Annotated in this window: 87 protein-coding genes (1 of these 87 cut by a window edge); 27 read left to right on the top strand and 60 right to left on the bottom strand. The window is 72.8% G+C overall.

Annotated elements, in window-relative coordinates; genetic code table 11:
- Positions 1 to 208 precede the first annotated feature (208 nt).
- Together AB0K03_RS02210 and AB0K03_RS02205 are read left to right on the top strand one after the other, a co-directional pair.
- On the top strand, positions 209 to 2,035 hold the full coding sequence (locus AB0K03_RS02210) for a BTAD domain-containing putative transcriptional regulator (RefSeq protein ID WP_364679209.1): 1,827 nt from the start codon (positions 209 to 211) through the stop codon (positions 2,033 to 2,035).
- A gap of 395 nt (positions 2,036 to 2,430) precedes the next feature.
- The gene (locus tag AB0K03_RS02205) at positions 2,431 to 3,222 is read left to right on the top strand and encodes a hypothetical protein (RefSeq protein WP_364679206.1); all 792 of its coding nucleotides are present in this window, start codon (positions 2,431 to 2,433) and stop codon (positions 3,220 to 3,222) included.
- 266 nt (positions 3,223 to 3,488) lie between these two features.
- Here the strand turns inward: AB0K03_RS02205 and AB0K03_RS02200 are convergent, their stop codons facing one another.
- From AB0K03_RS02200 to AB0K03_RS02170, 7 genes are all read right to left on the bottom strand, one after another.
- Complete coding sequence (locus tag AB0K03_RS02200; RefSeq protein ID WP_364679203.1) at positions 3,489 to 4,850, bottom strand: acetyl-CoA carboxylase biotin carboxylase subunit; 1,362 nt, start codon at positions 4,848 to 4,850, stop codon at positions 3,489 to 3,491.
- A 4-nt stretch (positions 4,851 to 4,854) separates the two neighbouring features.
- Positions 4,855 to 5,319 carry an acetyl-CoA carboxylase biotin carboxyl carrier protein gene (accB, locus tag AB0K03_RS02195; RefSeq protein ID WP_364679200.1) on the bottom strand — a complete coding sequence of 155 codons (465 nt, stop codon included), beginning with the start codon at positions 5,317 to 5,319 and terminating at the stop codon, positions 4,855 to 4,857.
- A 15-nt stretch (positions 5,320 to 5,334) separates the two neighbouring features.
- The gene (locus AB0K03_RS02190) at positions 5,335 to 7,008 is read right to left on the bottom strand and encodes an acetyl-CoA carboxylase carboxyltransferase subunit alpha (protein ID WP_364679198.1); all 1,674 of its coding nucleotides are present in this window, start codon (positions 7,006 to 7,008) and stop codon (positions 5,335 to 5,337) included.
- A 206-nt stretch (positions 7,009 to 7,214) separates the two neighbouring features.
- Complete coding sequence (locus AB0K03_RS02185; protein WP_364679195.1) at positions 7,215 to 8,819, bottom strand: MDR family MFS transporter; 1,605 nt, start codon at positions 8,817 to 8,819, stop codon at positions 7,215 to 7,217.
- A 158-nt stretch (positions 8,820 to 8,977) separates the two neighbouring features.
- Positions 8,978 to 9,412 (bottom strand): SCP2 sterol-binding domain-containing protein, encoded by a 435-nt coding sequence (locus AB0K03_RS02180; protein ID WP_364679192.1) that lies wholly within the window; start codon positions 9,410 to 9,412, stop codon positions 8,978 to 8,980.
- A gap of 48 nt (positions 9,413 to 9,460) precedes the next feature.
- Positions 9,461 to 11,320, bottom strand: coding sequence for an asparagine synthase (glutamine-hydrolyzing) (gene asnB / locus AB0K03_RS02175; protein WP_364679190.1), 1,860 nt, complete (start codon positions 11,318 to 11,320; stop codon positions 9,461 to 9,463).
- A 178-nt stretch (positions 11,321 to 11,498) separates the two neighbouring features.
- Positions 11,499 to 11,942 (bottom strand): DUF6069 family protein, encoded by a 444-nt coding sequence (locus tag AB0K03_RS02170; protein WP_364679187.1) that lies wholly within the window; start codon positions 11,940 to 11,942, stop codon positions 11,499 to 11,501.
- A gap of 110 nt (positions 11,943 to 12,052) precedes the next feature.
- Here AB0K03_RS02170 and AB0K03_RS02165 point away from each other — a divergent pair, with 110 nt between their 5' ends.
- The 3 genes from AB0K03_RS02165 to AB0K03_RS02155 all read left to right on the top strand — a co-directional run bounded on the left by AB0K03_RS02165 (position 12,053) and on the right by AB0K03_RS02155 (position 14,828).
- A complete protein-coding gene (locus AB0K03_RS02165; protein WP_364679185.1) occupies positions 12,053 to 12,565 on the top strand; it encodes a MarR family transcriptional regulator in 513 nt (170 codons plus the stop codon).
- A 137-nt stretch (positions 12,566 to 12,702) separates the two neighbouring features.
- The gene (locus AB0K03_RS02160; protein ID WP_364679182.1) at positions 12,703 to 13,734 is read left to right on the top strand and encodes a hypothetical protein; all 1,032 of its coding nucleotides are present in this window, start codon (positions 12,703 to 12,705) and stop codon (positions 13,732 to 13,734) included.
- Between the two features lie 89 nt (positions 13,735 to 13,823).
- Entirely contained in the window at positions 13,824 to 14,828 is a 1,005-nt protein-coding gene (locus AB0K03_RS02155) for a beta-ketoacyl-ACP synthase 3 (RefSeq protein WP_364679180.1), read from the top strand.
- 104 nt (positions 14,829 to 14,932) lie between these two features.
- On the opposite strand, the gene AB0K03_RS02150 is transcribed toward AB0K03_RS02155, so the two are convergent.
- Genes AB0K03_RS02150 through AB0K03_RS02130 form a run of 5 tightly spaced genes read right to left on the bottom strand, consistent with a single transcriptional unit; the run spans position 14,933 to position 17,969 of the window.
- A complete protein-coding gene (locus tag AB0K03_RS02150; RefSeq protein ID WP_364679177.1) occupies positions 14,933 to 15,292 on the bottom strand; it encodes an antibiotic biosynthesis monooxygenase in 360 nt (119 codons plus the stop codon).
- Positions 15,289 to 15,618, bottom strand: coding sequence for an antibiotic biosynthesis monooxygenase family protein (locus tag AB0K03_RS02145; RefSeq protein ID WP_364679174.1), 330 nt, complete (start codon positions 15,616 to 15,618; stop codon positions 15,289 to 15,291). Before AB0K03_RS02145 ends, AB0K03_RS02150 begins: the two co-directional genes overlap by 4 nt.
- A gap of 1 nt (position 15,619) precedes the next feature.
- Complete coding sequence (locus tag AB0K03_RS02140; RefSeq protein WP_364679172.1) at positions 15,620 to 16,369, bottom strand: SDR family oxidoreductase; 750 nt, start codon at positions 16,367 to 16,369, stop codon at positions 15,620 to 15,622.
- 53 nt (positions 16,370 to 16,422) lie between these two features.
- Positions 16,423 to 17,475 (bottom strand): methyltransferase, encoded by a 1,053-nt coding sequence (locus AB0K03_RS02135; protein ID WP_364679169.1) that lies wholly within the window; start codon positions 17,473 to 17,475, stop codon positions 16,423 to 16,425.
- A gap of 32 nt (positions 17,476 to 17,507) precedes the next feature.
- Positions 17,508 to 17,969: a DUF1772 domain-containing protein gene (locus AB0K03_RS02130; protein WP_364679166.1), complete on the bottom strand. Its 462-nt coding sequence runs from the start codon at positions 17,967 to 17,969 to the stop codon at positions 17,508 to 17,510.
- Positions 17,970 to 18,142: 173 nt separating this feature from the next.
- Between AB0K03_RS02130 and AB0K03_RS02125 the strand changes: the two genes are divergently transcribed.
- On the top strand, positions 18,143 to 18,595 hold the full coding sequence (locus AB0K03_RS02125; protein ID WP_364679163.1) for a DUF1772 domain-containing protein: 453 nt from the start codon (positions 18,143 to 18,145) through the stop codon (positions 18,593 to 18,595).
- 10 nt (positions 18,596 to 18,605) lie between these two features.
- A complete protein-coding gene (locus AB0K03_RS02120) occupies positions 18,606 to 19,337 on the top strand; it encodes a SchA/CurD-like domain-containing protein (RefSeq protein WP_364679160.1) in 732 nt (243 codons plus the stop codon).
- Between the two features lie 58 nt (positions 19,338 to 19,395).
- Here the strand turns inward: AB0K03_RS02120 and AB0K03_RS02115 are convergent, their stop codons facing one another.
- The 10 genes from AB0K03_RS02115 to AB0K03_RS02070 form a co-directional block, all read right to left on the bottom strand.
- Positions 19,396 to 19,704: an antibiotic biosynthesis monooxygenase family protein gene (locus tag AB0K03_RS02115; RefSeq protein ID WP_364679158.1), complete on the bottom strand. Its 309-nt coding sequence runs from the start codon at positions 19,702 to 19,704 to the stop codon at positions 19,396 to 19,398.
- A gap of 70 nt (positions 19,705 to 19,774) precedes the next feature.
- Entirely contained in the window at positions 19,775 to 20,239 is a 465-nt protein-coding gene (locus AB0K03_RS02110; RefSeq protein WP_364679156.1) for an SRPBCC family protein, read from the bottom strand.
- A gap of 1 nt (position 20,240) precedes the next feature.
- On the bottom strand, positions 20,241 to 20,495 hold the full coding sequence (locus AB0K03_RS02105; RefSeq protein WP_364679154.1) for an acyl carrier protein: 255 nt from the start codon (positions 20,493 to 20,495) through the stop codon (positions 20,241 to 20,243).
- A 34-nt stretch (positions 20,496 to 20,529) separates the two neighbouring features.
- Positions 20,530 to 21,759 (bottom strand): ketosynthase chain-length factor, encoded by a 1,230-nt coding sequence (locus AB0K03_RS02100; protein WP_364679152.1) that lies wholly within the window; start codon positions 21,757 to 21,759, stop codon positions 20,530 to 20,532.
- Positions 21,756 to 23,054 carry a beta-ketoacyl-[acyl-carrier-protein] synthase family protein gene (locus tag AB0K03_RS02095; protein ID WP_364679149.1) on the bottom strand — a complete coding sequence of 433 codons (1,299 nt, stop codon included), beginning with the start codon at positions 23,052 to 23,054 and terminating at the stop codon, positions 21,756 to 21,758. The genes AB0K03_RS02100 and AB0K03_RS02095 overlap by 4 nt, the downstream gene beginning before the upstream one ends.
- Complete coding sequence (locus AB0K03_RS02090) at positions 23,051 to 23,476, bottom strand: cupin domain-containing protein (protein WP_364679146.1); 426 nt, start codon at positions 23,474 to 23,476, stop codon at positions 23,051 to 23,053. Before AB0K03_RS02090 ends, AB0K03_RS02095 begins: the two co-directional genes overlap by 4 nt.
- A gap of 11 nt (positions 23,477 to 23,487) precedes the next feature.
- Complete coding sequence (locus AB0K03_RS02085; protein WP_364679143.1) at positions 23,488 to 23,829, bottom strand: TcmI family type II polyketide cyclase; 342 nt, start codon at positions 23,827 to 23,829, stop codon at positions 23,488 to 23,490.
- Between the two features lie 70 nt (positions 23,830 to 23,899).
- Positions 23,900 to 25,429 carry a peptide MFS transporter gene (locus AB0K03_RS02080; RefSeq protein ID WP_364679141.1) on the bottom strand — a complete coding sequence of 510 codons (1,530 nt, stop codon included), beginning with the start codon at positions 25,427 to 25,429 and terminating at the stop codon, positions 23,900 to 23,902.
- On the bottom strand, positions 25,426 to 25,959 hold the full coding sequence (locus tag AB0K03_RS02075) for a hypothetical protein (RefSeq protein ID WP_364679138.1): 534 nt from the start codon (positions 25,957 to 25,959) through the stop codon (positions 25,426 to 25,428). The genes AB0K03_RS02080 and AB0K03_RS02075 overlap by 4 nt, the downstream gene beginning before the upstream one ends.
- Positions 25,956 to 26,363, bottom strand: coding sequence for a hypothetical protein (locus AB0K03_RS02070; RefSeq protein ID WP_364679136.1), 408 nt, complete (start codon positions 26,361 to 26,363; stop codon positions 25,956 to 25,958). Before AB0K03_RS02070 ends, AB0K03_RS02075 begins: the two co-directional genes overlap by 4 nt.
- A 130-nt stretch (positions 26,364 to 26,493) precedes the next feature.
- On the opposite strand from AB0K03_RS02070, the gene AB0K03_RS02065 reads away from it, so the two are divergent.
- Positions 26,494 to 27,465 (top strand): acyltransferase domain-containing protein, encoded by a 972-nt coding sequence (locus AB0K03_RS02065; RefSeq protein ID WP_364679133.1) that lies wholly within the window; start codon positions 26,494 to 26,496, stop codon positions 27,463 to 27,465.
- On the opposite strand, the gene AB0K03_RS02060 is transcribed toward AB0K03_RS02065, so the two are convergent.
- Positions 27,449 to 29,608: a multicopper oxidase family protein gene (locus tag AB0K03_RS02060; protein WP_364679131.1), complete on the bottom strand. Its 2,160-nt coding sequence runs from the start codon at positions 29,606 to 29,608 to the stop codon at positions 27,449 to 27,451. The two genes, AB0K03_RS02065 and AB0K03_RS02060, sit on opposite strands and share 17 nt — an antisense overlap.
- A 138-nt stretch (positions 29,609 to 29,746) precedes the next feature.
- On the opposite strand from AB0K03_RS02060, the gene fabG reads away from it, so the two are divergent.
- Positions 29,747 to 30,487, top strand: coding sequence for a 3-oxoacyl-ACP reductase FabG (fabG, locus tag AB0K03_RS02055; RefSeq protein WP_364679128.1), 741 nt, complete (start codon positions 29,747 to 29,749; stop codon positions 30,485 to 30,487).
- 9 nt (positions 30,488 to 30,496) lie between these two features.
- Here fabG and AB0K03_RS02050 read toward each other — a convergent pair whose 3' ends face one another.
- From AB0K03_RS02050 to AB0K03_RS02035, 4 genes are all read right to left on the bottom strand, one after another.
- Positions 30,497 to 31,231 (bottom strand): S16 family serine protease, encoded by a 735-nt coding sequence (locus tag AB0K03_RS02050; protein WP_364679400.1) that lies wholly within the window; start codon positions 31,229 to 31,231, stop codon positions 30,497 to 30,499.
- Between the two features lie 103 nt (positions 31,232 to 31,334).
- Positions 31,335 to 32,495 (bottom strand): hypothetical protein, encoded by a 1,161-nt coding sequence (locus tag AB0K03_RS02045; RefSeq protein WP_364679127.1) that lies wholly within the window; start codon positions 32,493 to 32,495, stop codon positions 31,335 to 31,337.
- Positions 32,496 to 32,559: 64 nt separating this feature from the next.
- A complete protein-coding gene (locus AB0K03_RS02040) occupies positions 32,560 to 32,880 on the bottom strand; it encodes a DUF1801 domain-containing protein (RefSeq protein WP_364679124.1) in 321 nt (106 codons plus the stop codon).
- 99 nt (positions 32,881 to 32,979) lie between these two features.
- Entirely contained in the window at positions 32,980 to 34,149 is a 1,170-nt protein-coding gene (locus AB0K03_RS02035; protein WP_364679121.1) for a hypothetical protein, read from the bottom strand.
- Positions 34,150 to 34,255: 106 nt separating this feature from the next.
- Between AB0K03_RS02035 and AB0K03_RS02030 the strand changes: the two genes are divergently transcribed.
- Positions 34,256 to 36,031, top strand: coding sequence for an NAD(P)/FAD-dependent oxidoreductase (locus tag AB0K03_RS02030; protein ID WP_364679119.1), 1,776 nt, complete (start codon positions 34,256 to 34,258; stop codon positions 36,029 to 36,031).
- A gap of 46 nt (positions 36,032 to 36,077) precedes the next feature.
- On the opposite strand, the gene AB0K03_RS02025 is transcribed toward AB0K03_RS02030, so the two are convergent.
- The 6 genes from AB0K03_RS02025 to AB0K03_RS02000 all read right to left on the bottom strand — a co-directional run bounded on the left by AB0K03_RS02025 (position 36,078) and on the right by AB0K03_RS02000 (position 44,591).
- Positions 36,078 to 37,379 (bottom strand): aspartate aminotransferase family protein, encoded by a 1,302-nt coding sequence (locus AB0K03_RS02025; protein ID WP_364679117.1) that lies wholly within the window; start codon positions 37,377 to 37,379, stop codon positions 36,078 to 36,080.
- Between the two features lie 69 nt (positions 37,380 to 37,448).
- Positions 37,449 to 38,216, bottom strand: a complete 768-nt coding sequence (locus AB0K03_RS02020) for a hypothetical protein (RefSeq protein ID WP_364679115.1) — start codon at positions 38,214 to 38,216, stop codon at positions 37,449 to 37,451.
- A 99-nt stretch (positions 38,217 to 38,315) separates the two neighbouring features.
- On the bottom strand, positions 38,316 to 40,397 hold the full coding sequence (locus AB0K03_RS02015; protein WP_364679112.1) for a PQQ-dependent sugar dehydrogenase: 2,082 nt from the start codon (positions 40,395 to 40,397) through the stop codon (positions 38,316 to 38,318).
- A gap of 11 nt (positions 40,398 to 40,408) precedes the next feature.
- Positions 40,409 to 41,356 carry a sugar phosphate isomerase/epimerase gene (locus tag AB0K03_RS02010; RefSeq protein WP_364679109.1) on the bottom strand — a complete coding sequence of 316 codons (948 nt, stop codon included), beginning with the start codon at positions 41,354 to 41,356 and terminating at the stop codon, positions 40,409 to 40,411.
- Between the two features lie 250 nt (positions 41,357 to 41,606).
- Positions 41,607 to 43,904: an EAL domain-containing protein gene (locus tag AB0K03_RS02005; RefSeq protein ID WP_364679107.1), complete on the bottom strand. Its 2,298-nt coding sequence runs from the start codon at positions 43,902 to 43,904 to the stop codon at positions 41,607 to 41,609.
- Positions 43,905 to 44,033: 129 nt separating this feature from the next.
- Entirely contained in the window at positions 44,034 to 44,591 is a 558-nt protein-coding gene (locus AB0K03_RS02000) for a Uma2 family endonuclease (RefSeq protein WP_364679104.1), read from the bottom strand.
- 191 nt (positions 44,592 to 44,782) lie between these two features.
- Between AB0K03_RS02000 and AB0K03_RS01995 the strand changes: the two genes are divergently transcribed.
- Positions 44,783 to 45,412: an HAAS signaling domain-containing protein gene (locus tag AB0K03_RS01995; RefSeq protein ID WP_364679102.1), complete on the top strand. Its 630-nt coding sequence runs from the start codon at positions 44,783 to 44,785 to the stop codon at positions 45,410 to 45,412.
- Here AB0K03_RS01995 and AB0K03_RS01990 read toward each other — a convergent pair.
- From AB0K03_RS01990 to AB0K03_RS01955, 8 genes are all read right to left on the bottom strand, one after another.
- Complete coding sequence (locus tag AB0K03_RS01990) at positions 45,406 to 46,557, bottom strand: ROK family transcriptional regulator (RefSeq protein WP_364679398.1); 1,152 nt, start codon at positions 46,555 to 46,557, stop codon at positions 45,406 to 45,408. The genes AB0K03_RS01995 and AB0K03_RS01990 overlap by 7 nt on opposite strands.
- A 246-nt stretch (positions 46,558 to 46,803) precedes the next feature.
- Positions 46,804 to 47,910, bottom strand: coding sequence for a sugar-binding protein (locus tag AB0K03_RS01985; RefSeq protein ID WP_364679099.1), 1,107 nt, complete (start codon positions 47,908 to 47,910; stop codon positions 46,804 to 46,806).
- Positions 47,911 to 47,968: 58 nt separating this feature from the next.
- On the bottom strand, positions 47,969 to 49,294 hold the full coding sequence (mmsB, locus tag AB0K03_RS01980; RefSeq protein ID WP_364679097.1) for a multiple monosaccharide ABC transporter permease: 1,326 nt from the start codon (positions 49,292 to 49,294) through the stop codon (positions 47,969 to 47,971).
- Positions 49,291 to 50,838 carry a multiple monosaccharide ABC transporter ATP-binding protein gene (gene mmsA / locus AB0K03_RS01975; protein WP_364679094.1) on the bottom strand — a complete coding sequence of 516 codons (1,548 nt, stop codon included), beginning with the start codon at positions 50,836 to 50,838 and terminating at the stop codon, positions 49,291 to 49,293. Before mmsA ends, mmsB begins: the two co-directional genes overlap by 4 nt.
- 184 nt (positions 50,839 to 51,022) lie before the next feature.
- Positions 51,023 to 53,197: an MMPL family transporter gene (locus tag AB0K03_RS01970; protein WP_364679092.1), complete on the bottom strand. Its 2,175-nt coding sequence runs from the start codon at positions 53,195 to 53,197 to the stop codon at positions 51,023 to 51,025.
- Between the two features lies 1 nt (position 53,198).
- Complete coding sequence (locus AB0K03_RS01965) at positions 53,199 to 53,756, bottom strand: TetR/AcrR family transcriptional regulator (RefSeq protein ID WP_364679089.1); 558 nt, start codon at positions 53,754 to 53,756, stop codon at positions 53,199 to 53,201.
- 62 nt (positions 53,757 to 53,818) lie between these two features.
- Positions 53,819 to 54,634, bottom strand: a complete 816-nt coding sequence (locus AB0K03_RS01960) for a phosphatase PAP2 family protein (RefSeq protein WP_364679086.1) — start codon at positions 54,632 to 54,634, stop codon at positions 53,819 to 53,821.
- Between the two features lie 187 nt (positions 54,635 to 54,821).
- Positions 54,822 to 55,235, bottom strand: coding sequence for a MarR family transcriptional regulator (locus AB0K03_RS01955; protein ID WP_364679395.1), 414 nt, complete (start codon positions 55,233 to 55,235; stop codon positions 54,822 to 54,824).
- A gap of 75 nt (positions 55,236 to 55,310) precedes the next feature.
- Between AB0K03_RS01955 and AB0K03_RS01950 the strand changes: the two genes are divergently transcribed.
- Positions 55,311 to 57,089, top strand: a complete 1,779-nt coding sequence (locus tag AB0K03_RS01950; RefSeq protein ID WP_364679083.1) for an ABC transporter ATP-binding protein — start codon at positions 55,311 to 55,313, stop codon at positions 57,087 to 57,089.
- On the opposite strand, the gene AB0K03_RS01945 is transcribed toward AB0K03_RS01950, so the two are convergent.
- The 3 genes from AB0K03_RS01945 to AB0K03_RS01935 form a co-directional block, all read right to left on the bottom strand.
- Positions 56,973 to 57,755 (bottom strand): phosphatase PAP2 family protein, encoded by a 783-nt coding sequence (locus AB0K03_RS01945; protein ID WP_364679080.1) that lies wholly within the window; start codon positions 57,753 to 57,755, stop codon positions 56,973 to 56,975. The genes AB0K03_RS01950 and AB0K03_RS01945 overlap by 117 nt on opposite strands.
- Before the next feature lie 108 nt (positions 57,756 to 57,863).
- On the bottom strand, positions 57,864 to 59,228 hold the full coding sequence (locus tag AB0K03_RS01940; RefSeq protein ID WP_364679078.1) for an NAD(P)/FAD-dependent oxidoreductase: 1,365 nt from the start codon (positions 59,226 to 59,228) through the stop codon (positions 57,864 to 57,866).
- Between the two features lie 72 nt (positions 59,229 to 59,300).
- Entirely contained in the window at positions 59,301 to 61,142 is a 1,842-nt protein-coding gene (locus tag AB0K03_RS01935; RefSeq protein ID WP_364679076.1) for a polysaccharide deacetylase family protein, read from the bottom strand.
- Between the two features lie 362 nt (positions 61,143 to 61,504).
- On the opposite strand from AB0K03_RS01935, the gene AB0K03_RS01930 reads away from it, so the two are divergent.
- The 7 genes from AB0K03_RS01930 (at position 61,505) to AB0K03_RS01900 (ending at position 70,779) form a co-directional block, all read left to right on the top strand.
- Positions 61,505 to 62,653, top strand: coding sequence for a Gfo/Idh/MocA family oxidoreductase (locus AB0K03_RS01930; RefSeq protein ID WP_364679073.1), 1,149 nt, complete (start codon positions 61,505 to 61,507; stop codon positions 62,651 to 62,653).
- A gap of 15 nt (positions 62,654 to 62,668) precedes the next feature.
- A complete protein-coding gene (locus AB0K03_RS01925) occupies positions 62,669 to 63,796 on the top strand; it encodes a DegT/DnrJ/EryC1/StrS family aminotransferase (RefSeq protein WP_364679070.1) in 1,128 nt (375 codons plus the stop codon).
- Entirely contained in the window at positions 63,780 to 64,421 is a 642-nt protein-coding gene (locus AB0K03_RS01920; RefSeq protein ID WP_364679067.1) for an acyltransferase, read from the top strand. Before AB0K03_RS01925 ends, AB0K03_RS01920 begins: the two co-directional genes overlap by 17 nt.
- On the top strand, positions 64,418 to 65,038 hold the full coding sequence (locus AB0K03_RS01915; RefSeq protein WP_364679064.1) for a sugar transferase: 621 nt from the start codon (positions 64,418 to 64,420) through the stop codon (positions 65,036 to 65,038). Before AB0K03_RS01920 ends, AB0K03_RS01915 begins: the two co-directional genes overlap by 4 nt.
- On the top strand, positions 65,038 to 68,061 hold the full coding sequence (locus AB0K03_RS01910) for a lipid II flippase MurJ (RefSeq protein ID WP_364679061.1): 3,024 nt from the start codon (positions 65,038 to 65,040) through the stop codon (positions 68,059 to 68,061). The genes AB0K03_RS01915 and AB0K03_RS01910 overlap by 1 nt, the downstream gene beginning before the upstream one ends.
- A complete protein-coding gene (locus AB0K03_RS01905) occupies positions 68,058 to 69,260 on the top strand; it encodes a glycosyltransferase family 4 protein (protein ID WP_364679058.1) in 1,203 nt (400 codons plus the stop codon). The genes AB0K03_RS01910 and AB0K03_RS01905 overlap by 4 nt, the downstream gene beginning before the upstream one ends.
- An 85-nt stretch (positions 69,261 to 69,345) precedes the next feature.
- Positions 69,346 to 70,779 carry a polysaccharide biosynthesis tyrosine autokinase gene (locus AB0K03_RS01900; protein ID WP_364679056.1) on the top strand — a complete coding sequence of 478 codons (1,434 nt, stop codon included), beginning with the start codon at positions 69,346 to 69,348 and terminating at the stop codon, positions 70,777 to 70,779.
- On the opposite strand, the gene AB0K03_RS01895 is transcribed toward AB0K03_RS01900, so the two are convergent.
- The gene (locus AB0K03_RS01895; RefSeq protein WP_364679054.1) at positions 70,764 to 71,921 is read right to left on the bottom strand and encodes a cellulase family glycosylhydrolase; all 1,158 of its coding nucleotides are present in this window, start codon (positions 71,919 to 71,921) and stop codon (positions 70,764 to 70,766) included. The genes AB0K03_RS01900 and AB0K03_RS01895 overlap by 16 nt on opposite strands.
- Before the next feature lie 140 nt (positions 71,922 to 72,061).
- Here AB0K03_RS01895 and AB0K03_RS01890 point away from each other — a divergent pair, with 140 nt between their 5' ends.
- Together AB0K03_RS01890 and AB0K03_RS01885 are read left to right on the top strand one after the other, a co-directional pair.
- Positions 72,062 to 73,708, top strand: coding sequence for a fibronectin type III domain-containing protein (locus AB0K03_RS01890; RefSeq protein WP_364679051.1), 1,647 nt, complete (start codon positions 72,062 to 72,064; stop codon positions 73,706 to 73,708).
- 74 nt (positions 73,709 to 73,782) lie between these two features.
- Positions 73,783 to 75,075, top strand: coding sequence for a ferredoxin reductase family protein (locus tag AB0K03_RS01885; RefSeq protein WP_364679048.1), 1,293 nt, complete (start codon positions 73,783 to 73,785; stop codon positions 75,073 to 75,075).
- A gap of 6 nt (positions 75,076 to 75,081) precedes the next feature.
- Here AB0K03_RS01885 and AB0K03_RS01880 read toward each other — a convergent pair whose 3' ends face one another.
- The 3 genes from AB0K03_RS01880 to pulA all read right to left on the bottom strand — a co-directional run bounded on the left by AB0K03_RS01880 (position 75,082) and on the right by pulA (position 83,153).
- Complete coding sequence (locus AB0K03_RS01880; RefSeq protein ID WP_364679046.1) at positions 75,082 to 76,371, bottom strand: ABC transporter substrate-binding protein; 1,290 nt, start codon at positions 76,369 to 76,371, stop codon at positions 75,082 to 75,084.
- Positions 76,368 to 77,693, bottom strand: coding sequence for an L-fucose:H+ symporter permease (fucP, locus tag AB0K03_RS01875; protein WP_364679043.1), 1,326 nt, complete (start codon positions 77,691 to 77,693; stop codon positions 76,368 to 76,370). The genes AB0K03_RS01880 and fucP overlap by 4 nt, the downstream gene beginning before the upstream one ends.
- Positions 77,694 to 77,825: 132 nt before the next feature.
- Positions 77,826 to 83,153: a pullulanase-type alpha-1,6-glucosidase gene (gene pulA, locus AB0K03_RS01870; RefSeq protein ID WP_364679040.1), complete on the bottom strand. Its 5,328-nt coding sequence runs from the start codon at positions 83,151 to 83,153 to the stop codon at positions 77,826 to 77,828.
- Positions 83,154 to 83,344: 191 nt separating this feature from the next.
- Here pulA and AB0K03_RS01865 point away from each other — a divergent pair, with 191 nt between their 5' ends.
- Complete coding sequence (locus AB0K03_RS01865; protein ID WP_364679038.1) at positions 83,345 to 84,754, top strand: NAD(P)/FAD-dependent oxidoreductase; 1,410 nt, start codon at positions 83,345 to 83,347, stop codon at positions 84,752 to 84,754.
- Positions 84,755 to 84,757: 3 nt separating this feature from the next.
- Here the strand turns inward: AB0K03_RS01865 and AB0K03_RS01860 are convergent, their stop codons facing one another.
- Positions 84,758 to 85,585 (bottom strand): siderophore-interacting protein, encoded by an 828-nt coding sequence (locus tag AB0K03_RS01860; RefSeq protein ID WP_364679035.1) that lies wholly within the window; start codon positions 85,583 to 85,585, stop codon positions 84,758 to 84,760.
- Positions 85,586 to 85,608: 23 nt separating this feature from the next.
- On the opposite strand from AB0K03_RS01860, the gene AB0K03_RS01855 reads away from it, so the two are divergent.
- Positions 85,609 to 86,373 carry a class I SAM-dependent methyltransferase gene (locus AB0K03_RS01855; protein ID WP_364679032.1) on the top strand — a complete coding sequence of 255 codons (765 nt, stop codon included), beginning with the start codon at positions 85,609 to 85,611 and terminating at the stop codon, positions 86,371 to 86,373.
- A 16-nt stretch (positions 86,374 to 86,389) separates the two neighbouring features.
- Here AB0K03_RS01855 and AB0K03_RS01850 read toward each other — a convergent pair whose 3' ends face one another.
- From AB0K03_RS01850 to AB0K03_RS01835, 4 genes are all read right to left on the bottom strand, one after another.
- Positions 86,390 to 87,196, bottom strand: coding sequence for an FkbM family methyltransferase (locus tag AB0K03_RS01850; protein ID WP_364679029.1), 807 nt, complete (start codon positions 87,194 to 87,196; stop codon positions 86,390 to 86,392).
- Positions 87,197 to 87,296: 100 nt separating this feature from the next.
- On the bottom strand, positions 87,297 to 88,292 hold the full coding sequence (locus tag AB0K03_RS01845) for a LuxR C-terminal-related transcriptional regulator (protein ID WP_364679027.1): 996 nt from the start codon (positions 88,290 to 88,292) through the stop codon (positions 87,297 to 87,299).
- A gap of 279 nt (positions 88,293 to 88,571) precedes the next feature.
- Positions 88,572 to 89,231: a response regulator transcription factor gene (locus tag AB0K03_RS01840; protein WP_364679024.1), complete on the bottom strand. Its 660-nt coding sequence runs from the start codon at positions 89,229 to 89,231 to the stop codon at positions 88,572 to 88,574.
- Positions 89,204 to 90,493 carry a sensor domain-containing protein gene (locus AB0K03_RS01835; protein ID WP_364679022.1) on the bottom strand — a complete coding sequence of 430 codons (1,290 nt, stop codon included), beginning with the start codon at positions 90,491 to 90,493 and terminating at the stop codon, positions 89,204 to 89,206. The genes AB0K03_RS01840 and AB0K03_RS01835 overlap by 28 nt, the downstream gene beginning before the upstream one ends.
- A gap of 179 nt (positions 90,494 to 90,672) precedes the next feature.
- Between AB0K03_RS01835 and AB0K03_RS01830 the strand changes: the two genes are divergently transcribed.
- The 4 genes from AB0K03_RS01830 (at position 90,673) to AB0K03_RS01815 (ending at position 95,514) form a co-directional block, all read left to right on the top strand.
- Complete coding sequence (locus AB0K03_RS01830) at positions 90,673 to 91,206, top strand: DedA family protein (protein WP_364679019.1); 534 nt, start codon at positions 90,673 to 90,675, stop codon at positions 91,204 to 91,206.
- Between the two features lie 185 nt (positions 91,207 to 91,391).
- Complete coding sequence (locus AB0K03_RS01825; RefSeq protein ID WP_364679016.1) at positions 91,392 to 92,171, top strand: AfsR/SARP family transcriptional regulator; 780 nt, start codon at positions 91,392 to 91,394, stop codon at positions 92,169 to 92,171.
- 131 nt (positions 92,172 to 92,302) lie between these two features.
- The gene (locus AB0K03_RS01820) at positions 92,303 to 93,040 is read left to right on the top strand and encodes an ABC transporter ATP-binding protein (protein WP_364679013.1); all 738 of its coding nucleotides are present in this window, start codon (positions 92,303 to 92,305) and stop codon (positions 93,038 to 93,040) included.
- Positions 93,034 to 95,514 carry an FtsX-like permease family protein gene (locus AB0K03_RS01815; RefSeq protein ID WP_364679011.1) on the top strand — a complete coding sequence of 827 codons (2,481 nt, stop codon included), beginning with the start codon at positions 93,034 to 93,036 and terminating at the stop codon, positions 95,512 to 95,514. Before AB0K03_RS01820 ends, AB0K03_RS01815 begins: the two co-directional genes overlap by 7 nt.
- Before the next feature lie 147 nt (positions 95,515 to 95,661).
- On the opposite strand, the gene AB0K03_RS01810 is transcribed toward AB0K03_RS01815, so the two are convergent.
- The 7 genes in view from AB0K03_RS01810 to AB0K03_RS01780 are tightly spaced (at most 30 nt apart) and all read right to left on the bottom strand, a layout consistent with a single transcriptional unit that may run on beyond the window.
- Positions 95,662 to 96,606, bottom strand: a complete 945-nt coding sequence (locus AB0K03_RS01810) for a TauD/TfdA family dioxygenase (RefSeq protein WP_364679009.1) — start codon at positions 96,604 to 96,606, stop codon at positions 95,662 to 95,664.
- A gap of 30 nt (positions 96,607 to 96,636) precedes the next feature.
- Positions 96,637 to 97,581, bottom strand: coding sequence for a TauD/TfdA family dioxygenase (locus AB0K03_RS01805; RefSeq protein ID WP_364679006.1), 945 nt, complete (start codon positions 97,579 to 97,581; stop codon positions 96,637 to 96,639).
- Positions 97,582 to 97,597: 16 nt separating this feature from the next.
- Positions 97,598 to 98,353: an alpha/beta fold hydrolase gene (locus AB0K03_RS01800; protein ID WP_364679003.1), complete on the bottom strand. Its 756-nt coding sequence runs from the start codon at positions 98,351 to 98,353 to the stop codon at positions 97,598 to 97,600.
- Positions 98,350 to 99,651, bottom strand: a complete 1,302-nt coding sequence (locus AB0K03_RS01795; RefSeq protein WP_364679001.1) for an MFS transporter — start codon at positions 99,649 to 99,651, stop codon at positions 98,350 to 98,352. Before AB0K03_RS01795 ends, AB0K03_RS01800 begins: the two co-directional genes overlap by 4 nt.
- A complete protein-coding gene (locus AB0K03_RS01790) occupies positions 99,618 to 100,574 on the bottom strand; it encodes an ornithine carbamoyltransferase (protein ID WP_364678999.1) in 957 nt (318 codons plus the stop codon). Before AB0K03_RS01790 ends, AB0K03_RS01795 begins: the two co-directional genes overlap by 34 nt.
- A 24-nt stretch (positions 100,575 to 100,598) precedes the next feature.
- Entirely contained in the window at positions 100,599 to 111,416 is a 10,818-nt protein-coding gene (locus AB0K03_RS01785; protein WP_364678997.1) for an amino acid adenylation domain-containing protein, read from the bottom strand.
- A protein-coding gene (locus AB0K03_RS01780; RefSeq protein ID WP_364678994.1) for an amino acid adenylation domain-containing protein crosses the window boundary here: on the bottom strand, positions 111,413 to 115,343 show its 3' portion. Its footprint extends 1,097 nt past the window's final position; the window shows 3,931 of its 5,028 coding nt (coding positions 1,098–5,028); its start codon lies beyond the right edge, outside the window; it ends in the stop codon at positions 111,413 to 111,415. Before AB0K03_RS01780 ends, AB0K03_RS01785 begins: the two co-directional genes overlap by 4 nt.

The following is a 115,343-nucleotide window of genomic DNA, read 5'->3' as shown; positions in this document are numbered from 1 at the left end:
AGTCAGGTATCGGCTCCAGGCATGGGATTGCCGGACGCAGATGTCACTGCAATACTTCTTACGTCCAGTGACCTATGCGCTACGCCCAGGATGCGATATGAGTATCGATGCGACTCATTCCTCGCCCTGGTATCGACGACCGCGTCGGCGAGGACGCGGCTCCTTTTCTGATCGACGAATTCTGTCCTGCGCCACGGAGGTGGACCAGATGCAGTTCGGCATACTCGGCACATTCGAGATCGTCCTGGGGGGACGAACGATCACACCGTCGGCCCCCAAGCTGCGCCGAGTGCTGGCCCTGCTGGTGATGCAGGCGAACTCGGTCGTGCCGACCCGGCTGCTCATCGACGAGCTGTGGGAGGACCGGCCGCCGGTCAGCTCCGCGACCACTCTGCAGACGTACATCTATCAGCTGCGCAAGCTGCTCGGCATCGGCGAGCCGGACGCCAGCGGGCGGCCCGAGAGCGACCGGCACAGCGTGGCGCTGCACACGAGGCCCGGCGGCTACCTGCTCTATCTGCCTCCCGACGCCCTCGACGCGTGCCGCTTCGAGGAGCTGGCCGCCGCCGGTCGCGAGCAGCTCGCCCGCAACCAGATCTTCGAGGCGGCCGAGACCTTCCGGCGGGCGCTCGAGCTCTGGCGCGGCCCGGTGCTGTCCGACCTGGAGTACGGGCCCGTGCTGCACGCCGAGGTCATCCGGCTGCACGAGCTGCGCAACTCCGTCGCCGAGATGCGTATCGACGCCGATCTCAGCCTGGGGCGCCACCAGCAGCTGATCAGCGAGCTGACCGCGGTCACCGCCCGGGACCACGCGCACGAGGGACTCAACGCCCGGCTCATGCTCGCCCTCTACCGGGCCGGCCGGCGCTCCGAGGCGCTGCGCATCTTCAAGCGGGTCCGGGCCGCGCTCGCCGACGAGCTCGGTCTCGAACCGGGCCCGGAGCTGCAGCGCCTGCACCGCGGCATCCTCGCCGGCGACCCGGTCCTGGACGTGCACGGCCCGATGGTCACGCCCGACACCGCCCTGTCGCCACCGGCCCAGCTCCCGCCCGCCGTGCCCCTCACGGGCCGCGAGGAAGAGGCCGAGCGGGTCCGCCGCCATCTGCTCGACCGGTCCCAGGCGGCGCCCACGACGGTGATCGTGGGGCCGCCGGGCGCCGGCGTCACAGCGCTGTGCCTGCACGTGGCGAACCAGATCCGGCAGGAGTTCCCGGACGGGCAGTTCTTCGCGCGGCTCAGCGACGACGAGGGCAACCCGGTCCCGCCGGCCGAGATCCTCGGCACCTTCCTGCGGGCCGTGGGGCATCCGGGCACCGATTCCACCACCGGCCTGGCCGACCGCTCCGCCCTGTTCCGCAGCTGGTGCGCCGACCGCCGGGTGCTCGTCGTGCTCGACAACGTGTCCGACGCCGCCGTGCTGGCCTGCCTGACACCGAGCGGCGCCGGGAGTGCGACCCTGGTCGGCAGCCGGCGCCGGGTGTGCCCGAACGGCCTGACCTCCACGGTGGAGCTCGCGCCGTTCTCGCCGGCGCAGTCACTGGAGTTCCTGGCGTCCGCGATCGGCACCGAGCGGGTCCGCACGGAGACGGCCGCGGCGCAACGGCTCGTCGGGCTCTGCGGCGGGATCGCCGCCGCGTTGCGGGCCGCCGCCAACGAGCTGGTGACCCGCCCGCACTGGCGCATCGCCGACCTGCTGGCCCGCATCGGCGACGACGAGGCGCAGAGCCGCTGGCTGGCCGCGACCGGGCTGCTGGAGCGCAGCGTCGCCAACCGCCTGCGCATGCTCCCCGCCGGCGATCAGCAGCTGCTGCGCCTGCTGTCCCGGCTCGGACGCCCCGCGGTCACCGCGTCCGGCGCTGCCTCACTGCTGGACGTCCCGGTACGCGCAGCGGAGACCGCGCTGGAACAGTGCGCCGCGGTACGGCTGGTCGACGTCGACTCGCGGGGAGCCGACGAGGCCGACTGGGAATTCCAGTACCGCCTGCACCCACTCATCCAGACAATCGTGACCACCCTGAGCGCGGTGCAGGTATAGCCTCGCCTATTCGTCGCGTCGGCGCGGTCCTCCGGCTTCCGGTGGACCGCGCGGCATTTGCGCGTACCAGGCCGCCGAACAGGATCGACGGGTCGTCAGAGCCAGCGTTTCCGCAGGTGGACGACGTTCTCAGACGCCCGCACGGCAGCTGCGGACAATTGTCGTCCCGCGCTGCCGAAGAATTCGACTAACGATTCTGCATTGCTGAGAGGACGCTGAGGAAACGTATTGCCTACGGGACGTGCACATACATTGAATGCTATGATGACAACTGTCCGATTCGCGGACCTGCGGATCGCATACGCCATGGTCGCCTGACTGTCCCCCGCCGGCGGTTTCGTCACACCGCGGCCCTCAGGCAGGCGCCCCCGAGCGGGAGGCCGAGCATGTTATCGGTGACAGCTCAGCTCGACAGCGGTCCGGCAGTGCCGGAGCGCTCATGGACCGGCACGCTGGAGGATCCACGCTGCCGTGATCCCCGGTCCACGGTCAGACCGGTCGCGGTGATCGCCCGCGGCGACCGGCATTTCACGGTCCCGGAGGCGCTCGTGATCGTGCTGCCGGTGGGGTCCTGCCTCGACACGGTCGCCGCCGAGGCAGCCGCCGCCCTCGACGGCGTCGGTGGCCGGGTGACCGTCCGCGGCTGGCTGGGCGACGAGCACGGCAACGCGCAGGCACTCCCGCCGTACTGGCACAACCTCGACCCGGTCGCCGCCCAGGAGTCCGTCGTGGAGCTCGCGGCGCTGGGCGCCCGCAGCCACGAGGCCGGCCGCCACGACCGCGTCGTCGTGCTCTGCCAGCGGTTCGTGCCGACGTCCGCCGCGGCCCGGGTCGTCGTGGACTCGACGGCCCGGCAGGTGCGCGTCGACAGCTGCTGGGGCCTCGACGAGATGTTCGACACCGTGTTCGCCACCGACACCCTCATCCTCTCGTTACCCGCCCTCGACATCGTGCGGCACACCGTGGTGCAGAAGCCCAACGCGGTGCGGGCGGCCGACGGCGGCACCGCGATGGTGTCGGTCGCTCCGGACCGGCGCGGACGGGCGGCGGTCTATCCGGACCTGGGGCGCCGGCTCGGCACCGCGTGCCGGCACCTGAGTCTCGACGCCGGCTCCGACGGACGGTTCACGATCGGCATCGTCGGCGACCGGCACTACCTTCTGACCTGCGAGCTGGACGAGCTCTGACCGCCGGACACCTGGGCCTGGCTGCGCAGCCTCGACGACCCCGCCCCCGCAGCGGCCGGACCGTCCCCGGGGCGGCCCGCGCGGCGGGCGGGTCGCCGAGGCAGTCGGGTGCGGTGTGGTGGTCTGCCGCGGACGCCGATCGGCGCGGCGCCGGGAGACGGCCGGCAACCACCACCCGGCAGCAGACGCGGCGCCGGCGCGCCGACGCGGGCGAGCAGGCCGCCGGTGGGCCTGCTCGCCGTGGAGGGCGCACGGGGCGCCGGTGGTCACATGCCGGCGACCCGCATCTGGTCGACCAGCGAGGTGGAATGCTTCGCCCGCCGGAAGTGCGGGTGCGCCAGCACGTCGCGCAGGAAGTCGCGCGACGTCTGCACGCCGCGGCCGGCGATGTGGAATTCCGACAGCGCCCGGTCCATGCGCGCCAAAGCCTGGTCCCGGTCGTCGGCCCAGACGATCAGCTTCGCCAGCAGCGGGTCGTAGTCCGGTGTGACGGTCCAGCCGGCCCGGCAGTGCGTGTCGACCCGGGTGAACGGGCCACCCGGCGGCTCGAACTCGGTGATGAGCCCCGGCGTCGGGCGGAAGTCGCGGGCCGGGTCCTCGGCGTTGATCCGGCACTCGATGGCCACCCCGCGCCGGCGCGCGTCCAGATCCTCCTGGGTCAGGGTCAGGGGACGCCCCGCCGCCACGGCGATCTGCTCCCGGATCAGGTCCACCCCGTAGATCATCTCCGTGACCGGGTGCTCCACCTGGATCCGGCAGTTGATCTCCATGAAGTACGCGGACCCGTCGGCGTCGACGAGGAACTCGAACGTCCCCACGCCGGTGTAGCCGACCGCGAGCGCGCCCTGCACCGCCGCCCGGCCCATCCGATCGGCCAGCCCGGGCGGCAGCTCGGGCGCGGGCGCCTCCTCGATGAGCTTCTGGTGCCGGCGCTGCACCGAGCAGTCCCGCTCGCCGAGGTGCACGCCGTTGCCGTGGTCGTCGCAGAGCACCTGCACCTCGACGTGCCGCGCCACCTCGAGATAGCGCTCCAGGTAGACCCGCCCGTCGTTGAACACGGTCTGCGCCGAGGCCCGGGTCTCCGCGAACGCGCGCGGCAGGTGCCGGCGGTCCCAGACCACCGTCATGCCGCGGCCTCCCCCGCCCGCGGCGGCCTTGATGATCAGCGGGAAGCCGATCTCCTCCGCGACGGCCTCGGCCTCGGCCAGAGCGGTGATCGCGGTCGCGCTGCCGGGCAGCACGGGCAGGCCGGCTTCGGCCATGACCGTACGGGCCGCCGCCTTGTCCGACAGGCGCGCCATCACGTCCGGCCGCGGGCCGATGAACGTCATGCCGTGCTGGGCGGCCACCTCGGCGAGGTCGGCGTCCTCGGACAGGAAGCCGTACCCGGGATGGATGGCGTCGGCCTCGCACTGCACGGCCGCCTCCACGATCGCGGCGAGGTTGAGGTAGCTGCGCTTGGCCGGCGTCGGCCCGATGTGCCGGGCGTCGTCGGCGAAGCGGACGGGCGCGGAGTCCCGGTCGGCGGTGGAGTGGGCCACGACCGTACGGATTCCCATCTCCCGGCAGGTACGGGCGACCCGTAACGCGATCTCGCCCCGGTTCGCGATGAGGACGGTGGTGAACACGGCCTCAGCCCTCGTCCGCCGGCGCGAGGGCGAGCAGCGGCTGGTCGTACTCGACCGGGGTGCCGTCCTCGACCAGCACCTCCACCACCCGGCCGGCCACGTCGGACTCGATGGCGTTCATCAGCTTCATCGCCTCGAGGATTCCGACCTGGGTACCCGGCTCGACGACGTCGCCGGCCCGGACGAACGGCGGCTCCCCCGGCCCGGGCGCGTGGTAGAACGTGCCGATCATCGGGGACCGGACGTACGTCACCCCGGCCGGCGGCGCAAGCTCGGCCGGTGGCGCGGTCGCCACCGCCGCCGCAGCCGGCGCCGGTGCGGATCCGGCCCCGCCCGCCTCGGTCCATTCCATCTCGACGATCGCCTCACCCTGCTGCAGCCGCAGCCGGGTCACCGTGCCGGGTGCCGCGCGTACCAGCCGGATGGCGCTCCCGCACACCTCGTCGAGCAGTGCGCTGACCTGTTCCATCGTGTCTCCCTCGCCCTATTCGCCGCAGCCGGCGCCGAAGTTGCGAAAACGTGTCCACCGGCGCTGCACGAGCTCCGGCGCGGGCACGGCGGTCAGCTCGTCCAGCGTGCCGAGCAGTGCCCGGCGCAGGGCCGCGGCCGCCATCAGGTGGTCGGTGTGGGCACCCCCCGCCGGCTCCGGCACGACCCCGTCGACGATGCCGAGCCGCAGCAGCGCGGGTGCGGTGAGCCGGAGCGCGGCGGCCGCCGCCGGAGCGGCCGACGGGGTCTGCCAGAGGATCGCCGCGCAGCCCTCCGGGCTGATCACCGAGTACGTCGCCGAGGCGAACATGTAGACCCGGTCCGCCACCCCGAGGGCGAGCGCGCCGCCGCTGCCGCCCTCGCCGGTCACGACGGCGATCACCGGCACGCGCAGGCGGGACATGAGCCGGATGTTCTCGGCGATCGCGATGGCCTGGCCCTGCTCCTCCGCCTCCGGTCCGGGGTGGGCGCCGGGGGTGTCGATGAGCGTCACGACGGGGAGGCCCAGCTTCTCGGCGAGCCGCAGCAGCCGGGCCGACTTGCGGTACCCGGCCGGCGCCGGCATCCCGAAGTTGTGCTGGACCAGCTCGCGGGTGGTGTGTCCCTTGTGGTGCCCGATCACCATCACCGGGCGGCCGGACATCAGCGCCGGGCCACCGATGATCGCGGGGCACTCCGTGCCGCTGCGGTCGCCGTGCAGCTCCACGAAGCCGTCGCAGAGATGGCTGATGTAGTCCCGTACCGTCGGGCGGTCGAGATGGCGGGAACGCTGCACGACCTCCCAGGGCTCCGTCTCGTCCAGCCGCTGCGGGTCGGTGACCAGTCCGGTCGCCTCTGCGCTGCCGGATCGCGGCGGTGTGTGCCGGGTCGCGGCGATCAGCCGGCTCAGCGTCGCCCGGAGCCGGTCGCGCGGCACGACCTGGTCGATGAGGCCCCGCTCGAGCAGGAACTCGGCGGTCTGGAAGCCGGCCGGCAGCGACCGCCGGATCGTCTGCTCCACGACCCGGGGACCGGCGAAGCCGAGCCGCGCGCCGGGCTCGGCCAGGACCACGTCGGTGAGGCTCGCGAAGGAGGCCGCGACGCCGCCGTAGGTGGGGTCGGTCACGACCGTCACCGTGAGGATCCCGGCCTCGTCGAGCTGGGCGAGGGCCTGACTGGTCTTGGCCATCTGCATGAGCGACAGGGCACCCTCCTGCATCCGGGCGCCGCCGGAGGCGGTCACCAGGATCAGCGGCACCCGCTCGCGCAGCGCCGTCTCGGCCGCGCGGGTGATGCGCTCGCCGACCTCGGCGCCGAGACTGCCGCCGAGGAACCGGAAGTCCATGACCGAGACGACGACGGGGTGTCCGTCGATGCTGCCCTGGACGCTGCGGACCGCCTCGTCCATCCCGGTGCGCTCGCGGGCCTCGGCCAGGCGCCGCGGGTACGGCTTGCGGTCGTGGAACGCCAGCGGATCCCCCGGGGATCCGGCTCCCGGCAGCACGGTGTGCTCGCCCGGGTCGAGCAGTTGGCGGAGCCGGGTGCCGGCGTCGATCCGCGCGTGCGCACCGCAGTCCGGGCACACGCAGAGCTCCCGGGCCCACCGCTTGCCGTAGACCAGGTTCCGGCAGCGGGTGCAGGTGATCCAGTCCGGTGCGGTCTCGGCGGTTCCGATCAGGGTGTCTGTCATCGGCCAACCTTTCGCAGCGATGCCCGTGGTCGCGGGGTCGTCGGACGGGTGGTCCGTCGCTGCGCCGGTCAGGCCGACCCCGATCTCATCCCGGTCATGGTGCGGGCCGTCGCTCGAAGCCGGCTGGAGGTGATCTGGAAGCGGAACGAGCCCCCGCACGGGGGACGCGGGAGCTCGTTCCTGCTCGGTAAGGACTGCGGGGCCGGTCAGCCCGTGGTGGCGGGCGCGGGACCGGCGGCCGCCGCGCCGCCCGCACCGGCCGCGCCCGCCTGCGAACGGGGTCCGCCGGGGCCGCCCGGTCCGCCGGGTCCGCGCCGGCGCAGCTGCACGTCCTGCAGCCACAGCGCCAGGACGAAGCCGACGAGCAGCACCGGCACCGCCCACCGGAAGACGGTCGCCAGGCTCGATCCGTACGCCTCGGCGACGGCGCCGCGCACGGCCGGGGGCAGCGCGGACACCGTCTCCGGGGTGAGGTTCTCGCGGTCGGCGCCGAGGGCCGCCGGCAGCTCGGCGGCGAGCCGCGCGTTGAGCACGGCGCCGAACACCGCCACCCCGAAGGAGAAACCGAGGTTGCGCAGGAACCCGACGGTGGACGTGGCGACGCCCATGTCCTGCGGCGGCGCCGCGTTCTGCGCGGCCAGCGTGGTCACCTGCTGGGAGAGGCCGATGCCGAGACCGACCACCGCCAGGAATCCGGCCACCAGCAGGCCCGGGGTGGAGCCACCGACGGTGGACAGCAGGATCGTGCCGGCCGCGGCGATGCCCATGCTGGCCACCACCACCCACTTGTAGTGCCCGCTGCGCGCGATGAGCCGGCCGGACACCACCGAGGCGACGGCGACGCACACCATCGCCGGCAGGTAGAGCAGACCGGTCGCGGTCGGGCTGGCCCCGCTGACCAGCTGCAGGAACAGCGGCACGAAGTTGATGCAGCCGAAGAACGCGAAGCTGCCGGCGAAGGCGATCACCGTCATGATGCTGAAGGTGCGGTCGCCGAACAGCCGCAGCGGGATCAGCGGCTCGGCGGCGGTCCGCTCGATCCACAGCCAGGCCAGCAGGAGCGCCACCGTCGCGGCGGTCAGCGAGACGATCGTGGGCGACGTCCAGGCGTAGTCGTTGCCACCCCAGGTGCTGACGAGCAGGGCACCGACGATCGCGGCGGCGAGGGTGAGGGCGCCGGCGTAGTCGATGCGGGGGCGCCGCTCCGGCGCCCGCCCGGGGTGCAGGAAGCGCATCAGCAGCGCCATGGTCGCCAGGCCGATGGGGACGTTGACGAAGAACACCCAGCGCCAGCCGAGCTGGTCGGTGATCAGCCCGCCGGCCAGCGGCCCGCAGAGGTTGGCGAGGGTGAAGACGACGGCGAAATAGCCCTGGTACTTGGCGCGCTGCCGGGGCTCCAGGAGATCACCGAGGCTGCCCATGCCGAGCACCACGAGACCGCCGCCGCCCAGTCCCTGGAGCACCCGGAAGGCGATCAGCTGCCCCATCGACTGGGCCAGGCCGGCGGCGACCGAGCCGGTGAGGAAGATCGTGATGGCGAGCAGGTGCACCGGCTTGCGGCCGAACAGGTCACCGAGCTTGCCGTAGATCGGCATGGTGACGCTGAAGGCGAGCATGTAGCCGGTGAAGACCCACGCGTAGTGATCCAGGCCGCCGAGCTCGCCGACGACCGTGGGCCCCGCGGTCGCCACGATCGACTGGTCCAGCATGGACATGAACGTGTTGAGCATCAGTGCGGCCAGGACGAAACGCAGATCGTGGCCGAGCGGGCCGGTCGGCGCGGTGCTGGGCTCGTGCGAGGGTCTGGTCACGGCGGCTCCTTGACGCGACAGGCCGGAACTGTGCGTTGAGCATATACCTTCTTGCGGAAACTATGTTCCTTGGGCATGTGGTTGCTGCGGGCAGACTTTTTCACTGCATGAAAAGGCCGGGGCGCGTCGACGCGCGCCCCGGCCTCGTGCGACACCCGTCAGGCCGGCGGGTGGTCGAACCAGTCACCGAGCTTGGTGCCGAACAACGGATTGCCCCGGATCTTGAGCTTGCCGGTCATGAACGCCTTGGCACCCGGGAGCTTGCCCATGCCCATCAGCAGCATGTCCGCGAGCTTGACGCCGAGGGTGATGTCCGGCTTCTCGGCCTTGCCGCGGCCGGTCGTGCACGTGTCGTTCTCGACGTGCACGTAGTGCTCGCGTACGCCGGTGCCGTCGGTGATCTCGAACTGGAACACACCCCGCTTGCCCTTGGCCTTCTGCGGATTGAACTCCGAGGCCAGCAGCGTGAAGATCAGATCCAGCGCCTCGTCCGCCCCGCCGGGCAGCCGGCCGACGGCGGCCTCGAGGTCGTCGTGCGGAGTGTTGTCGATGAGCGCCGTGAGGTTGCGCAGCCGCTCGTCCTGCTCGATCATCGGGTTCCCTTCGGGGGTCGGTGGCCGGTCCACTGCGGACGGCCCGGGTCAGAGCGCGAGCTCGATGTGGTAGCGGTCCAGCCAGGAGTTGAGCTGGAGGACCATTTCGAAGTTCATGCGGAAGAGCCAGTCCTGGACGCCGTCCTCGGTCTCCTCGGCCATGGCGCGGGCGGCCCGCTCGTCCACGAAGGCCGACGCCGGGCTCGACGGGTCCGTCGCGACGGCCAGGACCGCCTCGTGCAGCGCCGTCGTGTACGCGGGGTCCTGGCTGACCGGGAACGGCGCCTTCGGCCGCTGCAGGACCTCTTCCGGCAGCAGCGCACCGGCGGCCGCGCGCAGCAGGCTCTTCTCCCGCGAGTCGAAGGTCTTCATCGCCCACGGGACGTCGAAGAGGTACTGCACGAGCCGGTGGTCGCAGAACGGCACGCGGACCTCGAGGCCGGAGGCCATGCTGAGCCGGTCGTTGCGGTCCAGCAGCATCGGCATCCAGCGGGTGAGCTGCAGGTGGCAGATCTCGCGCATGCGCCGCTCGGCCGCCGGCTCACCGTCGAGCCGCGGCACCTCGGCGAGCGCCGTACGGTAGCCGTCGGCGTAGTACGACTCCATGTCCAGCTTCGCCATGAGACCGCGGTCGATCAGTCCCCGGCCCAGGCCCGCCCGGGTGCCGGGATGCCAGGCCTCGAAGGACACCCACGGGAACATGGGCTGCTCGGCGATGTCGGTGACGTGGATCCAGCTGTAGCCGCCGAAGATCTCGTCGGCCACCTCCCCGGTCAGCGCGACTTTCGCGTGCTCCCGTACCGCCCGGAAGGTCAGGTAGGTGGAGGTGTCCATGTCGCCGAACGGGGTCGGCACGTCCTGGGCGACCAGGCAGGCCAGCCGGGAGCCGGCGTCCATCAGGTCCTGCGGGCTGAGACTGAGCTCGAGGTGGTCGGTGCCGGCGTACGCGGCGACGGCCCTGGCGTAGGGGGCGTCGGGCGCGCTGCGGACCAGGTCCGGCCGGAAGTTCTCGCTGTAGCCGGTGTAGCTCGCGGTGATCGACCGCACCGGCGGGCCGCCCCGGTCCCGGCGTACGGCGGCCGCCAGGGCGGTCAGCGTGCTCGAGTCGAGCCCGCCGGAGAGCAGCACGGCCAGCGGCACGTCGGCGACCATCTCGCGCTCGACGATCTCCCGCAGCATGCCGGCGACGGTCTCGGTGGTGGCCGCGAGGTCCTCCTCGTGCCCGCGGGCCTCCAGCGTCCAGTAGCGCCGGCGCGTCACCCGGCCCGGCTCGACGGTCATCGTGTGCCCCGGGCGCAGCTCGCGGATGTCGCGGAAGACGCCGGCGCCGGGCGTACGCGCCTCGGAGAAGACCTCCCGCAGCCCGTCGGCGTCCACGACCGGCCGCACCGCGGGGTGTGCCAGCAGCGCCTTGTGCTCGGAGCCGAACAGCACCGCGTCGCCGAGGACCGCGACGTGCAGCGGCTTGATCCCGAGCCGGTCGCGGGCCAGGAAGAGGCGGTGGCGGGCCGGCTCCCACACGGCGAAGGCGAACATGCCGTGCAGCCGCCGCGGGCAGTCCTCACCCCATTCCAGGTACGCCCGCAGCACCACCTCGGTGTCGCTGCGCGTACGGAACCGGTGCCCGCGCCCCTCGAGCTCGGCGCGCAGCTCCTGGAAGTTGTAGACCTCGCCGCAGTAGGTGAGCACCGCGACGTCGCGGCCGTCCTCCTGCGCAGTCATCGGCTGGCGGCCGCCGGTGAGGTCGATGACGGCCATCCGGGTGTGGCCCAGCGCGGCCCGCTCGTCGCGCCACACCCCGCTGTCGTCCGGGCCCCGGCAGGCCAGCTGCCCGGTCATCGCCACCGCGTGCCGGGGATCGCGGTCGAGGGCACCGCCGAAGTCCACCCAGCCGGTGATTCCGCACATGTGTCACTCCCTCGTCTCGGCACATCGTCGTTGCGTGTCGGCGCCGAGCCTGCGGGACCGTGCTGGAGAGCAGCTTGAGGGCGGCTGGACCCGGCGGCCCCCTGGCAGCGGAACGGCGACCGAGCGGGTCGGCCGCCGTACTCGGTGGACGAGGTCGTGGCGTGCGGGACGCCGCCGGTCAGCGCCGGTGGGAGGACCGCGCGAACGCGGGGATGACGATGAGCCCGACGGCGGTGTGCATGAGCGCGAGCGTCAGCCGCGAGCTGCCCGGGATGCCGGCGCCGAGCAGCGGGCCACCGTACGAGACGAGCAGGACGACACAGGCGATGACCGTCCAGATGGTCCGCCCGCGAGCCGAGAATCGCTCGAGCAGCGCCAGCAGGCCCCAGCCGGCGAGCGGCGCCAGCAGGCTCATGGCGATGACGGCGACCACCGGCACCGGCTCGAGCTCGGTGCTGCCCGGGCCGGTGGTGGCCTGCAGATCGACGCCGGCCACCGGCACGGCGATGATCCAGATCAGCAGGGCGGCCAGGACCGCCCCGGCGACGGCGAACAGGCGGGCCCGCCGCCGGCGGGACGCGGGAACGGTGGTGCTGGTGCCGGACGAACGCAACTCGGTCATGACTGCCCCTCGCAGTTAAGTGACAACAGCAGGTTGTTGCGTGGAGCATATATCTGCTGGAGCGGCGGGGGAAGCGGGCCGTGCGCCCGGTGGCCGCATAGAATGCGCGCATGCTGGAGACGAGCGCGTCGCAACCGGCCACCGGCGCCGGACCCGGCGACCCGGTCCTGGCCGACATCGAGCGGGCCATGATCCGGATCCGCCGCCGCCAGTCGCGCCGGGCCCTCGGCAAGCACGCCGTCGAGAACCTGCCGCACGACCTGGACCTGCAGCAGATGGCGGTCGTGGACGCGATCGACGAGGGCGCGGCGGCGCAGGCGGACGGCGTCACGGTCGGTCAGATCGCCGAGCGGCTGGGCATCGACCCGTCACGGGCGTCGCGGCTCGTGTCCGCCACGATCGCCAGCGGCTTCATCCGGCGGACCGCCTCGCAGCAGGACGGCCGGCGGATCTGCCTGGAACTGACCGCGTCCGGCCGCGACGTCGTCCAGAACGCCCACCGCAACCGGCAGGCCCTCTACGGGCACCTGCTGCGGGACTGGGATCCCGCCGACCGGGCCGAGTTCGCCCGGCTGCTCACCCGCTTCACCGACGCCCTGGCCGACGCCGAGCACCCGGCCTGAGGCCCGGGCGGAGCCGCCCGTGCTCCAACCTCCCTTGAGCGAGTCTCGAGACGCCTGACCGAGCCTGGCCGGGCCGGGTTCGCGCCGGGGCACGCCGCCCCGATCCGGCAGCACGCAAGCCGGAATCGGGAGGGCTCGTGAGCCAGACGAAGGACAGCGCAGCGGTGTCGCCACCACGGTCGATCACGCTGGCGTACTGGGCGGTCTACGTGGGTACCGTGGCGGCCCTGCTCAGCAACATCCTCGAACTGAGGAGCGCGTACGGCGACGGCGGCGGGCTGGGCGCCACCACGGACCTGGTCCTGACCATCGCGTTCATCGCGATGTTCGCGTTCTTCAACGAGATGATGCGCAAGGGCCGGCAGTGGGGCCGCGTGATCCTGACGATCTTCGGCCTGCTCGGGCTGATGTTCACCACGCTGGGCCTGTTCGGCATCGCCGGCCGGCCGATCGACGGGGCGGCGCAGGTGGCGCTCGGCGTGCTCGGCGCGGTCGCGTCCGTGGCGGGCGTGGGGCTGATGTTCGCGCCCTCGGCCAACGTCTGGTTCCGCGGGCGGCGTGCCGACGCGCGCCAGGTCAGCCAGCAGCTGCGCAAGGTCATGCTGGTCGGCCACATCATCATCTCGGTCGGCTGGCTCGGCCTGATCCTGGGCATGCTCGCGATGGCCGTCACCGCCTGCATCACCGACGACCCGCGCACGCAGTACTCGGTGTACGACATGATGAACCTGCTCGACCAGATCTTCCTCGGGATGACCAGCCTCTTCGCGCTGCTCACCGGGGTCATCGGCGGCGTCGGCACCAAGTGGCACCTCATGCGCCGGCACTGGGTCGCCACCAAGTTCGTCGCCACGATCCTGCTGATGTGCTTCGGCTTCGGCGTGATCCACCAGCTGATCCTGCGGGCGTACGAACTCACCCAGGCCGGCGCGCCGGTGGCCGAGGTCCGCGCCGTCGGCATCCCGCTCGCGATCTGCGCCGGCAGCGCCGTGCTGCTGCTGATCTTCATGACCGTGCTGTCGACGTACAAGCCGTGGGGTTTCACCCGCTACGGCCGCCGGCGCAACGCGGCCGAGCAGCAGGCCCGCCCGGCCCGGCCCGCCGCCCGGCGGCCCCGCACCGCGGCGGTCGGCGCCAAGGCACCCGTGCCGGCCGGCTCCGAGAACTGAACCGCTCCCCCAAGCACGCCGGGCACGGTCCGCACGGGCCGCGCCCGGTCGTGCTTCCCGCCCGCACGACCGTAAGGAGAACCGGTCCGATGACATCCGCCATCCGCACCCTCGACGAGCCCCGGGGCAGCCGCATCCTGGCCGTCGGCACCTACCGCCCGGAACGCGTGGTCGGCAACGAGCACATCGCCGCCGGCACCGGGCTCGATCCCGAGTGGATCGCCTCGCGCTCGGGCATCCGTACCCGCCGCTACGCCGGCCCCGACGAGAGCCTGCCGGTGATGGCCACCGCGGCCGCGCAGAAGGCCCTCGCCGAGGCCGGCATCGACGCCTCGCAGATCGGGTGCGTCGTCGTCGCGACGATCACCCACCTCGAGCAGATGCCGGCCCTGGCCGTCGAGGTGGCGCACCGGCTCGGCGCCCGGGCCGCCACCGCCTTCGACGTCTCCGCCGCCTGCGCCGGCTTCTGTCACGCCCTCGCCCTGGCCTCCGACATGGTCCGGCTCGGGCAGACCGACTACACCCTCGTCATCGGCGCCGAACGGATGACCGACATCCTCGACCACAGCGACCGCGACACCGCGTTCCTGTTCGCCGACGGCGCCGGCGCGGTCGTGGTCGGCCCGTCCGAGCAGCCCGGCATCGGGCCGGTGGTGTGGCGCGCGGACGGCTCCCGCAACTCGGCGCTCAAGATGAGTCGTGGCTGGACCCCGAAGCTGCTCGACGAGCCGGGCGTGTGGCCGGCCATCACGATGTCCGGCTGGAAGGTGTACCGGTGGGCCACCGGCGAGCTGGTGCCCGCCGCCCGCGAGATCGTGTCCCGGGCCGGCCTGGAGCTCGGCGACGTCGACGCGTTCATCCCGCACCAGGCCAACCTGCTCATCACCGAGCACCTGGTGAGCGAGCTCGGCTTCCGCGAGGACACCGCGGTGGCCCGCGACATCATCGCCAACGGCAACACCTCCGCGGCCTCCATCCCGCTCGCGATGGAACAGCTGCTGAGCACCGGCCAGGCCGGCAGCGGCGACACCGCACTGCTGCTCGGCTTCGGCGCCGGGCTGGTCTTCGCCGGCCAGGTCGTGCACCTGCCCTGAGACACCACGGGCGGGAGAGGGGCCCGGCGGGTGCCGGGCCCCTCTCCCGCGTGCACACGAACGGGTCCCGGCCACCGGCCGGGACCCGTTCGGTGAACAGCCCGTCAGTACGCGGCGTCCACCCCGTACAGCCCGAACGGGCGGCCACGGGAGTGGTCCTGGAAGGGCCGCAGGGGCGAGGTGGTCCCCCGGTGCTGCGAGCCCGACTCCCAGCTGCGGAACGCCTCCAGGCTCTCCCACTCGCTGAGCACCACGAACGACTCCGGGTCGAGCACATCGCGCAGCAGCTCGTTGCCCAGCATGCCGGGCGTGCCGGCCAGGCTGCGGCTGATCTCGTGGTACGCCTCGACGACCCGGTCGCGGTCGGCACCGCCGGCCCGGCAGTACAGCATCACCCGGGCCCGCTGCGGACCCGCCGCGGGCGGCTCGGTCGTCGCCGGCTGCGGGCCCACCGCGGCGGTCACGGGGTGACCGCCTGCGCCGCCCCGGTCTTCGCCTCCCCGGCCAGCACCGACATCGTCGCCATCGAGCCGCCCACCCGGTACGGGTGCAGCTTGGACCGGTGCGCCAGGTGCGCCTCGCTGCGCTCGAACTCGCGGAACTGCGCCTCGTCGGTCCAGTCGCTGGTCACGTAGTACGTGGTGCCCTCGCTCTCGGAGCGGCACAGCCAATGGCCCCGGTTCGCCGGGTGCCCGGCGATGACGTCGCGCCCGGCCAGCCACTCGCGTTCGAAGTCGGCCTCCTTGCCGGGGACCACGTCGACCTTGAGCAGCACTCGGAACCCGGCCATGTCACATACCCCCGTCGACGTGGATGGTCTCGCCGGTGATGTACGCCGACAGCGAGCTGGCGAGGAACAGCACCGCGCCGGCGATCTCGGCCGGGGTGCCGAACCGGGTCAGCGCCATCATGTGCTGGTACTTCTCGGCGTACGCGGCGCGTTCCTCGTCGGAGAGCTTGCCCTCCTCGTCGGTGTCGATGACGCCCGGCGCGACCAGGTTGACCCGGATACCGCGCCGGCCGAGTTCCTTGGCGAGCGAGCGGGTGAGCCCGATGAGGCCCGCCTTGCTGGCCGTGTAGTGCGCCCGCAGCGGGATACCGGCCACCGCCGCGCGGGAGCCGACGGTGATCACCGACGCGCCCTCCGGCAGCAGCGGCAGCGCCTTCTGGATGACCAGGAACGAGCCGGTGAGGTTGTTGTCGAGCGTGCGCTGCCACTCCTCGAGGGGCAGCTCGGCGAACGGCACGTGGCTGATCACGCCGGCGTTGTTGACGAGGACGTCGATCCGGCCCAGGTGGGTGCGGGCCACGTCGATGAGCTGCTCCACGTCGGCGGGCACGCTCACGTCGGCCTGCACGAGGCGGTGGTCGCCGCCGATGTTCTTGAGCTCGCGTTCCAGGCTGTCCACGGCTTCGCCGCTCGATCGGTAGCAGGTCACCACGGTGGCGCCGGCCCGGGCGAGCGCGAGCACGATCCCGCGGCCGATGCCGCGGGAGCCTCCGGTCACGAGGACGTTCTTGCCGGCGAGGTCGAGTTGCACGGGGGTACTCCTTCGGTCGGTGGATCGTCGGGTCGGTACGGTCACGGCCGGGCTCAGGCGGGGGCGCACTCCAGCACCGCCCATCGCCCGGGCACCGGGTCGTTCAGCAGGGTCAGCCCGGCCTCGGCCAGCAGCACGCGCCACTGGCTGAGGTCGCGCTCGCGGCCGCCGAAGCGCAGCAGCATGTCGAGGTCGAGCAGCTTGCCGCGGTCCCACCGGTTGCTGGGCGCGACCAGGAACTCGCAGATGAGCAGGCGCGCGCCGGGCGCGGTCAGGGCGTCACGCACGCGGCGCAGGATCCGCACCGCGGAATCGTCGTCCCAGTCGTGCAGGACGGCCTTGAGCAGGTACGCGTCGCGCCCGGCGGGCAGCTCGGCGAAGAAGTCCCCGGCGACGGCCTCGGCCCGGTCGGCGACACCCGCCTCGGCGAAGCGTTCCACCGCGCCCGCGACCACGCCGGGCTGATCCACGAGCAGGCCGCGGACCTCCGGATGGGCGGTGAGGATCTCGGTGAGGAACAGGCCGTTGCCGCCGCCCACGTCCACGACGGAGGCGTACCGGGAGAAGTCGTACTGGCCGACGAACAGCGTCGCGGTGGCCCGGCTCATCTGGGTCATCGCGCGGTCGAAGAGGCGGCCGGCCGCGGGCTCCGCCTCGAGATGCTCGAAGAAGGTACGCCCGTACACCTTGTCGAACGCCGGGCGGCCGGTGCGCACGGTGTGCATCAGTTCGCCGTACGAGCGCCACAGCATCTCGTCGCCGTTGAACAGCACCAGGTCCCGCTGACTGTCCGGGGTGTCCGAGCGCAGCGCCTCGGCGACCGGGGTGAGCGCGTACCGGCCGTCCTCCTGCTCGGCGAACACGCCGAAGCCGGCCGCGACCCGCAGCACCCGGGCGAGCGCGTCCGGATGGGTGTCGGTGGCCTTGGCCAGGTCGGCCACGGTCCGCGGGCCGTCCGCCAGGTGGTCGGCGACGCCGAGCTCGGCGAGCACGTGCACCACCTGCGAGATCCGCTTGCCGTCGGTGAGCAGCAGCAGCCTCAGGTGCGGCGGGAGCACCGCGGCCATCGCCGGACCGACCACACCGATCATGTCCTCGTCCTGCATGGGTTTCCTCCTTGAGAAGCGACCGGCCGCGGTCAGAGCACGGCGGCGACGGCGCAGACGTTGACGACGAGGGCGCAGACCGCGAGGACCGTGCGCACCAGGTTCCAGTTGCGCCAGCGCACCCGCGGGTCGAGCCGGTCCCAGTCGGCCGGCAGCCGCTCCGGGTCGAGCGTGGAGATCCAGCGGTTGATCGGCACGTTCTTGGTCAGCGAGACCGCCATGGCGCACACCAGCAGCACCGCCGCCAGTCCGGTCAGCAGCCGGAAACCGCCGGACGGCCCGGTCAGGGTCAGCGCCAGGTCGAAGACCAGCGCCGCCGACATGCTGATCGGCATGAACGGGTCGAAGCGCGTCACCAGGAACTGGTGCACGGGCACGTATCGGTCGGTGGGCAGCGCCAGCAGCAGTGGCGCCCCGCCCAGTGACGAGATCATCAGGCCGCCGGCGGCGAAGCCGCTGAACAGCAGCGCGAGTGGCAACAGGACGCGTACCACGGGTGCCTCCCTCTTCATTCGGTCCGGCGCCCACTGTCCGGGCGCCGGGTCGAACGGCCCTCGAAGGTGGCTGGAAGCGGCCGGCGTGCGGCTCGAGCCGGGCTCCATCGCCGTTCCAGGCGCGCGCGGGAGCATCGCCGGCGGCGGCACCGACCCGAGGAGGGGGAACCGGCATGACCGGCTTGTTGTGTGTCGTGGTGCTGCTGGGCAGCGGCATCACGCTCGGAGTGTTCTTCGCGGTGGCGGTCAGCGTCGCGCCGGCGCTGGCCACCCTGCCGCCGCCGCAGTACGTGCAGACCCACCGGCTGCTGGGCCGCGGCTATCACCCGGCGATGCCGATCATCACGAACGTGACCACGGTGACCGGCATCCTGCTGGCGATCGTCGCCGACGAGCCCGCCGCCAAGGTGCTCTTCGCCGCCGGGGTGCTGCTGGTCATCGGGGTGCAGGCGGTGTCGCACCTGGGCAACGTGCCGATCAACCGTTCGCTGCGGGGCTTCGACGGCGCGACCCCGCCGGGGTGGGTGGACCCGCGGCCGCAGTGGCGGGCCTGGCACCTGCTGCGCACCGCCCTGGCCACCGCCCTGCTGCTCGTCAACGCGATCGCCGTGATCGCGGCCAACTGAGGGAGGCACCATGCCGTTCGCCGGCATCAGCTACAAGGTCAAGCCCGGCCACGAGGACCGCATCGCCCGGGTCTTCTCGCCGGAGAATTTCCAGCGCGTGGACTCGCCCGTGCTGCGCGACACCGACGGCGCGGAGCTCGGCTACCTGACCTGCACCGGACTGTTCATCCGGGACGACACGATGGTGCGGGTGATCCAGCACGACGGCGGCACCACCGCGGACATCCGCCGGCACATGTCGGTGCAGGAGGGGGTGCACGCCGCGGAGCGGGAGATCATGCCGTACCTCACCGAACCGCGCGACACCGAGACGCCGGAGGGCTTCGCCGCGCACTTCGACCGGAGCGCGATGACCGTGCTGGGGCTGCAGCAGCGCGACAACCGGCCGGCGGCCGGGCTGGTGGCACTGCACTACCGGGTACGCCCGGGCAGCGGTGCGGCCGTCGCGGCGGCGTACCGCCGTACCGAGGCCGTGCTGCGCCGGCCGGCCGCCGCGGAAAGCCCGGTCATCGCCACCTTCCTGCTGGTGCGCGACGACGACGTGGTCCGGGTGGTGCAGCACGACAGCCACGACGATCAGGACGTGCTGCGGTTCCTGGGCGGGCAGCCGCTGTCCGTGGCGACGGATGCGTGGCTGGCGCCGTACCTGAGCCGGGCCCGGACGACGCCGGACCTGGAGTCGCACGTGGCCGCGCACCGCATGCGCTGCGTCTCGCACCTGTCGGCTGCGGTCCTGAACTGAGCCCGCGCACACGACGGCGCCGGAACGCTCTGCGTTCCGGCGCCGCTTCGCGGGTGCCTCAACCGGCGGCGGGCACCAGGTCGGTCACGACGTCCAGCAGGGTCATGCTGCCGCCGGCCCGGATCGCCCACAGCTCCTTCAGGTACGCTTGCTGCCGCTCGCTGCGCTCGAACGCGCGGAAGGCCGGCTCGTCGGTCCAGTCGGTGAGCACCACGTACGCGTCGTCCCGGTCGGTGCGGCGCAGCAGTGTCTGCCCGTGATTGTCGGCCAGCGTGGCGACGTGGGCCGCGTGGTCGTGCCACAGCCGCTCGAACCGCTCCGTCGCCTCCGGCTGGATCTCGATCTGCAAGAGCACTCGCAGGGTCATGTCCGCGTTCTCCCTTCCCTCATACGGAACGGGACCGCGCCCCCACCGGCACGGTCCCGTTCCCGTCCTGTCAGCGCGCGCCGGCCGGCTGCTGGGCCGCGGCCTCCACGAGCTGCTTGATCCGGGCCATCTCCCGGCGGGTGTTGGTGTTGAGCCGGTCGGCCATCGCCTCGTCGCCGAAGGGCAGTTCCGGGCGGACCGTGAACTCCTGCCGCCAGCGCATCCGGACGCCGCCGTCGGCCTCGGCGTACTCCCAGAACAGGTTCATGTATTCGAACGGCCCGGTCTCGATGCGCCGGGCCCGCACGGTCCGGGTGACCGGGTCGGGCGTCCGCTCGGACACCCAGCTCCACACCTGACCGTTCTCGTCCGGGTGCAACGTGAGCCGGAACCGGACGGTGTCGCCGTCGCGCTCCAGGATCTCCGCGGCGGAGTACTCGCTGAACAGCTCGGGCCAGGACGCCACGTCGTTGGTCATCTCCCAGACGAGATCCATCGGCGCGGCGATGACGATCTCGTTGTCGGTGACGGTCACGTCAGGCCACCGCCAGCTTGCCGTTGACGTAGCGGAGCACGTCGCCCGGGCTGTTGAGCTCCTCGATGGCTTCGTCGGGAATCTCGAGCTTGTACTCGCGCTGCAGCTGGCTGGCCATCTCGAGCACGGCCAGCGAGTCGTAGCCGAGCTCGCGGAACTGCTGGTCGGTGATGTCGCCGCTCAGGTCGACGCCGTCGTCGACGCCACTGCACAGGAGCATGATCTGCTTCAACTGGTCGATCGTCAGCTCGCTCACGGTCGTTCTCCTCGGGTCGCTCGGTGCGGATGGGTCAGCGGACAGCGGTCAGGACGGCTGCGGCGTTGAAGCCGCCGTATCCCCGCGCCAGCACCAGGGCGGTGCGCACGGGCAGCTCCCGGGCCCGGTCGCGGACCAGGTCGAGGTCGCGGCCGTACCCGGCGGGGTCGGTGATGTTGACGGTCGGCGGGACCACACCGTCGCGGATCGTCAGCAGGGCCGTGACGACGTCGAGGGCGGCGCCGCCGGCGTAGAGCCGGCCGGTCATCGTCTTGGGCACGGTCACCGGCACGCCCCGCGCGCCGAAGACGGCGGTGATCGCCTCGGCCTCCTGCCGGTCGGCGGCCGCGATGCCGGCGCCGTCGGCGAAGACCACGTCCACCTCGTCGGCGCGCACCCGGGCGTCGTCGAGGGCGAGCCGGATCGCCCGGCGCAGGCCGGGTTCGCGGTCGCTGCCCGGCCGGGGATCGGTGGTGGCGGCGTACCCGGCCACCTCGCCGTAGATGCGGGCGGCCCCGCGCACCCGCGCAACGGTCAGGTCCTCGAGGGTGAACATGCCGCCGCCCTCGCCGGGGACGTACCCGTGCGCCGCGGCGTCGAACGGCAGGTAGGCCCGGTCCGGCTGGTCGCCGTCGGCCAGCAGCCCGGTGGACAGCTGGCACACCAGGCCGTACGGCGACAGCGACGCGTCGGTGCCGCCGCCCAGCACGAACCTCGTCCCGCCGGCGAGCACCCGCCGGGTCTGGGCCAGCACGTCGAGACCACCCGCCTGCTCGGCCACCATCACGCCGCACGGGCCACGCATGCCGTGCCGGATGGAGAGCTGTCCGGTCGTGGCGGCGTAGAACCACGCGATGGACATGTACGCGCCCACCGCGTGCGGGCCCTCGGCGTACAGCTTCTGCAGCTCGCGCTGCCCGAACTCGACGCCGCCGGAGGAGTTCGCGGTGATGACCGCGGTGTCCAGGTCCGCTAGGGCGTCCAGGTCGATGCCGCTGTCGGCGAGCGCCTGCTCCGCCGCCACGAACGCGTAGTGCGTCATCGGGTCGGTCTCGCGCAGCAGCCGGCTCGGCACGTGCCGGGCGGCGTCGAAGCCGCTCACCTCCCCGGCCACCCGCGAGGGGTAACCGGAGGGGTCGAACCGGGAGATCACCCCGAGCGAGCCCTTGCCGGCGCAGGTGGCCTCCCAGTGCTCGGCCACGTCGTTGCCGGTCGGGGCGACGACACCCAGGCCCGTCACCACCGGTCGCACGGTCCGGCTCATGCGGCTGCCCTCCGGCGGTCGGCGCCACGGGCGGTGTCGCGCAACGAGGACAGCACGATGGCGCTCTGGAAGCCGCCGAACCCGCTGCCCACGCTCAGCACGGTGTCCACGGGCAGTTCCCGGGCGGTGACCGGCACGTAGTCGAGGTCGCACTGCGGATCCGGCTCGCTGTAGTTCGCGGTCGGCGGCACCAGGTTGCGGTCGATCGCCAGCGCGCTCGCGGCGATCTCGATCGAGCCGATGGCCCCGAGCGAGTGCCCCACCATGGACTTGATGGAGCTGACCGGCAGCTCGTACGCGTGCGCCCCGAGGCTGCGCTTGTACGCCGCTGTCTCGTGCCGGTCGTTCTGCTTGGTGCCGGAGCCGTGCGCGTTGACGTAGTCCAGGTCCTCGGGGTTGAGCCGGGCCTGTGCCATGGCCGCGACGATGGCCTCGCCCATCTCCCGGCCGTCCTCCTGGAGACCGGTCATGTGGAAGCCGTTGGCGCGGGCCGCGTACCCGACGATCTCGCAGTAGATGCGGGCGCCGCGGCGGACGGCGTGCTCGTAGTCCTCCAGCACGAACATCGCCGAGCCCTCGCCCAGCACCAGGCCGTTGCGCCGGCGGTCGAACGGCCGGCATGCGGTCTCCGGGTCGTCGTTGCTGGTGGAGGAGGCGCGCAGAGTGTCGAAACAGGACACCGTGATGGGGTAGATCGGGGCGTCGGCGGCCCCGGCCAGCACCACGTCGGCCGAGCCCTCCTGCACCAGGTGGTAGCCGTAACCCACCGAGTCGATGCCCGCGCAGCAGCCGGTGCTGATGACGGTCGACGGCCCCTCCGCGCCCGCGGCCCAGGCCACCTCGGTCGCCAGCGAGCTCGACATCACGTACTTGTAGAGGTGTGGCATCGCGTACCCCGGGTCGACGAGCCACCGGGCGCCGTCGTCGGACACGACGCGGTATTCCTGTTCCATCGAGATGGCGTTGCCGACGCCGTTGCCGACGCTGACGCCGACGCGGCCCGGGTCGCCGGCGGCCGGCTCGATCCCGGCGTCGGCGAGCGCCTCGCGCGTGGCCGCCAGCGCGAACTGGCCGGCCCGGTCGGTACGGCGGATCTCCTGGTGGGACAGCCCGGCGCGCTCGGGGTCGAAGACGCACTCGGCGCCGATGCGGCTGCGGAACGGGCTGGGGTCGAACAACGAGATCGTGCGGGTGGCGGTCTTGCCGTGCGAGACCAGGTCCCAGAACGACTCCCGGCCCGGGTCGCCGGGCGCGACCACGCCGATCCCGGTCATGACGACGCGGCGCACGCTCACGCCGGACCACCCACCTCGGGCAGGGCGCCCGGGCCGGGCAGCTCCTCGCAGTCCACGTGGCCCAGGTCGGGCCGCGGCGCCATCGGGCTCAGGTGGAAGACCACCATGGCCGGCTCGCCGGTGTGGTTCTCGATCCGGTGCCGCACGTTGATCGGCACCATGATCGCCTCGTCGGGGCCGACCTGCACGGGCATGCCGTCCAGCCGCACGGTCACCGTGCCGCGGACCACGTAGAGGAACTCCTCGGAGTACGGGTGGTAGTGCTCGCTGACGTACTCGCCGGGCTGCAGGTGCCCGCATCCCATGAAGCCGGAGGTGGCGCCCACGGTGAGCGGGCTGAGCATGACGCGCAGGTCCCCGCCGCGGCGGCGGTTCGGCGTCACGTCGGCCGCGGCCACCTTGGGGAAGGTCGTGGTGGACATCGGTACTCCCTTCAGGACCGCGCGGAGGCGTCGGCGGCCTCCCAGCGGTAGAACTGCTCGGCCATCGAGTCCTTCGGCTCCGCCCACGCCGGGTCGTACGGCGTCATGTACTGCGCCAGCTGGGTGTTGATGCGCTGGTACAGCGGGTGGCTGCGGGCCTGGTAGAGGCTGGGGTTGATGCTGTCCCGGGCCTCGACCAGGTGGAAGTAGAGGCCGTGGAAGGAGAAGAGGCTCCGGCGGTGCACGCCGATCATGTGCGGCAGTTCGGTGGCGTCCGACTCCGCGAAGATGTCCGCCACCGCGGCGCGGTCCTTGGGGTCGAGACGGGCGACGATCAGAGTTCTGGTCTCCACGGGGTGTCCCTTCCGAGAGCTCGTGGTCAGGGCTGACGACAACGGCTGAGGTGATGCTGGCAACGGGCGCTCAAGAGGCGATCGAGGACGGATGGACGCGCGTGCGGCCGATCCGCAGCCGCCGGTCGACCCGCGCGGACCGGCCGGCCAGCACGGCGCCCACGGCGAACGCCGCGACGCTGAACAGGGCGAAGTACACCGGGCCGGGCAGCACCTCGACGAGACGGCTCAGCTGGCCGCCGAGCCCCGCACCGCAGGCGGCGCCGAGGTAGTAGAGGCCGATCAGCCGGCTCTCGTACCCGCGCGGTGCCATCTCGGCGGTGACGCTGAGCCCGACCGGGCCGAACGTCACCTCGCCGCACGCCTGGCACAGGAACGCCAGAACCAGCCAGAGCGGCGACACCACCCCCGAGCCGGCGAGCACGGCCGCCACGGCGACCACGGCGAAGCCCGCCGCGGAGGTGAGCAGGCCGGCCGCGAGCTTCACCGGGGCGCCGGCGCGGCTGCCCAACCGCACCCACAGCCACGCCGAGAGGGGCGCGACGAGCAGCAGGAACAGCGGGTGCAGCGACTGGAACCAGCTCGCCGGCACCAGCCACGACCCGACACCACGATCGGTGTGCTCCCGGGCGAACAGCACGAACGAGGACCCGAGCTGGCTGAAGAGCAACCAGAACAGCGAGGACGGCACCAGCACCCACCGGTACGCACGGATCCGCGCCCGGTCCCCCGCGCCGAACTCCGGCCGGCGCATGAGGTGCCGGTAGTAGAGGAACGGCGCGGTGAGGGCGACCAGGCCCAGCGGTGCGAGCAGGTGCTCCACCGCGAACGTGCCGGCCGCCGCGTCGGCGCCGTACACCAGGGCGGCGACGGCGACGATCAGCGCCGTGCGCCGCAGGGCTCGCCGCCGTGTCGCGGGCCCGGCGGGGTTCGGTGGCTCGAGACCTTCGGGCCCGAACCGCCGCAGGCCCGCGACCAGCCGCAGCACGCCGATGGTCATGCCCACGGCGGCCGCGCCGAAGCCGAGGTGCCAGTTCACCCGTTCCCCGAGCAGGCCGGTCACCAGTGGCGCCAGCAGGGCGCTGACCTGCACGCCCATGTAGAACACCGCGAACGCGGCCTCCCGCAGCGCGCTGGTGGCGCGCGGGTACAGCACGGTGAACAGGACCGGCAGGTTCGGCTTCACCAGCCCGGTGCCCACCGCGATCAGGAGGAGGCCGAGGTAGAAGGTGCCGCGCGCGGGCACGGCGAGGACGTAGTGCCCGGCCGCGATGAAGTAGCAGCCGTACAGCAGGGCGCGGCGGGTGCCGAGGATGCGGTCACCCACCCAGCCGCCCGGCAGGCCGGCGATGAACACCGAGGCCATGTAGAGGCCGAAGAGCGCCCCCGCGGTGCCCGCCCCGAGCCCGAGCCCGCCGTCGGCCACCGGTGCCGCGGCGTACAGGAACAGCAGCGCCTGCATGCCGTAGAAGCTGAAGCGTTCCCACAGGTCGACCACGAACAGGGTGCTGAAGCGCGGGTCGCGGAAGAACGACCAGACGGAGCGGACCTGATCAGCGGCGTCGGCGACACCCGGGTCCGCGGCGCCGACGGCGGTCACGCCTCCTCCGCGGCCGCGACCGTGGCGGGCTCCGGCGCCTCCTCGACCTGCGGTTCGGCGCGCACGGCGAGGACCACCGAACCGACGCTGAGCACCGGTACGCCCGACCGGTCCGCCAGGCTCGTCGTGCCGCTGAGGAACGCGGTCGCGCCGACGGCGTCGTCGAGCCGTACCCGGTGCAGCAGCCGGTCCCCCGGGTGGACGGGCGAGTGCAGCTTGACGTTGCGGGCACCGGCGAAGAACAGCGTGCCCTCGTGCGGCTGACCGTTCGCGCGGGCCGCCCGGGCCCACAGCGCGGCGGCGCTCTGCACGAACGACTCCAGCACGAGCGCGGCCGGGTACGCGTACGCCGAGTCCGGCGCGTCCTCGTCGACGTCGGCGTAGCAGGGCTCGGAGCCGGTGACGGCCTTGAGCGCGACCAGCCAGCTCTCCGCGCCGCGGGCGGTGACGGACTCCTCGAGGATGCGGTCCACCAACAGGATGGGGTGCCGGTGCGGCAGGATGCGGCGCAGGTCGCCGTGGCCGGTCATGCGGCACCTCCGGTGGTCGGCAGAAAAGTGACGGTGAGCGCGGCGACCCGCTCGGTGCCGTTGCGGCTGCACCGGGCGGTGGCCTCGGTCTCCCCCGACGCCGCGCCGGCGCAGGTGACGTGGACGCTCAGCCGGTCGCCCGCCGACAGCGGCGCGAAGACACGCAGCGACACGACGCCGGTCAGGGTGGCTGTCCGCGGCCCGGATGAGCCGGCGCTGAGCAGCACGTCGAGGGCCTGGCGCGCGGTCTCGAGCACGAACACGCCCGGATAGACCGGACGGCCCGGATAGTGGCCGGCGAGGTACGGGTCCCCGGCGCTGACGGTCTTGGCGGCCACGACCTCGTTCGGTGAGAGCACCGTGACGTGGTCGACGGCCGCCAGGGGCACGGCGGTGCTGGCCATCTCTGCCTCCTGTGCTGGCGATGGGCGATGACCACCGCAGCCTCACGGCGGCGCCTAGAAGTCCGCTGGACTCCTTCTCGAGCGGTGGCCGCCACGATCGGCACGCGGATCGAAGAAGGCGAGGACCGAGATGGACGAACGACGGGTCGCGTTGCTGTTCCCCGGCACCGGAGCCCAGTACCCGGCGATGGCCGCCGGGCTGTACGGCACGGAGCCGGTGTTCACCGCGGCGGTGGAGGAGGTGCTGGCCGCCTTCGGCGGGCGTGGAGACCTGCTGCGGGCGGACTGGCTGGAGGGCCGGCCGATCGACCACGTCACCCGCTCCACCCCCCTGCTGTTCGCCGTCGACTACGCGCTCGGCCGGCTGGTGCTCAGCTGGGGGGTGCGCCCGGCCGCGCTGCTGGGCCACAGCATCGGGGAGATCGTGGCGGCGACGCTGGCGGGCGTGTTCGAGGTCGCGGACATCGCCCGGGTCATCGCCGTACGGGCCCGGCACCTCGCGGACGCACCGCCGGGCTCGATGCTCGCCGTGGCCGCGGGACCGGACGACGTCGCGCCGTACCTGGGCGGCGATCTGGTGGTGGGCGCGGTGAACGCGCCCCGGCAGGTGGTCCTGTCGGGGCCGGCGGACCGGCTGGCACTGGCGCGCACCGCGCTGCGCGACGACGGCTGGATCTGCCGGCCGGTCCCTGCGCTGAGCCCGTTCCACAGCCCGGCCATGCGCGATGTCGCGGCCCGCGGCGCCGATCTGTACACCACGCTGCGGCCCCGGCCGCCGCGCCTGCCGGTCTACTCCGCCTACCTCGGGCGGCTGATGACCGCCGGGGACGCGACGGACCCCGGATTCTGGATCGGGCAGCCCGCCGCCCCGGTGCTGTTCTGGCCCGCGCTCGAGGCGCTGCTGGACGGCGGTTCGTACCACCTGGTGGAGGCCGGACCCGGGGACGGGCTGACGACACTGGCCCGCCAGCACCCGGCCGTGCGGGACGGGTTCAGCGTCACGACGGCGCTGCTGCCGTTCCGCCGGAAGCCGGGCCGGGGCGACGCCGGGACCGCCGCCCTGGCCCGGGACCGGCTCACGGCGCTCACTCCGGCTGGTTAGGGGTGCCGCGGCCCATCTCGTACGGGCTGCTCACGCCGGTGTAGACGAGGTGCATCATCATTCCCACCTGGGTGTGTTCGAGGTTGTGGCAGTGGTCCATCCAGATGCCCGGGTTGTCGGCGCGCAGAGCCACCTCGTACACCTCGCCGGGGGCGACGTTGAGGGTGTCGGTCCACCACGGGCTGCCGGAGGCGGCCACGCCGTTGCGGCTGAGCACCAGCATCGTGTGCCCGTGCGGGTGCATCGGATGGTCGTCCAGGCTGCGGTTGGCGAACGTCAGCTTCACCAGGTCGCCCTCGCTGACCACCTGCGCGGGCACGTCCGGGAAGGACGCGTTGTTCACGGTCCACTTGCCCGTGAAGTGCCCGTCGTAGAAGCCGAAGCTCAGGCCCAGCCGAAGCTCGTAGTCGCGGTCGAAGCGGCTGCCGGCACCGAACGGCGTCGGGGCCGGGGTGCCGTAACCGAGCGGGTCGAGCACTCCGGTCGCGGGGCTCACCGGCACCGGGGCTCCGTCCGGCGCCGGCCCGGTCAGCACCGCCAGCGAGTCGCGTGCCTGCCGGTCGGTACGCCGGTCACGACCCTGCTGGGCGCCGCCGTACTGGTTGTCCTCGCCGCAGCCCTCGCTGAAGCCGAACGGGCTCGGCAGGCCGTTGGCGTCCCCGGTGACCGACAGCTGCACGGTGGTGGCCGGCTGCACGTACTCCAGGTCGTACCGGCCGCCGCCGGCCACCCGTACCTGCGTGCCGGTGAGGTCGGTGGGCCCGTGCACGTCGACGCCGTCGATGGCCACCACCCGGTACGCCGTCCCGGTCAGCGCGAAGGTGCGCGGGCAGTTGTCGGCGTTGACCAGCCGCATCCGGACCGTGCGCCCGGCGGGCACCTGCTCGCGCCGCACCCCGGTCGTGTCGCCCAGCGCGGTCCGCGCCCGGCCGCCGACGTCCCAGGCGTGCGCGACGACCGCGGTGTCGACCACATCGGCGGGCGGCCCGGCCGGCGGCTCGATGACGAGGGCGCCGAACAGTCCGCGGAACACCTGGGTGGCCGACTGCTGGTGCGAGTGGTACCAGAACGTGCCGACCTGGTCGGTGCGGAGGCGATAGACGTGGCTGCGGCCGGGCGCGACCGCGTCCTGGGTCACCCCCGCCACGCCGTCCTCGGCGTTGGCCACGTGCACTCCGTGCCAGTGCACGGTGACGCCGGCGGCGACATCGACGTTGACCAGGGTCACCTCCACGAGGCTGCCGGCGCGGATCCGGAGGGTGGGGCCGGGGATGCTGTCGTTGAAGGCGTACGCGTCGACGGTCTCGCCGGACGCCAGCCGCATCGTCCGGTGCCGCGCGGTGAGCGTGATCCGTTGCGCCGGCTCGCCGGCCGGGCCGGTGAGCCGGTCCACGGGCACGTCGTGGACGCCGTGCGGGCTCAGCGCCTGGGCGGCGGTGTGCTCGTGGGCCGTCATGCCGATGCGGCCGGGCAGCCGGCTCGCCGCGTACGCCTGCGCGGTCCACACGCCGAGCACGAGCAGCACGACGCCGGCCTTGGCAGCGCCCTCCAGCAGCCGCCGCGGCAGCGGGATCCCGGTGAAGCCGGGCGCCGCGATCTGCCGGGCCTGCCGGCGCCGCCACAGGGTGAGCACCACTGTGACGAGCCCGAGCACGACGAGGGTGACCGCCGCGCGGGGCAGGTACGGCTCGACCGGCGGGCTCAGGGTCCACACAAGACTGAGCAGGGCGCCGGCCGCGGTGGCCTGGACCGGCACCACGAGCGCCGGCGACGCCGCGTCCCGGCGCAGGTCCGCAGCGGTGACCGGGGAGCGGGCGATCCGCCAGTAGCGCGGGGTCACCAGCGCCGCGACGGCCACGGCGGGCAGGACCAGCGGCGGCAGGGCGACCGTGATGAAGTCGGCGCCCAGCGACCAGCCGTGGGCGCTGAGGGCGGCCGCCGCGTACGCCCGTGCCACCACCGTGATCAGTCCTGCGGCGAGCAGGATCAGCCCCAGCCGCGAGCGCCGGCGGATCGTCCCGGCGCTGCGGCGCAGGGCCAGCCGGCCGGCGCCGACCGCGGCGGCGAACCACAGCGGGAGGGCCAGCAGGGCGAGTTCCACGTTGAGTTCGTACAGGGCTTCCATGACCGACTCTGTCTGCACCGCTCCAGGGTGGTCGGATTAACGTGCCGAAGTCAACGACATGCTGCAGGCACAAGTCCGGGTCGTCTCTCGTTCGAGTGTTTCTCCACCGGCGGCGGCGAGGCTCCCGGCGGGAGCACGGCAGAAGGGATCACGAGCATGCAGCGCAGCGGGACCGCCCTCGTCACCGGAGGATCACGCGGAATCGGGCAGGCGGTGGCCCTCCGGCTCGCCGGGGACGGCCACGACGTGGCGTTCTGCTCGCGGGCCCGGGACGCCGCGGCCGAGGAGACGATCAAACTCCTCGCGGAGACCGGCGCCCGGGCGTTGCACGTCGCCTGCGACGTCACCGACGCCCAGGCGGTACGGGACTTCGCGGCGGCGGCGGAGCGGGAGCTGGGTCCGGTCACGGCCCTGGTCACCTCGGCCGGCATCACCCGCGACAAGCCCCTGGCCCTGCTGGGCCCCGGCGACTGGGACGCGGTGCTGCAGACCAACCTGACCGGGGTCTACCACGCCTGCCGTTCGGTGCTGCGCGGCATGCTGAGCCGCCGTGCGGGGGCCATCGTGACGCTGTCCTCCACGGTCGGCGTGCAGGGCAACGTGGGGCAGACCGCGTACGCGGCCACCAAGGCCGGCATCATCGGGCTCACCAAGTCGCTGGCCAAGGAGGTCGCCGGGTACGGGATCCGGGTCAACGCGGTGGCCCCCGGCTTCATCGACACCGACATGACGGCCGCGATGTCCGAGGCCGCGCGGACGGCGTCGGTCGCGCGGATCGGGCTCGGGCGGTTCGGTACGACCGCGGCGGTGGCCGAGGCGGTGGCGTACCTGGTGTCCGAGCGCGCCGGCTACGTGACCGGCCAGGTCCTGCAGGTCGACGGCGGCCTGAGTCTCTGAGCGGCGGCCTCAGGCCGGGCCCGGGCAGGGCGGCGGTGTCCCCCCGGCGGCGAAGGTCCTCAGTGCCGCCAGGGCCTCGTCCACGGTGGCCACCCGGGCCGTCGGCAGGCCGGGAACCGCGTTGCGGACCGCTTCCGCGCAGTTGGCCGCGGGCACGAGGAAGATCTGCGCGCCGGCCGCCTTCGCGCCGAGCAGCTTCTGCGGGATGCCGGAGATCGCGCCGACCGCGCCGGCCTCGTCGACGGTGCCCGTACCCGCAATGATCTTGCCGCCGGTGAGATCGGCCGGCGTGAGCTTGTCGACGAGCCCGAGGGTGAACATCAGTCCGGCACTGGGCCCGCCGATGTCCTCGTCCCCGAACGACACCTCGAAGGGACGGCCGACCTCGCGCCGGGCGACCGCTTCCGCGTTGCGCTGCGACGTGCTGAAGGATTCCGCGTTCTTCTGCTCGACCTGCCGGTCGCTGAGACCCGGCGGGTAGACGACTGTCCGCGGCACCAGCGCGCGGTCGTCGTCGTGCCAGGCGCCGAGCGCCTCGGGGAGCGTGATGTCCGTCCGGACCTGCACGGTGGTGAGCCGCAGCTGCCCGGCCGACGCCGAGGTGTCCGCGCCGGTCACCGCGATCACGTCCTGGCCCAGGGTGTCCACCGTCGGCCCGGGCTCGAGCACGACGTACGGGACCGGGTACGCCGCGACTCCCCCGGCCAGCAGTGCGGTGGCCAGGACGCCGGCCAGAAGCACGATGGCCCGTTTCTTCGTCACGGGGTGGATCCTTCCAGAACCGGTTCCCCGCCGGACACGCAACGGGGGCGCTGCCCGACAGGCAGCGCCCCGGTGGGTGCGTGGGTCAGTTGTTCAGCGAGCAGGGAGCGAAACGCTCCAGGCCCTCCGGCTTCGCGGCGTTGCGGCCGATCGCCGTCTCGATGCGGTTGAGCGTGGCGGTGCGCTTGTCCGCCAGCGGCCCGAGGATCGCGTTCTGGATGAAGTTCGGGCCGCCCTGGCCGATGGTCGACGCGAGGCGGTTGTTGGCCTCGGCGATCTGCGTGTTCAGCAGCTCGAGGTTGCGGGCGACCTCGTCGCGGGCCTGCACCGGGATCGACGGCAGGCCGCTGACCTGGGGGCAGTTCACGGTCGGCGCGGCGCCGTTTCCACCGGCGGCATTGCCACCGGCGCCGTTGCCCGGGGCGGCCGGGACGGCGGTCGGCTCGGGAGCCGCCGCGCCGCCGCCGTTCTGGTTCAGGCCGCACGTGGCGAGGGCGTCGACGTTGAGGTTGGGCTTCGCGGCGGTACGGCCGATCGCCGTGGCCATCCGGTTGATCGCCGCGACGCGCTTGTCCTTCAGCGGGCCGAGGATCGCGTTCTGGATGAAGTTGGGGCCACCCTCACCCTGGCTGGTCACCAGGCGCTTGTTCGCCTCGGCGATCTGGGTGTTGAGCAGCGCGAGGTTGCGCTCGATCTCGGCCCGGGCCTGCGCCGGGACCGTGCCGAGCGCGCCGGCGACCGCCGGGCAGGACACGGTCGGGGCCGCGCCGCCGCCGGCCTGGGAGTCCGCGGGCGCCGCCTGCACCTTGGTGGGCTCGGGAGCCGCCACCCCGCCGCCGTTCTGGTTCAGGCCGCACGCGGCGAGGGCGTCGACGTTGAGGTTGGGTTTCGCGGCGCTGCGGCCGATCGCCGTGGCCATCCGGTTGATCGTCGCGACGCGCTTGTCCTTCAGCGGGCCGAGGATCGCGTTCTGGATGAAGTTGGGGCCACCCTCACCCTTGCTCGTGACCAGGCGCTTGTTCGCCTCGGCGATCTGCGTGTTGAGCAGCGCCAGGTTGCGCTCGATCTCGGCCTGCGCCCGGGCGGGCACGGCGCCCAGTTCTCCCGCGACGGCGGGACAGTTGACCGTGGGTGCGGAGTTCTCATCCGCCGAGGCCACGCCGAGCCCGACGCCCGTCAGAGCCACGGCGACCGCGGCGACGCCGGCGATCTGCCAGCGACGGGCGGAACTACGGGAGAGATGCATGTTCGCCTGGACCTTCCTTGTCGTAGGACCTCGGCGAGCAATACGGGAACGCTCCCAGGATGGATCAATCCGCGGTCAGGGTCTTTCCGTGGAGTTTGCGGAAGGCGTCGGCGACCAGGGCGCGCAGGACGTCGGGATCCACGTCGGCCAGGCGCCTGACATACAGGCAGGAGCGGCCGGTGCGGTGCCGGCCGAGGCGGGCCAGCAGGTCCTCGTCGAAGCCCGCCATCAGGTAGATCGCCAGGCCGGTCTTGCGCGGGGACAGGGCCACGGGCGGCCAGTCGGCCTCCTTGCCGGAGGCGTACCGGTAGCGGTAGGCGCCGAAGCCGATGATGGAGTCGCCCCACATCACCGGCGCCAGGCCGGTGGTCGGCCATGAGGGCACACACGGTCTGCGCGTCGGCGCGGCGTCGCGGATCCTGTACAGCGGCCAGGAAGTCGCCCACGCTCGCGCCGGTCGGCACGGTCTTCGCGGCGGCCATGCTCAGCCCGCCATCTCGAGCGCCACGCCGTCGGCGAGACGGTACGGGTTGGTCGCCACCAGCGCGCCGATCGCCCGCCGCAGCCGTGAGATCTCCGCCCGTACGGTCACGACGTGGTCGTCGTCGCCGTACAGTGCGCGGCTGAGCCGGACCGCGGTGAGGCCCGCCGGGCCGGCCGCGTGCAGCAGCGACAGGATCTCGGCGTGCCGGCGCGTCAGCGGCGACCGCCACGGTGGTCCTTCGCCGCTCACGGCCAGCACCGGGGCGCCGCCCACCTCCAGCGTCGCGCGGATCGCCCGGGACCGGTCGGCCGGGCGCACGATCCAGCCCTCGGCGAGACGTTCCGGCAGGCACAACCCCATGCCGGGTACGGCCACCGCGGTCCCGGCACGCGGCACGGCGATCCGGTCGCGGGCCGCGACGCCGGCGTTGTGCGCCACCCAGCCGTGATCGTCGACGACCAGCAGCGGGCCGGTGGCCGTACCGACGACGTGCTCGGCGGAGCGGCGCAACCGGTCGAGCCGGGCCGCGTGGTGGCGCCACAGCTGCGACTCGGCGAGGCGTACGCCGGTCTCCACCAGCGCGGCGATCGCCGGGTGCAGGGTCAGGGCCGGGCCGCTGACGTCGACGATGCCGAGCAGCTCCCCGGTACGCGGATCGTGGATCGGATGCGCGGCGCAGTACCAGGCGTGCTGCGCCTGCTCGAAGTGCTCGGCCGAGAACAGCTGCACGGGCGCCGCCTCGACCAGCGCCGTCCCGATGGCGTTGGTGCCCACGGTGGACTCGGTCCAGGTCGCGCCCTCGCGGAAGCCGAGGCCGTCCGCGCGCCGCAAGGCCGGTGGGGCCCCGTCACGCCACAGGATCACGCCGTCGGCGTCGGTCACCACCATCAGCGCGACGTCCCGGATGACGTGCGCGAGCTCGTCGATGACCGTGTGCAGCGGCGACTCGCGGCGCCGGCGTTCGACCTCGTCGGGGCCGAGGGCGGCGCGGGCGTTGGAGGCTGCGGGGTCCAGGCCGGCGCGCAGCACCCGGGTCCAGGACCGGGCCACGACGGCGCGCGGGCGCAGGCCCGTACGCTCGCCGCCCAGCACGGCACTGTGGACCCGCCGCAGGTCCCGGGCGTGCCGCGTGAGGTCGGTGCCCGGCAGGATGGCGTTGAAGTCGCCCATATCCAGGCGACTGTAACCCGGCAATTGTGATCGCCGCCACAGCGGTGTGCGTGCAACTCGCTGCAACCCTGGTGCGCGCAGCGTGTCCGGCCGTGTGCTGTCAGGCATGACGCAGACACGACAGCGGGTGGAGGCGTGGCTCGGCGCGTTCGAGTCGGCGCTGCGCGATCGGGACGTGGAGCGGGCCGCGAGCCTGTTCGACGTCGACGGCTTCTGGCGCGACCTGGTCGCCTTCTCCTGGAACATCACCACCGTCGAGGGCCGCGACGGCGTGACCGACCTGCTCAAGGCGCGGCTGGACGACACGGACCCGGCCGGCTTCACGCTCACCGAGGAGCCCACCGAGGCCGGCGGCGTGACCGAGGCGTGGATCCGCTTCGAGACCGGCGTCGGCCGCGGCACCGGGCACCTACGCCTGCGCGGCGACCGGGCCTGGACGCTGCTCACCACGCTGCGCGAGCTCAAGGGCTTCGAGGAGCGCCGGCCGCAGGGGGTGGAGCACCAGCTCAGCAAGGGACGCCTGACCTGGAAGGAGCGGCGCGAGGCCGAGGAACGCGAGCTCGGGTACGAGCGGCAGCCGTACGTCGTGGTCATCGGCGGCGGCCAGGCCGGGATCGCGCTCGGCGCGCGGATGCGGCATTTGGGCGTGCCCGCGCTGGTGCTGGACCGGCACGACCGCCCCGGCGACCAGTGGCGCAAACGCTACAAGAGCCTGTGCCTGCACGACCCCGTCTGGTACGACCACCTGCCCTATCTGCCGTTCCCCACGAACTGGCCGGTGTTCGCGCCCAAGGACAAGATCGGCGACTGGCTGGAGATGTACACCCGGGTGATGGAGGTGCCGTACTGGTCGAGAACCGAGGTCCGCTCCGCCACCTTCGACGCCGGCGAGCACCGGTGGAGCGTCACCGTCGAGCGCGACGGGGAGCCGGTCGAGCTGCGCCCCACCCACCTGGTGTTCGCCACCGGCATGTCCGGCAAGCCGAACTACCCCAGCCTGCCCGGCCAGGACGTGTTCCGCGGCGAGCAGCACCACTCCTCCCGGCACCCCGGCCCGGAGGCGTACGCGGGCAAGCGGGTCGTCGTGGTCGGCTCGAACAACTCGGCCTTCGACATCTGCGGCGCGCTGTGGGAACACGACGCGGACGTGACGATGGTGCAGCGCTCGTCGACGCACATCGTCAAGTCGGCCTCGCTGATGGACATCGGGCTCGGCGACCTGTACTCCGAACGGGCCGTCGCGAACGGGGTCACCACGGAACGCGCCGACCTGATCTTCGCGTCGCTGCCGTACCGGATCATGCACGAGTTCCAGATCCCGCTCTACCAGCAGATGGCCGAACGCGACGCCGACTTCTACGCCCGCCTCGAGAAGGCCGGCTTCCGGCACGACTGGGGCGACGACGGCTCCGGCCTGTTCATGAAGTACCTGCGGCGCGGCTCCGGCTATTACATCGACGTGGGCGCGGCCGACCTGGTCGCCGACGGCCGGATCAAGCTGGCCCACGGCCAGGTCGACCATCTCACCGAGGACGCGGTGGTGCTCGCCGACGGCACCACGCTCCCGGCGGACCTGGTCGTCTACGCCACCGGGTACGGCTCCATGAACGGCTGGGTGGCCGACATCGTCGACCGGGAGACCGCCGACCGGGTCGGCAAGGTGTGGGGCCTCGGCTCGGACACCACCAAGGACCCCGGGCCGTGGGAGGGCGAGCAGCGCAACATGTGGAAGCCGACCCGGCAGGAGAACCTGTGGTTCCACGGCGGCAACCTGCACCAGTCGCGGCACTACTCGCTCTACCTGGCGCTGCAGCTCAAGGCCCGCTTCGAGGGCCTGCCGACGCCGGTCTACCACCTGCAGGAGGTGCACCACACGAGCTGACCCCCGCCGCCGCGGCCGGCCCTGACCCGGGCGGGCCGCGGCGTCCTCAGAGCGCCGTGGCGCTCACCGTACGGATGGCGTCGCCGAGGACGGCCAGGCCCTCGCGGGCCTCCTCCTCGGTCAGCGTCAGCGGCGGCCCCATGCGGATCACGTTGCCGTACAGGCCCCCCTTACCGACCAGCAACCCACCCTTGCGGCACTCGTCGAAGACCTGCAGCGTCGCCGCCGGGTCCGGCTCGGTCGTGCCCGCGCGGGTGAACTCGATCGCGAGCATCAGGCCGCGTCCGCGCACCTCCGCGACGACCGGCGAGTCCGCCGCGGCCGCTCGCAGCCCGTCGAGCAGGATGGCGCCCACCCGCTTGGCGTTGGCCTGCAGGTCGTGGCTGAGGACGTAGTCGAGGACGGCATTGCCGGCGGCGGTGGAGACCGGGTTGCCGCCGAAGGTGGAGAAGCTCGTCGCCGGGACCGCGTTCACCAGGTCGGCACGGCCCACCACGCCGGCGAGCGCGAAGCCGTTGCCGATCCCCTTGGCGAACGTGATCAGGTCCGGCACCACGTCATGGGCCTGATAACCCCAGAAATGATCGCCGGTACGGCCCCAGCCGGTCTGCACCTCGTCGGCGATGAGCAGGATCCCGTGATTGTCGAGCTCCTTCTTCCACGCGCCGAGCAGCCCGTCCGGCCCGTGCACGAAGCCGCCGACGCCCTGGATCGGCTCGGCGATCAGCGCCGCCACGTCGCCGGCCGTGGTGGTGGCGAGCACCTCGCGCAGGTCGTCGACGGCCGCCTCCACGTGCTCGGCGTCGGACAGCCCGGCCATCCGCCCGCGCAGCCGGTCACCGGAGGGCAGCCAGCTGACGGTCAGCGGGCTCAGCCCGCTCGCCGACCAGCTGCGATGCCCGGTGATCGCCATCGCGCCGAAGGTGCGGCCGTGGTAGCTGTTACGGATCGCGAGGATCTGGTTGGACCGGCGGTGGTTGGTCGCGAACAGCAGGGCCGCCTCGTTGGCCTCCGTGCCGGAGTTGGCGAAGAACACCCGGGCGTCCGGGATGCCGGAGAGCCGCGCGATCTTCTCGGCCAGCTCGACCTGCTGCCGGATCAGGTACAGCGTGGAGCTGTGCACGATCCCGGTGGCGAGCTGCCGCTCCACCGCCTCCCGGACCTCGGCGATGTCGTACCCGATCATGGTCGTCAGCACGCCACCGAAGAAGTCGAGGTACGACCGCCCGGCGCCGTCGGTGACGCGGCGCCCGGACCCGGACACCAGCTCGATCGCGTCGTCGCCGTAGTAGGTGGTCACCCAGGAGGGCAGCACCGCCCGGTGCCGGGCCAGCAGGTCGTCGGTCATGGCAGCCTCCTCGTACGAGGCCATGAGTCTCCTACGCCGCCGGCTCCCGCTGTCAAGCAGCGCCGCAGGTCACATCGAGACGAGGCGGGCGGCCAGGGCGACCGCCGTCAGGTCGCCCTCGCGGAGGCGGGCTGCCGCGTCCGGTTCGCCCATGTCGGTCAGGCGGTTCGCGGCCGTGTCGATCAGGCGGTCGTTGCCGCTGAGAAGCTTGCGGGCGAGGTTGGCCTGGATCGGGCTGAGCTCGGCGTACGCGCATTCGTCGAGGGCAGCGACGGTGTCCTCGTCGAGGGTGCCGGTCAGCGCCCGTTCGGTGACGATGCGCAGCAGCCAGGACGGCCACCAGCTGTAGCGGCCGATGAGGTGCCCGGAACGGACCGCTTCGCGGGGTGACTGGCCGCCGTCGAGCAGGCGCAGGGCCATGGGGATGTCGAAGCGTTCGAGGCGCAGCGAGGTGAGGAACAGCCGCTGCAGTCTGGCCCGGCCGACAAGGCGTTCCGCCGCTGCCGCCGCTGCGGCGTAGTCGCCGCGCAGGGCGGTGAGGACGATGGCGGCTTCCTCGGTGGCGATGGCGGCGCCGGTGGAGCGGTCCGCGATGCGGTCGAGGGTGCGGGCGAGCCGGTCGGTGGCCTCGTCAGCCGAGTCCGCGCGTTCCTCGCTCCCGGGGCGCTCGAGATAGCGGACTACCGCGTCGGCCGCGATCTTGACCTCGCGGCGCAGCAGCGGGGCCGCGATGTGCGGCCCGACCAGGTCCGAGAGCCCCTCGAGCAGGTACGCCCGGTCGAAATGGTCGGACGCTTCCAGGAACTGCGCCCACCACGACGCCAGGTGCACCTCCACCCCCTCAGGGTGGCGGACCGGCGGGGCGGATGGGACCGAAACGCGCAAGAACGGCCGGGCTCCCCGCGGAAGGGAGCCCGGCCGCCGCGTACGGGTGCCTCAGGAGCCGGACGGGGTGAGCACCACCGTGTCCGAACCGCTCTGCGGCGGGGTGCCGGTGTCGGTGTACTCGGCCACGAACACGGCCGTCAGGTTGTCGGCGCCGGCGTGGCCGCCGTCGATGAACGTGGTGATGGAGCCGGTGCAGCCGGACGCCGTGGACAGCGGGTGCCCGTGCTGGTCGTGGCCCAGGATGTAGGTGACCGTCACCCGGGAGCAGTCGACCGGCTGGTCGTCCACGACGTTGACCTGGAAGTTCACCGTGTCACCGAACTCGAACGGCTGGCCCTCGGCCGGGGTCACGAAGCTGACCTGCGGCGCGAGCGTGCCGACCGGCAGGATCACCTCAGCGGACGCCCAGCGCCCGGTGGGGTCGGTGACCTTCAGCGTCGGCCGGTAGTTGCCGTTCTCGGTGAACGTGTACACCGCGTTGGGCTGCCGGGAGTCGACCACGCCGTCGGCGTTGAAGTCCCAGGCGTAGCGCAGCGAGTCGCCGTCCGGGTCGGTGGTGCCGGTGCTGGTGAACGTCACCGTCAGCGGCGCCTGCCCGCGCGAGGGTGTCGCCTGGATGCGCGGGATCGGGGTGCGGTTGCCGCGGACGTAGTCGATGCGGGCGAGCTGCGCCTCCGGGTTCTCGGAGAAGTAGCCGTCGCCGTACTCGAGGACGTAGAGCGAGCCGTCGGGGCCGAACTCCATGTCCATCGGGTTGTCGAAGACGATCGACGGCAGCACCGGCTCGATCGCGGTGACCTCGTTGTCCTGGCCGAGCGTGAAGCCCTTGACGTAGTCGCGGGTCCATTCGTAGAACAGCGGCTTGCCGTCGTAGTACTCGGGCCACTTCGTCGCCGACTTGTTCGCGGCGTCGTAGTGGTACGCCGGCCCGCCCATGGGCCCGATGCCGCCGGTGCCCAGCTCGGGGAACTCGGCGCTGGGGCCGTACGTGTAGACGACCTCGGCCTTCTCCACCGGGGGCAGCTCGCGCTTGCCGGTGTTGTGCGGCGACTCGTTCACCGGGGCCGCGCAGTTGAACGGCTCCCCCGAGGTGCGGGTGGCGAAGTCGTAGTCCACGTACGGCATGTCCGGGGCCACGCAGTACGGCCACCCGTAGTTCGCGGGCTTGTCGACGGCCATCCAGCGCCCGTGCCCGGCCGGTCCCCGCGCGGGGTTCGGCGAGTTCGCGTCCGGCGAGTAGTCGCCCACGTAGACGACGCCGGTCTGCTTGTCGACGGCGAAGCGGAACGGGTTGCGCACGCCCATCGCGTAGATCTCCGGGCGGGTGTACGCCGTACCCGGCTTGAAGAGGTTGCCCTTCGGGATCCGGTAGCTGCCGTTGCCGTTGACCTTGATCCGCAGGATCTTGCCGCGCAGGTCGTTGGTGTTGGCCGCCGTGCGCTGCGCGTCGAAGGCGGGGTTGCGGTCGGCGCGCTCGTCGATCGGCGCGTAGCCGTCCGAGGCGAACGGGTTGGTGTCGTCGCCGGTGGACAGGTACAGGTTGCCCGCGGCGTCAAAGTCGATCTTGCCGCCGACGTGGCAGCAGATGCCCCGGTCGGTGGGCACGTCGAGGATGCGCTGCTCGGTGCTCAGCGCGAGCGTGTTGCCGTTGAGCTTGAACCGGGACAGTCGCATCACGCCCTTGAACGGCGCGAAGTCCGCGGCGGTGCCCTCCTCGGGCGCATCGCCCTCGTTCACCCCCGGGGTGGACGGGTCGTCGCTCGGCGTGTTCAGCACCGGCGAGTAGTAGATGTACACCCACTTGTTCGCGGCGAAGTTCGGGTCGATCGCGACGCCCTGCACGCCCTCCTCGTCGTGCTGGTACACCGGGATCGTGGCGGCGAGGACGTTGCGGCCGCTCTTCGGGTCGTTGATGCGTACCTGACCCTTGCGCGCGGTGTGCAGCACCCGCTTGTCCGGCAGCACCGCGAGCGCGATGGGCTCGCCCGGGAAGTCGTCGAGCGTCACCTTCTGGAAGCCGGAGTCCGGCGGCGGCGCGGCCGCGGGCGCGGCCGAGACCGCGCCGGAGGGCGCCATCAGCGCCGTGGCCACCATCGCGAACACGGGTACGGCGGTGAGCACACGTTTCATCAGCTCTCCCCTCAGAACCGAAGATTGTCGAGGTAGTCGAAGCCCACCTCGGCCGTGACCAGGGCGTCCGCCGGGGTACGCGGCGGGCTGCCGGCGTCGTCACGCTCCACGATGTACTCCACGAGACCGGCCTCGCGGGAGTGCTCGAAGATCCGCGCGAAGTCGATGAGGCCGTCGCCCGGGTCGGCGAAGCCGCCCGAGGTGGCCAGGTCCTTGACGTGCACCTGACGGATGCGGCCGCGGTTCTCGTGGATCAGGTCGACCGGGTCGTGGGCGCCCCGGAAGGCCCAGAACAGGTCCACCTCGAGGTGGACGAGGCCCGGGTCGGTCTCGCGGGTCAGGACGTCGTACCCGGTGCGGGTGCCGCCGTCCTGACGCAGGAACTCGTTGTGGTGGTTGTGGTATCCGAAGCTCAGCCCGTGCTTGCGGGCGAGCGCGCCGGCCCTGTTGAGGTCGCGGGCGAAGGCCTTGTAGACGGAGCTGTCCCGGATGGGCTGGCCGTCCGCGCCGGTGCCGAAGTACGGGTGCACGATGTACTTGTTGCCGACGATGTTCGCGTCCTCGAGCGCCGCCTCCCAGGTGGCCGCGTTGAACGGCTGCGGGATGCCGACGTGGCCCGAGGTGGCGCGCAGCCCGGCCCGGTCGAGGGCGGCGCGGAACTCCGCGGCCGTACGCCCGACGAAGCCGGCGTGCTCGACCCGGGTGTAGCCGATGTCCCGCAGCTCGGCGAGGCTGGCGTCGAGGTCGATGGCGAGCTGGTTGCGCAGCGTGTAGAGCTGGACGCTGATCTTGTCGCGCGGGACGCGGGACGGGCGGCCGCCCCGGCCGGCGGCGGCAGCCGCGGCGGTCCCGGCGGCCTCGGCGGGCGAGGCGGCGATCGCTGCGGTGCCGATCGCGGCCGCGCCGACGGCGGCGGCGCCGAGTAGGTGACGGCGGCTGACGGTGGACTCGTTCTGCATCGCTTGCACTGCCTCCCGATCGATGGTGCGTCGATGGTCGTGGGCACGCGGAAGCGCCGGTCAGCGAGGCGGACCGGAGGGCCGCGCCCCACGCCGGGGCACTTTCGTTGCATCGAGCTCTTTCGCTTGCTGATGTTAACCACAGGTTTCGCTGCGAGGGCGAAAAGAATCTTCGAAAAATGCAAAAGTTCCGATGGTACGGGCGTCAACCCACCGTGAAACCCATCGAATTGGACAGTCCCGGGGAAGCTCAGCCGGCGGTGACGGCGCTGTGCTGCGCGGCGAGGAGCTTCGTCATCTCCGCCGCCGGCATCGGCCGCGCCAGCAGGAAGCCCTGCCCCAGCGTGTAGCCCAGCTCCCCGAGCCGGGCGGCCTGCGCCTCGTTCTCGATGCCCTCGGCCACCGCTTCCAGGCCGAGCGCGCCGGCCATCTGGACCACCGCGCGGGCCACCGCCTGGCGGGCGTCGCGCGCCGCCGGGTTCGCGTCGTCCACCTCGATGCCGTCCACGAAGGACTTGTCCAGCTTCACGATCGCCACCGGGAACGCGCGCAGCAGGCTCAGCGACGACTCGCCCGTGCCGAAGTCGTCGAGCGCGAGCTTGACGCCGAGCCGGTCCAATTCGTGCAGGGTCCGCGAGATCTGCCCGCCGCGCAGCGCCGCCGACTCGGTCAGCTCGAGCACCAGGCGATCCGGGGTCAGCCCGTGGTCGTCGAGGGCCGCCATGACGTCCGCGACGAAGCCCGGGTCGCGCAGCTGCCGGGCGGAGACGTTCACCGCAGGCCTCTGCAGGACGTCCGGGCCCAGCTCGGCGAGCCACGCGGCGGTCTGCCGGCAGGTCTCGCGCAGCACGAACCGGCCGAGCTCCACGATCAGGCCGGTCCGCTCGGCCGCCGGGATGAAGTCGGCCGGCGAGACCAGCCCTCGCACCGGGTGCAGCCAGCGCACCAGCGCCTCCACCCCGATGATCACGCCGGTGTCGAGCGCCATGACCGGCTGGTAGACGACGTGGAACTCGCCCTTGTCGAGCGCGTGGCGCAACTCCCCGCCGAGCCGCATGTGCGCCAGGACGGGCTCGGCCATGCCGGGCAGATAGCGCACATACGCCGCCTTGCCGCGCTGCTTGGCCGCGTACATGGCGACGTCGGCCTCGCGCAGCACGCTGTCCAGGGTGGCGTCCGGGGCGGCGGTGGCGATGCCGATGCTGGCCTGCACGAGCAGCCCGTGCGCGCTGATCGGCTCGGTCAGCGCGTCCAGGATGCGCTGGGCGAGCGTCTCCCCCACCGTCGTGCCGCCGGCCAGCAGCACCGCGAACTCGTCGCCGCCGATGCGCACCGGGATCCCGTCGCCGCCCGTACGCTCGCGCAGCACCGCGGCCAGCGACACCAGCAGCTCGTCACCGACGTCGTGGCCCAGCGAGTCGTTGACCGTCTTGAAGTCGTCCAGGTCGACGAGCAGCACGGTGGCGCTCTCCCCCGCGGCCAGCGCGGTCTGCAGCCGGTCGCGGAACCAGGCCCGGTTCGCCAGCCCGGTGAGGCCGTCGTGGCTGACCTCGTGCTGCAGGCGCTCCTCCTTGGCGCGGATGTCGCTGAGCAACCGGCTGTTGTCACGGAAGGCGAGGAACTGCCGGACGACCACCAGCACGCTGACCACCACGGCCGCGAGGATCACCACTCGGCCCGGCCACCACAGCTCCCCGGTCGCCACGGCGACGAGCGGCAGGTCGACGGCCGCCACCGCCAGGTACGGCAACAACGGCGAGGACGTGCGGGGAGCCCGGCCGGCAGCTCTGCTCTGCACGCGGGCGGCCAGGACCAGGAGCAGCGGCGCGAGCGGGAGGACCACGGCCTGTGACGGCGGTCCGCCGGCGTTACCGTACGTGGCGGCGAGCACGGCGACGCCCGCGGCGGTCAGGCTCATGGCGGCGACCAGGCGCAGGGCCGTACGGTCCACCGGCCCCTCGCCCAGGTACGCCACCTTGGTGATGCCGGCGATCGACAGCACGAACGCCAACCCGATCAGTACGAGGGTCTGCGGCGCCCACCGCTCGTCGGCCGTGAGCATCGGCGCCATCCCGAAGTGCCACAGCAGCGTGGCGCAGCCCAGGAACGCGATGGTCCGGTCCAGGTACATCCGGCGGCGCTGCCCGGTACCCGAGATGCCCACCGGCACCCGCGCGACCGCCCACATCGCGAGCGCGAACCCCAGCCCGACCGCGGCCGCGGCGGAGATCGGCATGCTCGGCGTGTAGTCGCCGACGGAGTACCGGAACGCGTTGACCGCCATGAGGACGTACCCGACGGTCATCGACGCGGCGCCGGCGAGCAGGCAGCCCCAGAACTGCCGGGCGACCCGGTTGCCCCGGACCACGCGCCAGAGGTCGTACAGCGCGGCGACGGCCGCCATCCCGCCGAGCGGCACGGCCACGTACGCGATGGCGACCGGCCCGGCCCCGACGGTCACCCAGAGCAGGTACCACAGCGAGCTCACGACGACGAGGCCTAGGGTGATCCACACCCAGCGCAGGGGCACCCGCCTGTCCTCGGCCATACCGCAAGCATCGGCGCGCCCACCGCCCGGGTTAGGAAAACTCCCGCCACCGCCCGCGCCGGCAAGATCCCCCGCGTCCACCCGCTCACCGTGCCCGACGCGGGCCGCGAGGACCATCCGCGAAACGGACTAACGGCCGGACAGTGCCCGTACGTCCACCCGCACCCGGAACGGCACATCCACGGACAACGTCTCCCCGTCCCCCGCGACCGCTTCCTCGACGTAGTGCTCACCGTCGAGCCGGTACAACCGCAGGGTCGTGCTCTCGTCGGCCGAAGGCTCCACCAACAGATAGAAGCCGATGCGGGCGGCCGCGTAGAGGTGCATCTTCACCACGCGGTCCGCCGCGGCGTTGCCCGGCGAGACGATTTCTCCGACGAGCGCGACCTCGGCGCTCTCGACGACGACGCCATCCTCGTCGGTGTCGGCCACCACGAGATCGGGGATCACGATCCGCCCGGCGCCGAGGCGGAGATTCACGGCCTCGAAGACCAGAAGACCGGCGGCGGTGGCCGGTCCGTCGAGCGCGTTGGCGATCCGGCGCGAGAGATGCCGATGCCGCTTGCTCGGCGCCGGGCTCACCAGGAGGCTGCCGTCCAAAAGCTCGATTCGGTCGACGGTCACGCCAAGGGCGAGGTAGTCCTCCTCGGTCCAGGGACCGACGTGCTCCAGAAGAGCGACGCTCATGGCTACCTCCTTTCCCGGCGACGTGGCTTTGACTCTACCGCCCGGGAGCGACCGCCGGACGAGGCCTGTCTCCGGGTCGGCCGAAAGGCAGAGGGCGTGGGTGGAAGGGCCCCTCCCCGGCCGGATGTGCCCGCCGCGTCCGCTCGGCGATGCTGACCGCACTGTGCCGGCTGAGCTCTCAGGGGGATTCGATGACATCCGGGCCGTACTCGTCCGACACCGCGCCGCTGGCTCACTCGGATGTGCTCGTTCTCGATTATCTGGCCGCGTTGTGGGCGGCCACGGAGGATCTCGAACCGGATCTGCGGGACGAGCTCATGACGACGGTGGCCGACTACATCGCGATGCGCCGGGCCGCGGGCGCGGATCCGCAGGGTGATCCGTCGCCGGTGCTGCGCCGGCTGGGGTCGCCGGAGTCGCTGGCGGCCGCCGCGCGGCGCGGGCGGATGCCCGCCCATCTGCGGCGTCCGGTCACCCAGGTGGCGGTGCCGGCTCCGGTGCCGTCCTCGGGTACGGAGTATGCCGGCCTCGCGCTGCTCGCGGCGGGGACCGTGGTGCTGCCGGTGATCAGCCCGCTCGCCGGCCTGCTGCTGATCTCGGGTTCGCCGCGGTGGAGCGCGGGGCAGAAAACGGCGGCGTGGGTGCTCACGGCCGGGCCGGTGATGCTGGGGTTCGCGCTGGTGCTGGCGGCGATCGCGTTCGGGGGCGGGCCGGAGGCCCTCGTGGTGGCGTACCTGATGATGGTGGGCGGCGCGTTCGTCGCGGGCCTGTCGCTGTTGCCCGGGCTCAGCTCGCGGCGGACCTATCCGCAGGGTTACTGACCGGCCGCGCCGTTCAGCGGGTCGGACAGCAGGGCGCCGAACGCCAGTTCCGCCGCGCCGACGAGCGCGGCGTCGGCGCCCAGCGCGCCGGCCCGCAGGTGCAGGTGTTCGCGGGAGGCGGGCAGCGCCATGCTGTCGAGGCGGCGGCGCACGGTCTGGGCGCCGCCGGCGTACACCTCGCGCAGCGTGCCGCCGAACACGACGATGTCCGGGTTGAAGACGTTGACCAGGTTGGCGACGCCGAAGCCGAGCCAGTCGGCGACGCCGCGCAGGGCGTCGCGGGCCGCCGCGTCGCCCATGGCCGCCGCGCGCAGGACCGCGACCGGGTGGGTGCCCGGGGGTGCTCCGGCGCGCCGGAGCAGGGCCTGCGTACCGACCTCGGTCTCCCAGCAGCCGCGCGAGCCGCAGCCGCAGCGCAGGCCGTCGGGATTGACGACCATGTGGCCGACCTTGCCGCTGGCGCCGCCGTGGCCGGTCACCAGGCGCCCGCCGGTGACGATGCCCGCGCTGACGCCCGTGTCGCCGTGCAGGTAGACGAGGTCGTCGATGCCGGCCGCCACGCCGCGCGTGTGCTCGGCGAGAGCGGCTATGTCGGCCATGTCGCCGGCGACGAAGCCGCGGCGGCCGGCGGCGCCGGTGGTGAGCTCGGCGTCGAGCGCCGCGGCGAGCGTGTCGTCCGCGCCGCCCACGTGCAGCGTGCCGTCGTCGTCCCGGGTGGTGTCGGCGACCGCGACGGCGCCACCGGCGCACAGGGTGTCGTCGCCGCCGGTGTCCATGTCGCGGACCAGGGCGGCCAGCTCGGTCACCGCGTCCGCCGGGGACATGCCACGCGGGCGGGGTGCCTCGCGGATCTCCAGGATGCGCCCGCCGAGCCCGACGCGGGCGGCGCGCAGCCGAGACGGCTCGATGCTCAATGCATTGGCGTAGACCAGCTCGGAGCGGGGACTGACCACGAGGGAGGGGCGGCCCGCCCGGCGCGCGGTCGTCGGGGCTTCCTCGGTCACCAGGCCGGCGGTGGCGAGGTCGGCGGCCAGCGCCCGGATCGTGCTGCGGTTGAGGCCGAGCCGGCTGGTCAGCTCGGCGCGGGAGGTGGGGCCGTGCACGTGGACGTAGCGCAGCACGGCGCCGAGGTTCTGCCGGCGGATCTCCTCCTGGCCCCCCGCGGGCGCCGGGGGTCCCGGCGGTTGCTCGGCGGCCGGGTCGGGACCGGATCTGCGCAGCCCGCGCCGCAGCGGGGTGACCACGTACGGGGCTCCTCTCCGGACACACGACGACGGGTGGCGGAACGGCGGGTCCGCGACGTCCTTCGCCGGAAGCGCGGGGGCGGCACGGCAAAGGGTCCCCGGAGACGGACTCCGGGGACCCCAAGGGCCGTCAGTGGAACTGGCGGATTACTTGGTGAGCGGCGCGAGCTTCGGGTCGTTCGCGTACGCCTCGGCCGCGTTGTCCTTGGTCACGGCGACCGGCGGCAGCAGGAAGGTCGGGACGACCTTGGTGCCGTTGTTGTAGGACTTGGTGTCGTTGATCTGCGGCTCGCTGCCGGCCTGGAGCGACTTGACCATGTTGATGGACTCCTTCACCAGGTTCCGGGTGTCCTTGTTGATGGTCATGTACTGCTCGCCGTTCATGATGGACTTGATGGACTCGACCTCGGAGTCCTGTCCGGTCACGACGGGGAGCGGCTTGTTGCGGCCCTTGATGGAGGTGATGATCGCGCGGGCCAGCGTGTCGTTCGGCGAGAGGACGCCGTCGAGCGCCTTGCTGCCGTAGGTCGAGGTGAGCAGCTGGTCCATGCGGGCCTGCGCACCCTCGGCCTTCCAGCCCTGGATGGCGATCTGCTTGAAGTCCTTCTGGCCCGAGCCGACCACGACGTTGCCCTTGTCGATCTCCGGCTTGAGCACGTCCATGGCGCCGTTGAAGAACACGGTGGCGTTGTTGTCGTCCGGCGAGCCGGCGAACAGCTCGATCGTGTACGGGCCCTTGGCCTTCTTCTTCTTCATGCCGTCCAGCAGGGCCTGGCCCTGGAGCTGGCCGACCTTGAAGTTGTCGAACGCGACGTAGTAGTCGAGGTCCGGCGTGTTCAGGATGAGGCGGTCGTACGCGATGACCTTGGCACCGGCGTTGTGCGCGGCGGCGACCTGGGTCGACAGCTGCGCGGCGTCGGTCGCGCCGATGACGATGACCTTGGCGCCCTTGGTGACCATGGCGGTGATCTGGGCCTGCTGGTCGGCGACCGTGGTCGACGCGCCGGCGTACTGCACGTCGCTCTGGAAGCCGGCCTCCTTCAGGCCGTTGGTGAACAGGTCACCGGCGAGGACCCAGTTCTCCGAGGTCTTCGCGGGCAGGGCGACACCGATGAGGGAGTTCGCCGCGAAGCCCTTGGCGCCCTCGCTGCCCGAGCCGCTCTTGCTGTCGTCGTCACGGCCGGAGCCGCAAGCCGTCAAGGCCAGCATCGCGATGGCGCCGACGGCCACCGACTTGCCGAAGAAATTGCGCATGGGGGGGTTGTTGCCCTTCTTTGAGGTGTTACGGGGTGAGAGGGGGGTCGGTGGACCGTCAGCCGGCCACCGTCGTCTTGGCGGGCTGGCTGCCCGCGTCCGACGATGAAGCCGGTACGGCGGGTGCCTCCCGGCGGAATGGGCGAGTGATGCTCCCGATGATCGAGAAGCGGCCCTGGCTCTTGTTGTAGACGTCCAGGGCGACGGCGAGCAGCAGCACCAGGCCCTTGATGATCTGGACCCGGTCGGTGCCGACGCCGAGCAGCTGCAGGCCGTTGTTGAGCACGGCCATGACCAGACCACCGACGATCGAGCCGGAGATCGTGCCGATACCGCCGGAGACGGCGGCGCCACCGATGAAGACGGCCGCGATCGCGTCGAGCTCCCAGCTGAGGCCGTCCTGCGGGCCGGAGGCCGCCGAGCGGGCCACGAAGATCATGCCGGCGAGCGCCGAGAGGACGGACATGTTCGCCATGACGAAGAAGTTCACCCGGCGGAGCTTGACACCGGAGAGTTCGGCGGCACGCGAGTTGCCGCCGACGGCGTAGATGTGCCGGCCGCCCGCGGTGTTGCGGGTGTAGAAGCTGTACGCGATCACCAGCACCACCAGGATGAGACCGGAGATCGGGAAGCTGGTCCCGACCCGGCCGCCCGCGAAGCGCAGCGTCACGAAGATGAGCACCCCGACCATGATGGCCATCCGGATGATCGAGACCCACATGGGTGCGGGCTCCGCGCTCATCTCCTTACGGGTACGACGGTTCTTCAGCTCGCGCCACACCACGGCGACACAGGCGGCGAGACCGAGCAGCAGCGTCAGGTTGTTGTAGCCCGTGTCCGGCCCGATCTCCGGAAGGAAGCCGGCGCCGATGTCCCGGAAGCCGGGCGGCACCGGGATCGTGTCGGCGTTGCCCACGAACTGGTTGGCGCCGCGGAACAGCAGCATGCCGGCCAGCGTCACGATGAACGCGGGAACGCCCACGTAGGCGACCCAGAATCCCTGCCAGGCGCCGATGGCCGCGCCGAGCGCGAGGCCGAACAGGATCGCGACCGGCCAGGGCAGCGACCAGTCCGCCATGGACTTGGCGACCATGATGCCGACGAAGGCGGCGACCGAGCCGACCGACAGGTCGATGTGGCCGGCCACGATCACCATCAGCATGCCGATGGCCAGGATCAGGATGTAGGAGTTCTGCTGGAACAGCGCGATCAGGTTGTCCGACCGCAGGGTGAGGCCGTCACCGAAGCCCACACCGAGGTTGCGCGCGGTGAGGAACTGGAACAGCAGGACGATCGCCACCAAAGTGAAGATCATCCCGAACTGACGGGCGTTGGAGGTCTGGCCCCCGAACAGGTTCTTCTGAAGGTCCTTGAATCGGCTCATCGGGTCTGCATCTTCTTCGTCGAGGTCATCTGCTTCATGAGGGTCTCCGGGTCCGCGTCCCTGCGGGCGATGTCACCCGTGATCTGGCCTTCGAACACGGTGTAGATGCGGTCGCAGAGCCCGATCAGCTCGGGCAGCTCCGAGGAGATGACGATGACGCCCTTGCCCTGGTCGGCGAGCCGCTGGATGATGCCGTAGATCTCGTACTTCGCGCCCACGTCGATGCCGCGGGTGGGCTCGTCGAGGATCAGCAGGTCGGGGTCGGTGAACATCCACTTCGCCAGGACGACCTTCTGCTGGTTGCCGCCGGAGAGCTTGGAGACGCCCTCGTCCACCGTCGGCGCCTTGGTCCGCAGCTCCTTGCGGTAGGCCTCGGCGGCCTTGTACTCGGCGACCTCGTCGAGCACACCGCGCTTCGAGATCTTCGAGAGCTTGGCGGCCACCGTCGACGTCTTGATGTCGTCGAGCAGGTTGAGGCCGATGGCCTTGCGGTCCTCGCTCACGTACGCCAGGCCGTGGTGGATCGCGTCGGCGACGGACTTGAGGTGGATCTCCTTGCCGTCCTTGAAGATCTGGCCGCCGAGGTAGACGCCGTACGAGCGGCCGAAGATGCTCATGGCCAGCTCGGTGCGGCCGGCGCCCATGAGGCCGGCGAAGCCGACGATCTCGCCGCGGCGGACGTGGAAGCTCTCGCCCTTGCAGACCAGCCGCTCGGCGGAGATCGGGTGCCGGACCGTCCAGTCGCGGACCTCGAAGAAGACCTCGCCGATCTTCGGCGTGTGGTCCGGGAAGCGGCTGCTGAGCTCCCGGCCGACCATGCCGCGCACGATGCGGTCCTCGTCGACCCCGCCGGCGGTGACGTCGAGCGTCTCGACGGTCTTGCCGTCGCGCAGGATGGTGATGGAGTCGGCGATCGCCTCGATCTCGTTGAGCTTGTGCGAGATCATGATCGAGGTGATGCCGCGCTCGCGGAAGCCGCGCAGCAGGTCGAGCAGGTGCTGCGAGTCCGCCTCGTTGAGCGCCGCGGTGGGCTCGTCGAGGATGAGCAGCTTGACGTCCTTGGCGAAGGCCTTGGCGATCTCGACGAGCTGCTGCTTGCCGACGCCGATGTCCTTGATCAGCGTGTCGGGGTCTTCCTTGAGGCCGACCTGGGCGAGCAGCTCCACGGCCTTGCGCTGGGCGGCCTTCCAGTCGATCGCGCCGCGCTTGCGCGGCTCGTTGCCGAGGAAGATGTTCTCGGTGATCGACATGTCCGGGATGAGCGCGAGCTCCTGGTGGATGATCACGATGCCGGCGTGCTCGCTCTGCCGGATGTCCGAGTACCGCGCGGGCCGGCCCTGGTAGATGATGTCGCCGGTGTACGACCCGAACGGGTACACGCCGCTGAGGACCTTCATCAGCGTCGACTTGCCGGCGCCGTTCTCACCGCAGATGGCGTGGATCTCGCCGGCCCGGACCACCAGGTTGACGTCGGAGAGCGCCTTGACGCCGGGGAACTCCTTGGTGATGGAACGCATCTCCAGGAGGATGGGGGCGTTTGTCATCGCACGCACCACCTCGCGAACGTCATGGATGCCTCCGGGAGGGTCAGGGGAATCACAGTGGTTTGTTGCCGACGGCAACCTATTCCCCCCCGAAGATGATTCGCAAGTTTCGAGATCACCGCTCAGGTAACAATCCGGCAATGAACGGCCGGGGCGCCGTGACGGCGCCCCGGCCTTGCTCGGTTCAGACGCTGACCGGAACTCTGTCTTTTGCCTGGTCAAGCTGCTTGCGAAGCTTTTCACCCTCGATGTCGACGTTGGGCAGCAGCCGGTTGAGCCAGCGCGGCAACCACCACGCAGCGCGACCAAGCACCGAGATGACGGCCGGCACGATGGTCATCCGGACCACGAACGCGTCGATCGCGACGCCCACCGCGAGCGCGAAGCCCATCGATTTGATCACCGGGTCGTCGAGCAGGATGAACCCCGCGAAGACCGAGATCATGATCAGCGCCGCGGCGGTGACCACCCGGGCGCCGTGGCCCATGCCGAGCACGGTCGCGTCCTGCACGTCCGCGCCGTGCACGTAGTCCTCCCGCATGCGCGACACCAGGAAGACCTCGTAGTCCATCGCGAGGCCGAACAGGATGCCGATGAGCAGGATCGGCAGGAAGCTGACCAGTGGGCCGGGGACGGACAGGCCGACCAGATCGGCGAGGTGACCCTCCTGGAACACCAGCACGGTGATGCCGAAGGTCGCGCCGACGGTCAGCAGGAAGCCGAGCGCCGCCTTGACCGGCACCAGGATCGAGCGGAACACCACCATGAGCAGCAGCACCGAGAGGCCGACGACCAGCAGCAGGTAGACCGGCATGGCGTCGGACAGCTTCTCGGAGACGTCGATGCCGATGGCGGTCTGCCCGGTCAGCGCCACGTCGGTGCCGTTGAGTCCGCGGGTCTTCTCCCGGACCGTGTTCACCAGCGTCTCGGTGGCCGCGTCGGTCGGACCGGTCCGCGGGATGACGCCGAGCAGCGCGGTCTGCTTGTCCCGGCTGAAGTTCGGCGGGGCGACGGCGAGGAGGTCGGGCGTGCCCTGCAGGACCTGACCGACCTGCTGCACCGCGGTGGCGGTCTGCTCCGCGGAGTCGCTGCTGACCACGAGGGCGAGCCGGCCGTTGAAGCCGGGACCGAAGCCCTCGGTGATGAGGTCGGCGGCGGCCCGGGCCGGGGTGCCCTCCGCGCTCGCGCTCGCGTCGGGCAGCGCGAGGCGCATGTCGGTCGCCGGGATCGCCAGCGCGCCCAGGCCGAGGATGCCGGCCAGGATCACGGGTACGCGCAGCCGCAGCACGATCCGCGCCCAGCGGAAGCCGAAGCCCTCCTTGATGAGCGCGTGCGGCGTACGGCCGTTGCGCAGCCGCCGGGGCAGCACCTTGTCCCCGGCGAACCCGAGCAGCGCGGGCAGCAGCGTGACGGCGACGAGCACCGCGACGGCGACCGTACCGGCGGCGGCCAGACCCATGACGGTCAGGAACGGGATGCGCACGACCGCGAGGCCGGCCAGGGCGATGATGACCGTGACGCCCGCGAACAGCACGGCGGAGCCGGCCGTACCGACGGCCCGGGCCGCGGCCTCCTCCGGCTCGGCCCCCTCGACCAGGTGCTGGCGGTGGCGGGAGGTGATGAACAACGAGTAGTCGATGCCGACCGCGAGGCCGAGCATCAGCGCCAGCACGGGAGCGGTGCTGGTCAGCGACACGACGCTGCTGAGGGCGAACAGGCCGGCCATGCCCGCGCCGACGCCGATGAGCGCGTTGAGCATGGTCATGCCGGCGGCGACCAGCGAGCCGAAGGTGACCACGAGGACCACGAGCGCGATCGCCACACCGATCGCCTCCGTGCCGCCGACCTCGGGTTCGGCGTTCATCACCTCGCCGCCGTGCTCGACGCGCAGACCGGCGGCCTTCGCGGCGGCGCCGCTGTCCTCGTACGCGCTGCGCTGGGCCGGCGTGACCGCGTCCGCGCGCTCGGCGAACTGGACCTGGATCAGGCCGTAGCGCCCGTCCTGGGACAGCGCCTTCGTGGTGTACGGATCCACGGCGCCGACCACGCCGGGCAGGGTGGCCGCCTCCTTGGCGAGACCCTCCACCGCGGTCTTGAGCTGCGGGTCGGCGAGCGTGCGGCCCTGCGGCGCGGCCACCACGATCGTCCCCGTGGCGCCGCTGGCCTCGGGGAACTCCTGCCGCAGCGCGTCGATGGCCCGCTGCGACTCGGTGCCCGGCATGGTGAAGTCGCTGGAGGTGGCGCCCTTGAAGGCCAGCGCCGAACCGCCGAGGGCGGCCAGCAGCACCAGCCACAGCAGCACCACCAGTTTGCGGCGGCGGAACGAGGCCCGGCCGAGCCGGTAGAGCAGGGTTGCCATGTCAGTCCTTGTCGTCGGGAGAGTCGGCTGGGGGCATCAGGGCACGGCGGGCGACGCCGATGAGGGCGGCCCGCAGCTCGGCGGCGTCGCGCTGTGCATCGACGACCACGGCCGCGATCCCGGCTAGCACCACTTCCGCGGCGAGACAGGCGGCGGGGTCGGCGGAGCGGCCGGCGAACGCGGCGCAGAGCGAGTCGATGACCGGGCGCAGGCCGGCGAACGCGGGCTCCTCGAGGAACTGCGGGATGCCGTCGTAGATGAGCGCGACCTCGCGCCGGTTACCCAGCACGAGGTCGACGAACCCCTCGATCGCGGCCTCCTGGGCGGCCGCCGGGGCGAGGGTGTCCAGGCGCGCCAGCAGGTCGGTGAGCTCCTGCGCGGCCGGCGCGGTGAGCGCGGCGAGGATCGCGTCCTTGCTGGCGAAGTGGTAGAGCAGCGTGGCCTTGGAGCAGCCGACCTCGGCCGCGATGGCCTGCAGGGACGTGCCCTTGTAGCCGGTGTGGGCGAACTGCCCGGCGGCGACGCGGAGGATCTCGTCGCGGGTGTTGACACGAGCCATGCAACCCAGCATGCCTGACCGATCGGTCAGAGACTGGCCGATCGGTCAGGAAGTGGCCCAGGTTACAGAATCGGCGCCGCCGCGGCGGGCTCGGCGGGCGCCCGCGGCGCGGGGATCGCCGCCGGCGGCGCGGTCACCGGCCTCGGCAGGATCAGGAGTACGGAGGTGAGCAGCGCGATCGCGACGATGGCGTCCAGCCAGTAGTGGTTGCCCGTCGCCACCACGACGAACAGCGTGGCGATCGGGTGCGCGAGCCACAGCCAGCGCCACCGGCCGCGAGTCGCGGCGATGAGCGTGATCGCCACGGCGAACGCCCAGCCGACGTGCAGCGAGGGCATGGCCGCGTACTGGTTGGCCATCGTGTCGGCGGTCGGCGGGCCGTAGACCGACGGGCCGTAGCGCAGGCCGGTGTCGATCATGCCCGGGACGGTCATCCGCGGCGGCGCGAGCGGCACGAGAAGGTGCACGACCAGCGCCACGGTGGTCAGGCACGCCAGCGTCCGGCGCATCCAGCGGTAGAGCACCGGCCGGCGCACGTACATCCAGATCAGCGCGGCCGCGGTGGCCGGGAAGTGCACGTACGCGTAATAGCAGTTGGCCACCCGCACGAGCGCGCGATGGTCGATGACCAGGCCCTGCACCAGCGTCTCGGCGGGCAGCCGGACGGCACGCTCGAGGTCCCAGACGCGCACGGCGTTGCCCATCGCCTCGGCGACGTGGCCGGTCGCGAGCATGCGCCCGGCCTGGTACGCCGCGAACAGCGCCGCCACCAGCAGGATCTCGCGCACGGCCGCGCGCACGGCGACCCGCCGGGCGCTCCCGGCCTGCTCCGCCACCGTCACGGCGGTCCCCCGTTCCCGCGCCGGCTCGGACGGCACTGAGGGAGATCTTGGACCCCCGGCCATCCGGACGTCACCCTCCGGACGCTCTGATGTGATCAGACGCTCATCCGGGTGACACCCCCGTACAGGGAATCAGTGAACCGTTTTTCAGCCTGGCATCGAGCCCGGCGGCGCCGGGCCGTCGACCAGCGGCGGCCGGGGCCGGCCCCGCCGCGGTGAAAGTTCAGTCGCGCAACTTACGCAGCAGCCGGGTCAGCTCCGTGCGCTCCTGGGGGGTGAGCGCGCCGAAGAACCGCTCGGCCTCGGCGTGCCGGGCGGCGCGGATCCGGTCGCCGGCCGCCTTGCCCGCCGGGGTGAGCGTGACCAGCGTGGCCCGCCGGTCCCCGGGGTCGGGACCACGCTCGACGAGACCACGCCGCTCCAGGTCGTCGACGACCTCGGTCGCCGAGCGCGCGGCGATGTGCAGGTGCTCGGCGAGCGCACCGGGGCGCAGCGGGCCGTGCCGCATCAGCACCGCCAGCGCGCGAGCGTGCGACGGGGCGATCCGCAGCGGGTCCAGTGTCTCGCGGCTGAGGTGACGCAGGCGACGGGCGACGGCCCAGAAGAGCTCCGAGAGGGTGCTGTCCTCCACGGGAATACCGTACCAGCGATTGCGGTTGTTCCCTCATGTTGAGGTAACCTCAGCATGTCCCGTACGGAAGAAGGTCCGCTCTTGGCATCCCCCCGACGCTCCGCAACCGTCACCGCCGCCGAGAAGGCGCAGGCGAGAACCGTCTCGCTGCGTCGCATCGGCCGGCTCTTCACCGCACACCGGCGACAGCTCGCCGTGGTCGTCGCGATCATCGTGGCCTCCTCGGTGATCTCCATGGCCTCGCCGTTCCTGCTGCGCGAGGTCATCGACGTCGCGCTCCCCCACCGGGACCTCGCGCTGCTCGGCTGGCTCGTGGCCGGCATGGTCGCCGTCGCCGCCGTGACCTCCGCGCTCGGCGTGGTCCAGACCTGGATCTCCACGACGGTCGGCCAGCGGGTCATGCACCGGCTGCGCGTCGACGTCTTCACGCACCTGCACCGGCAGTCGGTCGCGTTCTTCACGCGCACCCGCACCGGCGAGGTCCAGTCGCGCATCACCAACGACATCGGCGGCATGCAGTCCGTCGTCACCTCCACCGCCACGTCGATCGCGTCCAACCTCACCACGGTCGTGGCCACCGCGGTCGCCATGGCCGCGCTGTCCTGGCAGCTGTCGCTGGTCTCGCTGGTCGTGCTGCCGCCGGCGATCCACCTGACCCGGCGGGTGGCCGGCCTGCGCCGGACCGTCACCGCCCAGCGCCAGCGCGAGCTCGCCGATCTCAACGTCACCGTCGAGGAAGGCCTGTCCATCAGCGGCGTCCAGCTGAGCAAGACCATGGGTACGGGCGCCGCCCTCGTCCAGCGCTTCACGGCCTCGTCCGAGCGACTGATCGACCTGGAGCTGCGCTCGGAGCTCGCGGGGCGCTGGCGCATGGCCTCGATGACGATCCTCTTCGCCGCCATCCCGGCGGTCATCTACCTCAGCGCCGGCCTGCCCTTCACCCGCGGCACGCTGAGCATCGGCATCCTGGTCGCGTTCACGTCCCTGCAGGCGGGGCTGTTCCGCCCGCTGATGGGGCTCCTCGGGGTCGGCGTCTCGCTCACCAGCTCGCTGGCCCTGTTCGCGCGCATCTTCGAATACCTGGACCTGCCCGTCGAGGTCGACGACCCGCCGCACCCGGTCGCCGTCGACCCGGCCCGCGTCGCCGGGCACCTGCGCTTCGAGGACGTCACGTTCACGTACCCGGGCAGCGGGACGGCCGCGGTCGCCGGGGTGAGCCTCGAGGTGCCGGCCGGCACCTCGCTGGCCCTGGTCGGCGAGACCGGATCCGGCAAGAGCACGATCGCCGCACTGATCGCCCGGCTGCACGACCCTGGCGCCGGCCGGGTCACGATCGACGGTATCGACGTCCGCGACCTGCGGCCGGCCGACCTCGCCGCGATCGTCGGCGTGGTGAGCCAGGAGACGTACCTGCTGCACACCACCGTGCGGGAGAACCTGCGCTACGCCAAGCCGGAGGCGACCGACGAGCAGATCGAGCAGGCCGCCCGGGCCGCGCAGATCCACGACCTGATCAGCGCGTTGCCGGACGGCTACGACACCGTCGTCGGCTCCCGCGGCCACCGCTTCTCCGGCGGCGAGAAGCAGCGCATCGCCATCGCCCGGACGCTGCTGCGCGACCCGCGGATCCTGGTGCTGGACGAGGCGACGAGCGCGCTGGACACCGAGACCGAGCGGGCCGTGCAGCGCGCCTTCGACGAGCTGGCCCGGGGCCGGACCACCGTCACGATCGCGCACCGGCTGTCAACGGTCCGCGGCGCCGACCAGATCGCGGTGCTGGACCACGGGCGCATCCTCGAGTCGGGGACGCACGACGCGCTGATCGGCGGCGGCGGCCGGTACGCGGCGCTGGCGGCGTGACGCGACCAGGATCCCGGCCGTCACGACGGCCACCCCGGCGACCGCGTCGAGCACCCAGTGGTTGCCGGTGCCGACCACCACGGCCGCGGTGATCCCCGCGTACAGGAAACCGAGGATGCGCGGCAGCAGGCCGCGCAGCGACCAGGCCACCCAGAACGCCCAGCCGACGTGCAGTGACGGCATGGCCGCCAGCTCGTTGGTGAGTGAGCCCAGCCCGGCCGGCGCGGACGCGTGGCTCGACCACCAGCCCAGGTCCGCGGTGCTCGCCAGGACGTCGACGTAGCCGCCCGCCATGAGTCGCGGCGGTGCGGTCGGCAGGAGCACATAGCCGACCAGCCCGAGCGCCGAGCCGGTGATCAGGGCGTTGCGGGCCACCGGGTAGCGCTCAGGGCGGCGGCGGTAGAGCCACACCAGCACGAGCGGGGTGACCAGGTAGTGCAGCGCGGCGTACCAGAACGACATGCTCGCCGCGGCCCACGGCGTCGCGCTGACGGCGTGGTTGACGGCCGCCTCCACGTCCAGGCCCAGCGGCCGTTCCAGGCTCAGCACCGCGCCGGCGTGACGCCGTGCGGCCGCCAGGTCGGTGTCGGCCAGCATCCGCGCCCCGCTGTAGGCCCCGAACAGGGCCAGCAGCAGGACGATCTCGCGTACGCCCTGTCGCGTCACAGGCTTCCTCGGCTTGAACACCAGGGGATCCTGACGCAAACGGCGGGCGGCGCGGATCTGGCTACGGGCCGAGTCGATCTCTGCCTTTCGGCCGGTGGCCCCGCGCCGTCAGCGGCGGTCCGAGCCGGCGGAAGCCTCCACTTTGCGGCGTTCGAAGGGGTCGCCGTACTCGCGGACGGCGGCTCGGGCGTACGCCTGCTGGAACGTCGCCACCCGCTCCGAGCGGCCCCGGCCCAGGAAGCTGACGGCCCAGTGCAGCACCGCGGTGACCCGGTTCTTGAAGCCGACCAGGTAGAGCAGGTGCACCGCGAGCCAGATGAGCCAGCCCAGGAAGCCCGACAGGTGCACCTTGCCGATGCTGGCGACCGCGCTGAACCGCGAGATCGTGGCCATGCTGCCCTTGTCGAAGTACCTGAACTTCTGGCCGGTCTCCTTGCCCGCCAGGCGGCGCTTGATCTGATCGGCGGCGTGCCGGCCGCTCTGGATCGCGACCTGCGCGACGCCGGGCAGGTCGTCCAGCGCCATCATGTCGCCGACCGCGAAGATCTCCGGGTGCCCGGGCACCGTGCAGTCGGGCTCCACCTTGATCCGCCCCGCCCGGTCGGTCGGCGCGCCGGTGACCTCGGCGAGCCGCCGCGACAGCGCCGGCGCGGCCACGCCCGCCGCCCACATCTTGGTCATCGACTCGATCCGCTGGTGCCCGCGCTTGGTGTCGACCTCGATGCCGGTGGCGTCCACGCCGACCACCATCGTCTCCAGCTCCACCTCGACGCCGAGCAGGTGCAGCTGCCGCAGCGCGCGGGTGGACAGGTGGTCACCGAACGTCTTGAGCACCGCGTCCACCGCGTCGACCAGGATGATCCGGGCCTTGCGGGGGTCGATGTGCCGGTACTGCCCGGGCAGCGTGCGGTGGGCCAGCTCGGCGATCTGGCCCGCCATCTCCACGCCGGTCGGGCCGGCTCCGACCACCACGAACGTCATCCACCGCTCGATCTCGGCCGGGTCGGTGTGCAGGTCGGCGAGCTCGAACGCGCCGAAGATCCGGGCCCGCAGCTCCAGGGCGTCGTCGATGCTCTTCATGCCGGGCGCGTAGTCGGCGAACTGGTCCTTGCCGAAGTAGGACTGCGAGGCGCCGGCGCCGACGATGAGCGTGTCGTACTCGACCGTGTAGTCGATGCCGGGCGCCTCGACCGAGACCACCTTGGCGTCCACATCGACGTCGGTGACCCAGCCGAGCCGCACGTCGACGTTGTCCTGCCGCCGGAGGATCTCGCGGATCGGCGGGGCGACCTCGCCCTCGGAGAGGATGCCCGTGGCCACTTGGTAGAGCAGCGGCTGGAAGAGGTGGTACGCCGTGCCGTTGATCAGCGTGATGTCGACGTCGGCTCGCCGCAGCGCCTTGGTGGCGAAAAGCCCGCCGAAACCGGCGCCGACGATCACCACGCGGTGCCGGCGGTCTGTGCTCTTGGACATCGATGTCTCCGGAGGTCGTGGGCGTATTCCGTACGGTACGTCGTTCCCTCGCCCGGTGGGTTGTACTCTCGCTCACCCAGTGGCCGTCATCGCATATGCGTCGGTGGTGAGCACCCCCGTCCCGGCCAGCGTGAGGCCGAAGGTGACCGAGCGGGTTCCGGCCGGCACGACCGGCGAGTGGAACTGCGCCGTGGTGTAGCTCTCCGACGGGCCGAACGGCGGACTCTGCGTCCAGTACGACCACGCGCCGTCCTCGGCCTGCCGGTAGAGGGTGAAGAACACCGGCGCCGTGGACTTGTACGCGACGCTGAGGGCGTACGTGGCGCCGGCCGTGACGGTCGGCGCGCAGTTGACGCTGTCCCACGCCGGCACCAGCTTGGCGTCGCCGTCGGTCCAGCTCGTGATCTCCAGGCGCTGGGCGTACGTGCCGTCCGCCGCGTCGGTGACCCGGGTCCACTGCGGTGTGTTGGCGCCGTAGCCCGCTCCCGTCCAGCACTGCGGGAAGCCGTCGGCGCCCGGCGTCTCCAGGGACGCGTTGCGCAGCGCGTTCACCCCCGGCGGCGCGGGTTCGGGCGCCGCCGGCGTGTCGACGAAGCCGTAGTCGTCGGTGGTCAGCGTGCCGACGCTGTCGATGGTCAGCCCGAAGCTGACGCCGGCCACGTCCGCGGGCACGGGCGGCGCGATCCAGGACGCGCGGGTCCAGCCGGTGGCCGGGGCGAGGCGCGGGCTCTGCGTCCAGTACGACCACCACCCCACGGCGCTGCGCCGGTACAGCGTGAAGAACACCTGGACGTCGGACTTGTACCAGGCGCTCACCTCGTACGTGTGTCCCGCGGCGATCTGCAGTGAGCAGCTGCCGAGGTCGAAGGCGGGCACCATCTTGGCGTCGCCGTCCGTGCGGTCGCTCATGACGATCTGCGCGCCGTACGTGCCGCTGTGCGCGTCGGTGACCCGCGCGTGGGTCACGGTGTTGCTGCCGTAGCCGGCCCGCTGCCAGCAGTCGGGGTCGGCGCCGGTGGCCGGGTCCTCGAACGACGGGTTGCGGACGGTGTTGACGCCCGGGCCGCCCGGGTCGGGCGGCGCTTCCGGCGCGACGACGGGATTGGCGGTGCCGCCGAGCGCCTGCCGTACGGTCCGCACCGTGGTCCCCACCGCGGTGCGCGGCTGCAGCCAGGCCAGGAACTGGTCGAGCAGGCCCGCCGGGATGGACTCCAGAGCGCAGCCGTCGCAGACGTGATGCAGGTTGAACGGCAGCCAGCCGCCGTCGTTCTCCGCGTTGAGGACCACCGCCTGCAGGTCGGCGAGCGTCCAGTTCGACTCGACGTCGTCGGGCGTACGGGTGGCGAACCGGTCCGCCGGCGGCACGGTCTCGGTCGAGGGGCAGTCCCCGCAGCTGCGCGGCGACCAGAGGTCACCGACCGAGCGGGCGGTGTCGTATCCACATTGGGCGGCGATGCTCTCGACCGCCGGGCTGAATTCCGCGAATGGGTACGCGAGCGACGTCACCGTGAATCCCCAGGACGACAATGTGTCGCGGTCCTGACAGATCTGCCGATTCACCTCCTGCGCATTCAGGGTGGTGAGGTCCGGATGGGAGACGGTATGTCCGCCTATCTCGTGGCCGTTCGCCGACAGCGTTTCGAGATCGTCGCGGGTCATGTACCCCGGTTGACCGACGAGCGCCGAATTGATGTAGAAGGTGCCCACCATGCCGTATTTCTCCAGCAGCGCCCGGCCGGCCAGTTGATCGGCGACCCCGTCATCGAAGGTGAATGTCACGGTCAACGGCTTCTCCGGCGACGCCACCGCGGCGACCGGCATCGGCACCATGCCGGCCGCGACCGCCGCCGCCGCGAAGATCCGCAGGCCGCGCCCTTGCGCCCGGGTGGCCCCCGGACCCCGTCCTACCCTCACTGCAATCCCCTCCCGCACCGTCGTCGTCCATGAATGAAATGACGGTCGCACGCCGAAATGCAAACCCGTGATGAACGGGTGGCGGATTTCTTACAGCGCTGCCAATACGGGCACTTGGGAAGTCCTCGCCGATTTCGGGGAGATTACTGCGGGAGCCCTTCCGAGTGCGGCGCGGCCAATGCGAATGCGCTGACCTGCGCAGGCCGAGATCACCGGAAACGTCGGATCATTTCGGCCTCAGCCGGACGGCCGACGGTGTCGTCCTAATGGGTGGTACCTGCGCCCGCACGGGTCGTCGAATACTCGGCGCCGGAACGCTTTCGCCGATGACGGCAACGGTGCGAATTTCGAGGGGCGGGAAAATGGTGGCACACCGGAACGGCTCCGTTCAGGACGGTCGGACCGCCGGCGCGCCGCCGGGCACGCCGGGCTCCGGCGGCGTCCGGGTCGGCGTCGTCGGCGTCGGGTACTGGGGATCGAAACAGCTGCGGGTCATGAGCTCGACCCCCGGGGTGAGCCAGGCCGTCGCGATCGACGCGCGGCTGCCGCTGCTGTCCGGCATGGCACACCTGCTCGCCGACGGCCGCGGCTACACCTCGCTGCGGGCGGCGCTGCCGTACGTCGACGCCGTGGTGGTCGCCACGCCGCCCGCCACGCACGTCGAGGTCGCCCTGGAGGCCGTGCGGGCCGGCAAGCACGTGCTCGTGGAGAAGCCGCTGGCGACCAGCCCGGGCGGCGCGCGGCAGCTCATCGCCGCGGCCCGGGACGCCGGCGTGACGCTCATGGTCGGGCACACGTTCGAGTACAACGGCGCGGTCGTCATGCTGCGGGAGCTGGTGCAGACGCAGGAGCTCGGCGACCTGTACTACCTGGACAGCGCCCGCCTCAACCTGGGCCTGTACCAGAGCGACGTCAACGTCGTGTCCGACCTGGCTCCGCACGACATCTCCATCGCCAACTACGTGCTGGGCACGACGCCCACGTCCGTACGGGCCTGGGGCTCGCACCACGTCGACCCGGTCTTCGAGGACGTGGCGCACCTCGAACTCGACTACGCCGACGCGGGCGTCAGCGCGCACATCCACGTGAGCTGGCTGGACCCGCGCAAGGTCCGCCAGGTCACCGCGGTGGGCTCCAAGAAGATGGCCGTGTACGACGACACGAACGCCGCCGAGCGCATCCGGGTGCACGACAAGGCGGTCCTGCCGAACACCGACCGCCGCTCGCCGTCGCGGTTCAGCTATCACCACGGCGCGATCACGTCGCCGGTGGTGCCGTTCGAGGAGCCGCTGGCCGTGCAGGCCCGCCACTTCGTCCAGTGCATCGCCTCCGGCGCCAGCCCGCGTACCGACGGCGCCAACGGGCTCGCCGTCGTGGAGGTCATCGAAGCGGCCCAGCTGTCGCTCGCCCAGGAGCGCCGGGTGCTGCTCGAGGAGGTGGCGGGGCCCGGCTCCCGGGCGCCGGCGCTCGTGCCCCAGCCCCGCCCGGCCCGCGCCGGCGTGCGCGACTGACGGAGGGATCGACGCATGCGAACCGACGTCCCGTTCACGGATCTGCCGGCCATGGCCCGCGAGATCTGGCCCGGCATCGCGCCGGAGTTCACCGAGGCGCTGCTGACCGGGCAGTACATCGGCGGCGCGCCCGTCGCCGAGTTCGAGCGCCGCTGGGCCCGCTACTGCGGCGCCGGGCACGCGGTCGGCGTCGCCAACGGCACCGACGCGCTGGAGCTCACCCTGCTGGCGCTGGGCATCGGCGCCGGCGACGAGGTCGTCGTGCCGGCCAACACCTTCATCGCCACGGCCGCCGCCGTCGTGCGCGCCGGTGCGACGCCGGTCTTCACCGACGTGGACCCGGACACGCTGCTGCTGACGCCGGAGCTGCTCGCCGCGGCCCTCACGCCGAGGACCCGGGCGGTCATGGTCGTCCACCTGTACGGCAACGTCGCCGACCTCGACGGCATCGAGCGCGTGGCGCGGGCCGCCGGCATCCACGTCGTCGAGGACGCGGCGCAGGCGCACGGCGCCGGGCGCGACGACCGGCGGGCCGGCTCGGCGGGGGTCGCGGGGTGCTTCAGCTTCTACCCCGGCAAGAACCTGGGCGCGCTCGGCGACGGCGGCGCGGTCGTGACCGGCGATCCGGAGCTGGCCGAGCGCGTACGGGCCCTGGCCAACCACGGCCGCAGCAACGGCTCCGCGCACTACGAGCACGAGTTCGTCGGCACCAACAGCCGGCTCGACACGCTGCAGGCGATCGCCCTCACCGCGAAGCTGAGCCGCCTCGACGACTGGACGGACGCGCGGATCGCGCTCGCCGAGGGCTACCGCAAACGGCTCGCGGGCACCCCGGTCCGGCTGACCGGCGTCGAGGACGGGGTGCGGCACGCGTACCACCTCATGGTCGCCCGGGTCGACCGGCGCGACGAGGTCCGCGACGCCCTGCACCGGCGCGGCATCCAGACCGGCGTGCACTACCCGGTCCCCTGTCACCGGCAGCCGCCGCTGCGCCGGTACGCGCGCGGCCCCCTGCCGGTCTGCGAGGAGGCGGCGCGCACGCAGTTCTCGCTGCCGCTGTACCCGCACATGACCGAGACCCAGCTCGACCTCGTCTGCGAGGTTCTGGACGAGGCGGTGAGCGGCCGTGCCGGGCAGGGCTGACGATCACGGCTGGGTCGTGGACCCCGGCGTGCACATCGGCTACCCGGCCGCCCGCCGCACCGGGCGCTCCCTGCAGCTCGGCGGTGACGCCCGGCTGCGCAGCGGCACCGTCGTGTACGACGGCTCCCGCATAGGCGCGCACTTCGAGACCGGCCACGGCGTGGTGGTCCGCGAGGACTGCGTGATCGGCGAGCACGTCAGCGTCTGGAGCAACAGCGTCGTCGACTACGGCTGCCGCATCGGCAACCGGGTGAAGATCCACGCGAACTGCTACATCGCCCAGTTCACGTGGCTCGAGGACGACGCGTTCCTGGCGCCCGGGGTCACCATCGCCAACGACCTCTACCCCGGCGACGAGAAGTCGGCGCGGCTGATGAGCGGGCCGCACATCGGCATGGGCGCGCAGATCGGCGTCAACGTGACGATCCTGCCGTTCGTGCACATCGGCGCCGGGGCGATGATCGGGTCCGGCTCGGTGGTGACGCGCAACATCCCCGCGGGGATGGTCGCGTACGGCAACCCTGCCGTCGCGCACCGGCGGGTCGCCGACCTGCCCGGCATCGAGGACCGGGTGGCGTCCATCGTGGACACGTCCGCCGGCGCCGCGGCGGAGCGCCGGTCGTGAGCGCCGTCGTGAAACGCGTCCTCGACGTGGTGCTGGCGGGCGCCGCGCTGCTCGTGCTGGCGCCGCTGCTGGCCGCCGTCTGGGTGGCCGTACGGCTCACCTCGCCCGGCCCGGCGGTGTTCCGGCAGGAACGGCTGGGCCGCGACGAGAAGCCGTTCACCATGTACAAGTTCCGCTCGATGACCGCCGGCGCCGCGGACGGGGCGCACCGCGCGTACGTGCGCGCCATGCTGACCGGCGAACAGCCGCGGGCCGGCGGCGAGTCGGGGCTCTACAAGCTGGAGCGGGACCCGCGGGTGACCCGGGTCGGCGGGTGGCTGCGCCGCACGAGCCTCGACGAGCTGCCGCAGCTGGTGAACGTGCTGCGCGGCGACATGTCGCTGGTGGGCCCGCGGCCGGTGCTCGCGTGGGAGGCCGAGCTGTTCACCGCGCAGCAGCGCGCCCGGTTCGCCGCCCGGCCGGGCCTGACCGGGCTCTGGCAGGTGAGCGGCCGGGCCCGGCTCACCATGCCGCAGGCGCTCGCCCTCGACGTCGAGTACGTGCGCCGGCAGAGCCTGTGGCTCGACCTGACGATCCTGGCCCGGACCCTGCCGGCCCTGCGCCGCGGCACCGCCTGATGAGCACGGCCGTCCGCACCCCGGACGCCCGGCTCGCCGCCCCGGTCGAGGCGGTCGGCGACTCGATGACCGTCGCGGCGTGGACGGTGGTCAGCCGGGTCACCGGGGTGGTACGCGGCGTCGTGATCGCCGCCGTCCTGGGCGTGACCGTCTTCGCCAACACGTACCAGTTCACGAACTCGCTGCCCAATCTCGTGTTCTACGGCCTGCTCGGCGGCTCGATGCTGTCGTCGCTGCTCATCCCGGCGCTCGTCGCGCACGTGGACAGCGGGGACCGCCGGGCCGCCGAGCGGGTGGCGGGCGGCTTCCTCGGCATGATCGTCGCCGGTGCCGCGGTCGCCGTGCCGCTGGCCGCGCTCGCCGCGCCGGGAGCGCTGCACCTCGCTCACGTGGGCGGCCAGGGCAGGACGGCCGTGCTGCTCGTGCTCATGCTGCTGCCGCAGATCCCGCTGTACGGCCTGGTGGCCACCGCCGGCGCGGCGATGAACGCGCACGGCCGGTTCGCGCTCGCCGCGGCGGCCCCCGCGCTGGAGAACGTCGGCACCGTCGCCGTCCTGGCGGTCGTCGCCCTGCGCTACCCGGGCATCGGCGACCTCGCCCAGGCCCCGACCGGCGCGCTGCTGCTGCTCGGCCTCGGCACGACCGGGGCGGTGGCCGCGCACGCCGCCGCGCAGTGGTACGGCGCCCGCCGCGCCGGCGTCCGGCTGCGTCCCCGGGCGGGCTGGCGCGATCGCGAGGTGCGCCGGGTCCTGTCCCGGGCCGCGCCGTCGCTGCTGCAGGCCGCGCTGGCCGCCGTGCAGCTGCTCGTGCTGCTCGTGCTCGCCAACCGGGTGGCGGGCGGGGTGGTCGCGTTCCAGCTGGCGATGAACTTCTACTTCCTGCCGATCGCGCTCGGCGCCACCCCGGTCGCGCTCGCGCTCGCCCCGCGGCTGGCCCGGATGACCGGCCCCGGCGGCCCGGCCATGTTCCGCGACACGTTCCTGCGCGGGCTCGCGTTCGCGCTGTTCATCGCCGCGCCCGCAGCTGCCGGATACCTCGCCGTCGCCGGCCCGATCTCGCGGGCGATGGCGTACGGCGGTTTCGGCACCGACACCGGCACCGGGCTCATCGCGGCCGCGGTGGCGGCGCTGTCCCTGGGAGTGGCCGGAGAGGCGGCGTTCCTCGTGGCGACGTACGCCTGCTACGCCCGCGGGGACACCCGTACGCCGCTGCGCGCGATGGTCCTGCAGCTCGCGGTCTGCCTGGGCGTCGCCTCGGCGGCCCTGTTCGCCGAGGGTGCGCAGGTGCTGACCGTGCTGGGCGCCGCGATGTCCGCCGGCGCGGTCACCGGCGCGGCCTACCTGGTGCGCCGGCTGCTCGTCGCGCTGCCGCCGGGCGAGGAGCGGCTGGCACCGCCGCTGCTGCGGATCGCCGGGATCGCGGTCGTCATGGCGGCGCCCGCACACGCGATCGGCACGGTCGTCTCCGGCCGGATCGGCGGCGCCGCCGGCGGGCTGCTGGCCGTCGCCGCGGCGGGCCTGGTCGGCGCCGGCGTCTACATCGGATTCCAGGTCTGGTCGCGTGCCCCCGAACTCGCGTGGGTCGCCGGGTCGCTGCGCGGCAGACTCCCGCGCCCGGGTCTGCGGACGGCTCGCCGGGGCCGGGTGGGACGCGCGGCGGTCCAGGTGCTTCTGCTGCTGACCTGCGCCGCGCTCGGAGCCCTGCTCGGGCGGGAGCCGCTGCTCGCGGTCGCGGTGCTCGCCGCCGTGGGCCTGGGTACGTGGATCGTGCTGCGGCCGGCCGGGGCGGCGTACCTGATCATCGCCGTGACCCCGCTCACCGCCGGCATCGACCGCGGGACGCTCCTGCCCGTGCTGCGGCCGAACGAGGCGCTCGCCCTGTTCTGCGGCGCGGCGCTGCTGCTGCGGTACGTGCTGACCGTCCGCTCCGGCGCCGTCCGCGTGATGCGCCTCGACCGCCTCGACCTCGCCCTGCTGGGCCTGGCGGTGTGCAGCTCCGTGGTGCCGCTCCTGATGATGCTGGCCCGCCGCCGCGAGATCACCGCCGACGATCTGCAGCACGCGATCGTGCTGTGGAAGTACCTCGGCGTCTACCTCGTCGTGCGGTTCAGCGTGCGGGACGCGAGGCAGGCGTACCGGTGCCTGGCGCTCTCGATGGCGGCGGCGGCGGTGGTCTGCGTGGTCGGCATCCTGCAGTCGCTGAACCTGTTCGGGGTGCCGCGGCTGCTGGGCACGCTGTGGGCGCCGTTCGGCGTGGAGCGGACCCTGGCCATCGGCCGCGGCAGCTCCACGCTGGCCCTCGCCGCGGCCGTCGCGGATCTGGCCGTGCTCAACCTGGCGCTCGCAGTGGGGTTGCTGCTGCACGGGTCGCGCCACCGGGTGCTGCTGGCGGGCGTGGCGACGGTGTGCACGCTGGGGGCGCTGGGGGCCGGTGAGTTCTCCACGATCCTCGGGCTGGTGGTGGCACTGGTGACGCTCGTGGTCGTGTCGCGGGCCACCCGGCTGGCCGCGTACGCGCTGCCCTTGCTGGCCGTCGCGGCGGTGGCGATGTGGCCGGTCATCCAGACCCGGCTCGCCGGCTTCCAGAGCGCCTCCGGGCTGCCCGAGAGCTGGATCGTGCGCTACCACAACCTGAGCACGTACTTCCTGCCCGACCTCGGCGCGCACGGCAACTGGCTGCTGGGCGTCCGGCCGGCGGCGCGGGTGCCGGCGGCGCACGAGGAGTTCGGCTGGGTGTGGATCGAGAGCGGTTACGTGTGGCTGCTCTGGGGTGGCGGGATCCCGCTGCTGGCCGCGTACGCGTGGTTCGTGGTGGTGACCGTGCGCCGCGGCGCCGCGGCAGCCCGGGCGGGGACCGGCCCGGCCGCGACCGTGGGGCTGGCCGTGGCGGCGGTCGTGTCGGCCGGCGTCGTCCTGATGATCTTCGACCCGCATCTGACCTACCGGGGCGCGGCCGACGCCCTGTTCGGCCTGCTGGCGCTGCTGCGGGTCCTCGACCGACACAAGGAGCGAGTGGATTCATGAGCCGACCGATCCGGGTCCTGCTGATGGTGGAGAACGTGGCGCTCGCGCGCGACCACCGGCTGCGCAAGCACGCCGCCGCGCTGGTCGCCGCCGGCCGGTCCGTCACCGTCGTCTGCCGGCGCGACCCCGGCAACCGGGACGTGCCGGGCGTGCGGGTGTTCGACTACCCGCCGCCGCGCGACGGCACGAGCAAGCTCGGCTTCGTCCGCGAGTACCTCTACTCGCTGCTGATGGCCGCCGTGCTGACCGTACGGGCCATGCTCGCCGGCGGCGTGGACGTCGTGCAGATCTCGAGCACGCCGGACCTCGCCTTCGTGCTCGCCGTGCCGCTGCGGCTGCTCGGGCGTACGGTCGTGTTCGACTTCAAGGACCTGTCCCCCGAGATGTACGCGGCCCGCTACGGCACCCGTGAGGGCCTGATGTACGCGCTCCTGCAACGCTTCGAGCACGCGAGCCTGCGGACGGCCGACCACGTCGTCGCGGTCAACGCGTCCGTACGCGAGGTGGCGATGCGCCGCGGCGGCGTCCCGGCGGCCGGCATCACGGTGGTGGGCAACGGGCCGCCCCTGGCCGCTCTCGCCGCGCGGGCGCCCGATCCCGCACTGCGCCGCGGCCGCGAGCACCTGTGCGTGCTGGCCGGGATGATGGGCCCGCAGGACAGCATCCACCTCGCCGTGGAGGCGGTCGCCCGGGTCGTGCGCGAACGGGGGCGTACGGACACCGCGTTCACCTTCATCGGCGCCGGCGACGCGGTGCCGGAGCTGCGGCGGCTGGCCGGCCGGCTCGGGCTCGACCCCTGGGTGTCGTTCCCCGGCTGGGTCGAGCAGGAGCGGCTCTTCGACCATCTGGCCACCGCCGACCTCGGCCTCGAGCCCAACCTCGAGGACTTCGTCACGCCGGTGAAGGCGCTGGAGTACATGGCGTTCGGGCTGCCGTTCGTGGCGTTCGACGTGGCCGAGACCCGGCTCGTCGCCGAAGGCGCGGCCGAGCTGGCGCCGCCGGGCGACGTGCCGGCGTTCGCGGCGCTGATCGACGGTCTGCTGGCCGATCCGGCGCGGCGCGCGGCCCTGGGCGCGACGGGCCGGCGGGTGGTCGCGGAGTCGCTGGCCTGGGAGCACCAGGCGCGGCGCTATCTGACGGTGTTCGACAGGATCCCGCGCGTGAGCCGGGCGGGACGGCGTGCGGAGGCGCGGGCATGACCGACTGCACCGAACTGCGGTCGCCGTCCGTGGCCGATGACCGTGACGGTGAGGGCCGGGCGGGCATGCCCAAGGAGGGACAAGCATGACCGGAGGTGGTTCGGCGCGGCTGGTCCGCGTGCACGGGTGGTGGATCCTGCTGGTGACCGCGCTGGTCACGGCCGCGGCCTACGCGGTGGGCACGACCGCGCCGCGCGAGTTCCGGTCGGCGGCGATCGTCGTGGTGGAGCCCCGGGTACGGGCGAACACCACCCCGGTCCAGCCCGACATGGGTACGGAGAAGCAGCTGGCGCAGTCGGGGCTGGTCGTCGACCCGGCGGCGCGGCGGCTCGGGGTGGACCCGGGCCACCTGGCCGGCGGGCTGTCGGTCAGTGTCGCCCCGGACGCCGACGTGCTGACGTTCGCGTACACGAACGGCGACGCGCTGACCGCCCAGCGGCGGGCGCAGGCGCTGGCGGAGGCGTACGTCGATTACCGCAACGCCGACGACGGGCCGGGCGGCGGCCCCGCGCCGGCCCAGCGCGCGACGCTGGTGACCGACGCGGCGCTGCCGGGCACGCCGGTGCAGCGGCCGGTCACCGTCGATCTCGGGCTGGGCCTGCTGCTCGGGCTGCTCCTCGGGGTCGGCACCGCCCTGGTCCGGGACCGGCTCAGCGACCGGCTGCGCGGCCGCGACGACTTCGCCCGGCTGCTCGGCGGCCCGGTGCTGGCCGGCGTGCCCCGGGAGCGGAGCCGGCGAGGCGAGGACCGGGGCCGGCCGGTGCTGCTGCGGGCGCCGCGCTCCCCCGCCGCCGAGGCGTACCGGTATCTGCGGTCCCGGCTGCAGCCGCTGCTGGGTGAGAACACGACGGTGCTGGTCACGAGCGCGGACGGGCGGGAGGGACGCACGACGGCCGCGACGAACCTGGCGGCGGCCCTCGCCCAGTCCGGCCGGGGCGTCATCCTCGTGGACGCCGACCTGTGCCGCCCCCGGGTCGCCGCCGCCTTCGGGCTCGGCGACGACCTCGGGCTCTCCGATGTGCTGGCCCACGACGTGCCGATCGCGGACGCGCTGCGGCACAGCCCGGTGCCACGGCTGCGGCTGCTCACCGCGGGGCGGCGCGCGGCGGGTGCGGCCGACCTGCTCGGCAGTGACCGGCTGCCGCAGGTGCTGAGGACGCTCCGCGGCTGGTGCGACGTGGTGGTGCTGGACTGCTCCCCCGTGCTGGCCGTCTCCGACGCGATCGTGCTCGCGCAGCTGTGCGACCACGTCGTGCTCGTCGGCGACCTGCGCCGCGCGACGCGCGGATCCGTGGCGCGCGCGGTGGCCGAGCTGTCCCGGGGACGGCTGCTGGGGATTCTGCTCAACGCGTCGCGCCGGGGTGCACCGGCACCCCGTGGCGGCGACACGGCACCGGTGCCGCCGGTCCTGCCATCGGTGGTGCGGTCGGCCCCGGTCGCGCCGACCTCACCCGCACCGGCGGCGTCGACGCTGTACAGCTCGGCGGCGATCGACAACGGCCGTCAGCCACCGCCCTGAGCCGCGGCGAGCCGGCGTCGCAGCCCCACACCCCACAACGCCGTCGGCTCGCCGCCCCAATCGCGGACCAGCGCCCAGCAGTCCGGCCACGGGTTCCAGCTCCAGGCGGCGTACCCGGCGGCGTGCGCCCCGAGCCAGTCCAGAGTGGAATCGGCGAAGCCGCCGCCGCGGACCGCGGAGCGTGGGCAGGCCGCGTCGACGCCGGCGGAGCCCACCGTGAGGGTCGGCCCGATCTCCCCGGCGAAGAGCGGCACCTGCCGGGCGATCGGCGCGAGATCCCGGTCGTAGCAGCGAAGCGCGGAGCAGTACTCGTTGAACGAGTACGCGTGGAACGAGGCCCCGAGCTGCCCCAGCGGGTCGTCCGGGCGGTGCGCGAGCCACCCGGTCAGGCTCTCCGCCCAGTGGATGCCGCCGGCCAGCACGGGCTGCCGCGACCCCGTCGAGCGCACGGCGGCGATGAGCTCGTTCATGCCCGCGGCGACGTACGGGCGGCCCGTGTTGACCGACGTCAAGGTGCAGCCGCCGTCCCGCCAGCACCTCCAGGCCCGGTCGCTGTCGGTGTCGCCGTACGGGAAAGGCTCGTTGAACAGGTCGAACACGACTGCCGCGGTCCGGAACTCGGCGGCGGCCGACCGCCAGAACCCGGGGCTGTGCTCGCGGTCGGGCATCGGCTCCTGCCCGCGGGGCACCCCGTCGCCGGGGGCGCTGCGGTGCAGGTCGAGCACCGCCACGAGGCCCGCCGCGTTGAGCCGCTCGACGAAGGTCCGCACCGCCGACCGGTACGCCCGCCCCGCATGCGCCGCCGGCACCGAGGCGAGCCCCAGCCAGCACTGCTCGTTGAGCGGTACCCGTACGGCTCGGGCACCCCGCCACCGCCGCATCGCCGCCACGACCCGTTCCGAGGGCGGCCCGCCGTCCGGGGTGTCGAAGAAGCCGTCCCCCTCGACGCACGCGTACTCGGCGCCGGAGAAGTTGAACCCGCGCAGCGGCACCTCACGGCCGTCGGCGCCGACGAACCGGTTGCCGTCGACCCGCAACGGCGTGGCCGGCGCGCCCGTGCCCCGGTCCGGGTCCGCGTCGCCGGAGCCGCACCCGGCGGGCACGGCCAGCAGGAGAACCGCGAGCGCGGCCACCAGTCGCACCCCTGCAGTCTCGCGCACGCAGCCGCGGCCGGGGCACAACCGGACAGCTCCTTGACACCGCCTTCACAGCGGCTTGAGGTTCGCCGCCGATCCTTGTCATCGGCGCCGCTGGGGTGCCGACGAGTGGAGGACGAGGACTGATGGGCGTACGACTGCTGGCTACGACCGGTGCCGCCGCTGTGGCCGCGTCGCTGGCGCTGACCGGGACACCGGCGCTCGCCTCGGACGCGGCCGACGTGCTGCCGGCGCCGCAGGGCCTGACCGTGGCCCGGGCCACCGACGAGCCCACCACGATCGTGGCGTCGTGGCAGCCGGTCGAGGGCGCGACCTTCTACCGCATCGACATGCTGCAGGGCGGCACCGAGACGGTCACCTTCGTCCCGGGCGACACGACCAGCTACTCGATCCCCACGACCGGCTCCTGCGTGTCGTACAAGGTGCGGGTGGCCACGGAGAACGCCGCCGGCCCCGGCGAGTACGGCGACTTCGCCGTCGCCGGCACGCTCGCACCGGGCGGCATCATGGGCGCGGTCCCCGGCCGGGACGGCGCCGACGGCGGCATCGGCACGATCAGCTGGAACCCGCCCGTCTGGAGCGGCGAGGCGCCGCTGACCGGATACCGCATGCAGCTGATCCGGTACTCCGACGGCGTCGTGCTGAAGGACGAGGTCACGACCGCCACCAGCCACCGCTTCCCGAACCTGGACCCGGCCCGCACCTACTTGGTGCAGGTGTCCCCGCAGAACCAGTACGGCACGTGCTCCGCGGCGCTCGGCAAGTCGCTCATCGACAAGTACAAGCCGGCCGACCCGACCGGTGCGGCGGCCACCCGCCGGGCGACCTCGACGCAGGTCGACGTCACCTGGAACGCGCCCACGACCGGCCCGGCCCCGGACTACTACCTGGTCAACTACGGCGTCGACAAGCCGAACACCGGCTCGCTGAAGGTCAAGGCGCCGGCCACCTCGGGCGTGATCACCCTGGCCCGCGGCAAGAACTGGATCGTCGAGGTGCGCGCGTACAACGCCAACGGCAGCGGCGTCGCCTCGCTGACCGTGACCGACCCGACGGCGCCCGTGGCGCCCGCCCCGGTGGTGACCGCGCCGGCGCCCGAGAAGATCGCGCCGACCATCAGGGCCGCGCTCACCCGGCCCGCCGACCGCGACGGCTGGCACAACGGCCCGGTCTCCGTGATCTTCACCTGCGTGGACTCGCAGTCCGGCGTGGCCACCTGCCCCTCGCCGGTCACGCTGACCGCCGACGGCGCCGGCCAGAGCGTCACCGGCACCGTGACCGACCGGGCCGGCAACGCCACGACCACCACGGTCACCGGCCTGAACGTCGACACGACGGCCCCCGTGGTGCGGGTGCTCGGCGTCGGCGACACCGCCTACCCGATGAGTGCGATGCCCGCCCCGGCGTGCGACACGACCGACGCCGTCTCCGGCGTGGCGACGCAGGCCGGCCTGACGGTCACCCGCGACGCCGAGGGCCGCTACACGGCGACCTGCACCGGCGCCACCGACGTGGCGGGCAACGCCACGGCGCCCGTGACGGCCACCTACGCGGTCACGCCCAGCGTGCCGGACCTGATCGCGCTGACCCGGCGCTACCTCACGGCGAACAACGCCACGGTGGGCCTGGGCCAGGACCTGACGAACAAGCTGGAGCACGGCCAGTACGACCTGTACGTGAGCAAGGTCCTCAAGGAGCCGAAGGGTAAGAAGGCCGGCCTGACCGCCGCGCAGGCCGACGAGCTGGTCTACTGGGCCCGCCTGCTCGGCTGACCGACCTTCCGCACACAGGGGCGCTGTCCGGGACCCGACCCGCACAGCGCCCCTCTGTGCGTCTATCCTGCGGCATGCGGACTGCTCAGCTGTTCTGGGGCGTGGTGGCGCTCAACGTGGCCGTCGTCTGGGCCCTGTTCTTCACCGTGGCGCCGGAGCCCCGGCATCCGCTCATCGGTGTGGGCCAGTTCCTCGGCCTGCACGCCGCGCTGCTGATGATCCTCCAGCTGACGCTGATCGCCCGGCTGCCGTGGCTCGACCGGCGGGTCGGCATGGACCGGCTCACCTCGTGGCACCGGTGGGTCGGGTTCACGCTGTTCTGGGTGGTGCTGCTGCACCCGGCGTTCGTGGTGCTGGGGTACGCGGTGTTCTACCGCAGCACGGTGTGGCGGCAGCTCACCAACCTGGCCGGGATGGCCGGGTCACTGGCCGGGATGGTGGCGCTGGCGCTGGTGATCGTCGCGGCCGGGGTGTCGGTGCGCTGGGCCCGGCGCCGGCTGTCGTACGAGACGTGGCACGCCTTGCACCTGCTGCTGTACGCGGCCGTCACGCTGGTGCTGATCCATCAGCTGTTCGAGGTGTCCGCGTTCACCGGCGCGCCCGTGGCCGCGGCGTACTGGTGGGTGCTGTGGATCTTCGCGATCACCGCGCTGATCGCCGGGCGGATCGTGCTGCCGGTGTGGCGCAACGCCCGGCACCGTCTGTACGTGGCCGCGGTCGTCCCGGAGTCGCCGGACGTGGTGTCGGTGCACATCCGGGGGCGGGACCTGGACCGGCTGCCGGCCCGGGCCGGGCAGTTCTTCATCTGGCGGTTCCCAGGGTACGCCGGCTGGTGGCGGGCGAATCCGTTCTCGCTCTCCGCGGCGCCGGACGGGCGCTCGTTGCGGCTGACCGCCAAGGCCGTCGGGGACGCCAGCGCCGCGCTGCGCCACGTGCCCGTGGGCTCACGAGTGTTCGCGGAGGGGCCGTACGGCGCGTTCACCGCGATGCACCGCACCCGGGACCGGACCCTGCTGATCGCGGGCGGCGTGGGCGTCACCCCGATCCGCGCCCTGCTCGAGGACCTGCCGGGCGACGTGGTGGTGCTGTACCGCGCGCGGACGGACGCCGACGCGGTGCTGCTGGAGGAGATGCGGGCGCTGGCCCGGACCCGGGACGCCCGGGTCCACCTGCTGGCCGGGCGCACGTCCGCCGGCGACCCGCCGTTCGGCCCGGACAACCTGCGCCGGCTGGTGCCGGACCTGACCGACCGGGACGTGTACGTGTGCGGCCCGCCGGCGATGACCGACGCGGTGCTGCGCAGCCTGCGCGACCTCGGGGTGCCCCGCCGCCAGGTGCACGCGGAACGGTTCCGCCTGGCCGCCTGAGCCCGGTCAGCGCGGCGGGATCCGGTCGTTGCCCACCGCGCCGCGCAGATCGTCGGCGAACGCCTTCGGATCCCGCGTGCGGATGTACGTCGACACGGCGTCGTAGAAGCCCTCCTGGAACGCCGGGCTCATCGCCTCCCCGTGCGCGACCGACAGCAGGACCGGCGCGGTCCAGAGGCTGCGCGAGGCCTCCCGCTGGTACGGCGGCAGCGACGACACGTCGACGTCGCGGATCACCGGCACGGAGCCCTTCGCCTTGCTGAACGCCACCAGCGTCGCGGGCCGGCTGATGCCGGCGAGGAAGGCGAGGGCGTTCTTGGCGTTCTTCGCCTTGGTGGCCGCCACGAAGACGTCGACCACAGCGAGGAAGCTGCCGCCGGTGCCGGGGAACGCGGCCGTGCCGAAGTCCTCGCCCTCCCGGGCCCCGGCGGCGACGAGCTCGCCGTACGAGGAGTCGTTCATGGACTCGAACGCGCACTGCCCGGCCGCCAGCTTCCTCGTGGCGGCGTCCCAGGTGAGCCCGCCGGCCTGCGGGTCCGCGTACGTGAGCAGCTCGCCGAACGACCGCAGCGCCGAGCGGACCCCGGCGCCGCCCCAGTCGAGCCGGTCGGCGGTCATGTCGTTCCAGCCGCCGGTCCCGATGGTGCCCAGCAGCACGTTCTCGAACAGCTCGACCGTGGTGAACGGGTCCCTGCCGCCGAGGCACAGCGGGGTCACCCCGGCCGCCTTGGCCTTCTTGAGGTCCTCGAGGAACGCGGGCACCGTGTACCCGCCGGCCGGGGGCGTGACGCCGGCCTTCCGGAGCAGCGCGAGGTTGAACCAGAGCACGTTGCTGCGGTGCGCGCCCGTGGGCACGCCGTACGGCTTGCCGGAGCGCAGCAGCGATCTCAGGATCGTCGGCTGCATCGACGTACGGAGCCGGCCGTTGTCGAAGACCGAGCTCACGTCGCGGACGGAGCCGCGGGCCGCGTACCCCTGGACCGATTTACCGGCGAACGTCTGCCACACGTCGGGCGGGTCGCCGGCCTGCAGCCGTTTCGCGAGTGCCACGATGGCCTCGGAGCCGGCGCCCCCGGCGATGGCGGCGTTGACCGGTTCGACGCCCGGGTTCGCCTGCCGGAAGGCGCTCAGGAGGGTGTCGAGGGCCGCGGCCTCCGAGCCGGAGGTCCACCAGGACACGATCTCGAGCTGCGTGGTGTCCTTGGTCGCGCTCGTCGGTGCGTCGTTGCCGCAGGCGGCCAGGGCGGAGGCGAGGAGCACGGCGAGGGCGGCGGCGAGGCCGCGCCGGCGGGTCATGCCGCGCTCCCGGCGGGCGCGGCGTCCACGATGACGCCGTACCGGGTGGTCCGCAGGTCGTAGAGGGCGTAGAGCCCGACGAGCGCGAAGCAGACGGCGGGCACGATGAACGAGAACGCGGCGCTCGTCCGGTCGACGAGCCAGCCCTGCACGACCGGCATGATCGCACCGCCCACGATCGCCATCACCAGCCCGGCGGCGCCGAACTTGGTGGCCGGGCCGAGCCCTTTGAGGGCGACGCCGTAGATGGTGGGGAACATCAGCGACAGGCAGAAGGAGAGGGCGACGACCGCGGCGAGGCCGGCCGCGTTCGGGCTCACCATCGCGAACACGCACAGCGCGACCGCCAGGAAACCCAGCACGGCGAGCACCTTGGTGGCCCGGACCCGGCCGATGAGCCACGTCATGAAGAAGCGCGAGCAGAGGAAGACGAGCAGGCTGACCTGCAGGTAGAAGCCGCCGCGTTCGAGGCTGCCGCCGAGCGCCTGCTGGACGTACTGGATGATGTACGTCCACGTGCACACCTGAGCCGCGACGTTGAAGAACTGCGCGCCGACGCCGTAGCGGTAGTGCTTGCTGCGCCACAGGACCCGGAACAGGGACCCGGTGCCGCCGTCGTGCGGGCCGGCGTCGGGGAATTCCTCGATGATCGGTGGCGCCTTCTGGCTGGCGATCGCGATGGCGATGAGCACGAGCACGAAGGCGAGCCCCAGGTAGGGCCCCATCACCGCGCCCAGCTCCCCGGCCCGGATCGTGTGCAGCTGCTCCGGGGTCAGCGAGCCGATGTCCACCGGATCGGACAGCTTCGGCAGGATCAGTGTGGAGGCGAGCAGCACCCCGATGTTCGTGCCGACCGGGTTGAACGCCTGCGCGAAGTTCAGCCGCCGGGTCGCGGTCGCCTCGGGACCGAGCGAGAGCACGTACGGGTTGGCGGAGGTCTCCAGGATCGAGCAGCCCGCGGCCATCGCGAACAGGGCCACCAGGAACGCCTCGTACGTCATGATCTTGCTGGCCGGGTAGAACGAGAACGCGCCGATCGCGGCGAGCCCCAGCCCGGTCAGGATGCCGGTCTTGTAGCCGAAGCGCTGGTTGATGAAGGCGGCGGGCAGCGCCAGCAGGAAGTACGCGCCGAAGTAGGCGAGCTGCACGAGCGACGCCTGGACCGTGCTCATGTCGAAGATGCGCTTGAAGCCCGCGACCATCGGCGTGGTGAGGTCCTGGGCCACGCCCCAGGCGGTGAAGCAGCCGATCAGCGCGATGAACAGCACGAGCATGCCGGGCCCGATCAGCGGGCGGCGTTGTGCCTCGGACTCGTCTGCCACTGGTGGCGTGGTGATGGCCATCGGGTCCCGCCCTCAGGAGATCGACATCGATCTTCTTCCATGAGGGAAGGTACCGCTGGCCGCGACCCGGGAAACCGGGCCGCGGCCGGCGCGAACACAGATGGCGAACCTTCAGGACTGCACGAACACCGCCACCGACCGGGCCGGGACGGTGAACGTGCCCGTGGCCGGGGCGAACGACGCCGCCCGCAGCGCCGGGTCGGCCGAGGACCGCTGCACCGGGTGCAGGCTGACGGCGGCGCCGCGCAGCTTGCCCACCGTCTGGGTGGCGGCGGCCGGGGTGGCGTTGAAGACCACGGTCACCGACTTCCAGTGCCGGTCCAGGCCGCGACCGTCGAGGGTCATCGTGATGACGCCCGGGGTCTCCGCCTTGCCGGAGAGCGGGAACGCCAGCCGCTTCTGCACCTCGGCCGCGCTGGGCAGGCCGAACACCGGCGAGGAGCTCCGGATCCGCAGCAGCTCGCGGTAGCGCGCGTCGGCGAGGTCGACCGCGGCGCAGCCCGGCTTGAGCGCCGGGTCGGCCAGCAGCGGCTTCGCGTACGGCCACTTCGCCTCGTTGTCGGCGGCCCGGGGCAGGCCGCGGCCGAAGCCGTTGCCCTGCGTGCAGTCCCAGCTGATCCGGTTGAACCAGTCCCCGGAGTTGTACGAGTTGCGGTCCAGCGACTTGGACCGCAGCCGCTCGCTGCCGGCGGTGACGAAGCCGGGGCCCTGCCCGAGCGCGGTGGCCCCCAGCGCCAGGGACTGCAGGCGCGCCCGGTCCGTCGCCGAGGTGGCCTGCGGCAGCTTGTACGCGAGCGCGTCGTACAGGATCTCGTTGTCGTGCGCGTCCACGTACGTGATGGCCTCGACCGGCTTGGCGTTGTAGCCGGCCGGCGAGCCGTTGTAGTCGATCTGCCGTCCGGTCGTGGCGGCGCCGTCGGAGGCGGTGAAGCGGTAGTCGGCGAGGTTGCCCGTGAGACCGACCTTGATCAGGTCCTGGTCGTGCAGCAGCCGCGCCTTCTGCTCGGCCGCCGTCCCGTTGACGGCGTCGCCGTTGGGGTCGGTGAACAGGCCGGACGCGAAGCCCTGCACGCGGGGGTTCTCGTCGAACGGGCCGCCGCCGCGGACGGCGTCGCGCAGCCGGTCGTTGAAGGTGCCGATGCCCGTACCGGCCATGTTCTGCTGGGTGGCCTGCACGAAGCGGGCGTCGTTCGCCACCTCGCCGAAGTTCCAGCCCTCGCCGTACACGTAGATCTTCTTGCCGTCGACGCCGTCGCGGGCGACGGTGAGCTTGTCGAGGGCCTGGCGCACGGCCAGGATGTTCGCCTTCGGGTGGTGACCCATGAGGTCGAAGCGGAACCCGTCGACCTTGTACGCCTTGGCCCACGTGACGACCGAGTCGACGACGAGCTTGCCCATCATCGCGTTCTCCGGCGCGGTGTTGGCGCAGCACGTCGAGTTGGCGACCGTGCCGTCCTCGAGCAGGCGCTGGTAGTAGCCGGGCACGATCTGGTCCAGCACCGAGTGCGGGTCGTTGCCGGCGGCCGGGGTGTGGTTGTAGACGACGTCCATGACCACGCGCAGGCCGGCGCCGTTGAGCCCGGCGACCATCTCCCGGAATTCCTTCGTCCGCGCGGCGCCCTCGGGGTTCACGGCGTAGCCGCCCTCGGGCGTCGTGTAGTGCAGCGGGTCGTAGCCCCAGTTGTAGCCGTCCTGGTCGGCGACCGCCGCGATGCACTTCTGCTGCTGGTCGGAGTCCGGCGCGTACGAGGCCAGGTCGCAGGGCGGCTGCTTCTGATCGGCCCGCCGCTCCGGGGTGGACGCGAAGTCGAACACCGGCAGCAGGTGCACGTACGTGGTGCCGGCCTTCGCCAGATCGCGCAGGTGCCGCATGCCGGGGGTGTCCGGGCGGGTGAACGCGGCGTACGTGCCGTCGGCGGAGAAGTCCCGTACCGACAGCTCACTGATCTGGATCTTGCCGGGGGCCGGCTTGCGCAGGCCGCGCCACCCGGCCGGGGCGAGCGCCGGATCGGCCAGGTCGGCGATCTGGCTGTGGGTGGAGTCGGCCGACAGCGCCACCGAGTACGGGTCGGTCACGCTGACCGTGTCGACCTTGCGCGCCGCGGGCTGCCACGCGGTGACGCGGTAACGGTAGTACTTGCCCTTCCAGTCCCGGACGCCGGCGACCGACCAGACGCCGGTCCGCGAGTCGCGCGTCATCGGCAGCACGCGGACCGGGGCCGCCGGGGTGTCCGAGAGCTCCAGCTTGACGTCCTGCGCGGTCGGCGCCCACACAGCCAGCCGCGGGCGGCCGCTGTCGAACGTCGGGCCGAGTTTCGCCGAGGTCGCCGCCGCGTACAGGTCGTCGAGCGCGCCGGCGAGCTGCACGCCGGTGGCGGAGAGCAGCTTGCCCTGCGCATCGCGTTCGGTGACCGCCACCTGGCCCTTGAGGAGCTCGCGGACGTCGGCGCCGCGAGGCAGCTTGAAGGCCTCGTACTGCCACAGGTGCGGGTACTTCTGCCGCTGGGCCTCGGTGAGCCCGTTGCGCTGCGCGCTCAGGCGCAGGCTGTGCTGCGGCGCCGCCGGGTCGAGGCCGCCGCCGGGCGCCCAGACCAGGTCGTACACCCGCCCGTCGGTCTCGCCCGTCTTCCAGGCGATCGTCTCGCGGTCGAGCCACACGGCCGCGGACTTCGTGACGTCCACGGTCCCGCCGCCGCCGGCCTTGCGCACCACGGGCAGAAGACGATCGGGTACGCCGGCCAGCAGCCACACCTCACGCCCGGCGGCGGCGAAGTCGAGCCGCTGGTCGTCAGGGAGGTCCTTGGCGTCGCCCTTGTGGATGATGTAGTTCAGCCCGGTGGCGCCGGCGGCCAGCGGCACCCGGAACGTCACGCCGTACGCGTCGGTCGCGGCGGGCGCCAGCGGCGACGACCAGTCCGTCGGGTTCGCGGCGCCGTCCCACACGTGCAGGCCCCAGCCGCTGTAGTCGCCGTCGGCGCGGCGGTAGTGGATGACCGCCGTGTTCTGGTCCTGCGGGGCGGCCGCGTGCTCGGTGACGATCGTCGGGTCACCCTGCTTCAGCCAGATCTCCGGGTTCACCGACGGGTCGAGGAAACGGTCGGCGGAGACGTCCTTGACGCCGTTCTTGTCGACCACGATGAAACCCACGCTCTTGGCGCCGGGCTTGAGCTTCACCCAGGCGAAGCGACCGTACGCGTCCTCGCCGGCGAACGGCTGCCCCTGCGGCCACGTGGTCGCCGCGGACGGGTCGATGTCGCCGAAGGCGTAGAGACCCCAGTCGCCGTAGTCGCCGGCCGGGCGCTGGTAGTGCACGACGGCGTACTCCGGCCCGGACGTGGTGACCGGGGTGCCGACTTTGATCGCGCGGGTGGTCGTGGCCGTACGGCCCCGGCTGTCGCGCACGGTCGCGCGGTAGGTGACCGGGGTGCCGCCGGCGAGGCCGGTCAGGTCGTGGTGGATGCCGTACGGGGCCACCTCCGCGGTGCCGAGCGTGGTCCAGCGGCCGTTGCCGACCTTCGCCTCGTAGGTCACGGTCGCGAGGGGGTCGCCGGTGGTGGTCGCGGTGAGGTCCGTCCGGGTGGGCACGTACGCGCCGGCCTCCGGCGAGGAGATCTGGACGGCCGGGGCGGCGGCGGCCTTCGCGACCGTCGAACCGGCGCGGTAGACGACGGCCGACAGGGCGGGGACGGTGAGGGTCAGCTTGCCGTCGGCCCCGGTGGCCCGGGCGCCCGCGCCCCCGTAGACGCCCTGGAAGGAGGCGTTCGGCGTCCAGGTGTCCACGGTGACGGTCTGCGCGGTGGTGGCGTTGTTGACCGCGACGACGTACTCCCGGCGCTCGCTGCGGTCGATGCGGGACGCGGCGAAGATGCCCGGCCCGTCGGCGGCGTAGCGGGTGATCTGCTCGCCGTCGCGCAGCGCAGGGTGGGCCTTGCGCAGGGCACCGAGCGTGGCGATGGTCCGGTAGATCGGGTGACCGGTCTCGTAGTTGGCCTGCGCGTGGGTGCGGTCCGTGCCGAGCAGGTCGTCGTCCAGGTAGTCGGCGGTCCGGCTGGCGAACATGTCCTGCCGGGCGTCCTTGTCGCCGCCCGGGCCGGTGAAGCCCTGCTCGTCACCGGAGTAGATCACCGGCTGGCCGCGGGTCAGGAACATCAGCTCATGGGCCAGCTCGTCGCGGCGCAGGTGGGTGGCCGGGTCGGTGCCGCCGGCGGCCACGAAGGAGCCGATGCGGCCCATGTCGTGGTTGCCGAGGAAGGTCGGCAGGCGGCCGGCGCCGGTGTCGTCGGTGGTGTAGAGGTCGTCCTTCGCGTACAGGTCGGCCAGGGCCTTCGCGGAGCCGCCGTCGGCGGTGTAGGACTTCGCCGCGGCCTGGAAGGAGAAGTCGAGCGTGGCGGGCAGTCCGCCGCGGCGCACGTACGTCGACTCGACCTCCTGGTCGGCGCTGTAGACCTCGCCGAACATGAAGAAGCCGGGCTTGCCGGCCCGCTTCGCGGCGGCCTGGATGCCGGATGCGAACTGGGGCCAGAAGTCCAGGTTGGAGTGCTTCACGGTGTCGAGGCGGTAGCCGTCGATGCCGGTGTCCGAGATCCAGTCGGCGTAGATCTTCGTCATGCCGCGGACCACCTCGGGCCGCTCGGTCCACAGGTCGTCGAGGCCGAAGAAGTCGCCGTATTCGCTGTTCTCGCCGACGAACGTGGAGTCGCCGCGGTTGTGGTACATCGTCGGATCGTTCAGCCAGGCGGGCACCTTGACGTTCTTGTCCGCGGCGCCGATCACCGGCGTGTACGGGAACGACGCGCTGTTCACCTTCGGGAACGCCCGGGTGCCGTCGGCGTAGTTGCGGTCCTCGAAGGCACGCCCCTGCGCGTCGCGGTACGGCTTCGTCGCCTTGTCGACGTACGCGTAGGTGTTCTCCTTGTATTTGATGACGTCCGCGGTGTGGTTGACGATGATGTCCAGGAAGATCTTCATGCCCCGCGCGTGCGCGAGCTTGACCAGCCGCTTGAGGTCGGCGTTCGTGCCGAAGTGCGGGTCGACCTGGGTGAAGTCGGTGATCCAGTAGCCGTGGTAGCCGGCCGAGATGTCGGTGCCGCTGCCCTGCACGGGCCGGTTCTTGAAGACCGGGGCGAGCCAGATCGCGGTCGTGCCGAGCCCCTGGATGTAGTCGAGGCGGTCGATGACGCCCCGCAAATCCCCGCCGTGGTAGAAGCCCTTGTCGGTCGGGTCGTACCCGGTGGACATCCGGTCGCCGGCCAGCCCGCCGCGGTCGTTGCGGGTGTCGCCGTTGGCGAAGCGGTCCGGCAGGACGAAGTAGAACTGGTCGTTGCGGGTGGCGGTGCCGGGCCGGTCGAAACCCCAGCCGGGCGCGGCCGGCGCCGCCTGGGCCGGCGTGGGAACCCACACGCCGAGAACGAGAAGGACGGCGAGCAGCAGCCTGCTCACCCGCGAGATCTCCACATCGAGGCCTTCCTATCGGCTCCGGACGAGGCACGCTAACCCTGGTCACAACGTCCATGCAAGACCTTGCAAGATCTGTCGCGCAATTACAACGCATTGAGCCCGAAACGCGCCGGACACTTTTCGCGGCGGCCGGGCGCGCCGGCTTTCGCGGCGAGGGGAGGATCATGGGTCACATGAACGAATACGACGTCATCGTGGTGGGAGCCGGCCCCGTCGGAGAGAACGTGGCCGACCGGGCGGTGCGCGGCGGCCTCACCGCCGCCCTGGTGGAACGGGAGCTGGTCGGGGGCGAGTGCTCGTACTGGGCTTGCATGCCTTCCAAGGCGCTGCTACGGCCCGGGCAGGCGCTGCGGGCGGCGCGGACCGTCGCGGGGGCCGCGGCGGCGGTGACCGGCGAGCTCGACGTGGCTGCGGTGCTCAAGCGCCGCAATTCCTTCACCCATGACTGGGACGACAGCAGCCAGGCCGACTGGGTCGCAAGCGCCGGCATCTCGCTGGTCCGCGGCCACGGTCGGCTCAGCGGCGTCAAGCAGGTCACCGTCACGGCCGCCGACGGTACCGAGACCGTGCTCACCGCCCGGCACGCCGTCGTGCTCTCCACCGGCTCGGACGCGCTGGTGCCCGACGTCGAAGGGCTGCGCGCCGCCCGGCCGTGGACCAGCCGCGAGGCCACCGAGGCCCAGCACGTCCCCGAGAGCCTGGCGATCATCGGCGGCGGGGTCGTCGCCACCGAGATGGCCACGGCGTACGCGTCCTTCGGCTGCGCGGTCACCCTTCTCGCGCGCAGCGGCCTGCTCGCCGGGATGGAGCCGTTCGCCGGCGAGGCCGTCGCCAAGGCGCTGCGCGAACAGGGCGCCACCGTCCTGCTGAACACCCCGGTGACGCGAGTGTCGCGCTCGGACGCCGGCATCACCGTGGAGACCGGCGACGGCGAACCGGTCACAGCGGCGCAGGTGCTCGTCGCCACCGGCCGCACGCCGCGCACCGGCGACGCCGGGCTGGAGACGGTCGGTCTCACCCCCGGGGACTGGCTGCACACCGACGACACCATGCTGGTCACCGGCTACGACTGGCTGTACGCGACCGGCGACGTCAACCACCGGGCGCTGCTCACGCACCAGGGCAAGTACCAGGCCCGGGCGGCCGGCGACGTCATCGCCGCCCGGGCGACCGGCGCCCCGGTCGCCGACGATGCCTGGGGCCGGCACGTCGCCACCGCCGACCACCGGGCCGTCCCCCAGGTGGTCTTCACCGACCCGGAGGTGGCCGCGGTCGGGCTCACCGAACGCGCCGCCCGCAAAGCCGGGTACGACATCCGCGTCGTCGACTACGAGATCGGCAACGTCGCCGGCGCGAGCCTGCACAGCGACGGCTACGCCGGCACCGCCCGGATGGTCGTCGACGAACAGCGCAAGGTGTTGCTCGGCGTCACGTTCGTCGGCCCCGACGTCAGCGACCTGCTGCAGGCGGCGACCATCGCGGTGGTCGGCGAGGTGCCGCTCGACCGGCTGTGGCACGCCGTCCCGGCGTACCCGACGGTCAGCGAGATCTGGCTGCGGCTGCTGGAGGCGTACGGCCGCTGACGCCTACGCGCCCTGCTCGACCTCCACCTGCTGGTTCCACTCACGCTTGCTCGACTGCCAGCCGTCCTCGTTGAGGCCGCGACGCCAGTAGCCGGAGATCGACAGCCGCGCCGGCGGGACCTGCTTCTCGACGCGCAGCAGCCGGCGCAGCTCCTTGACGAACGTGGCCTCGCCGTGGACGAACGCCTGCACGTCGCCGTCCGGCCAGGCGAGGCCCCGGACGGCGGCGACCAACGCCTCCCCGGCCGGGCGGCCGTCGCGATGCAGCCAGCTGATCTCCGCATCCGCGGCGGTCTCCAGCTTCTGCTCCTCGCCCGCGTCGGCGACCTCGAGGAACGCGTACGCCCGGGCACCGGCGGGCAGGGCCTCCAGTGCCGCGGCGATCGCCGGCAGGGCGCTCTCGTCACCGGCGAGCAGATGCCAGCCGGCGGCCGGATCCGGGGCGTACCCGCCGCCGGGGCCCGTGAACCGCACCGGGTCGCCGGGGCGGGCCCGGCTCGCCCACGGGCCCGCGACGCCCTCGTCGCCGTGCACCACGAAGTCCAGCCAGAGCTCGGGGACCTCGGGCAGCCACCGGCGCACCGTGTACGTCCGCACGACCGGCCACGTCTCGCGGGGCATGTTCTCTCGGATCGCGCCCATGTCGAAGGGCTCCGGATAGTCCACGCCGGGCTGCGGGAACAGCACCTTCACGTAGTGGTCGGTGAACTCGCCGGCCTGCAGATCGGCGAGGCCGGGGCCACCGACGACGATCCGGACCATGTGCGGGGTGAGCTGCTCGACGCGGGTGACGACGCCGGTCCTGGCAGGGCGTACGGGCCTGTTCGGCATGAAACCAACCTATCGTGGCGCGCATGGTGCGCGATGTGTGGGACATGGGAGACGCCTACGAGGCGTACGTGGGCCGCTGGAGCCGCCGGGTCGCCCACGAGTTCGTGACGTGGCTGGCCGTGCCACCGGGCCGGCGCTGGCTCGACGCCGGGTGCGGCACCGGCGCACTGACCGCGGCGGCCCGCGCGGCCGGGGCGCAGCGGGTGCTCGGCGTGGACCCGTCGCTCGGCTTCCTGCGGCAGAACACCGGCGACCGGGTGGCCGGCGACGCGCGTGCCCTGCCGCTGGGCGACGGCCGGTTCGACGCGGTGGTCAGCGGCCTGGCGCTCAACTTCGTCCCGGACCCGGCCCGCGCGGCGGCCGAGTTCGCGCGGGTCACGGCCCCGGGCGGCACGGTCGCGGCGTACGTCTGGGACTACGCCGGGGGCATGACGATGATGCGGCTCTTCTGGGACGCCGCGGCCGAGGCCGACCCGGACGGCGGACAGGACGAGGGGACGCGGTTCCCGCTGTGTCGGCCGGAGCCGTTGGCCGCCCTGTGGCGCGATGCCGGCCTGGCCGACGTGGCGGTGCGGCCCGTCGAGATCCCTACCGAGTTCACCGGCTGGGACGACTACTGGCAGCCGTTCCTCGGTGGGCAGGGCCCGGCCCCGGCGTACCTCGCCGCGCTCGGCGACGACAAGCGCGTCGCGGTGCGGGAGGCCCTGCGCCGCCGGGTCCCCGTCGAGCCGGACGGCAGCATCCGGCTCACGGCGCGGGCCTGGGCCGTCCGCGGCATCCGTCCCTGAGACCCGTACGTCCACGTCAGATCCGGCGGGCCTCGATCTCGTACAGCTCGGTGCCGGCGAGGGCGGGATCCTGGTCGACGGTCACCCGGAAGCCGCGGGACCGCAGCAGCGCGCAGCACGCGTCGAGGCGGCCCTGTTCGTCGTGGACCTCGGCCACCACCTCGCCGATGCGGGACCAGTCGGCCGGCTCGATGCCGCGCAGCACCTCCCACTCGGCGCGCTCGACGTCGACCTTGAGCAGCGCGAAGTCGGCGTACGGCCGCTCGCGCAGCAGCGTCGAGACGGTCAGCGTGGGCACCTCGAGGCTGACCCCGTCGTGCAGCCCTTCGAGCACCATGTCGATGAACTCCTCCTCGACCCCGGAGTTCGCGAGGTAGCGGCGCGTCAGCTCGTCGTCGGTCACCGGGTCGGCGTGCAGGCCGGAGTTGCTCGGCGCGTTCGGGTAGTAGACGAAGGCGCTGCGGCCCACCCGGTCGGTGACGGCGGCGCGGACCGCCTCCGAGCCCGGCACGTGCGCGGCGAGGTTCGCGCGCAGGCAGGCGTACAGGTCCGGGGCCGGCTCGACCGCGACCGTGGTGACGCCCGGCTGGACGTCGTGGAAGAACACCGAGGCGAGCCCGATGTTCGCGCCGATGTCCAGCACCCGGTCGCCGGGGCGCAGCCGGGCGGCGGCGCGGCCGTACATACCGTCCGGCGTCATCTCCCGCCAGACCGACATGGTCTCGGCCGGCCCGACGCCCCACACCGGGGCGTGGCCCGGCAGCCGCACCTCCACCGGTTCGAACGGGCGTGGCTCCGAGGCCGGGCGTATCCCTGCGTCCATGGCCGAACCGTCCCTTCCGAGGGGGCGCGAGGTCACGCCAGCGTCGGGAGGCCCGCTATACGGCTTCTATATCGCGTATCCCGTGCTGCCGGCGGCCGGCTCAGGCGCGGCCGGAGCCCAGCCAGCCCCGCTCGGCCGCGCGGACGCCCGCCTGGAAACGGCTGCTGGCGCGCAGCCGCTTCATGAGGAAAGCGACGATCCGCCGCGCCGTCCGCACCGAGACACCCAGCTTGCGGGCCACCACCTCGTCGGTGTAGCCGGCGGCCAGCAGCTCGGTGACGACCCGTTCCTGGCGGGTCAGCTCCTCGTCCGGTGCCGGCTCGTCGCCACCCAGCGGGGTGGCCTGGCGCCAGACGTTCTCGAACAGCGCGTGCAGCGCCGCGACGGGCGCGGCCCCGGTGAGCACCAGCGCGCCGTCGCCCGGCGCCTCCGGGTCGAGGTCCAGGATGGCGGTCGTCCGGTCGTAGATGGTCATTCGGGGAGGCAGGTACGGCGCCGTGCGCACCTCGGCGCCCGCATCGATGAGCGCGCCGACCCGGCACATGGTCGTCGCGTCATTCACGATGCTGTCCAGAAAAATGCAGCGTGCAGTGACGTCACAGGACAGCAATCGCATGTCGACCGTTTCCACGATGCGGCCCTCGGGACCCGGGATGACGCCCGGCGCCACGACGACCACCTCGCTGACCGCCGCCTGGGAAAGCCGCTCGCTGCAGGCGTACATGGCGTCGAGATCGGTCATTGTCTGAACGCCGACCCGATCGGCCGGCGGGCGGCTCTCGCCGTATTCGACGACCATTCGGCTGATCGCGGCGCGGGTGTGGACCATGGCCCGCTGGCGTTCCAGCAGGTCGGCCTCGCGCCGCTGGAGCAGCATGCCGAGGCCGATCTCCGGATGAATGAGCCGCAACGCGCCCGGCGCCTCCAGCGACGGGCGCACCAGCGACAGCCGCGCCAATTCTTCCAGCGCGCCGCCGACCCGCCGGGACGACCATTTCAACTGGCTGGAGATATCCGCGGCAGTCGCTGTCGAATGTTTCAACAATTGTTGATAGACAACTTCCGCGTCCGTTCCCAAGCCGAGATCGGCCAGCATAGTGCTCCTCCCCCATGACCTACCGAGCGCATCGTCGCGGGCGCACCGCGACGACCGTGGGAATTCTGCACGAAACTACGTCGCCAACCCAAGGCCCTTAAAACCGGCGAATACCGTCGAACGTGGCGAACGCGACCGGTCAGTCGAGTTTCGGTCCAGTTGGCGGCGGTGGCAGCAAGGTGTCATGGCCGGAAGATGCCATACCGCGCCGCGTCTTGCCGGATCCCGCAATCGTCCGCGTGCGGAGCCCTCGCGGGCGGCAAAGGCGCAGGTCAGAGGTCAAGAACGGAGGAACGTGAGCACGGCCAGCACGCGCCGGTGGTTCTCCTCGGTTTGCGGGAGGTCGAGCTTGTGGAGGATGTTGCGGATGTGCTTCGCGACCGCCGCCTCGGTCACCACGAGCCGCGCGGCGATCGCGGCGTTGGAGCGGCCCTCCGCCACCAGCGCCAGCACCTCACGCTCCCGGGCGGTGAGCGGTTCGAGAGGATTGCGGCGCCGGCGCAGCATCTGCCGAACCACCTCGGGGTCGACCACGGTGCCGCCGGCCACCACCCGGCCGAGGGCGTCGAGGAATTCCTCCACCTGCCCGATCCGGTCCTTGAGCAGGTACCCGACGCTCGTGCCGTCGCCGGCGTTCAGCAATTCCGTCGCGTACATCGTCTCGACGTATTGACTGAGCACGAGAATGGGCAGGGCCGGGCGGCTGCGGCGCAATTCCACGGCGGCGCGCAGGCCTTCGTCCTTGAAGCCGGGTGGCATGCGCACATCCGTCACGACCACGTCGGGGTCATGCGTCTCGACCGCCTCGCGCAGGCCGTCGGCGTCGGATACCGCCGCGACGACCCGGTGCCCGAACCGTGCCAGCAGGCCGATCAGGCCCTCCCGCAGCAGAACGCTGTCCTCGGCGAGAACTATTCGGAGTTCGGAAGCGGCTGGCAAGGAATCTCCACAGTCATTCGGGTGGGTCCGCCCGGCGGGCTGGACAGCGACAGTCTGCCATCGACGACGGAAACCCGGTCGCCGAGGCCGAGCAGGCCGGTCCCGGCCTCGATGTCGGCGCCGCCGTGACCGTTGTCGCAGATGCCGACCACCAGACGGCCCTCGGAATAGCCGCCGGTGATCTCGCCGTGGTCCGCGCCGGAATGCTTCGCCATGTTCGACAGCGCCTCGGACACGACGAAATAGGCGGTCGACTCGATCGGCCGCGAAAATCGCTGCGGCAGCGTGAGTGAAACGTCGACCGGCACCGCGGAGCGCGCCGCCAGATCGAGCACGGCCGCCTCCAGGCCGAAATCGGTGAGGACCGGCGGATGAATGCCGCGGATCAATTCGCGCAGCTCGACGAGAACCTTTCCGGCCTCGTCGTGGGCGCGCGTCAGCTGCTCCGCGAGCGGCCCCGGCGGCGCGTCGAGCCGGGCCACCCCGAGCATCATGGTGAGCGCGACCAGCCGCTGCTGCGCGCCGTCGTGCAGGTCCCGCTCGATGCGGCCGCGCTCCGCCTCGAAGGCGTCGACCAGCCGGACCCGGGAACGGGTCAGCTCGGTGATCCGGTCGCCGAGCCGGGCGGCGTCCGGGACGATGATGACCCGGGCCAGCGCCCCGCGCGAGCCGGCCAGCAGGCCCAGCCCGTACGCGCACGCCACCAGGGCGGCCACCCCCGCGGCGCACGAGGCGAACGCCGCCGGCCAGGAGGTCACCGCGTACGCCTTCAGCACGTTGACCTGCTCACCCTCGCCGACCGTGGCGAACAGCACGGGGGTGGCGAGCAGCGCGAGCGGCACGGTCACCCCCAGGATCACGGCGAGCAGGTCGATGGGCCAGAGCACCAGCATGAGCAGCGTCGCGTAGCCGAGCTCGCGCCAGGTGACCGGCTCGGTGAACCGGGTCCGCAGCCACGAGCTCAGCCCGGGGCGCGGCGGCGTGCGGTGCGCCTCGGGCACCGGCCGGTCGTCGATCATCCGCAGCGACCAGCGTTCGATGCCCGCCACCGGCAGCCCGAGCAGCGCCACCGCACCCAGCAGCGGGATGCCGACGACCACCACCGCCAGCAGGCCGCCGGCGGACAACAGAAGCACCGCGACGACCAGCGTGAGCAATCCGGTCAGTCCATTGGCGGTCAGATATCCCGCGGCGCGCAAAGGCCATCCGGACAGCAGGAAACCGGGCCGGGCCAGGGCCTGCCACACGTTTTGCGCGCTCACTCGGACAACCGTAGACGGCCCGGGATCGCCTTTCCAGCCAGCAGGTACGACCGTCGGAGGTAGTGCCTGCGTTACCGGCAAGACTCACATCCGGAGGCGTGTGCGCGGCCCGCCATTCCTGTTTTGTTGAGGAAGTGCATCCGCACCGTACGACCACGCCGCTGGAGGGTGAGCGCCCGATGACCGCTTGGCTGGCCGACAACGTCACGACGCTGGGGCTGTGGGGCACCCTGCTCGTGGTCCTGATGCTGCCGGCGCTGGAGGCCGCCGTCCCCTTCATCGGCGTCCTCGTGCCGGGGCAGAGCGCGGTGGTGGTCGGCGGCATGCTCGCCTCGCACCGCGTCGTCCCGCTGGCCGCGACCATCGTCGCCGCGCTGCTCGGGGCCGTGCTCGGCAACCTCATCGGTTACTGGGCCGGCAAGCGGTGGAAGACGGCGGCGCTCGAGTCGGGGCCCGGCGCGGGAATGCGGCGCCGGCACACCGCGCGGGCTCTCGCGCTGGTGCAGGGGCGGGGCAGCGCCGCCGTCCTCGTCGGACGGTTCCTGCCGGGGTTGCGCACGCTGGTGCCCACCCTGTGCGGCATGGTCCGGACCCCCTGGCGTACGTATCTGACCTGGTCGGTTGCGGGAAGCGTGGTGTGGGCCGTGGCCTGGACGCTGATCGGGATGCTCGTCGCGCGCGGCGCCGGAGGGCTGCCCGGCATCACCACCTGAACGATTCCTCACGTCACAGGTCCGAATTTATAGCACCTTTCCATGATTCGTACGTGGCAACCTGCTGCCATCGCAGGCTCCTGACGCCCCACAGGCACCCGGCCGAGGTGGAGAGCCCGGAGGATTACTCCTGGGTGATCGCCCATGCACATTGGGCACCCATCACGTACGGCAACGGGGGATGCATGGAATTCAGGATTCTCGGCCCGGTGGAGGCGACCCGCGACGACACGACCCGGGTGACCCTGTCGGGCACGAAGGTCACGACCGTCCTGGCGGCGCTGCTGCTCGCCCGGGGGCGGGTGGTGTCCGACGGCCGGCTGGCGGACCTGCTCTGGGGATGGTCGCCGCCGGTCACGATGGGCGCGCAGATCTACACGTACGTGTCGCGGCTGCGCAAGCAGCTCGGCGCCGGGGCGGAGATCGAGCGCCGCCTCCCGGGGTACGCGATCCGCACGAGCGGCGCGCAGATCGACCTCGTGCGCTTCGAGGAGCTCGCCGAGCAGGGCCGCCAGGCGCTGCACGACGGCCGGTACGAGCGGGCGAGCGACCACCTGTGGGAGGCGCTCGGCCTGTGGCCCGGCAACGCGCTCTCCAACGTCACGGAGCACATGGCGGCCGTCGAGCTTCCTCGCCTCGAGGAGCTGCGCGCCGCCGCGGTGGAGAACAAAGTGGAGGCCGATCTGGAGCTGGGCCGGCACCGCGAGCTCGTCGCGGAGCTGACCGGGCTGGTCGCCGACCACCCGCTGCGGGAGCGGATGCGCGCGCAGCTGATGACGGCGCTGTGCCGCAACGGCCGCCAGGCGGAGGCGCTGCAGGTCTTCCACGAGGGACGACGCCGGCTCGCCGACGAGCTCGGGGTGGACCCGGGCGCGCTGATCACCGCCACGTACCGGGCCGTGCTCAGCGGCGAGCTCGAGCGGCCACCGGCCGCGCACCGGGAGCGTGCGCTCGTCACGGTCTGACCGGATCGCGAACCCAGGGGGCACCGGCGTCATCGGACGCCGGTGCCCCCTGTCCGGTATCGCTAGCACTACCGCAAAGACTCATCCCCGCGAGGCTGTGCGCGGCCCCGCCGTACACCAAGGTTGACACCATGACCCGTGACGCGATCCGGCTCCGTTCCGTCACCCGCACCTACGGCGCGGGCGACGGAGCGGTGACCGCTCTGAACGATCTCTCCCTGTCCTTCTCCGAGGGCACCTTCACCGCTGTCATGGGCCCCTCCGGATCGGGCAAGTCGACGCTGCTGCAGTGCGCGGCGGGCCTCGACCGCCCGACCGCCGGCTCCGTGCTGCTCGGTGAGACCGACCTGACGACGCTCAACGAGACGAAGCTGACCCTGCTGCGCCGCGAGCGCATCGGCTTCGTGTTCCAGTCCTTCAACCTGCTGCCCGCGCTGACCGCCGAGCAGAACGTGGCGCTCCCGCTGCGCCTCGCCGGGCGCCGGCCCGGCCGCTCCGAGGTCCAGGACGTCCTGGCCCGGGTGGGGCTGGCGGGCCGGGCGAAGCATCGCCCCGGCGAGATGTCCGGCGGCCAGCAGCAGCGCGTCGCGATCGCCCGCGCGCTGATCACGCAGCCCGAGGTGCTCTTCGGCGACGAGCCGACCGGCGCGCTGGACTCCACCACCAGCCGCGAGGTGCTCACGATGCTGAGGTCCATGGTGGACGAGCAGCGGCAGACCATCGTGATGGTGACCCACGACCCGGTCGCCGCCTCGTACGCCGACCGCGTCGTGTTCCTCGCCGACGGGCATCTCAACGGCGAGCTGGAGTCCCCGACCGCCGAGGCCGTCGCCGCCCGGATGACGCAGATGGAGACCGTGGCGTGCTGACCGTGACCCTCAGTACGCTGCGGACCCGCTGGGTGACGCTGGTCGGCACCTTCGTCGCGCTCGCGCTGGGCGTGGCCCTGATCGCGACGATGGGGTTGGGCCTGGCGTCGACGCTGGACGCCCCCGAGCAGCAGCCCGAGCGCTTCGCCGGCGCGCCGGTGGTGGTCCGCGGCGCCGACGAGCTGCGCGTGCCCTCGCCCATCGGCGACCGGACCCAGCCGCTCGCCCAGCCGCGCGGCGTCGCGCCCGAGGTCGCGAAGGCCCTCGCCGCCAAGGCGCCCACGGTCGCCGACCGCTCGTTCCCCGTCCGGGTCACCGCGGGCGACGGCGACAGCGACAGCCTCGTCGGGCACCCGTGGTCCGTCGCCGCCTTCGGCGGGTACCGGCTCACCGCCGGGCACGAGCCGCGCAAGCCCGGCGAGATCGTGGTGGCCGGCGACGCGTCCCTGCTCGGCCGGGCGGTGCCGGTGCGCACCCCGGCGGGCCTGGGGAACCGTACGGTGTCGGGCGTGGTCACGCCCGCCCCGTTCGAGAAGGCCGTGTTCTTCACCGACGGCGAGGCCGCGAAGCTGTCGCCGCGGATCGACAACCTGGTCGTGCGGGCCGCGCCCGACGTGGTGCGTACGGTCGTCGGCCCCGGCGCGGACGTCCAGGTCCTCACCGGCGACGACCGGCACCGGGCCGACCCCGATCCACACCGCGACCGCGACGCGCTGATCGCCATGAATGCGCTGCTCGGCACCGCCGGCGGGGTCACCACGTTCGTCTCCGTCTTCGTGGTCGCGTCCACCTTCGCGTTCGCCGTGGCCCAGCGGCGCCGGGAGATCGGCCTGATGCGCACGGCCGGGGCCACGCCGCGACAGGTCCGCTCGATGATGTTCATGGAGGCCGCGGTGGTCGGCGTGCTCGCCTCCGTGGCCGGGTGCGTGCTGGGCTCGTACGGCGCCCCGTGGCTCGCGAGCCTGCTGGTCGACGAGCGGCTGGCCCCGCCCTGGTTCACGATCGGGGCGCACACGTGGCCGTACCACGTGGCGTTCTGGACGGGGCTGCTCGTGGCGCTGGCCGGCGTCACCGTCGCCACCGTGCGGGCCGGGCGGATCCGGCCCGTCGAGGCCCTGCGGGAGGCCTCGGTGGACAGCAAGGCCATGACGCTGGGGCGCTGGATCTTCGGCGCCGGGCTGCTCGCCACCGGGCTGGGCATGCTGTTCTGGCGGATGCTCGCCGACCCCGGCGACGCGTTGCACCGCAAGACCTACACGACCCAGCCGATGCTGCTGATCACCGCGGTCGCGCTGCTCGCGCCGATCCTCGTCCGGCCGTTGACCCGGATGCTGGCCTGGCTCCCGGCCCAGCTGCCCGGCGCCACCGGCATGCTCGTGCGGGAGAACGCCGCCGCCGGGGTGCGGCGGACCGCGGCGATCGCGGCGCCGGTGCTGGTGACCGTGGCGCTGGCCGGCTCGCTGCTGGGGGCCACGGCGACGATCAACGAGGCGAAGGCGGCCGAGATCCGGCAGCAGACCCACGCCGACCTGATCGTGCAGGCGGACGACGCGGCCGGGGGGTTCGACGCCCGTACGGTGGCGCAGGTACGCGCGGTGCCCGGCGCCGCGGTGACGGCCAGCGCGACCACCGCGGTCTACACGCTCGAGGACGGCACGGCCCTCATCCGCTCCGACGCGCAGGCCGTCGACCCGCGGGAGCTCGCCACCAGCCGCGAGCTGCCGGTGCAGGCCGGCGACCTGGCCGATCTGAACGACGACGGCATCGTCGTCAACGACGAGTGGGCCCGGCGCACCGTCGGCGAACGGGTCGACGTGTGGCTCGGCGACGGCACGAAGAAGTCGCTGCGGATCGCCGCCGTCATCGCCGCCGGCACGGGCAACAACGGCGTGTACGTGACGCCGCGCAACGCGCCCGGGGTGGCGCCCGACCGGCTGGAGGTCACGTGGGCCGCCGGCGCGGACGCCACCGCCGGAACGGCCGCGGTCCGGGCCGCCCTGCAGCCCACCGGGGCCGAGGTGCAGACCCGGGCCGAGTGGATCCGGTCGGAGTATCCGAGCAACAGCCGGCAGACCCGCGTCGGCTACCTGGTGGTCCTCGGCATCGCGCTGATCTACACCGGCATCGCGCTGGGCAACACGATGGTCATGGCCACCTCGGACCGGGTACGCGACCTCGCGGTGCTGCGGCTCGCCGGCGCCACGAAACGGCAGATCCTCGTGCTCGTCGGTGTCGAGGCGCTGACGGTGGTGGTGGTCGGCGCGGTCCTGGGCACGATCGTGACGGCGTTCAACGTGCTCGGCATCTGGGGCTCGCTGGCCGCCCTGTCGGTCTGGTCGTCGGTCGTGCTGCCCTGGACCACGCTCGCGCAGACGCTGGGGGCGTGCGCGGTGGTCGCCGTGGTCGCCTCCGTGCTGCCCGCGGTCGGCGCCCTGCGGACCCGCCCGGTGGAGCTCGCCGGCGCCCGCGAGTGAGCACCGGCCGGACCTGATCCGCTTCGGGTCGGTCCTGCCGGGAGGCCGCTCCCCCGTTGCGGGCTCCCGGCGACCCGAAGCACCCGTGCCCCCAGACAGTCCCACCGGCCGGCGGGATGTCTGGGGGCACGCTGGGTGTGCCGGTGCTCAGGCGGACGGCTCCGCCATCGCGACCGCGATCCTGCGGGGACCGGTGAACGGCTCGCGGGCGTGCGCGGCCAGCATGTTGTCCACGACCAGGACGTCGTCGCGCTCCCAGTCGAACCGGGTGGACGCGCCCCGGTACGTGGCCCGCAGATGCTCCATCACGTCGTCCGGGATGCGGCCGCCGTCGCCGTAGTACGTGTTGGTCGGCAGATCCTCTTCGTCGAAGATCGCCAGCATCCCCTCCCGCACGTCCGCGGCGAGCGTGGTCACGTGGAAGAAGGTGGCGTGGTTGAACCACACCTTCTCCCCCGTCACCGGGTGGGTGTGCACGGCGGCGCGGACCGCGACGGTCCGCAACCCACCGTCGGGACGCCAGTGCGGGGACAGACCACGGTCCCGGCAGTACGCCTCCACGGCGGCACGGTCGTCGGTGCCGAACGTCTGCTGCCACGGCACCCCGAAGTCGGCGTGGAAGTTGCGGACCACCCGCCAGCCGCGGCGCTCGAACTCCTCGCGTACGGCCGGATCGAGGGTGCGGTAGATCTCCCGGATGTCCGCCAGCGGGGTCGCGCCCTGCGTGTGCGCCGGTTCGATGCAGTAGAAGTACAGGGTGCGCGGCCAGACGGCCTGGTACGAGTTCTCGTTGTGCAGGAAGATCTCCTCCTCGGCCGGGTAGTCCGTCGAGGTGTAGACCTGGCCCTTGATGGTGCTGCGCGGCGAGGACCGTTCGGCGTACGTCAGCGGCGCGGAGCCGGAGAAGGCGCGGACCACCCCGTCGAAGCCCTCGACCCCGCCGACCGGGAAGCCGCGCAGCAGCACGGCGCCCCGCTCGGTGAGGGTGCGGCGCAGGTCTTCACGGTGCTCGCGGACGTACTCGTGGACGTCGGCGCCGGGGGCCGGAGCCCGCCGGACCGCCGCCACGGATTCCCTGGTGCTGCTCGTCATGTCGGCGTGCTCCCCTGCTCTCGGCGGCGCTCAGTCCGACATCGCGACGAGGACGCGGCGGTCGCCGGTGAAGGGCCGGCGGCCGTGCGCGAGCGCCACGTTGTCGATGACCATCAGGTCGCCGGCGCGCCAGTCGACGTCGACGGCGTTCTCGAGCCCGCGGTCGCGGATCTGCGGGATGTATTCGGCCGGGATGGGCGAGCCGTCGGCGAACGTGACGTGCTGCGGCAGCTCGTCCTCCGGCATGATCTGGCTGAGCGCGGCCGCGGTGTCGTCGCCCAGGCCGGCCGGGTGCCACTGGTCCGCCTGGTTGAACCACACCTCCACGCCGGTCACCGGGTGGCGGGTGGTGGACGGGCGCACCGAGCTGACCCGGATGCCGCCGTCGCGCTTCCACTCCCAGGTGGCGCCCGCGTCGGCGAGGAACGCCTCGACCTGCGCGCGGTCGGTCGTCTCGAACGTGTCCTGCCAGCTCTTGCCGAAGCCGTACCCGTCGTGGAGGTTCTGCACGTAGCGCACGCCGCCGGCGAAGGCCTCGCGGACCTGGGGGTCCAGCGAGCGCAGCCACAGCGCGGCGTCCAGTACCGGCGTGGCTCCCCCGCTGCCCGGCTGGACCTGGCAGTAGAACGCCAGCCGCGCCGGCCAGGCGTGCGCGTAGCTCATCTCGTTGTGCATCGAGATGGTGAACTCCTGCGGGTATTCCGTGGAGGTGTAGACGTTGCTGCCGACCTTGGTGCGCGGCGAGTTGCCGTGCACGTACGCGAGCCGGTTGGGCAGCAGGTGGTCGAAGACCGGGTCGAGCGTCTCCGGCGTGATGCCGAAGCCGCGGAACACGAGCGCCTTGTGCTCGGTGAGCAGGTCGCCGACCCCGGCGCCCAGGTCGCCCAGCCGCGCGATCAGCCCGTCGGGCCCGGTGCGGCCGACCGCCGGGATCTCCAGCGGGGACCAGACCCGGATGTGTTCGGTCTGCGTCACTGACTTCCCCTTTCGTTCACGACAGCCGCCTCGTGATGTGCGAGACGAGCTCGGCCTGGCGCGGTGCCAGGTAGAAGTGGTCACCCGGAAAGCTGTGCAGCTCGAACCGCCCGGGCGCGGTCAGCTCGGACCAGGCCCGCACCCGCTCCGGCACGCAGCCGGGATCCCGGTCGCCGACGTAGGCGGTGATGGGCGCGCGGACCGGGGCCGGCGCGGCGGGGCGGTACCCCTCGACGAGGGCGTAGTCGGCGCGCAGGGCCGGCAGCAGCAGCTCACGCAGCTCCGCGTGGTCGTACGCCGCCGAGCCGAGGTCGCCGAGGCGGCGGACACCGGCGACGAGCGCGTCGTCGCCGAGCTCGTGCAGGCCGGTGGGCTCGGCCCGGTGCGGCGCCGCGCGGGCCGACACGAACAGCCGGCGTACGGGGATCCCGGCGGCCTCCAGCCGCAGCGTGACCTCGTACGCGACCGAGGAGCCCATGCTGTGCCCGAACAACGCGACGCTGCGCGGCGGGCACCGGGTGAGCGCCGCGGTGACGTCGTCGGCGAGCGTGGCCATGTCGGTGGCGCACGGCTCGGCGAGCCGGTCCTGACGTCCGGGGTAGCGCACGGCGAGCAGCTCCACGTCCGCCGGCAGCAGCGCGGACCAGCCCTGGAAGAGCTGGTCGTTGCCGCCGGCGTGCGGGAAGCAGACGAGGCGGGTGCGGGGCTCGACGACCCGGCGGTACGCGCGGAACCAGTCCTCGGGCCGGGCCTGCCTGCGGATGTCGGTCATGGTCTGTCGTCCTTCCCGGGTTGCGCGGCCGCGGCGGTCCGCTCCTCGGTCCGCAGCGCGGGTGCCAGCGCGCAGCCCAGCGCCAGCGCGGCCATCGCGGCGCCGACGGCGTGCAGGGTGGCTCCGCCGCCCCACGCCGTCAGCAGCAGGCCGCCGATGAGGGAGCCCAGCGTGTTGGTGCCGGAGCCGACGATGTTCATCGCCGCGGCGACCCGGCCCTGCAGCGCGTCGGGCGTGACGCGGACCTGGTAGACCGCTGCCGTCACGTTGAAGATGGAGCCGACGAAGCCGGTCGCGGCGAACAGCAGGCCCAGCACGACGGGCTCGCGGGTGAAGGCCATGGCGCTCATCAGCACGGCCCACGCGCTCGCCCCGCCGAGCAGGGTCGCGCGCTGGGTGAGGCGGCGCACCCACCACCCGCCGGTCAGGGCGCCCACGATCCCGCCGGCGCCGCCGATGCCGAGGATCACCGCGAGCGTCGCCGGGCTGCGGTGCTCCTCCTTGACCACGACGATCAGCGTCAGGGCGAGCACCTGGAAGAGGATGTTGCTCAGCGCCACGAAGACCAGCGCCGCGCGCAGGAACCGCTGCCGCAGCAGCCATCGCAGCCCGTCGAGCACCTCGGCGGTGAGCTTGCGCCGGGCCGTGCGCTCGCCCTGGAACTCGCGCTTGATGACCAGCAGGGTCAGCAGCGAGACCACGGACGCGAGCGCCGAGAAGGTGAACGGCGCCCAGCGGGCCGCGCTCTGCAGCAGCACCCCGCCGGGCTGGCCGATCAGCCCGGCGGCGCGGCTGCGGGCCTCGTTCTGCGACAGCGCCTGGCCCAGATGCGCGGGGTGCACGACGTTGCGGACCGCGCCGCGCTCGGCGAGCTTGTAGAACACCGCCAGGCTGGTGTCGGCGAACGCCACCGCCGCCAGGTGGGCGACGGACACGAAGCCGAGCGCCAGCGCCACGGCGAGGCTACCGAGCACGAGCGCGCGGCCCGCCTCGCAGACCATCATGAGGCGGCGGCGGTCCCACCGGTCGGCGAGCGCGCCGGCCGGCAGCTGCACGAGCAGCAGGGGCAGCAACGCCGCGAACGACACCACCGACATCGCCAGCGGCGAGTCCGTGTGCCACAGGACGATCAGCGGGTAGCAGACGGCGCTGACCCGGGCGCCGACGAAGGACACCCCGGCACCGGACCAGAGCAGCAGGAAGTCCCGGTTGCGGCGCAGCGGCGCGGGCGGCGCCCCGGGCTGCGGCGCCTGGCCGACGGCGGTCACCGCGGTGAGCCGTCCGCGGGCCGGCACCACTCGAGCACCGCCATGGCGCTGTGCATCTTGTTCTCGGCCTGGTCGAAGGCGATGCTGTACGGCCCGTCGAGCACCTCCGCGCTGACCTCGTCGCCCCGGTTGGCGGGCAGATCGTGCATGAAGACCGCCTTGGGGCTCGCCTCCCAGAGCGACGAGTCCACAGTGAACGGTGCGAAGACGTCCCGCCAGCGCGGGTCCGGCTTGACCGTGCCCGTGGTCTCCCAGCGGGTCGTGTAGATCACGTCGAGCTCGTCGGGCAGGCCGTCCATGTCGTGCCGTTCGAGGAAGGAGCTGCCGTACCGCTCGGCCTGCTCCACCGCGCCGAGCCGATACGCCGCCGGCAGCCCGTACCCGGGTGGTGTCCGCATCTCCAGCGCCACCCCCGGGAAGCGGGTGAGGGCGAGCGCCAGCGCCGTGGCGGTGTTGTTGCCCTCGCCGACGTAGAGCACCCGCAGCCCGTCGATGCGCCCGAAGCGCCGCAGCATCGTGGTGAGGTCGGTGAGGGCCTGGGTCGGGTGCTCCTCGGCGCTCATCGCGTTGATGACCGCCATCCGCTCCTGCGCCGCCCACTCGCGCATCTGCGCGGGGTCCCCGGCGGTCCGCGCGACGAGCACGTCGAGCATCCGGGACATCACCCGGCCGGTGTCCGCGTCCGTCTCGCCGGTGTTGAGCTGCAGGTCGCCGGGCCCGTACGCGACGATCTGCGCGCCCAGCCGCAGCGCGCCCGCGGAGAACGCCGTCCGGGTGCGGGTGGACGTCTTGCTGAAGTAGATGCCGGCCACGGTCCCGGCGAGCGGGCGGCGTCCACCCGCCCGCTCGCCGCCGGCCGCCGAGAGCTCCGCGCCCCGCGCGACGAGGGCCCGCAGGTCGTCGTCGGTGAGGTCGTCGATGGAGATCAGGTGGCGTACCCGCTGCTGGGTCATGTCTGCTCCTCGCCCCGCGCCGGATCAGGCGCGCTCGTCGTCGGTGACCACGGGCCGCAGCACGGCCGCGGCGGCGCCCACGTCGGGCCCGGCCGTGCCCGCCCAGCCGGCGGCGAGGCTGCCGCGGCCGAAGGACCCGTCGCGCTCGGCGAGCGCGGCGGTCAGGTGCCGGACGACGTCCTTGCCGCCGTCGGCGTTGGTGAGGGCGACGAAGCCGGTGCCGCCGGCGGCCCGGCTGATCGCCATGGTCCAGTAGCCGGCCGGCTCGCCGCCGTGGCCGTACTCGAGGTCGGCGCCGGTGTCGTCGACGATCGTGCCGAGCCCGTAGAACCCGCCCGGTTCGGCGGCGACGAGCTGCCGCGCGTACGGCTCCGCGAGCAGCGCTCCCGGCTCCCCGCGCAGGCACCGGCGCAGTTCGGCGGCGAACGCGGCGAGATCCCCGGCGGTGGACCACAGCCCGGCCGCCGCCAGGTGCCCGCGCTCGCGCCAGCCGCCGTCCAGGACCGCGCCGCGCCGGTCGTGCCCGAGCGCGACGCCGCGCCCGGCCGTCCGCGGGAAGTCCTGCGCGAAGCTGCTGCCGGTCATCGCGAGCGGGTCGAGCACGAGCCGGCGCATGAGCGGCTCGAAGGCCTCGCCGGTGACGTCCTCGAGGAGCTGCTGCACGACCCAGTAGTGGGTGCTGGACTTGCGGAACGCCGACCCCGGCGCCAGCTCGCGGCGGACCTCCGGGTTGACCGCGGGCGGCCGTCCGGAGAGCAGGTCCAGCAGGGTGGGCACCGGCTCACCCGGGCGGAAGCCGACGCTGCGGTGCCGGGCCAGGCCGGCGCGATGGCCGAGCAGGTGCCGCAGGGTCAGCGGCCCCGGCGCGGCCGGGTCGGCGGCGGGCCGCCACGAGGTGAGGTACGCCTCGACGTCGCGATCGAGGTCGAGCAGCCCGTCAGCGACGAGCCGCAGGGTGGCGAACGCGGTCAGGTGCTTGCTGATCGACCCTGCCTGGAAGATCGTGCCCGGATCGACGGCCGCGTCGCCGCCGGCGCCCAGCACGCCGAGCGCGAGGGTCTCGGCGACCTCGCCGTCGCGCAGCAGCGCGAAGCTCGCGCCCGGCACGTGGTTCGCCGCCATGACCACGCGCAGCCCGTCGGCGAGCTCCGGCAGGACGGCCCGGGCCCGGTCGACCAGGGCCGCGGCCTCGGCGAGCCGGGGGTCCGCGGCGGACGCTCCGCCGGCCCGGCGCAGCAGGTCGGCGAGCAGGTCCGCCGAGACGGTGACCTGCTTCTCCTCTTGCTCCTCGGCCGTGGGCGCCACGGCTGCCGCCGACTCCGCGGCCGCCTCGGCCTGGTCGGCGTCGATGGCCGCGGCGAGGTCGTGCAGCGTCTCGTGCTGGTACATGCGCCAGATCGAGACCGTCAGGCCGGCCTGGCGGGCCGCGGCCAGCACCTTGATCATCAGCAGGGAGTGGCCGCCGAGGTCGGCGAACCGGTCGTGCACGCCGATCTGGGCGACGCCGAGGACCTCGGACCAGATGCCGGCGAGGAGGCGCTCGGTGGGCGTCTCCGGCGCGACGAACTCCTCGCCGGTGTCCATGGTGGACCGGTCGGGTGCCGGCAGCGCGCGCCGGTCGACCTTGCCGTTGGCGTTGAGCGGGATCCGGTCCAGGGCGACGAACGCCGACGGGACCATGTACTCCGGCAGCCGGACCCGGCACCACTGGCCGAGCTCTCCGGCGTCGGCCGTGCCGTCGGCCGGGACCACGTACGCGACGAGGCGGCGGTCGCCGGGGGTGGGCTCGAACACCGACACGACCGCGTCGCGGACGGCCGGGTGGTCGGCGACGATCGCCCGGACCTCGCCCAGCTCGACGCGGTAGCCGCGGATCTTCACCTGGTCGTCGGCGCGGCCGAGGAACTCGACGTCGCCGCTCGGCAGCCAGCGCACCACGTCGCCGGTGCGGTACAGGCGGCCGCCTTCGGAGAACGGGTCGGGCAGGAAGCGCTCGGCCGTCAGATCGGCGCGACCGGCATAGCCACGGGCCACCCCTGTGCCGCCGACGAACAACTCGCCGACGACACCCACCGGGACGGGTTCGAGTGCCGGGTCGAGAACGTACATGCGCATGTTGGGCAGCGGCCGGCCGATCGGCACGACATCGCGGTCCGAGGCCTCCACCACGGGGAACACGCACGTCCCGACGGATGCCTCCGTGGGGCCGTACTCGTTCACCAACCGGCCGGGGCCGAGGATCTCCAGGGCCCGGTCCGCCAGCGTGGCCGGCAGCGCCTCCCCCGCCACCACGAGGACCGACGCCAGATCCTCGGCCTGCTCCGCCGACAGCTGGGAGGTCAGCACCTCCAGGTGCGCCGGCGTGAGCTTGACGAAGGCGTACGGGCTCCCCTCGACGAGCGCAGCGCCCAGGTCGGCGACGTCCACGTCCTGGCCGACCAGCCGCGCCGCCTGACCCGCCACCAGCGGACCCCACAGGTTCGGCACGACCAGGTCGAAGGCGACCGAGGAGAACAACGGCGCTCCACCGGAACCCCGCGACGCCAGCACATCGCGGGCCCACACCACGTGGTTCACCAGGCCCGCATGCGAGACCTCGACGCCCTTGGGCCGGCCCGTCGAGCCGGACGTGAAGATGACGTACGCCAGACCGCCGATCAGGTCGGCCCGCGCGACCGGTGCGTTCTCGCCGAGCGAGCCGGGCAGCAACACGGTCGTGGGGCCGAAGCGTCCGGCGTACGAGCCGGAGGTCACCGCCACGGAGACTCCGGCCGTCTGCACCATCGCGGCGATCCGCTCGGCCGGGTAGGAGGGGTCCACCGGTACGTAGGCGCCGCCGGTCTTCCACACGCCCAGCAGCGCGGCGACCAGGTCGGGGCTGCGGTCGAGCAGGACCGCCACGCGGGACTCGGTACCCACTCCCCGCTCGCGCAGGGCATGCGCGAACTGGGCGGCGCGCCGGTCGAGGTCGGCGTACGTCATGGTCTCGTCGCCGGAGCGCAGCGCGACGGCGTCAGGGTCCTTGGCCACCTGGGCCTCGAACAGCTGCAGCACGGTCAGCGGCTCGACGTCCACCGCGGACTCGTTCCACCGCACCAGAACCCGCTCGCGCTCCTCGACCGACAGGTACGACGCCAGCGCATCCCCACCGGCACCCGCCGCCATCGACTCCAGGACTCTCCGGTAGAGGCCCGTCAAGGACTCCGCCGACTCTCGGCTCAGCGCGTGGGTGTGCGTGGTGAGCAGCAGGTAGCCGCCGACCGCGGAGACGGCCAGGCCGAACTCGGTCGCGCCCTCCCCGGCGCTGCGCTCGGCGTCCACCAGGTCGGTGTCGACGTGGTCGAAGTCCTGGTAGCTGAACCGGACGTCGAGCAGGCGGTCCACCGCGGCGAGGCGCTGCACGGCCGGCATCGGGTAGCGGCGGTGGCCCCAGACCTCCGCCTCCCGCGCGAAGACCCGGCGGACGAGGTCCTCCCAGGTACGCGCGCCGCGGTCGACCGCGAACGGCAGGGTGTTCAGGTACATGCCGTACACGCGGTCGGCGCCGGGCGCCTCGGGGCGGGCGCTGAACACCAGACCGGTGAAGAAGGTCTCGTCGCTCGTGAGGACGCTCATCACCTTGAGGTGGGCGGCGAGCAGCACGCTCTTGAGCGAGGCGCCGGACCGGACGGCCAGGCCGCGCAGCCCCGCCTCGAGGTCGCGCAGCGGCACGGCGACCCGGTACTTCTCGCGGGGCTGCGAGGCGTCGCCGGCCCACGCGGACGGGAGTGTGAAGCGGGCGTAGCCATCCACGATGGACTGCCAGTAGCCGCGGTCGTCCTCCGATGCCAGCGAGCGGCCCTCGGCGGCGATGAAGTCCGCGTACCGCACAGCCGGGACGGGCCGCTCGGCGGCGGGCTCGCCGTCGCGGAGCCGGGCGTACTCCTCGAGCAGCTCCATGAGCAGTGCGCGGTGGCTCCAGCCCTCGGTGATCGCGTGGCACACCGTCACGGTCAGCCACCAGGCGCCGTCGTCCTCGACGTGGGCGGTCATCCGCAGCAGCGGGGCACGTTCGAGGTCGAACAGGGTGGCGCGTTCCCGGGCGGTGAGGTCGGCGAGCGCCTGCCGGCGGGCGTCCTCGTCGAGGCCCCGCAGGTCGCCGATCGCGACGGGGATCTCCGCGGTGGCGTGCACGACCTGCAGCGGCACCGACCACGAGTCGAGGTGGAAGGAGGTCCGCAGCATCTCGTGCCGCGCCACGACGACGGCGGCCGCCGCGCGCAGCGCATCCGTGGCGAACGGCTTGCCGTCGCGGACCCGGAACGACGACACGTTGTGGTACGCGTGCTGCTCCCGGTCGGCGAACATCTCGACGAGCATGCCCAGCTGCACCTGCGACAGCGGGTACGCGTCCACGGCGCCGGCCGGCAGCTTTGCCCGGTCCTCCGCGCTGACCTGCGCGAAGGGGGCCACGTACTCCTCGACCTCGGCGGCGCCGGGACGCCCGGTGAGGAACTCGCAGAGCTCGGCGACGGTCCGGTGCTCGAAGACCTCCCGGACGCCGACGTCGAAGCCGGCGCCGCGCAGCGCGCCCACGAGCGCCACGGCCCGGATGGAGTGCCCGCCCAGCTCGAAGAAGCCGTCGTTCACGCCGACCCGCTCGCGGCCGAGGACGTCGGCCCAGATCCGCGCGACGCGCTCCTCGGTGACCGTCCGCGGCGCGACGTAGCCGTCGTCCGCCGCGATGTCGTCCGGGGACGGCAGCGCCCGCCGGTCGACCTTGCCGTTGGCGGTGAGCGGGATCCGGTCCAGGGCGGCGAACGCGGACGGCACCATGTACTCCGGCAGCCGCGTGCGGCACCAGTCGGCCAGCGCGGCCGCATCCAGGCCTGCTCCGTCGGCGGGCACCACGTAGGCGACCAGGCTGCGCTCGAACACCGACACCACCGCGTCGCGGACGGCCGGGTGCTCCGCCACGACCGCGCGGACCTCCCCGAGCTCCACGCGGTAGCCGCGGATCTTCACCTGGTCGTCGGCACGGCCGAGGAACTCGACATCGCCGCTCGGCAGCCACCGCACCACATCACCGGTGCGGTACAGCCGGCCGCCGCTACCGAACGGATCCGGGAGGAACCGCTCGGCCGTCAGATCGGCGCGGCCGGCATAGCCACGGGCCACCCCGGCACCGCCGACGAACAACTCACCGACCACGCCCACCGGCACGGGCTCCAGCGCCGAGTCCAGCACGTACATGCGCATGTTCGGCAGCGGACGGCCGATCGGCACCACATCACGATCCGACGCTGCCTCGACGGGGAACACACACGTCCCCACCGAGGCCTCGGTCGGGCCGTACTCGTTCACCAACCGGCCGGGGCCGAGGATCTCCAGGACGCGATCTGCCAGCGTGGCCGGCAGCGCCTCCCCTGCGACCACCAGAACCGACGCCAGATCCGCCGACAACCCGGACGTCAGCATCTCCAGGTGCGCCGGCGTCAGCTTGATGAAGGAGTACGGACCCCCGTCGACGATGGCCGTGCCCAGGTCCGCGACGTCCACGTCCTGGCCGACCAGCCGCACCGCCTGACCCGCCACCAGCGGACCCCACAGGTTCGGCACCACCAGATCGAAGGCCACCGACGAGAACAACGGCGCCCCACCCGAGCCTCGCGAAGCCAGCACATCCCGCGCCCACACCACGTGATTCGCCAGGCCGGCGTGCGAGATCTCGACGCCCTTGGGCCGGCCCGTCGAGCCGGACGTGAAGATGACGTACGCCAGACCGCCGATCAGGTCGGCCCGCGGAACGGCGGCGCCGAGGCCCACGGAATCGGTCAGAAGCACGGCTGCGGGACCGAAACGATCCGCATACGAGTCGGACGTCACCGACACCGACACCCCGGCCGTCTCCACCATCGCGGCGATCCGCTCGGCCGGATAGGAGGGATCCACCGGCACATAGGCGCCGCCGGCCTTCCAGACACCGAGCAGCGCGGCGACCAGGTCCGGGCTGCGGTCCAGCAGCACCGCCACCCGGGACTCCGTGCCGACCCCCCGCTCGCGCAAGGCACGCGCGAACCCGCAAGCCCGCCGGTCCAGCTCCGCGTACGTCGTGGTCTCGTCGCCGAAGCGCAACGCTACGGCGTCCGGGTCCTGCGCCACCCGGGCCTCGAACAGCTGCAGCACGGTCAGCGGCTCCACCTCCACCGCCGACTCGTTCCACTCCACCAGAACCCGCTCGCGCTCCTCGACCGACAGGTACGACGCCAGCGCGTCACCGCCGCCACCCGCCGCCATCGACTCGAGCACCCGCCGGTAGAGCCCGGCCAGCGACTCCGCCGACCCGCGCGACAACGCGTGGGTGTCGGTGGTCAGGGTGATGTGGCCGACGCGGGCCGAGACGGCGAAGGGGAACTCGGTGGGGCTGTCGTCGATGCTGGCCAGATAGTCGACCAGCTCCCGGTCGACCTGGTGGAAGTCGTGGTAGCTGAACCGCACGGTGAGCAGCCGGTCGACGCCCGCCGCGCGCTGGATCTCCGACATCGGGAACCGCCGGTGCGGCCACAGCCCGACCTCGCGGGCGAAGACCCGCCGGACCAGCTCCTCCCAGGTGCGGGCGCCGCGGTCGAACGCGAACGGGACGGTGTTGAGGTACATGCCGTACACCCGGTCGGCGCCCGAGGCCTCCGGCCGGCCGTTGCAGACCAGGCCGGTGACGAACGACTCCTCCTCGGTGAGCATGCTCATCACCTTGAGATGGGCGGAGAGCAGCACGCTCTTGAGCGAGGCGCGGGCGGTGACGGCCAGCTTGCGCAGGCCGTCCTCGAGGTCGTGCCACGGTACGGCGACCCGGTACTTCTCGCGCGGCCGCGCCGGATCTCCCGCCCACGCCTGCGGCAGGGAGAAGCGGGCATTGGCGTCCACGATGGACTGCCAGTACGACCGGTCCTCGTCCGAGGCCAGGGAACGGCCCTCGGCGGCGATGAAGTCCGCGTACCGGACCGCGGGCTCGGGCTGCTCCGGCACGTCGGCGCCGGTTCGCAGGGCGCGGTACACCTCGATGATCTCCATGATCAGCGAGTGGCAGCTCCAGCCCTCCAGGATCGGGTGGCACTCGGTCGCGGTCAGCCACCACGCGCCGTCGTGCTGGTGGGCGGTGACGCGGAACAGCGGCGGCACGGCGAGGTCGAACAGCCTGCCGCGCTCCTCGGTGGTGAAATCGCGCAGCGAGCGGTCCAGCTCGTCGGCGGTGAGGCCGCGCAGGTCCCGGACGGCGACCGGCATCTCGGCGCTCGCGTGCACGACCTGCATCGGCACCGAGTAGCCGGTGAGGTCCAGCGACGTCCGCAGGATCTCGTGCCGCTGCACGATGCGGTGCACGGCGCGGCGCAGCGCGTCCACGTCGAAGGACTGCTGGTCGCGGACGCGGAACGAGGTCACGTTGTGATAGACGTGCAACGCGGTGTCGTTGAGCATCTCGACGACCATGCCGACCTGCGTCTGGGCCATCGGGTACGCGTCCACCGCCCCGGCCGGCAGCTTCGCCCGGTCCGCGTCGGTGACCAGCTCGAACGGGGCCACGACGGGGTCCAGCTGATCCAGCGCGGGCCGGCCGGTGAGCAGCTCGGCGAGGTCGGCGATCGTCCGGTGCTCGAAGACGTCCCGGACGGCGATGTCGAAGCCGGCCGCGCGCAGCTCACCGACGAGCGCCACGGCCTTGATGGAGTCGCCGCCGAGCTCGAAGAACGGCTCGGTGACGCCGGCCCGGTCGAGCCCGAGCACGCGGGTCCAGACCTCGGCGAGCCGCTCCTCGGTGACCGTACGGGGGTTGATGTGCTCGCGGCCGCCGAGCAGGGTGTCCCCGTCCGGCTCGGGCAGCGCGGCCTTGTCCAGCTTGCCGTTGCCGGTCAGGGGGATCCGCTCGACGGGCACGAACGCCGACGGGACCATGTAGTCCGACAGGGTGCGGGCGAGCGCGGCCCGCAGCGCCGCGCGGTCCAGCCCGTCGCCGGCGGCCGGCACGACGTACGCGACGAGCCGCTGGTCCGCGCCCGTGCCGCGGACGACCACGACGGCGTCGTGCACCTCGGGCAGCGCGGCGAGGGCGGCGGCGATCTCGCCCAGCTCGATCCGGAAGCCGCGGATCTTCACCTGGTCGTCGGCGCGGCCGAGGAACTCCAGGCTGCCGTCGGCGCGGCGGCGGGCGAGGTCGCCGCTGCGGTAGAGCCGCGAGCCGGCCGGGCCGTACGGGTCGGGCACGAACCGCTCGGCGGTCAGCGCGGGACGGCCGAGGTAGCCCCGGGCGACGCCGGGCCCGCCGACGCAGATCTCGCCGGCGACGCCGGTGGGCACCAGGGCGCCGGCCTCGTCGAGGAGGTGGACGCGCAGGTCGCCGAGGGGCGAGCCGACCGGGCTGCCGGCGTGCGGGTCGAGGTCGGCCGCGGTGAGCCGGTGGTACGTGACGTGCACGGTGGTCTCGGTGATGCCGTACATGTTGATGAGCTCGGGGGCGTCGAGCCCGAGCCGCTGCACCCAGGGGCGCAGCTCGGCGGGCTCCAGGCGCTCCCCGCCGAAGACGACCGCGCGCAGGCTGAGCGCGTCGAGCCGCGGGTCGGCGGCGAGCGCGACCAGGGAACGGAACGACGACGGCGTCTGGTTGAGGATCGTGACGCGTTCGGCGATCAGCAGGTCGAGGAAGTCGGCGGGCGAGCGGGTCACGTCGTGCGGAACGACGACGAGACGGCCGCCGTACAGCAGGGCGCCCCAGAGCTCCCACACCGAGAAGTCGAAGGCGTACGAGTGGAACAGCGTCCAGACGTCCGTGGCGGAGAAGTGGAACCGGCCGTCCGTCACGGTGAACAGCCGCAGCACGTTGGCGTGGGTGACGCCGACGCCCTTGGGCCTGCCGGTGGAGCCCGAGGTGTAGATGACGTACGCGAGATCGGCCGGGGTCGCGCGCACCGCCGGGTCGTCGCCCGGCTGGTCACGCACGGCGTCGGCGTCCAGCACGAGGAGCCGGCCCTCGTGCACGGCGCCGAGCTTCTCCGCGTGCCGCGGCTCGGTGACGAGGGTGGCGACGTCGGCGTCGGCGAGGATGAAGGCGATCCGGTCGGCGGGCTGCGCGGGGTCGAGCGGCAGGTAGCCGGCGCCGGCCTTGAGCACGCCCAGCAGTGCGGGCACGAGCTCGGCGCCGCGGTCGAGGCTGACGCCGACCAGGGACCCCGGGCCGGCGCCCGTGGCGATCAGGTGGTGGGCGATGCGGTTGGCGCGCTCGTTGAGCTCGCGGTAGGTCAGCGACTCGCCGGCGTACGTGACGGCCGGCGCGTCCGGGGTGGCCCGGGCCTGCCGCTCGAACACCTCGACGGCGGTGGCGGTGACCGGGGTGGTCTCGGCGGCGGACGGGGCCGCGGCGAGCACCGGCAGCTCCTCGGGGGCCACCAGGTCGATGCCGGACAGCCGGGTGCCCGGGTCGGCCACCGCGGCGGCGAGCAGCCGGATCACGTGGCCGGCGAGGCGCTCGGCGGTGGTCTCGTCGAACAGGGCCGTGGCGTATTCGAGGCGGCCGCCCAAGGAGCCGTCGGCCGCCTCGTGCAGCTGCAGATCCAGGTCGAACTTCGCGCCGCCGCCGGCGCCCTCGTACGCCAGCGCCTCGACGCCGGGCAGCTCGAACGTGGTGGCGCGGTCGCCGTGCATGGTGAACGCGACCTGGAACAGCGGGGTGCGCGACAGGTCCCGTTCGGGCTGCAGCTCGTCGACGAGGCGGGCGAACGGCATGGCCTGGTGGTCGAACGCCTCCAGCACGGTGTCGCGCACGGAGCCCAGCAGCGCCGCGAACGACGGGTCGCCGTCCCAGCGGCCGCGCAGCACGAGGCTGTTGATGCCGTACCCGATGAGGTCCTGCACCTCGGGGCGGACCCGGCCGGACACGACGGTGCCGACCGGGACGTCCGCGCGGCCGCTCCACCGGGCCAGCACCGCCTGGTACGCCGCCAGCAGCACCATGAACGGCGTGGCGTCATGGCGCGCGGCGAGCGCCCGTACGCCGGTCATCAGCTCGGCGGGCAGCGCCAGGGGCACCACCGCCCCGGCGCCGTCGCGGCGGGCCGGGCGCGGCCGGTCGGTGGGCAGCTCGAGGTACGGCAGCCCGGCCAGCCGCTCCCGCCAGTACGCGAGGTGCCGGTCGAGGGCCCCGGCCGAGAGCTGCTCACGTTGCCACGACGCGAAATCGGCGTACTGCACGATGAGCGGCGGGCGGGGCGAGCCGGTGCCGGCGAGCGCCGCGGCGTAGTCCTCGCTCAGCTCGCGTCCGACGATCCCGATCGACCAGGCGTCGAAGGCGATGTGGTGGAAGACGAGGGCGAGCAGGTGCTCGTCGTCCGCGAGGCGGATGAGCCGGGCACGCACCGGCTGGTCCTCGGCCAGGTCGAAGGGGCGGCTCAGATCCTCCCGGACGAGGGCCAGCGCGGCGGTCTCGCGCTCGGGAGCCGCCCCGGCGGGGACGCTCAGCCGCAGCTCCGCCGTACCCTTGGCATCGATGACCTGGGTGACCTCACCACCGTCCATGCGGTAGCGGGTCCGCAGGATCTCGTGCCGGTCCAGCAGGCGCAGCCAGGCCTCGCTCAGGGCCGCGGTGTCAAGCGGGCCGCGCAGCCGGACCACCAGCGGGACCAGATACTCGGCGCTGTCGGGCTCGAGCCGGTTGAGGAACCACATCTGCTGCTGGCCGTAGGACAGCGGCAGCGGACCGGAACGGTCGGCGGGCCCGATGGCCGGGCGCCGGCGGCCGGCGGACGTGCCGGCGAGCCGGCGGCGCAGCAGTTCCTCGCGGGCCTCGGAGGCGCCGGCGGTCGGGTGGTCGCTCATCTGTCGCGCTCCTTAGCGGTCAGGTCCTCGCTCGCGATCTCGCTGTCGGAGAGCGCGGCGATCTCCGCCCGGATGCGCTCCTCGACGACGGCCGCCAGCTCGGCGACCGTCGGGCCCTCGAACACCGTGCGCACGGCGAAGCCGATCTCGAACTCCTCCTGGATCCGGGAGATCAGCCGGATGGCCAGGATCGAGTTGCCGCCGATGTGGAAGAAGTTGTCCCGCGCGCCGACCCGGTCGAGGCCGAGCAGCTCGGCGCACGCGGCCCCGATCCGCTGCTGCACGGGGCCGGAGAGCGGCACGTACCCGTCGGCGCGCTCGCTGCCGTCCGGCCCGGGCAGGGCGCGGCGGTCCACCTTGCCGTTGGCGGTCAGCGGAATCGCGTCCAGGGCGGTGAAGGTGGCCGGGACCAGGTAGTCGGGCAGCGTCCGGGCACAGTGGCCGGCCAGCCCGGCGACGGGCCCGCGACCCGGCTCCGGCACGTAGTACGCGGCCAGCTCATTGTCGCCCGTGCCGGACGTGACAGCCAGGACCACGGCCTCGCGAACGTCCGGGTGGGTCAGCAGCGCCGCCTGGGCCTCGCCGGGCTCGACGCGGTATCCGCGGATCTTCACCTGGTCGTCGGCCCGGCCCAGGATGACGACCTCGCCGTCCGGGCCCCGGCGCACCAGGTCGCCGGTGCGGTACAGGCGCGAGCCGGGCGGCCCGAACGGGTCGGGCACGAAGCGCTCGGCGGTGAGGTCGGGCCGGCCCGCGTAGCCGCGCGCCACGCCGGTGCCGCCGGCGTACAGCTCGCCGACGACGCCCGACGGCACGAGGCGGCCGGCCTCGTCCAGCACGTGCATGACCATGTTGGGCAGGGGGTGGCCGATCGGCAGCACCTCCGCGTCGGTGGCCGCCGGGACGGGATACACGCAGGTGCCGACGGTGGCCTCGGTGGGGCCGTACTCGTTGATGAGCAACACGTCCGGCGCCAGCCGCCGCCACCGCAGCAGCGTCGCCCGGGTGAACGCCTCCCCCGCCACCACCAGCACCGGCGCCAGCTCGCGGGCCTGGGCGGGCGTCAGTTGCGCGGCCAGCACGTCGAGGTGTCCCGGGGTGAGCTTGACGAAGCTGAAGGGGCCGGCGGCGGCCAGCGTGCGGCCCAGGTCGGCGAGATCGGCGTCCTGCGCGACCGCGACGACGCGCTGGCCGCAGACCAGCGGGGCCCAGAGGTTGGGCACGACGAGGTCGAACGCCACCGACGAGAACAGCGGCGCGCCGCCGGAGCCGCGGGACGCCAGCTCGCGGGCCGCCCACGCGACGTGGTTGGCCAGGCCGAGGTGGGTCACCTCGACGCCCTTCGGGCGCCCGGTCGAGCCGGAGGTGAAGATGACGTACGCGAGGTCGTCCAAGGCGGTGTCCCGCTCCGGCGCGGTTCCCGGGTACGCCTCCGCGCGGTCGAGCAGGAGCAGGTCCGGCACCGAGAACAGGCCGGCGTGGCTCTCCTGCGTCACCACCGTCCGGGCGCCCGCGGTGTCCATCATGGACGCGATGCGCTCGGCCGGGTACGAGGGGTCGATGGGGACGTACGCGGCCCCGGCCTTCCACACCGCCAGCAGCGTGGCGACGAGCCCCGCGCCGCGGTCCAGCAGGACGCCGACCCGGGCCTGGTCCGCGTCGCCGGAGCGCCCGGAGACGCCGCGCTCGCGCAGCCGGTGCGCGAGCCGGTTGGCCCACGCGTCGAGCTGCGCGTACGTCAGCCGGGCGTCGCCCTCGACCGCGACCGCGCCGGGGGTCCGGGCCGCCTGCGCCTCGAACTCCTCCAGCACCGACCGCTCCTGCGCGGGGTGGTACGAGGCGTTCCAGGTGTCCAACAGCAGGGTGCGTTCGCGCTCCGACAGCAGCTCGACCGCGCCCAGCGGCACCGAGGGCTCGGCGGTGACCTCGCTCAGCAGGGTCACGAAGTGCTCGGCCATGCGGGCCACGGTCGGGCGGTCGAACAGCGCGGTCGCGTACTCCAGGACCCCGTCCAGGGCACCGTCGGCGGTGCGCCGCATGAACAGCGAGAGGTCGGTCTTGGCCACCTGCCAGGCGGCGACGAACGAGGCCATGTCGTCGTCGTGCGTGGCGACGCTCGTGACGCCCTCGCTGTGCAGGTCGAAGGCGACCTGGTAGAGCGGCGTACGGGACAGGTCCCGCTCGGGCTGGAGGTGGTCGACGAGGACCTCGAACGGGATCTCCTGGTGCAGCATGGCCTCGCGGACGACGTCGCGCACCCGGTCCAGCGCGGTGGCGAACGGCAGATCGCCGTTCAGGCCGCACCGCACGACCAGCGAGTTGAGGAAGAAGCCGACCGTCGCGTCGACCTCCTCGCGCGGGCGGCCGGCGACGGGCGTGCCGACGGCCACGTCCCACTGACCGCTGAACCGGGCCACGACCGTGGCGTACGCCGTCAGCAGCGTCATGAACAGCGTGGCGTCGTGCACGCGGCCCAGCTCGGCGATCCGGTCGGCCAGCTCGGGCTCGACCCGCAGCGGCACGACGGCCCCGGAGGGGTCACGCTCCGCCGGGCGCGGCCGGTCGGTGGGCAGCTCGACCGTGGGCAGGCCGTCGAGCGCCGTACGCCAGTAGCCCAGCTCGCTCTCGACGTAGGCCGGGGTGAGCCGCGCGGCCTGCCAGGCGCCGTAGTCCGCGTACTGCACGGGCGGCGGGGTGAGCGCCGGGTCCCGGCCCTCCTGCGCGGCGGCGACGAGCTCGCGGATCTCGCGTTCGAGCACGACGGTCGACCAGCCGTCGGAGGCGATGTGGTGCATGGTCAGCAGCAGCACCTCCCCCTCGGCGCCGAGGCGGGCGAGCAGGGCCCGCCAGAGCACCCCGGCGGCCAGATCGAAGCCGAGCTGGAACTGCTCCGCGAACCGATCCGCGAGCTGCTCCGGCACGGTGTCGACGACGCGCAACTCCACCGGGACCTCGCCGGGCGCCATGACGACCTGACGCGGCTCGCCGCCGTCGTCGGTGTAGCGGGTGCGCAGCGCCTCGTGCCGGGCCGCGACGGTCTCCAGCGCGTCCCGCACGACCTCGGCGGGCACCCCGGCGGGCAGGCGCAGGAACAGCGGAGCCACCCATTCCGGGCTGCCCGGGTGCATGCGGTCGAGGAACCACAGCCGGCGCTGACCGGACGACAGCGGCAGCGCACCGTCGCGGGGCACCGGCACGATGGGCGCCTCGGTGGGCGCCGTGCTGGCGGCGATCAGGGCCGCCTGGGTCTCCACGGTGGTCGCGGCGAACAGCCCGCGCAGGGCGATCTGCTCACCGGTGGCGGCGCGCAGGCGTACGGCGAGCCGGGTCAGCTGCAGCGAGGTGCCACCGAGCGAGAAGAAGTCGTCGTGGACGCCGACCTTCTCGACGCCCAGCAGGTCCGCCCAGACGTCGGCGACGAGCTGCTCGGTCGCCGTCCGCGGCGCGATGAAGTCGGCCTGCGCGCCGGCGACCTCGTCGAGGGCGGGCAGCGCGGCCCGGTCCACCTTGCCGCTGGTGGTGAGCGGGAAGCCGGCCACGAGCCGGAACGACGAGGGGATGTGGCTCTCCGGCAGCCGGTCGTGCAGGTACGCCCGCAGCTCGTCCGGCGTGACCGGCGTCCGGGTGGTGAGGTACGCGGCGAGCCGCTTGGCCCCGTCCGGCGCCTCGGCCGCGATCACGGCGGCGCCGCGCACGGCCGGGTGGGCGGCCAGCGCGGCCTCCACCTCGCCGGGCTCGATGCGGACCCCGTTGACCTTGATCTGCTGGTCCAGCCGGCCCAGGTACTCCAGCGTGTGGTCTCCGTTCCAGCGCACGGCGTCGCCGGTGCGGTAGAGCCGCGCGCCGGGCGGGCCGTACGGGTCCGGCACGAACCGCTCGGCGGTCAGATCGGGACGCCCGAGGTAGCCACGGGCGACGCCGGCGCCG

It is taken from the genome of Actinoplanes sp. NPDC049316, assembly GCF_040677315.1.
Lineage (GTDB): Bacteria > Actinomycetota > Actinomycetes > Mycobacteriales > Micromonosporaceae > Actinoplanes.
The sequence above is the reverse complement of the archived record's forward strand: the minus strand, read 5'-3'. Positions and strand labels throughout refer to the sequence as shown.

Coding starts and splice junctions, on each gene's coding strand:
- AB0K03_RS02210 (WP_364679209.1), top strand. CDS start 209: ATGCAGTTCGGCATACTCGGCACATTCGAGATCGTCCTGGGGGGACGA.
- accB (WP_364679200.1), bottom strand. CDS start 5,319: ATGGAACAGGTCAGCGCACTGCTCGACGAGGTGTGCGGGAGCGCCATC.
- AB0K03_RS02190 (WP_364679198.1), bottom strand. CDS start 7,008: ATGACAGACACCCTGATCGGAACCGCCGAGACCGCACCGGACTGGATC.
- AB0K03_RS02180 (WP_364679192.1), bottom strand. CDS start 9,412: ATGATCGAGCAGGACGAGCGGCTGCGCAACCTCACGGCGCTCATCGAC.
- asnB (WP_364679190.1), bottom strand. CDS start 11,320: ATGTGCGGAATCACCGGCTGGGTGGACTTCGGCGGTGCCCTCGACCGC.
- AB0K03_RS02170 (WP_364679187.1), bottom strand. CDS start 11,942: ATGACCGAGTTGCGTTCGTCCGGCACCAGCACCACCGTTCCCGCGTCC.
- AB0K03_RS02165 (WP_364679185.1), top strand. CDS start 12,053: ATGCTGGAGACGAGCGCGTCGCAACCGGCCACCGGCGCCGGACCCGGC.
- AB0K03_RS02155 (WP_364679180.1), top strand. CDS start 13,824: ATGACATCCGCCATCCGCACCCTCGACGAGCCCCGGGGCAGCCGCATC.
- AB0K03_RS02145 (WP_364679174.1), bottom strand. CDS start 15,618: ATGGCCGGGTTCCGAGTGCTGCTCAAGGTCGACGTGGTCCCCGGCAAG.
- AB0K03_RS02135 (WP_364679169.1), bottom strand. CDS start 17,475: ATGCAGGACGAGGACATGATCGGTGTGGTCGGTCCGGCGATGGCCGCG.
- AB0K03_RS02125 (WP_364679163.1), top strand. CDS start 18,143: ATGACCGGCTTGTTGTGTGTCGTGGTGCTGCTGGGCAGCGGCATCACG.
- AB0K03_RS02120 (WP_364679160.1), top strand. CDS start 18,606: ATGCCGTTCGCCGGCATCAGCTACAAGGTCAAGCCCGGCCACGAGGAC.
- AB0K03_RS02115 (WP_364679158.1), bottom strand. CDS start 19,704: ATGACCCTGCGAGTGCTCTTGCAGATCGAGATCCAGCCGGAGGCGACG.
- AB0K03_RS02100 (WP_364679152.1), bottom strand. CDS start 21,759: ATGAGCCGGACCGTGCGACCGGTGGTGACGGGCCTGGGTGTCGTCGCC.
- AB0K03_RS02090 (WP_364679146.1), bottom strand. CDS start 23,476: ATGTCCACCACGACCTTCCCCAAGGTGGCCGCGGCCGACGTGACGCCG.
- AB0K03_RS02075 (WP_364679138.1), bottom strand. CDS start 25,959: ATGACCGGCCACGGCGACCTGCGCCGCATCCTGCCGCACCGGCACCCC.
- AB0K03_RS02070 (WP_364679136.1), bottom strand. CDS start 26,363: ATGGCCAGCACCGCCGTGCCCCTGGCGGCCGTCGACCACGTCACGGTG.
- AB0K03_RS02065 (WP_364679133.1), top strand. CDS start 26,494: ATGGACGAACGACGGGTCGCGTTGCTGTTCCCCGGCACCGGAGCCCAG.
- fabG (WP_364679128.1), top strand. CDS start 29,747: ATGCAGCGCAGCGGGACCGCCCTCGTCACCGGAGGATCACGCGGAATC.
- AB0K03_RS02045 (WP_364679127.1), bottom strand. CDS start 32,495: ATGCATCTCTCCCGTAGTTCCGCCCGTCGCTGGCAGATCGCCGGCGTC.
- AB0K03_RS02035 (WP_364679121.1), bottom strand. CDS start 34,149: ATGGGCGACTTCAACGCCATCCTGCCGGGCACCGACCTCACGCGGCAC.
- AB0K03_RS02030 (WP_364679119.1), top strand. CDS start 34,256: ATGACGCAGACACGACAGCGGGTGGAGGCGTGGCTCGGCGCGTTCGAG.
- AB0K03_RS02025 (WP_364679117.1), bottom strand. CDS start 37,379: ATGACCGACGACCTGCTGGCCCGGCACCGGGCGGTGCTGCCCTCCTGG.
- AB0K03_RS02015 (WP_364679112.1), bottom strand. CDS start 40,397: ATGAAACGTGTGCTCACCGCCGTACCCGTGTTCGCGATGGTGGCCACG.
- AB0K03_RS02010 (WP_364679109.1), bottom strand. CDS start 41,356: ATGCAGAACGAGTCCACCGTCAGCCGCCGTCACCTACTCGGCGCCGCC.
- AB0K03_RS02005 (WP_364679107.1), bottom strand. CDS start 43,904: ATGGCCGAGGACAGGCGGGTGCCCCTGCGCTGGGTGTGGATCACCCTA.
- AB0K03_RS02000 (WP_364679104.1), bottom strand. CDS start 44,591: ATGAGCGTCGCTCTTCTGGAGCACGTCGGTCCCTGGACCGAGGAGGAC.
- AB0K03_RS01995 (WP_364679102.1), top strand. CDS start 44,783: ATGACATCCGGGCCGTACTCGTCCGACACCGCGCCGCTGGCTCACTCG.
- AB0K03_RS01985 (WP_364679099.1), bottom strand. CDS start 47,910: ATGCGCAATTTCTTCGGCAAGTCGGTGGCCGTCGGCGCCATCGCGATG.
- mmsB (WP_364679097.1), bottom strand. CDS start 49,294: ATGAGCCGATTCAAGGACCTTCAGAAGAACCTGTTCGGGGGCCAGACC.
- mmsA (WP_364679094.1), bottom strand. CDS start 50,838: ATGACAAACGCCCCCATCCTCCTGGAGATGCGTTCCATCACCAAGGAG.
- AB0K03_RS01970 (WP_364679092.1), bottom strand. CDS start 53,197: ATGGCAACCCTGCTCTACCGGCTCGGCCGGGCCTCGTTCCGCCGCCGC.
- AB0K03_RS01965 (WP_364679089.1), bottom strand. CDS start 53,756: ATGGCTCGTGTCAACACCCGCGACGAGATCCTCCGCGTCGCCGCCGGG.
- AB0K03_RS01940 (WP_364679078.1), bottom strand. CDS start 59,228: ATGTCCAAGAGCACAGACCGCCGGCACCGCGTGGTGATCGTCGGCGCC.
- AB0K03_RS01930 (WP_364679073.1), top strand. CDS start 61,505: ATGGTGGCACACCGGAACGGCTCCGTTCAGGACGGTCGGACCGCCGGC.
- AB0K03_RS01925 (WP_364679070.1), top strand. CDS start 62,669: ATGCGAACCGACGTCCCGTTCACGGATCTGCCGGCCATGGCCCGCGAG.
- AB0K03_RS01910 (WP_364679061.1), top strand. CDS start 65,038: ATGAGCACGGCCGTCCGCACCCCGGACGCCCGGCTCGCCGCCCCGGTC.
- AB0K03_RS01905 (WP_364679058.1), top strand. CDS start 68,058: ATGAGCCGACCGATCCGGGTCCTGCTGATGGTGGAGAACGTGGCGCTC.
- AB0K03_RS01900 (WP_364679056.1), top strand. CDS start 69,346: ATGACCGGAGGTGGTTCGGCGCGGCTGGTCCGCGTGCACGGGTGGTGG.
- AB0K03_RS01890 (WP_364679051.1), top strand. CDS start 72,062: ATGGGCGTACGACTGCTGGCTACGACCGGTGCCGCCGCTGTGGCCGCG.
- AB0K03_RS01885 (WP_364679048.1), top strand. CDS start 73,783: ATGCGGACTGCTCAGCTGTTCTGGGGCGTGGTGGCGCTCAACGTGGCC.
- AB0K03_RS01880 (WP_364679046.1), bottom strand. CDS start 76,371: ATGACCCGCCGGCGCGGCCTCGCCGCCGCCCTCGCCGTGCTCCTCGCC.
- AB0K03_RS01865 (WP_364679038.1), top strand. CDS start 83,345: ATGAACGAATACGACGTCATCGTGGTGGGAGCCGGCCCCGTCGGAGAG.
- AB0K03_RS01860 (WP_364679035.1), bottom strand. CDS start 85,585: ATGCCGAACAGGCCCGTACGCCCTGCCAGGACCGGCGTCGTCACCCGC.
- AB0K03_RS01855 (WP_364679032.1), top strand. CDS start 85,609: ATGGTGCGCGATGTGTGGGACATGGGAGACGCCTACGAGGCGTACGTG.
- AB0K03_RS01850 (WP_364679029.1), bottom strand. CDS start 87,196: ATGGACGCAGGGATACGCCCGGCCTCGGAGCCACGCCCGTTCGAACCG.
- AB0K03_RS01845 (WP_364679027.1), bottom strand. CDS start 88,292: ATGCTGGCCGATCTCGGCTTGGGAACGGACGCGGAAGTTGTCTATCAA.
- AB0K03_RS01830 (WP_364679019.1), top strand. CDS start 90,673: ATGACCGCTTGGCTGGCCGACAACGTCACGACGCTGGGGCTGTGGGGC.
- AB0K03_RS01825 (WP_364679016.1), top strand. CDS start 91,392: ATGGAATTCAGGATTCTCGGCCCGGTGGAGGCGACCCGCGACGACACG.
- AB0K03_RS01820 (WP_364679013.1), top strand. CDS start 92,303: ATGACCCGTGACGCGATCCGGCTCCGTTCCGTCACCCGCACCTACGGC.
- AB0K03_RS01810 (WP_364679009.1), bottom strand. CDS start 96,606: ATGACGAGCAGCACCAGGGAATCCGTGGCGGCGGTCCGGCGGGCTCCG.
- AB0K03_RS01800 (WP_364679003.1), bottom strand. CDS start 98,353: ATGACCGACATCCGCAGGCAGGCCCGGCCCGAGGACTGGTTCCGCGCG.
- AB0K03_RS01790 (WP_364678999.1), bottom strand. CDS start 100,574: ATGACCCAGCAGCGGGTACGCCACCTGATCTCCATCGACGACCTCACC.
- AB0K03_RS01785 (WP_364678997.1), bottom strand. CDS start 111,416: ATGAGCGACCACCCGACCGCCGGCGCCTCCGAGGCCCGCGAGGAACTG.